This is a genomic window from Streptomyces sp. NPDC048257 (genome assembly GCF_043201855.1).
Lineage (GTDB): Bacteria > Actinomycetota > Actinomycetes > Streptomycetales > Streptomycetaceae > Streptomyces.
Map to the genome: position 1 here is coordinate 1 of NZ_JBICZI010000019.1, position 114,501 is coordinate 114,501.

The window sequence follows — 114,501 nt, forward strand, 5'->3', positions numbered from 1 at the left end:
ACGCCCGGTTACATTCCGAACCCGGAAGCTAAGCCTTTCAGCGCCGATGGTACTGCAGGGGGGACCCTGTGGGAGAGTAGGACGCCGCCGAACAATTATTGCGGAAGCCCCGCACCAGCCCTTTACGGGTTCGGTGCGGGGCTTTTCTGCGTTTACCCCACGGTGATGTTTACGTGGCCGTATACTCGGAGCATGTCTGATGCCATGATCCGTGTGCCGGCCGAGGTGAGAGACCGCCTGGCCGTCATCGCTGAGTCCCGCGGGACGTCCATCCGGTCTCTGGTGCAGGAGTTTGCCGAGACGACGCTGACCGCAGAGGAGCGGCGGGAGCGGGCGGAGCGGGCCCGGGCCTATATGGCCGAGCACTTCGGGGTGGACGTGACCGACGAGGAGAGTGCGGCCATGGGCCGCAAGCTCCGTGAGGCCTTCGCACGGCAGGAGGACGCGGCCGCGTGATCCAGCACCACCTCGTCCTGGACACGCCGTCCTTGCTTGCGCTGTCCGGGAATCGGCAGGTGTCCGCGCTGATTCACCAAGCCCATCTCGATGCGGACACGCGGTTGTGGGTGCCGGTCCTGTCGGCCATCGAGGCCGACGTGGTTCTCGCGGGGATCGCCGAGCACATCGGTCAGCTCGACGTGATCCACATGCTCGACCTCGACTATCCGGCCGTCCTGGCTGTGGCACAGATGTGCCGCGACGGAGTGCCGACCGGTGTCGCAGCCGCCGTCCATGCCGCACGTCACCTTCCCGAGTGGGGTTCACAGGCACTGGTTGCCACGGTCGAGCCGAAGGCCTATGAGGGGCAGGGAGTGGGCGTCTTCGATCTGAACCGCTGAGCCTTCGCTCCTCAGAGGCGGCCGGCCGCCTTCAGGGCGAGGTAGGCGTCCGCAAGGGCCGGGGCCAGGGTGTCCGGGGTGGCGTCGACCACGTGGACGCCGTGGCGGGTCAGCTGGTCGGACGTGCGGCGGCGCTGGGACTGGGTCTGGGTGCCGGCGGCGGCTTCGTAGACCGCGTCCACCGTGCCGCGCGAGCTTGTCATGGCTGCGACATGGGGGTCGGCGACCGAGGCGAGCAGGACCGTGTGGCGCTGCGTGAGGCGGGGAAGCAGCGGGAGCAGGCCCTCTTCGATCGGGGACGCGTCCAGACTCGTCAGAAGGACCACCAGGGACCGGCGCGGGGCACTGCGGAGGATGGTGGAGACCAGGGTCCTGGAGTCCGTCTCGACCAGCTCCGGCTCCAGGGGGGCCATGGCGTTGACGAACGACGGGAGGGTGTCGGCCGCCGAGCGGCCCTGGACCTGGGCGCGGGGGCGGCGGTCGTGGGCCAGCAGGTCCACGCGGTCGCCGGCGCGGGTGGCCAGGGCGGCGAGCAGCAGGGCCGCGTCCATCGCGGAGTCCAGGCGGGGGGCGTCGCCGACGCGGCCCGCCGAGGTGCGGCCGGTGTCCAGGCAGATGAGGATGTGCCGGTCGCGTTCGGGGCGCCAGGTGCGGACGGCCACCTTGTTCTGGCGGGCGGTGGCGCGCCAGTCGATGGAGCGGGTGTCGTCGCCGGGGACGTAGTCGCGCAGGCTGTCGAACTCGGTGCCCTCGCCGCGGGTCAGGACGCTCGTACGGCCGTCCAGTTCGCGCAGGCGGGCCAGCCGCGACGGGAGGTGCTTGCGGCTGGTGAAGGGCGGCAGGACCCGGACCGTCCAGGGGGACACCTGGGAGCCCTGGCGGGCCCACAGGCCCAGGGGGCCGTAGGAGCGGATGGTGACGCGGTCGGCCCGGCGGTCGCCGCGGCGGGTGGGGAGCAGCCGGGTGGTGAGCCGGCGGCGTTCACCCGCGGGGACGACCACCTCGTGGCGGGAGGCCGCGGCCTCGGTGCCCGGGAGCCAGCTGCTCGGCGGCCAGGCGTCGCGGACGCGGGCCCGTAGCTTGCGGTTGCCGGGATTGGTGACGGTGAGGTGGACCTCCGCCGGTTCGCCGAGGCGGACCGAGGTGTCTCCGGAGCGGGCCAGCACGAGGCCCCGTACGGGCGCGGCCAGGGCGTGGTCGAGCGCGCAGGCCAGTGCGATCGGGCCGTTGACCGCGAGCATCCCGGTCCAGCTCGGTTCGAGGATGCCGACCGGGATGCTGCCGAGGGCCGCCAGCAGGGCGGCGCGTCCGGTGAGGGCCATCAGCGCGGGACGGGGACGTGGGAGAGGATCGCCGTGATGACGGCGTCGGCGGTGACCCCCTCCATCTCCGCTTCCGGGCGCAGCTGGACGCGGTGGCGCAGGGTCGGGAGGGAGAGGGCCTTGACGTCGTCGGGGGTGACGTAGTCGCGGCCGGTGAGCCAGGCCCAGGCGCGGGCGGTGGCCAGCAGGGCGGTCGCGCCGCGGGGGGAGACGCCCAGGGTGAGGGACGGCGATTCGCGGGTGGCGCGGCAGATGTCGACGACGTAGCCGGCGATCTCGGGGGATACGGAGACCCGGGCGACGGCCTGGCGGGCGGCTTCGAGCTGGGCCGGGCCGGCGACCGGTCGGATGCCGGCGGCGTGCAGGTCGCGGGGGTTGAAGCCGGCGGCGTGGCGGGTCAGGACCCCGATCTCGTCCTCGCGGGAGGGGAGGGGGACGGTGAGCTTGAGGAGGAAGCGGTCGAGCTGGGCTTCCGGGAGGGGGTACGTGCCCTCGTACTCGACCGGGTTCATGGTGGCGGCGACGAGGAAGGGGTCGGGGAGCGCCCGCGGGGTGCCGTCGACCGTGACCTGACGCTCCTCCATGGCCTCGAGGAGCGAGGACTGGGTCTTGGGCGGGGTCCGGTTGATCTCGTCCGCGAGGAGGAGGTTGGTGAAGACCGGGCCGTCCTGGAAGGAGAACTCGGCGGTGCGGGCGTCGTAGACGAGCGAGCCGGTGACGTCGCTCGGCATCAGGTCGGGGGTGAACTGGACGCGCTTGGTGTCGAGTTCGAGGGAGGCGGCCAGGGCCCGCACGAGGAGGGTCTTGGCGACGCCGGGGACGCCTTCGAGGAGGACGTGGCCGCGGCACAGGAGCGCGACGACGAGGCCGGTGACGGCGGAGTCCTGACCGACCACGGCCTTGCCGATCTCGGTGCGGAGCGCTTCGAGGGAAGCGCGGGCGCTGTCCGCGGTCACAGCCGTGGACTCGGTGGCCGGGTACGTCATGACGTACGGACCTCTCTTTCGAGGGCGTCGAGGTGGTCGGCGAGCGCGACGAGTGCCGCGTCGTCGGAGGGGGTGGTGCCGAAGAGCAGGGCGGTCAGGTCCCGGGGTTCGCCGGTGAGTCGGGCGGAGACGGCCGGGACCAGTGCCACGGGGTCGTGGGCCTGGTTGTGCGGTACGCCGACCAGTGCGGCCAGGCGTTCGCGGGTGGCGGCGCGCAGCACGGTGGCGGCGCGGTCGCGGGCGTCGGCCTTGCGGTAGAGGCGGGCGCGGCCCTCGGTGGCCTCGGAGGCGCGGATGACGACGGGGAGCTTCTCGGTGACGAGGGGGCCCAGGCGCCGGGCGCGCCAGAGGGCGGCGAGGACGGCGGCGACGAGGAGCTGGAGCAGGGCCCAGGACCAGCCGGCCGGGACGAGTTCGAGGAGGGTCTTGTCCTCGCCGGAGTCCACGGGGTCGGAGTCGGCGAGGGACGGCATGTACCAGACGAGGTCCGGGCGGGAGCCGAGGAGTTGGAGGGCGAGGGAGGCGTTGCCTTCGTCGGCGAGGCTCTCGTTGAGGAGGATCGTCTCGGAGCCGAGGAGGACGGTGTCGCCGCCTGTGGGGCCGGTGGGGAGGACGAGGAGGGTGGGGTGGCCGCCGCTGGGGTAGCAGGTGACGGCCCCGGGGAGGGTGGTGGTGTAGCGCAGGCCGCCGCCGGTGTCCGCGCGGCCGGCCGTGGTGGCGGCGGGCAGGGTGCAGCCGGGGTCGGGGTGGTCGGTGTCGGCGTCGCCCTTGGTGTGCACGCCGGGGGACAGCTCGGGAAGGCTGTGGCTGCCGGGGGCCAGCAGGACGGTGCGGCCGCCGGAGAGGTCGATGGCCGAGCGGATGACGTCGCGCTGGGTGGCGCCGAGCCGGTCGGGGTCGGTGACCAGGAGGGTGGTGCGGGGGCCGGCGGCGTCGGCGGCCTCGCGGGCCGTGGTGACGACGCGGGTGGTGACACCGCGTTCGCGCAGGAGCTCGGCGACGGCGTGGCTACCGGCGGGGTCGGCGGAGCGGGGGTCGAGGTGGCCGTGGCGGGTGCCGGAGCTGAGGACGGCCGTGGCGATGGCGCCGGCGGCGAGGACGGCCACGACGGCGAGGGCGAGGCGGATCCGGCGGAGGTGGTGGGTGCGCGAGTCGCCCTCGGCGGGTACGGGGTCGTTGCCGGGGGCGCTGCCCCCGGCAACCTGCGCCTCGGACGCAGGCGGGGCTGACATCGCCGCCGGCGGGGCCGGATCGGTCGGGCCGGTCATGCGGTGGGTCCCGTCAGCAGCGGCTTTGCGCGGTCCAGGGTGAGGTCGAGGGCGCGCAGGCGGGCGTACATGGCGGCGTCGGCAGTGCGGCCGCCGTAGGTGACGTCGTCGAAGGTACGGGCGGCGGCGCGGAGTTCCGTGGCGTGGTCGGGCAGGGAGACGGCGGCTTCGGCGGCGGCCTCGTCGGCGGTGCGGCCGGGGCGCGGGTCGAGCAGGGTGCGCTCCTCCAGGGAGCGGACGACGGCGCGCATGCGTTCCTGGACGGCTTCGGTCCAGCGGTCGGCGGCGGCGTGGGCGTCGGCGGCCGCGCGGTGGTCTGCGGCGCTGCGGATGCCGTCGCCGAAGAGGGTTCCGGCGCCGGTGACGGTCCGGCGGGGGGCGCCGAGCCGCCACCAGAGGGCGCCGACGGCCAGGACGACGAGGACGAGGATCACGAGGAGGCCGAAGCCGCCTCCGGGGGTCGCCCCGGAGGCGGCGCCGAGCATGTCGTCGAGCCAGTCGAAGAACGCGCGCAGGGCGCGGTCGAACAGGCTCGGGTCGTTCTCGTGGTACATCGGCTTGGACAGTTCGCGCTCGGCCGCCTCCCTGGCGGGGTCGCGCGGTGTCGTGACCGGTGGTGTCTCGGCGCTCGGCAGGAGCGCCGTGGCGCGGGTGATGAGGCCCCCCGTACTCATCATCTGTGGGTCAGCCTCCGGTCGTGCCGTAGTTCTCGACGCCGGCGGCCCGGGCGAGCTCGAGGTCGAGTCCCTCGCGGCGGATGCGCTGGTCGACGTACAGGAGGACGGTGACGCCGGACTGGAAGGGCATGACGATGGTCTGCGCGATGATCAGGCCGATCGCCGGCGCGATCAGCGCCCCCCAGCTGTTCATGCCGCTGCCGTCCGCCAGGGAGTCGAGCCCGCCGCCGAAGGTGAGCAGGCCGATGATCTGGAACGGGGCGACGATCATCATCGAGATGAAGAAGGCGATGATGCTGGTGAGGATCGTGATGCCGAAGATGCGCCACCAGCTCCCCTTCACGAGCTTCGAGGAGCGCGCGAAGGCCTTGATGACGGTGCTCTTCTCCAGCATCAGGGCGGGCGAGGCCAGGCTGAACTTGATGCCCAGCCAGACGAGCAGCGGCAGCCAGAGAACGAAGCCGACGATGGCGAGGCCGATGCTGTCGGTGAGGATGCCCGGCAGGACCAGGACGACGCCGAGCAGGATGACGCCGAGTCCCAGTAGCAGGGTGAGCCCTATCAGGCGCAGCAGCTGGGGGCGGGCGTCGCGCCAGGCGTCGGAGACCGAGGACTGCTGGCCGAGTACGGCGCGGCTGAAGACCATCGTGAGCATCGCGGTGACCACGATCGTCCCGAGGATCTGGATGAACTGGACGGCCGCCGACGCCGCGAAGGTGCTGCCGGCCGATTCGAGCAGCTCGTCGGGGCTGACGTCCTCGCTCGGAGAGAGGACGAGGTCGTTCAGCATGAACCTCTGCAGGATCACGCTGATCACCTGGACGATCGTGGCCACGACCACGGTGATCGGCAGGACCGAGCGCCAGTGGGTGCGCATGGTGGCGACGGCGCCGTCCAGGAGCTCGCCGAGGCCCAGGGGGCGCAGGGGGATCACACCGGGCTTGGCGGCAGGGGGCGGGCCCCACTGTCCGGGGCTGCCCGGGTAGCCGTACTGGGGCCCGTACTGGCCCGCGTAGGGGCCACCGGGCTGCTGGCCCCAGCCCGCGGTGGGCTGCGGCTGGGCCGGCGGAGCCTCGGGCGCCTGGCCCGGGCTCGACCACTGGCCGGGGGGCGGCTGCTCGGCGGACCACTTCGGGTCGCCGGCGGGCTGCGCGGGCTCGGCGGGGGGCGTGGGCTGCTGCGCGCCGCCGTCGGTGCCCGGCCGGTCAGCAGGAGTTTGCGACCGCTCGCCGTCGGACGGCTCGGACGGAGAGGATCCGGGCGTAGCCCAGCCCGGAGAGTCGTTCATCGTCACTCCTTCATGTGCGCCTGCTGCGGCGGGCGCTGGTCGCTGCCATCGTGCCATGTGAGGGGCCCGAACGGAGTAGGGGGTGGGCGGCGGATCGGGTGTGGTGGCGGGCGGGTCGGGGTGATCCTGACCGGTCGGTCAGCGTCCGGCGGTGCTGAGGGGCCTCCGTCAGCCCGTACCTTCAATTGTCGACCCGATCAGGGGCAGACTGGTGGAGCGGATCTCCACGCAGGTCCGAGGGTCGATTTCCAGCCCTTTTGGCTGTGGGACAGCTCACCGCCGGGTAACGATTAGCTAATGGGATGATGTCAACCATGAAGGGACGCGTCCTTGTCGTCGACGACGACACCGCGCTGGCCGAGATGCTCGGCATTGTGCTGCGTGGAGAAGGTTTTGAGCCGTCGTTCGTAGCGGACGGTGACAAGGCACTTGCTGCCTTCCGGGAGGCGAAGCCGGACCTGGTGCTGCTCGACCTCATGCTGCCCGGAAGGGACGGCATAGAGGTCTGCCGCCTGATCCGGGCCGAGTCCGGCGTGCCGATCGTCATGCTCACCGCCAAGAGCGACACGGTCGATGTCGTCGTGGGCCTGGAGTCCGGGGCCGACGACTACATCGTGAAGCCGTTCAAGCCGAAGGAGCTGGTGGCCCGTATCCGGGCCCGCCTGCGCCGGTCGGAGGAGCCCGCACCCGAGCAGCTGGCCATCGGTGACCTGGTCATCGACGTGGCCGGGCACTCGGTCAAGCGGGACGGTGCCTCCATCGCCCTGACCCCGCTCGAGTTCGACCTGCTGGTCGCCCTTGCGCGCAAGCCCTGGCAGGTCTTCACCCGTGAGGTGCTGCTGGAGCAGGTCTGGGGCTACCGGCACGCGGCGGACACCCGCCTGGTCAACGTGCATGTGCAGCGACTGCGCTCCAAGGTCGAGAAGGATCCGGAGCGCCCCGAGATCGTCGTGACGGTGCGCGGTGTCGGCTACAAGGCCGGACCCAGCTGACGTGCAGTCCGGCACGACCGGCACGTCGGGTACGACCGGCGCGCCCGGCAGGTCCGGCGCGCCCGGCAGGTCCGGCGCGTCCGGGGGCCGGGGCGGTTCCCGCCGGTGGAACCTGCGCGCCGGCCGGCGGCTCCTGGACGGCGCGTCCACCAGCCCCGTACTGCGGCTCTGCGTGCGCCTCGTGCGCCGGCCGCTGCTTCCGGCCGTCCGCCTATGGCGGCGCAACATCCAGCTCCGGGTGGTCGCCGCCACCCTGCTGATCTCGCTCGCCGTGGTGCTCGCCCTGGGCTTCGTCGTCATCGCCCAGGTCAGCAGGGGTCTCCTGGAGGCCAAGGAGGAGGCCGCGCAGAGCCAGGCCGCGGGCGGGTTCGCGGTGGCGCAGGAGAAGGCCAACGCCCCGGCCACGGTGGACGGGCCCGACGCCACCGACAACAAGGTCGGCCGGGACGCCAGTACCTGGATGAACTCCCTGGTCAAGCAGTTGGCCAGTGGTGGCCAGACGGCCTTCGAGGTCGTCGCGCTCGGCGCGGGTACGGGCGAGCAGGCGCTGCCCGGAGTGCAGGGCGTCAAGGGCGCCCGCGCCTCCGGCAACGTGGACCCGACCGCCAGCGTCCCGCTGCCGCTGCGGCGTGCCGTCAACCACGCCACCGGGGCCTTCAAGACCTTCTCCGAGATCAAGTACACGAGCGGGGACGACAAGAAGGAGCCCGAGCCGGCGCTGGTCATCGGCAAGCGGCTCTCGGACATCAACGGCGACCCGTACGACCTGTACTACCTCTTCCCGCTCACGCAGGAGGAGGAGTCCCTCAACCTGATCAAGGTCACCATCGTGACCGCGGGCCTGTTCGTCGTGGTCCTGCTCTGCGGTATCGCCTGGCTCGTCGTACGCCAGGTGGTCACCCCGGTCCGGATGGCCGCCGGGATCGCCGAGCGGCTCTCGGCCGGGCGGCTCCAGGAGCGGATGAAGGTCACCGGTGAGGATGACATCGCGCGCCTCGGCGAGGCCTTCAACAAGATGGCGCAGAACCTCCAGAACAAGATCCAGCAGCTGGAGGAGCTGTCCCGGATGCAGCGCCGCTTCGTCTCGGACGTCTCGCACGAGCTGCGCACCCCGCTGACGACGGTACGGATGGCCGCCGACGTCATCCACGACGCCCGGGTCGACTTCGACCCGATCACCGCGCGCTCCGCCGAGCTGCTCGCGGGGCAGCTCGACCGGTTCGAGTCGCTCCTCGCCGACCTGCTGGAGATCAGCCGCTTCGACGCCGGGGCCGCAGCCCTGGAGGCCGAGCCCATCGACCTGCGTGACGTCGTGCGCCGGGTCATCGACGGCGCCGAGCCGCTCGCCGAGCACAAGGGCACCCGGATCCGGGTCCTGGGCGACACCCAGCCGGTCATCGCCGAGGCCGACGCCCGCCGGGTGGAGCGGGTGCTGCGCAATCTCGTCGTCAACGCCGTGGAGCACGGCGAGGGCCGCGACGTGGTGGTCCGGCTGGCGTCCGCGGGCGGGGCCGTCGCCGTCGCCGTACGGGACTACGGCGTCGGGCTGAAGCCCGGCGAGGCCACCCGCGTCTTCAACCGCTTCTGGCGGGCCGACCCGGCGCGGGCGCGCACGACCGGCGGTACCGGCCTCGGCCTGTCCATCGCCGTCGAGGACGCCCGGCTGCACGGAGGCTGGCTGCAGGCCTGGGGCGAGCCGGGCGGCGGTTCGCAGTTCCGCCTCACCCTGCCGCGCACGGCCGACGAGCCGCTGCGGGGCTCGCCCATCCCGCTGGAGCCCGAGGACTCCCGGGCCAACCGGGCCAGGGCCGCCGCCGAGGCCGCGGGCAGCGCGGCGGACCGTACGCCCGCCGACCCCGGTGACCGCTCGCCGATACCGCCGCGCTCGCCCGTCGCCGGAGCCATGCCGGTGCCCGCCGACCCGACGGCCCTGCCGGGGAACGGCGCCCGGGTCGTGGCCCGCCCGGCCGATCAGGTGCAACAGGAGGACCGAGCCGATGGACGCTGAGCCCATGGACGCGCGGGCGGGGCGTGCGCGGGTGCGGCGCCGGCGGCTGCGTACCGTACGGGCCCATGCCTTCGGCGCGGCCGGGCTGCTGCTGGCCGGCTGCGCCTCGATGCCCGACCACGGGGAGATCCGCCCGGTGCAGGCCTCGCAGGGCGTGGACTCACAGGTCCGGGTGTTCGGCGTACCGCCCGCCGACAAGGCGAGCGCGGCCGACATCGTCGACGGCTTCCTGGAGGCGATGACCAGCGACGACCCGCAGCTGGAGACCGCCCGCAAGTACCTCACCGAGGCGGCCGCGAAGGAGTGGAAGCCCGGCTCCGCCGTCACCGTGCTCTCGTCCGGCCTCGACCGGGTCTCGGTGCGCGGCGAGAAGGACCCCGACGGGCCCCGCTGGAAGGTGACCGGCCGCAAGCTCGCGACCGTGGACGAGCGCAGCGCGTACCAGCCGGAGACCGGCGGCGGTCAGTACGAGGAGTTCCTCCAGCTCGTCCAGGACGACGAGAAGCAGTGGCGGATCTCGACCCCGCCCAGCGGCCTCGTGCTCAGCGAGTCGGACTTCCAGCGCATCTACATGCCGGTCAACAAGTACTACTTCGCGGGCGGCACGCTCGTCGCCGACCCCGTCTACGTGCGCCAGCGCACCGACCCGGACTCCCGGATGGACCCGACCACGCAGACCGTGCAGTCGCTGCTCGCGGGGCCGTCCAGGTGGCTCGGCCCCGTCGTCGAGTCCAGCTTCCCCACGGGTACGGAACTGCGTCCGGGGACCAAGTCCCTTTCGTACGACGGGCAGAACACGCTGCGCGTGCCGCTCAACGACAAGGCCGACAACGTCGCGCAGCCGCAGTGCAAGAAGATGGCCACTCAACTCCTTTACACCGTCAAGGATCTGACGGGCTCTCGGCTCGACCAGGTCGAACTGCTGCGCGCCGACGGCAAGTCGTCCTCGCTGTGTTCGGTGACCGAGGTGAGCGCGGCCGCGATCGCCGGCCGGCCCAAGATCCCCGAGTTCCAGTACTTCGTCGACAACGAGAAGCGCCTGGTCCGGATGAAGCTGGACACGAACAGCGAGGACCAGCAGGCACGGCCCGAACCGGTGCCGGGGCCGCTGAACACCCTCCCCGCGTTCAAGGTGGGCTCGGCGGCCGTGTCCTACGACGAGCGGCGCGCGGCCGTGGTCTCCGAGGACGGGCACGCGCTGCACGTCGTCCCGCTGGTGGGCGGTGGCCCCATGCCGCAGCCGGTGCTGGTCGGCAAGGGCGGCAAGGCGGACAAGCTGACCGCGCCCAGCTGGGACGCGGCGGGTGACCTGTGGGTCGCGGACCGTGATCCGCAGCACCTGGGGTTGTGGCGGGTGCCGGGCGGGGCCGGGACCCCCGAGAAGGTGCAGGTGGCCGGGCTCGACGGCGGCAAGATCACCTCGCTGAAGGCGTCCCCCGACGGGGTGCGGATCGCGCTGCTCGTGGAGCGGGGCAGCCGCAAGAACCTGTACGTCGGGCGGATCGAACGGCCCGACGGCAAGAACGACGCCTCGGCGGTGTCGGTGCGTGAGCTGCGCCCGGCGGCGCCGCAGATGGCGGACGTGACGGCGATGAGCTGGGCGCCGCGCGGGCGGCTGCTCGTGGTGGGCCGGGAGAGCGGCGGTGTCCAGCAGGCCCGCTACATGCTGGCCGACGGCTCGATGGTCGCGGCGAGCCTGCCCGGGGCCACCGGGCTGTCCGAGGTGGCGGTCGCGGCCACGGAGGACGAGGCGAAGCCGAAGCCGGTGCTCGCGTACTCGGACGACGACGGGATCGTCTGGCTGCCGCCGGGTGCGCAGTGGCGCACGGTGGCGGCGGGCGGCCAGGGGCCGGTGTACCCGGGCTGACCTGTGGCTGCGCGCGTCGGCTTGGTTTTCCACAGGGGTGGCGGGCTGTGGTGCGGCCCGGCACTGTGGAGCGATGCGGGGTTGGTGGCAGGAGCTCGCCGGGCTGGTCCTGCCGGTCGACTGCGCCGGCTGCGGGACGGTCCGGGTGCTGGTGTGCGCCGGGTGCCGCGGCGCGCTGAGCGGGGCCGGGGCGGGGCCGGTGCGCCCGTCTCCGTGGCCCGGAGGGCTGCCTGTGGTGTGGGCGGCCGCCGTCTACGACGGGGCGGTACGGGGCCTCCTGCTGGCGCACAAGGAGCGCGGGGCGCTGCCGCTGGCCGGGGTGCTCGGCGCTGCCCTGGCGGGGGCCGTCCTGGCGGGCGGTACCCGCGGCCGTGCGGGCGGCGCCGGGGGCGTGGGGGACGTGGCGCTGGTGCCGGTCCCCTCGGCGCGGCGGCAGGTCCGGGCGCGCGGGCACGATCCGGCGCGCAGGATCGCCCTGGCGGCCGCGGGGCGGCTGCGGCGGGCCGGTGTTCCCGCGCGCGTGGCGCCCGTACTGCGGCTGCGGCGGGCGGTGGCGGACCAGGCGGGGCTGGGGGCCCGGCAGCGGCGGGAGAACCTCACGGGGGCGCTGGGGGTGCGCCGGGGCGCGCGGAGGCTCCTCGCGGACGGGACGCGGATCGTGCTCGTGGACGACCTGATCACCACCGGGGCGACGCTGGTGGAGGCGGCCCGGGCGGTGCGTGCCGCGGGGCTGGTCACGGGCCCGGGGGCGACGCTGCGGGCGGCGGTGGTGGCCGCGCCGGCGGACTCGTTCACACGGATCGAACGGGCGCCGCACGTTTGAGCAACTCGCACAGAAGAAGAATCTTGTGAATAGATTTGGAACTGGCGGGGAAGGCCCATCGTTGCAGGTAGTAAGAGGGAACAGCCACTTCGCCGGAAGTACATTCCGGTAGCGGGTGCCGACAACCGCCATAGAGGGATATGTTCGGTTGTAAGGAACTCAGGAGGCTGTCTCTCGACTCCGAAGTCGGTGGGGTGTTGATCTTGCCGATGGGGGAGGAGGAGGTGAAAGTCGCCAAGTCCGAGGCTCCGGCCTTCACCGGAGTCTGGTGCGAAAGGGAGACGCTTCGCCCCGTCGGGCGGAGCTATCCGGGAACGGAGTTCTGCGTGGACATCGTCGTCAAGGGCCGCAAGACCGAGGTGCCCGAGCGGTTCCGCAAGCACGTGGCCGAGAAGCTGAATCCGGAGCGGATCCAGAAGCTCGACGCCAAGGTGATCAGCTTGGACGTCGAGGTGTCCAAGGAGCACAACCCGCGTCAGGCCGACCGTTCCGACCGCGTGGAGATCACCCTGCATTCACGGGGCCCGGTGATCCGTGCCGAGGCCGCCGCCGCCGACGCGTACGCGGCGCTCGACCTGGCTCAGGACAAGCTGGAGGCCCGGCTGCGCAAGCAGCACGACAAGCGCTACACCCGCCGCGGCAGCGGCCGGATCCCGGCGGCAGAGGTGGCCGATGTGGTGCCGGGCGTGGCATCGCTGAACGGCAGCGGCCAGGTGGTGTCCGAGGAGAAGACGGACGGCGTGCCGATCACCAGGATCGGATCCATCGAGGTGCAGGGCGAAGGCCCGCTCATCGTCCGCGAGAAGACCCACTCGGCCGCACCCATGTCGCTCGACCAGGCCCTGTACGAGATGGAACTGGTCGGCCACGACTTCTATCTGTTCGTCGACTCCGAGACGAAGTTGCCCAGTGTTGTCTACCGCCGCCATGCCTATGACTACGGCGTCATCCACGTGAACCCCGACGGTGCCTCCAGCTCGGAGGAGCCGCGGGGTGGCGCCGGTGGCGCGCTCGGCGGCTGACGCTGAGCACACCCGTTCGTTGCCCCCGCGCAGGCGCTCCGGCGCCTGCGCGGGGGCACCTGCATGACGGCGATGCGACGGGTATGCGCCAGTTGGCTCACTTGTGGCCCCCGCGCCGTGGTGCGGGCATGGAATCATGGCGTGCAGTCAACCGGCTGCGGTGTGTGTCCGGTTGGCTCGGCAACTGAGCACATGCAGGGGGAGGAACGATGGCGGACAGCTTCGGGCCGGTGCGCGGGGACGGCGGCGTCGCGGGCTTCCGTGGGACGGACCCGTCGGCGGAGCCCGCCGGCGAACCCATCAGGGTGCTCGTGGTCGATGACCACGCACTCTTCCGGCGGGGACTGGAGATCGTCCTCGCGCAGGAGGAGGACATCCAGGTCGTCGGCGAGGCGGGGGACGGGGCGGAGGCCGTGGACAAGGCGGCCGATCTGCTCCCGGACATCGTGCTGATGGACGTACGGATGCCCCGGCGCGGCGGGATCGAGGCGTGCACCTCGATCAAGGAGGTGGCCCCCTCCGCGAAGATCATCATGCTGACGATCAGCGACGAGGAGGCGGACCTCTACGACGCGATCAAGGCGGGCGCGACCGGGTACCTCCTGAAGGAGATCTCCACGGACGAGGTCGCCACGGCGATCCGGGCGGTGGCGGACGGCCAGTCCCAGATCAGCCCGTCGATGGCGTCGAAGCTGCTCACCGAGTTCAAGTCGATGATCCAGCGCACCGACGAGCGGCGGCTGGTGCCCGCGCCGCGGCTGACGGACCGGGAGCTGGAGGTCCTGAAACTGGTGGCCACCGGTATGAACAACCGCGATATCGCGAAGCAGTTGTTCATCTCCGAGAACACCGTGAAGAACCACGTCCGCAACATCCTGGAGAAGCTGCAGCTGCACTCCAGGATGGAGGCCGTGGTCTACGCGATGCGGGAAAAGATCCTCGAAATCCGCTGAACCCGAGGGCCCGGGCGACAAGACACCCTCTAGAGGGCGGCCAGTTCCGCCGTGACGGCCGCCGCCTCCGCGGGTGAGCTCGCGCGCTCGACGCGTACGTCCTCGCAGCCGACCCACTCCGCCGCCTCCCGCAGGGCCTGCGCCATCGCGCCCGCGGCCTTCGGTGAGGTGAGGGAGAGCTGTCGGGCGACCAGCGTGCGGCCCTCGCGGGCCGGGTCGACGCGCCCCTGGAGCCGCCCGCCCGCCAGCAGCGGCATCGCGAAGTACCCGTGTATCCGCTTCGGCTTGGGGACGTACGCCTCCAGGCGGTGCGTGAAACCGAAGATCCGCTCCGTCCGGGGACGGTCCCAGACCAGGGAGTCGAAGGGCGAGAGCAGCGTCGTGCGGTGGCGGCCCCTGGGGGTCTCCACGAGAGCCGCCGGATCCGCCCAGGCCGGCTTGGACCAGCCCTCCACCTCCACCGGGACCAGCCCGGAGTCCGCGATCACCGCGTCGAACTCCTCGCCCTTGAGACGGTGGTAGTCCGCGATGTCGGCGCGGGTGCCCACCCCCAGGGACCGGCCGGCCAGGGCGACCAGGCGCCGTACGCACTCACGGTCGTCCAGGTCGTCGTGGAGCAGCGCGTCGGGGACGGCCCGTTCGGGCAGGTCGTAGACCCGCTTCCACCCCCGGCGTTGGCTGCAGACCACCTCGCCGGTGTCGAGGAGCCACTCCACCGCGATCTTGGTCTCGGACCACTCGAACCACTCGCCGCCGTTCTTGGCGCCGCCCAGTTCGGTGGAGGTCAGCGGGCCGTCGGCCGTCAGCCGGTCCAGCACCGCCCGCGTCGAGCGCTCCTTGTCCCGGAGGACGTGCCAGCGGTGGCCGCGCGCCCGGCGGGCCCGGCGGCGGAAGGCGAAATGCGGCCATTCCTCGATGGGCAGGATGCAGGCCGCGTGCGACCAGTACTCGAAGGCGTGCCGGTCCGACCAGTACGCCTGCTCCACGGTGTCCCGGCCCACCGCGCCCAGGCGCGCGTACGGGATCAGCTCGTGCGAGCGGGCCAGGACCGAGATGGTGTCCAGCTGCACGGCGCCCAGGTGGCGCAGGACCCCGCGGACCCCGCCGCGCCGGTCGGGCGCCCCGAGGAAGCCCTGCGCGCGCAGGGCGATGCGGCGGGCCTCGTCGGCGGACAGCGAGAGCGAAGTGGTGCCCGAAGTCATGACCGAAGACTAGGACGTCGCACTGACAGCGGGCAGGTACGGCAGTCGTGAGGGCAGGCCCAGGTCCGAGGGGAGCAGGGCGCCGACCCAGCAGTCGCGGGCGGTGCCGCGCTGCTGGATGCCGGCCCGCAGGAGTCCCTCGATCCGGAAGCCGGCCTTCTCGGCGACGGCGCGTGAGCCCGTGTTGCCGACCTCGGCGCGCCACTCCAGCCGTGCGACGCCGACCTCGGTGAAGGCCCAGCGGGCGACGGCCAGGACCGCCTCGGTCATGTAGCCCCGGCCGCGGTGCTCCTTGACCGCCCAGTAGCCGACCTCGTAGCTCGCGTAGCTGTCGCGGCCCTGGACGTGCATGCCGACGGCCGCGATCAGGGGGCCTTCGGCCCCGAGGCGTACGGCGAAGGGGAAGGCCGTCTCCTCGCGCCAGCCGTTCGGCACGATCTCGTTCACGAAGGCGTGCGCGTGCTCGTGCTCGTAGGGGGAGGGGACCAACGTCCAGCGCTGGATGTCCGGGTCCTGTGCGGCGGCGTACACCTCGTCCTCGTCGGAGGGGGTGAAAGGCCGCAATACCAACCGGTCCGTGCTGAGTGTGGTGGGCTCCATGAATGAATTCTGCTGCCGCGGCGGCGCCCGGGGCGAACAATTTTCGGTGATCCCCGAGGGCGATGCGGCACCTTCGGTGTCCCCCGTACGTTCTCAATCCGGGCACCCGTGCCCCCACGGGACCGGCGGACCTCCCGACGCGGCCACGTCCTCGCTTACGATGGCCGTTGCGGTGGGGCCCACCTGCCGTGCCCGTGTACGTACAGTGCTCAGGCCCGACCGGCAAGGAGACAAACCTCGGTGTCCGTCTTCAACAAGCTCATGCGTGCAGGCGAAGGCAAGATCCTGCGCAAACTGCACCGCATCGCGGACCAGGTCAACTCCATCGAAGAGGACTTCGTCAACCTCTCCGACGCCGAGTTGCGAGCGCTCACGGACGAGTACAAGCAGCGTTTCCAGGACGGCGAGAGCCTGGACGACCTGCTGCCCGAGGCCTTCGCGACCGTACGCGAGGCGGCCAAGCGCGTCCTCGGCCAGCGGCACTACGACGTCCAGATCATGGGTGGCGCGGCGCTGCACCTCGGCTACGTGGCCGAGATGAAGACCGGTGAGGGCAAGACCCTCGTCGGCACGCTCCCCGCGTACCTGAACGCGCTGTCCGGCGACGGCGTCCACCTGATCACGGTGAACGACTACCTCGCCGAGCGCGACTCCGAGCTGATGGGCCGGGTGCACAAGTTCCTCGGCCTGGAGGTCGGCTGCATCCTGGCGAACATGTCGCCCGCCCAGCGCCGTGAGCAGTACAGCTGCGACATCACCTACGGCACGAACAACGAGTTCGGCTTCGACTACCTGCGCGACAACATGGCGTGGTCCCAGGACGAGCTCGTCCAGCGCGGCCACAACTTCGCCGTGGTCGACGAGGTCGACTCCATCCTGGTCGACGAGGCCCGTACGCCGCTGATCATCTCCGGCCCCGCCGACCAGGCCACGAAGTGGTACGGCGACTTCGCGAAGCTGGTGACCCGCCTGACCAAGGGCGAGGCCGGCCAGCCGCTGAAGGGCATCGAGGAGACCGGCGACTACGAGGTCGACGAGAAGAAGCGCACCGTCGCCATCCACGAGAGCGGTGTCGCGAAGGTCGAGGACTGGCTCGGCATCGAGAACCTCTACGAGTCGGTGAACACCCCGCTCGTCGGTTACCTCAACAACGCGATCAAGGCCAAGGAGCTCTTCAAGGTCGACAAGGACTACGTCGTCATCGACGGCGAAGTCATGATCGTCGACGAGCACACCGGCCGTATCCTCGCCGGCCGCCGCTACAACGAGGGCATGCACCAGGCGATCGAGGCGAAGGAAGGGGTGGACATCAAGGACGAGAACCAGACCCTCGCCACGATCACCCTGCAGAACTTCTTCCGCCTCTACTCGAAGCTGTCGGGCATGACCGGTACGGCCATGACCGAGGCCGCCGAGTTCCACCAGATCTACAAGCTCGGTGTCGTCCCGATCCCGACCAACCGCGACATGGTCCGCAAGGACCAGCCGGACCTGATCTACCGGACCGAGGTCGCGAAGTTCGCCGCCGTCGTCGACGACATCGCGGAGAAGCACGAGAAGGGCCAGCCGATCCTCGTCGGTACGACGTCGGTCGAGAAGTCCGAGTACCTCTCGCAGCAGCTCTCCAAGCGCGGCATCCCGCACGAGGTGCTCAACGCCAAGCAGCACGACCGTGAGGCGACGATCGTCGCCCAGGCCGGCCGCCGCGGCGCGGTCACCGTCGCCACGAACATGGCCGGCCGTGGTACCGACATCAAGCTCGGCGGCAACCCGGACGACTTGGCCGAGGCCGAGCTGCGCCAGCAGGGCCTGGACCCGGAGGAGCACATCGAGGAGTGGGCGCACGCCCTTCCCTCGGCGCTCACCCGGGCCGAGGCCGCGGTGAAGGCGGAGTTCGAGGAGGTCAAGGAGCTCGGCGGGCTGTACGTGCTGGGCACCGAGCGCCACGAGTCGCGCCGTATCGACAACCAGCTGCGCGGCCGCTCCGGCCGACAGGGCGACCCGGGCGAGTCCCGCTTCTACCTGTCGCTGGGCGACGACCTGATGCGCCTGTTCAAGGCGCAGATGGTCGAGCGCGTCATGGCGATGGCGAACGTCCCCGACGACGTGCCGATCGAGAACAAGATGGTGACGCGCGCGATCGCGTCGGCCCAGTCGCAGGTGGAGACCCAGAACTTCGAGACGCGCAAGAACGTCCTGAAGTACGACGAGGTCCTCAACAACCAGCGTGAGGTCATCTACGGCGAGCGCCGCCGCGTGCTGGAGGGCGAGGACCTGCAGGACCAGGTCCGCCACATGATGGACGACACGATCGACGCGTACATCGCGGCCGAGACGGTCGAGGGCTTCGCCGAGGAGTGGGACCTGGAGCGCCTGTGGGGCGCCTTCCGGCAGCTCTACCCGGTGAAGGTCACCATCGAGGAGCTGGAGGAGGCCGCGGGCGACCGTGCGGGCATCACCGCCGAGTTCATCGCGGAGTCCGTCAAGGACGACATCCACGAGCAGTACGAGACGCGCGAGAAGACGCTCGGCTCCGACATCATGCGTGAGCTGGAGCGGCGCGTGGTCCTGTCGGTGCTGGACCGCAAGTGGCGCGAGCACCTGTACGAGATGGACTACCTGCAGGAGGGCATCGGCCTGCGGGCGATGGCCCAGAAGGACCCGCTGGTCGAGTACCAGCGCGAGGGCTTCGACATGTTCAACGCCATGCAGGAAGGCATCAAGGAGGAGTCCGTCGGCTACCTGTTCAACCTGGAGGTCCAGGTCGAGCAGCAGGTCGAGGAGCTTCCGGTGCAGGACGCGGCGCCGTCCCTGACGAAGGAGCCGGCGGGTGCGCGGCCGGAGATCCGGGCGAAGGGGCTGGACGCTCCGCAGCGGCCGGACCGGCTGCACTTCTCGGCGCCGACGGTGGACGGGGAGGGCGGTGTCATCGAGGGCGACTTCGACAGTGACTCCGTCGGTGGTGAGGGTGACGGGATGACGCGGGCGGAGCGGCGCAAGGCGCAGAAGGCTGCCGGTGGGCGTCGCCGTAAGAAGTAACCAGCTGCCGCTGGGTTGAGCTGCCGGGCGGGGGGGGGGGCGCCCCCGGGGGGGGGGCCGGGGGCGGGGGGGCGGGGGGGGCGGGGCGGGGGGGCGCGCCCGGGGGGGGGGGGGGGGTTGGGGGGGGGGGGGGGGCGGGCCCGGGGGGGGCCCCCCCCCCCGGCCGCGTTGTGCCCGTGCCCGTGCCCTTGCCCGTGCCGTGCCGGGTGCGGTGCCGTTGCTGGGGCTCCGCCCCAGACCCCACGCCTCAAGCGCCGGCGGGGCTGGAGGGGGTGCGCCTCAAGCGCCGGCGGGGCTGGAGGGGGTGCGCCTCAAGCGCCGGCGGGGCTGGAGGGGGTGCGCCTCAAGCGCCGGTGGGGCTGGGTGGGCCTCAAGCGCCGGCGGGGCTGGGTGGGCCTCAAGCGGTCGGCGGGGCTGGAGGGGGGCGGCGTTGGGTTCTTCATGGGCGGGGGCCCTGGATTTCCACCGCTGCGCAGCGCCAGCGGAGGTCCGGGCCCTGTTCGAGGCGGAAGGCCATGGCCGTCAGGCGGTCGCCCGTGGCGATGCGGGCGAAGGCCTCGATGACTCCCGGGCCCGGGGTGAAGCGGCCGCACTGGCGGACCACCGGGCTCAGGCGCTCGCGGAGGGGGGTCGTGGGGGCCAGGGTGATCAGCTGCTGGTAGGCGGGGCCCACGGTGTGGCCGAGCAGGGAGTGGACCGGGCGCAGGCCGCTGATCACCGCGAGGAGATGGTCGGCGAACCAGTGGTGCGGGCCGAGCCGCAGGGTGCGCGGGGGGCCGGCGGGGCGGCGCGGGTCCCGGCGCCCGGCGGGCCGGGTCCGGGTCCGGCCCGTGGGCCGTCGGCGGCTGCCGTCGTTGCCGATCGTGCCGCGCATCGTGGTGTCCATCGCGATCTGCCCCCGAACAGGCCGGGCCCGGAGCCATACCGGGCGGTAACTTGATGGGGGTTTTCTACGGCCGCCGAACACGCTCCGCAACCGGCTCCACGGCCCGTCCGGCCACCGGCCCGGTTCACCTATCCGGATGGGTGGCCCCCGCCCCCCGGCCCCGCCCGGGGCCCGCGGCGGGACCCGAGTGGACGGGGGCGGCTCCCGGTCAGGAGCCCCGAAGGGGGACGGAGTCCATCACCCGGCCGGCCCCCTCCGAGTCGTATCCTGGGGGCGTTTCCGACTACCGAAAGCAGCCGGCCATGCGCGTGTACGTCCCCCTGACCCTCCCCGGGCTCGCCGAGGTGCACAAGGCGGGTGAGCTGGGCCCCGCCCCGCTGCGGGCGTACGCCGTCACCCCCGGGCTCCGCGAGTGGTACGTGTCGGACGACATCGAGGAGCTGGAGTACGCGGCCCTGAACCGGGCCGCGCTCGCCTCCCTGCGGCTCGTCGCCGCGGACGCGAGCGCCCCGCGCCGGCGCGTCGTCGTCGCCCTCGACGTCGACGACAAGGCCGCCACCGCCACCCCCGGCGCCGACGAGGCCGCGCTCGGCCAGGTGGCCCTGGCCGCCGCCGTACGGCTCTCCGTGGCCGCCGCCGTGCACGTGGACGCCGATGACGCCGACGAGGACGTGGCCGCCGCCGCAGGGGCCCTGGACGCCGCCGACGGCGGCGACGCGGACGCGCAGGCCACCGTCGACACCGCCGAGGACCACGAGCTCCTGTGGTTCGGCGTGCAGGAGATTCCGGGACTGCTCAAGTGACTCACCACCACATCGTCTGGGACTGGAACGGCACGCTCCTTCACGACATCGACGCCGTCATGATCGCGACCAACGCCTCCTTCGCCGAGCTCGGCTTCGCGCCGATCACCTTGGAGACGTACCGCGACCTGTACGTCGTACCGGTGCCCAAGTTCTACGAGCGCCTCATGGGACGGCTGCCCACCGACGAGGAATGGCTCGTCATGGACGACACGTTCCACCGCCACTACTGGGCCGCCGCCGAGACCGCCGGGCTGGCCGAAGGCGCCCGCGAGCTGCTCCGCGACTGGCAGCAGGACGGGCTGACTCAGTCCCTGCTGTCCCTCGCGCCCCACGACAAGCTCGTGCCCCTGGTCCGGTTCCACGGCATCGACCGGCACTTCCTGCGCGTCGACGGGCGGACCGGCCCCTCCCACACCTCCAAGGCGGGACATCTCGTACGCCACCTGGCCGCCCTGGACGGGACGGGTGTGACGGCCGACCGTACGGTCCTCATCGGAGACGCCGTGGACGACGCGCTCGCCGCCGCCCACGTCGGCGCCCGGGCGGTTCTCTACACGGGCGGTTCGCACAGCCGCAGCAGTCTGGAATCAGCCGGGGTACCGGTCGTTGACACCCTGGCAGAAGCCGTCCGGACAGCTCGTGAGCTGGCCGAATAGCTACTGGACAGGCCGCTGCACGGGCGGCCGGTCATGTCGCTGGCCAGAGTGTCAAAGTTCCACCCCAAGATTTGTACAGATGCAGCGAATGACGACCTGGGGGTAGGTCGGGATAGCCTGGTACCCGTGATCAGCGCGATAGTCCTCGGGGGCACTGGAGCCTCCGGCCTGCGCCCGGCGCACGACCGTGCCCGGGCCTTCGCTGATCCCCGCCACCGGGACCTCCGGCCGATCATGGCTCATTCCCTCCCGGTCGGCTCTCTCGACGGCATAGCGTCGATCCCGGACGGACACCCCGCCTCGCGGCGCTATGTCATTCCTTCCTTCACCTACGTCACGCAATGGCGCGCGACAGGAGCCAGAGGACATGCAGACCAAGCTGGACGAAGCAAAGGCCGAGCTGCTCGCACGGGCGGCCCGGGTAGCTGAGCACAGCCCGGCCGGGGGGCTACTTCCGACTGGGTCCGAGCGGGGAGAGCGTCCAGACCAGGACGCGGTGCTCTCCTACCTCCAGCGCTACTACCTCCACACGGCGCCGGAGGACCTCGCGGACCGGGACCCGGTCGATGTGTTCGGAGGCGCGCTCTCGCACTACCGGCTCGCCGAGAACCGGCCGCAGGGCACCGCGAACGTGCGCGTGCACACCCCCACGGTGGAGGAGAACGGCTGGACCTCCAGCCACTCCGTCGTCGAGGTGGTCACCGACGACATGCCCTTCCTCGTCGACTCCGTGACGAACGAGCTGTCCCGCCAGGGCCGCGGCATCCACCTCGTGATCCACCCGCAGGTCGTCGTCCGCCGTGACGTCACCGGCAAGCTGATCGAGATCCTCGGCCCCGACTGCGACGCGCACGGACCGCGCACCGCGCGCCCCCACGACTCCCTCGTCGAGTCCTGGATCCACGTCGAGATCGACCGGGAGACCGACCGCGCCGACCTCAAGCAGATCAACGCCGACCTGCTGCGCGTCCTGTCCGACGTACGGGAGTCCGTCGAGGACTGGGAGAAGATGCGCGACGCCGCGCTGCGCATCGCCGAAGGCCTGGCCGAGGAGCCCACCGCCCCCGACCTGCGCGAGTACGAGCTCGAAGAGGCCCGTGAGCTGCTGCGCTGGCTCGCCGACGACCACTTCACCTTCCTCGGCTACCGCGAGTACAACCTCGTCGACGGCGACTCCCTGGCCGCCGTGCCCGGCACCGGCCTCGGCATCCTGCGTTCCGACCCGCACCACAGCGGCAAGGACGACGGCCACCCGGTCTCGCCGTCCTTCAACCGGCTGCCGGCCGACGCCCGCGCCAAGGCCCGCGAGCACCGCCTGCTGGTGCTGACGAAGGCCAACAGCCGCTCCACCGTGCACCGCCCCTCGTACCTCGACTACGTGGGCGTGAAGAAGTTCGACGCCGAGGGCAACGTCATCGGCGAGCGCCGCTTCCTCGGCCTCTTCTCCTCCGCCGCGTACACCGAGTCCGTGCGCCGCGTCCCGGTCATCCGCCGCAAGGTCGTCGAGGTCCTCGACGGCGCCGGCTTCGCGCCGAGCAGCCACGACGGCCGCGACCTGCTGCAGATCCTGGAGACCTACCCGCGCGACGAGCTGTTCCAGACCCCGGTCGACCAGCTCCAGGCCATCGTCACCTCCGTCCTGTACCTCCAGGAACGCCGCCGGCTGCGGCTCTACCTGCGCCAGGACGAGTACGGCCGCTACTACTCGGCGCTGGTCTACCTGCCCCGCGACCGGTTCACCACCGGGGTGCGGCTGCGCCTGATGGACATCCTCCGGGAGGAGCTCGGCGGCATCAGCGTCGACTTCACCGCGTGGAACACCGAGTCGATCCTCTCCCGCATCCACTTCGTCGTCCGCGTCCCGCAGGGCACCGAGCTGCCCGCGCTGACCGACTCCGACGTCGAGCGCATCGAGGGCCGTCTCGTCGAGGCCGCCCGTTCCTGGGCCGACGGCTTCCAGGAAGCGCTGATCGCCGAGTGCGGCGAGGAGCGCGCCGCCGAGCTGCTGCGCCGCTACGGCACCTCCTTCACCGAGGGCTACAAGGCCGACCACTCGCCGCGCGCGGCCGTCGCCGACCTGATCCACCTGGAGAGGCTCGCCGCCAGCGACCGCCGGTTCGCGCTCTCGCTGTACGAGCCCGTCGGCGCGGGCCCCGGGGAGCGCCGGTTCAAGATCTTCCGGGCCGGCGAGCAGGTCTCGCTCTCCGCGGTCCTGCCGGTGCTGCAGCGCCTGGGCGTCGAGGTCACCGACGAGCGCCCCTACGAGCTGCGCCGCTCCGACCGGGTCAGCGCGTGGATCTACGACTTCGGCCTGCGGATGCCCCTCTCCGGCAACGGGGACAACTACCTCGGCGACGACGCCCGCGAGCGCTTCCAGGACGCCTTCGCCGCGGTCTGGCAGGGCGACGCGGAGAACGACAACTTCAACGCCCTGGTGCTGAGCGCCGGGCTCACCTGGCGGCAGGCCGTCGTCCTGCGCGCGTACGCCAAGTACCTGCGCCAGGCCGGCTCCACCTTCAGCCAGGACTACATGGAGGACACCCTCCGCAACAACGTCCACACCACCCGGCTGCTGGTCTCGCTCTTCGAGGCCCGGATGGCGCCCGTGCGCCAGACCGCCGGCAGCGAGCTCGTGGACGCCATGCTGGAGGAGCTCGACGGGGCCCTGGACCAGGTCGCCTCGCTCGACGAGGACCGCATCCTGCGCGCCTTCCTCACCCTCATCAAGGCCACGCTGCGCACGAACTTCTTCCAGCTCAACGGCGTGGGCGAGCCGCACTCGTACGTGTCGATGAAGTTCGACCCGCAGGCCATCCCGGACCTGCCGGCGCCGCGTCCGGCCTTCGAGATCTGGGTGTACTCCCCGCGCGTCGAGGGCGTCCACCTGCGCTTCGGCAAGGTCGCCCGAGGCGGCCTGCGCTGGTCCGACCGCCGCGAGGACTTCCGTACGGAGATCCTCGGCCTGGTCAAGGCGCAGATGGTCAAGAACACCGTGATCGTGCCGGTCGGCGCCAAGGGCGGCTTCGTCGCGAAGAACCTCCCCGACCCGTCGGTGGACCGTGACGCCTGGCTCGCCGAGGGCATCGCCTCGTACAAGATCTTCATCTCGGCGCTGCTCGACATCACCGACAACATGGTCGCCGGCGAGGTCCTGCCCCCCAAGGGCGTGGTCCGCCACGACGAGGACGACACCTACCTCGTCGTCGCCGCCGACAAGGGCACCGCGACCTTCTCCGACATCGCCAACGGAGTGGCCGAGTCCTACGGCTTCTGGCTCGGCGACGCCTTCGCGTCGGGCGGCTCGGCCGGCTACGACCACAAGGGCATGGGCATCACCGCCCGCGGCGCGTGGGAGTCCGTCAAGCGGCACTTCCGCGAGCTCGGCCACGACACCCAGACCGAGGACTTCACCGTCGTCGGCGTCGGTGACATGTCCGGCGACGTGTTCGGCAACGGCATGCTGCTCTCGGAGCACATCCGCCTGGTCGCCGCCTTCGACCACCGGCACATCTTCATCGACCCGAACCCGGACGCGGCCACCTCGTACGCCGAGCGCCGCCGCCTGTTCGAGCTGCCGCGCTCCTCGTGGGCCGACTACGACACCTCGCTGATCTCGGCGGGCGGTGGCATCCACCCGCGTTCGGCGAAGGCCGTCCCGATCACCGCGCAGGTCCGTGAGGCCCTCGGCATCGAGGCGGGCGTCACCAAGATGACCCCGGCCGACCTGATGAAGGCGATCCTGCAGTCCCCGGTGGACCTGCTGTGGAACGGCGGCATCGGTACGTACGTCAAGGCCACGGCCGAGACGCACGCGGACGTCGGCGACAAGGCCAACGACGCCATCCGCGTCAACGGCTCCGACGTGCGGGCCAAGGTCATCGGCGAGGGCGGCAACCTGGGTCTGACCCAGCTGGGGCGGATCGAGTTCGCCCGCAGCGGCGCCGGCGGCGAGGGCGGCAAGGTCAACACCGACGCCATCGACAACAGCGCGGGCGTGGACACCTCCGACCACGAGGTGAACATCAAGATCCTGCTCAACGCGGTCGTCACCGACGGCGACATGACCGTCAAGCAGCGCAACAAGCTGCTCGCCCAGATGACCGACGAGGTCGGCCACCTGGTGCTGCGCAACAACTACGCGCAGAACATCGCGCTCGCCAACGGCGCGGCGCAGGCCCCGAGCCTGCTGCACGCCCAGCAGCGCTACATGCGGCGGCTGGAGCGGGACGGGCGGCTGGACCGGGCACTGGAGTTCCTGCCCACCGACCGGCAGATCCGTGAGCTGCTGGGCAGCGGCAAGGGTCTGACCCAGCCGGAGCTGGCCGTGCTGTTCGCCTACACCAAGATCACGGTGGCGGACGAGCTCATCGCCACCGAGCTGCCGGACGACCCGTACCTGCGCCGTCTGCTCTTCGCGTACTTCCCGGCCGCGCTGGCCGAGAGGCTCACCGAGCAGATCGACGCGCACGCGCTGCGCCGGGAGATCATCACCACCATCCTGGTCAACGACACCGTCAACACCGGTGGTTCGACCTTCCTGCACCGTCTGCGCGAGGAGAGCGGGGCCTCCACGGAGGAGATCGTCCGGGCGCAGCTCGCGGCCCGCGAGATCTTCGGCCTGGCCGAGGTGTGGGACGCGGTGGAGGCGCTCGACAACAAGGTCGCCGCCGATGTCCAGACCCGGGTGCGGCTGCACTCGCGGCGCCTGGTCGAGCGCGGTACCCGCTGGCTGCTGAACAACCGGCCGCAGCCGCTCCAGATCAGCGAGACGATCGTCTTCTTCTCGGAGCGGGTGAGCCAGGTCTGGGCCGAGCTGCCGAAGCTGGTGCGTGGCGCGGACCTGGAGTGGTACCAGTCGATCATGGACGAGCTGACGGGTGAGGGCGTTCCGGAGGAACTGGCCGCCAAGGTGGCCGGGTTCTCGTCGGCCTTCCCGGCGCTCGACATCGTGGCGATCGCCGACCGCACGGGTGTCGACCCGCTGGAGGTCGCCGAGGTGTACTACGACCTCGCCGACCGCCTGGACATCACCAAGCTGATGGACCGGATCATCGAACTGCCGCGGTCCGACCGCTGGCAGTCGATGGCCCGCGCGTCCATCCGCGAGGACCTGTTCGCGGCGCACGCGGCCCTGACCGCCGACGTGCTGTCGGTGGGCAACGGCAGTTCGACTCCCGAGGAGCGCTTCAAGGCGTGGGAGGAGAAGAACGCGGCGATCATCGGGCGGGCGCGGACGACTCTGGACGAGATCCAGGGGTCGGACGACTTCGACCTGGCGAACCTGTCGGTGGCGATGCGGACGATGCGGTCGCTGTTGCGCGCGCACAGCTGATCGCGGGTTGCACGTGATGGAACGGGCCGGGCCCGGGACCATGGGGTCCCGGGCCCGGCCCGTTCCCGGTTCGCCGGGTGCGGCGCCGTTGCCGGGGGCGCTGCCCCCGGACCCCCGCGCCTCAAACGCCGGCGGGGCCGGAAGGGTGGGGGAAGGAGAAGGCCACGCCCAGGCGGGCGGCCAGGGTGCGGCCGGCCTGACGGGCGCGGGCGCACTCGTAGGGCAGGCCCGGGCGGTTGTGGACGGTGGCCAGGCGGGCCGTACCCGGGGGTGCGTCCAGGACCGCGCGGAGTTCGACGTGCCAGCCGTGGGTCTCGTGGTCGGCCCACACCGCCTCGACGGCCAGGATCCGGCCCGGCAGGGCCGAGGCGCGGACGGTCAGGGAACGGACGTCGAGCGCGTCGTCGTCGGCGCCGGGCGGGGGGACCAGGGCGGCGCGGCGGGCGTGCAGGAGCTCCTGGGCCTCCGCCAGCCCCACCCCCGGCGGCGGGCCCGCGTCCCGCAGGGCCTTGACCGCCGGCAGGAAGTGCCCGCGCAGAAGGTGGGCGTCAGCCTGCGCGCGGGCCGCAGCGGGCAGGTCGTCCCAGGTCGTCATGCAGATCATGGTCGGCGAGGGCGGGGCGGCGGTCCAGTGGGGGCCGGGCCCCGGCTCCCGGGCCCCGGCCCGCACACCGTGGCCTCAGCGGCGGGTGAAGGACTCGTAGGCGGCGCAGACCTCCGCGGAGGGCCCGTCCATGCGCAGGACGCCCGCCTCCAGCCAGATCGCGCGGTCGCAGGTCTCGCGGACCGTGTTGATGCCGTGGCTGACCAGGAAGACGGTGCCCGCGTGCGCGCGGAGTTCCTCGATGCGGGCCTGGCTGCGGCGCTGGAAGGCGGCGTCGCCGGTGGCCAGGGCCTCGTCGATCATCAGGACGTCGTGGTCCTTGGCGGCGGCGATGGAGAACCGGAGCCGGGCGCCCATGCCGGAGGAGTACGTCCGCATGGGCAGGGAGATGAAGTCGTCCTTCTCGTTGATGCCGGAGAAGTCGACGATGTCCTGGTAGCGCGCGCGGATCTGCTGCCTGGACATGCCCATCGCGAGGCCGCCGAGGACGACGTTGCGCTCGCCGGTCAGGTCGTTCATCAGGGCCGCGTTCACGCCCAGCAGCGACGGCTGGCCGTGCGAGTAGATCCGGCCGCGGGCCACCGGCTGGAGGCCGGCGATGGCGGCCAGCAGGGTGGACTTGCCCGAGCCGTTGGAACCGATGAGGCCGATGGCCTCGCCCTTGTACGCGGTGAAGGTGACGCCCTTGACGGCGTGCACCTCCTTGAGGCCGGGGGAGGGCCTGCGGGAGAAGACCCGGCTGAGCGCCGCCGTGGCCCCGCCCTTGCGGGCGCCGCCGCCGTGGACCTTGTAGATGACGTGGACCCCGTCCGCGATCACGGTGGGTACCCGGGTGTCCGTCTTCGTCGCGGTGTCAGCCACGGCCGTACTCCTCTTCTGCCTTCCAGAACCAGATGAAGCCGCCGACGCCCGCGAGCAGGGCCCAGCCGATGGCCAGGGGCCACACGTGGGGCGGGAGCGAGTGCGCCTCGAAGCTGTCGATCAGCGCGAAGCGCATCAGATCGATGTAGACGGCCGCGGGGTTGAACTTGAGCAGCGTCAGCACCCAGTGCGGCACGTGGTCCGTCTTGAGCATCTGGTCGATGGACCACATGACGCCCGACGAGTACATCCACGTGCGCAGGACGAACGGCATCAGCTGGCTGACGTCCGGGCTCTTGCTGCCGATGCGGGCCATGACCATCGCGCAGCCGGCGGCGAAGACGGCCATCAGCACCAGCGTCGGGACGGCCAGGAACCACGACCAGGCCGGCGTCTGGCCGAAGGCCAGCAGCATGATGACCAGGGCGCCCATGGTCACGAGCAGCTGCTGGAAGAGCTGGACGACGGTGGAGAGGGGCAGGCTCGCGCGCGGGAAGTGCAGGGCGCGGACCAGGCCGCGGTTGCTGTGGACGGCGCGGGTGCCGGCGTTGATGGAGCTGCCGATGAAGTCCCAGACGAAGACGCCGGTGATCAGGAAGGGGACGTAGTCCGGCACGCCGGTGCTGGCCTTCATCACGATGCCGAAGATGAAGTAGTAGACGGCCGCGTTCAGGAGCGGGGTCACCAGGTGCCAGAGCTGGCCGAGCTTGGCCGTGCTGTACGTGGCCTGCATACGGGCGGTCGCGTACGCGGTCACGAAGTGGCGGCGGTCCCAGAGCTCCGCGAGGTAGCGGGGGAGCGTGGGGCGGGCGCCGCTGAGGGTGAGGCCGTGGGCGGCGGCGAGCCGCGCGAGTTCCGCGGAGGGCGGGGGCGCGGTCTTGGAGGGTGCGGTCGCGGTGGTCACAGGGTTCGCTTTCGACGGGGTCGGCACATCGCTGGCCGACGTCGGGACGGGTCCGTATCGTCGCTACGGCGAGGTTAGGGCGCGGCGCATCGGAACGCAACCGTATCGTCGTGACGTGGCACCGCTATGCTCCGTGCATGACCACCGACCCCGCCGCCGCCCCCACCCGCAGAGCCCCCGCCGGCGCCGCCGTCCTGCGCGCCGACGTGACCGAGGCGATCCGCGACGCCGTGGTGGCGGAACTGGCCGCGGTCGGCTTCGCGCGGATGTCCATCGAGGGCATCGCCCGGCGGGCGGGGGTCGGCAAGACCGCGGTCTACCGGCGGTGGAAGTCGAAGCTGCACCTGGTCCTGGACCTGGTGGGTGCCTTCGCGGTGGACGGCCTGCCGGTGCCCGCCACGGGCTCGCTGTACGGGGACGTACGGGCCCTGCTGGAGGTCATGTCACACGTGCTGCGGCACCCAGTGGCCTCCGCGGTGATTCCCGACCTGCTGGTGGAGGCGGCGCGGAACCCGGAGATCGCCGAAGCGGTACGCGGCGCGCTGCTGGACGGGCAGCGCCGCATGGCGGAAGGGATCGTCTCCGGAGCCGTCACCCGGGGCGAGCTGGCGGAGGGGACCGATCCGGGGCGGGCGCTCGACCTCGCGATCGGGCCGCTGTACTGGCGGCAGGTGGTCGTCCGGGACGAGGTCGGCGCCGGCTACCTCGACGAACTGGCCCGCTCGGTGGTGGCGGGGCTGACGGCCGCGCCGCCCGCGTCCTGACGCAGACGGGGGAGAGCCCCAAGGCCCGTCCCGACCCGCATGGCAGACGCCGACGGGCGGACGGGCCGACGGGCCGACGGAACAGCCCTCAGCCGGTGTAGAAGGCCACGCGGAAGCCCAGATCCACGTAGGCGTTCTGGGGCGGGTCGTACGAGCGGAACTGGACCATGCGGGCGCCCTGTTCGCGGGAGAACCAGGACCCCCCGCGGACGATGCGGTCGCCCTGGGTGTCCAGAGCCTCACGGCCGGGCCGGGGGTCGTCATAGGACCATGCCAGTGAGCGCGTCCACTCCCACACGTTGCCGATCATGTCTTGAGCTCCGCCCTCCCCGCCCGCCCAGGGGAACAGCCCCACGGGAACGGAGCGCTGGGTCCAGCCCTCCGCCGTGCGGACATGGGCCATGCCCTCCTGCCACTCGCTTCCCCACGGGTAGGGGTCGGACGTCAGCCGGCCCGGGCAGGAGCACTCCCATTCGGCCTCGGTGGGAATGTCCGCGTAGCTGTTGTCGTCCAGCACGTTCCGCTCGCGCAGCCGTTTCGTCAGCCACCGGCAGTACGCCAGAGCCTCCCACCAGTTGACGCCGACGACCGGCTGGGTGGGCTGGTTGTAGCGGGGATCCCACCAGTACAGCGGCACCCGCCGCAGCAGCAGTTGGTCCACGTACTCCTGGAGGGACTCCTCGTCGACGATGCCCTCGCGCATCTCCTTGCTCAGATGGATCCGCTGGGTGTCCGTCGACCCGGCACGCGGTCCGTCCGGCGCGTCGATGAAGGAAGGGTCGTGCCTGACCCAAAGCCGTGCCGGCCCGTCCGGCCAGCAGTCCAGGTCCTGGTACCCGCCCGAGGCGACGAACTGCGCGTAGTCCCGGTTGGTGACGGGCAGTGTGGAGATCCGGAAGGATCCGATGCTCTCGGTGCGCTGCGGGAACCAGTCGATGTGCCGGTACTTGTCGTCCTGGGAGTTGAGCGGGATCGCGGAGCCGATGGGGTACTCACCCGCCGGTATGACCCAGCTGTCGGCGAGGAACGACCCCGAGCGCTCCTCCCACGTGGACGGATTGAGCTGCGCCTCCACGGTGGCGGCTCGGGCCCGGGTCTCCAGGTCCTGACCGCGGTCCCCGCGGGCGGTGGCAACGGCCTCCGACACCGACCGCCGCAGCCGTCGTACGAGCCCGTACGGCTCGGCGTCCGGCCGGGCCGCCGCGAGGATCACGAGCAGCTCGCCGGCGAGCAGCCACAGCGGCAGCCCCCCGTCGCCCGCCTCCTCCGCGGCGCCCGCCAGCTCGGCCGCCGTGCCGGTGACGAGGCGGTGCCCCTCGGGCGTGGTCTGGGCGCTGGCCCAGTAGCGCAGCGGGGCGTGCCAGATCGGATGACGGCACAGCCCGACGATGGTCTCCGAGTCCCGGCGGGCCAGCGCGCAGCCGGCGAAGTAGTCCCGGAACAGGTTCTCCCGGAAGGAGAGCTGGGTGGCCGTGTCGACGGCGAGTATGCCGTGGCCCTTCCGGATGAACTGCACGTAGTCGACCACGGCCGGATACGTGGTGAGGAACTCGAGATCCTCGCCCAGCGCCCGCAGGATCGGCTCCTGCATGGCTGCCGCGGAGATGGAGTTGGTATCGGCGTGCACGGATCGCAATGAGGTGATGGAGAAGCCGACCTCCTCGATGATCCGCTGGATCTCCGTGTCGTAGCCGGGCCGCAGGAGGCACGGCTCGGCGGCGGCCGCAGCACGTCTGCGGGGTCGCTTGTGCAGGAACTCCTCCGAGGCCAGCCGGCAGAAGTGCCCGACGGACGTAGGGACCTCGTGGTTGCGTTCCGTGGAGACGACCAGGAGGTGCAGCAGGTACGGGACGCGCGCGGCCGAGGCGAGGGCGCTGTCGCCCCGGATCGCGGCGATGAGCCGCTCCGAGAGCTTTCCTTCGTGCGTGGTCATCAGGTGGTGAACCATTCGGTGATGTAGTTCTCGAGGTCGCGCTGTTTGGGCGGCCGGAGGAAGTAGGCGTTGACCTCTCGCGACCTCGCGCATTCGGCGGAGAACCAGCTCGAATCCGAGATGGTCACCAGGATGCGCAGATTCCGGAAGTGCACGTGGAGCTGCGCCAGCGTCTGCAGGACGGTGCGCGGCGACCAGTTGCCGGAACTCGGGTGGCCCCGCGGCGGAACGTCCTCCACGCCGTCCACGAAGAGGAAGGCCCGGTCGAGCGAGCCGCGCAGCAGCGTGCGTGCGTTGCCGCCGTAGACGCCGATGCCCGAACGGGTGACGGCGGCGTTCGTAATGGCCTCGGCGGTCGCCGCGAAGTCTTCCCGGGCAGGCACGTCGAGCGCGTTGACCAGTAGCGGTACGGGCGCCTGCGCGTCGCCGTCCAGGGCCCGCTCCGCGAGCAGCGAGGCGTAGTGCGTACAGATCGAGGTGCGTCCGGAGCACGGCGGGCCGATGAGCACCACAGAGCGGCCCGCCCCGTGCAGGACGATGCCGTCGAGGGGCAGGCCCGGCGTGTCCTCGTCGCCCGGCGGCGCGCTCCGGGCCAGGGCGTCGATCTCCCGAACCTCCCGGGGGATCCAGACCGCATCCAGCGGGCGGTCGGGGAAGGCGGCGTCCGCGCCCTCCTGGCTGGTCGCCGACAGGGCGCGCAGCGCGCCCAGGTAGTGGACGAGCTCCACGGGAAGCTCCCGCGGGTCCGGGGCGGGTTCGGGCGCAGTGCCCGGTGCGGGCGCCGGCCCCGGATCCGCCCGGCCCGGCTGATCCGGGACGCGTTCGCCGGTCCCGCGGCGCGCCTCCGGGTTGATGCGACGCGCCGCACGTGCGCCCTGCGGGCCGGAGCCTTCTCCAGGGGTCGTCATATCACCTCACCCATCACGGGCCGGCCGGATGCCAGGACGCTGGCTCGGGGACGGCGGTGATGCCCCCCAGCTCCGACCGGCTCCAGAACCGTCCATCACTGTCTGTGAAAAGGAACTTCAGCGGGAGCGCCCGGCTCTGGTCCGGCTGCACGGTCAGCGGGACCTCGTAGTCCGTCCGGCCGGGGACGAGCGGCCCGAGCTCCTCGTGGCACAGGTGCACCGATCCGTCCGGGCTGTCCGCCCGCCACCGGAAGACCGGCAACGAGGTGGAGTTCTCCACCTGCACCGCCCAGTACGGCTGGCCGTCGTCCGACAGCACCGTCATCCACGCGGCCGCGGCGCTGCGCTGCCTCCTGCGCTCCCGGTTCTCGGAGCGCAGGACCGTGCCGACCGCGGCCGTGACCGCACCCACCTGGCCCAACCCGCTGACCCAGTCCCCCCATGTCCCGGCCGTGTCGTGGTCGAACTTCTTGCCGTACGGCTGCAGGCCCCACAGCGGAAGGGAGAGGAGCAGGGCCACCGCGGCCAGGAGCCCCCAACGCATCGCCCCGCTACGCCATATCGCCTTCAGATCTGTTGCCGCCACTCGGTACGCACCTCACAGGAATCGCCGTGGGTCCATCACACGCAGGGCATCCGCCTGGCCGTCCGTCGGGACGGCCCCGGACAGGATGGTCCGCACCAGCGCCGCCGTGATCGGTGCGAGGGTGATCCCCACCCCGAAGTGGCCGGTCGCCATCACGACCTTGCCGTCGGCGTCGGCATTCCCCAGCAGGGGGTAGCCGTCGGCCGTCCCCGGCCGGATCCCCGCCCAGGAGCCGATCAGCCGCCAGTCCCGGGAGGCCGGCACCACCATCCGCAACGCGGTCAGGAGCCGTTCGGTCGCATGGTCCTCCGGCTCCTCGTCCCAGCGGCCCTGGTCGTACGTCACACCGACCACCACCCGCCCGTCGTGTCGCGGGACCGCGTACGAGGAGACGGTGGTGTCGTCCACGGCGACCTTGCAGTACACGTGGTGGCGCAGCGGGTACCCCGTGCTGCCGGGCACCACCAGCTCGGCAGCCTGACCCCGTACGGGGAACTGCCCGCCCGGCCGCGTGGGCACGAGCTCGGAACTCCAGGCCCCGGCGGCCACCACACACCGGTCCCCGCGGACGACAGCACCGCTCTCCAGCAGCACCTCGACTCCCTGGGAGACCGGCGTGACCTTCCGCACCCGTGCACTGGCCACGACTTCGATCCGGGGGTCCCGGCGTATCACCTCGCGCAGGGCGGACATCAGCACCCGCGGCTCGAGTGCCCCCTCGCTCGGCAGCCGTACAGCCGACAGCACGGTCGGCGACAGCAGCGGCTCGGCGTCCGCCGTACTGTCCGCGTCGAGCTGCTCGACCCGGAATCCCTGTTCCACCCACTGGGGGACCAGCTGCTCCTGGACGCGCTGCTGTTCCGGGTGGTCCAGCGCCACCTGGAGGAGCCCGGAGTCCAGGAACGGCACCCCGATCCCGGATCCGGCCTCCAGCCCCGCGAGCCATTGCGGATACATCTGGCGGCTCGCTTCGGCGAACTGCCGCAGCGGGCCGCGGCAGAAGTCGTCGCTCTGCGGCGTGATCCCGCCGATGGCAGCCCAACTCGCCGCCAGCCCGGTGTCCGGCCGGGCGTCCAAGAGCACGACTCTGTCGAACAGGTCGCCGACCGCCGCGGCGACCGCGCAGCCTATGACACCCGCTCCGACGACGACGAGTGAGGAACCCATGCTCAGCCGCTCCCGTTGACGATGTAGGAGTCCTGCTCTCCCGTCACCACATTGACGATGGACTGGATGCACTTGACGGCCATGGCGTCACGGGCGTCGTGGGTCAGCGATCCGATATGCCCGGTGATCAGCAGCTTCGAAGCGGGCAGCGCCAGCAGCTCCGGCGTCTCGGGGACGTCCGCGTCGTAGAAGCCGTCGAACGCCGCCGTGTGGATGCGTCCGCTCTGCAGCCCCTGGAGCAGCGCCGCGGGACTGACCACGGAGGGTCGCGCCGTGTTGACGAGGGTGATCCCCCCGGTCGGCAGCAGGGCGACCTCGTCCGGTCCGATCATGCCGCGCGTCTCAGGGGTGTCCGGAACCATGACGACGAGGTTCTCGGCCCAGGACAGCAGGCTCGGCAGGTCCTTGTACGCGATGCCGAGGCGCTCCTCGACCTCGGGCTTGCGGGTCCGGGAGTAGTACGCCGTCTCCGTCGCCAGCCCCAGCGCGCTGATCTCGGCGATGCGGGTGCCGATCGCGCCGAGGCCGATGATGCCGAGCCGGTGCCCGGCGAGGTCGTGCTGCTTCTCCTCGGCACCGGAGCGCCCGGAGCGGTAGTCGTCGGCGTACGAGGGAATCTGCCGGCGCTGGGCGAGGAGCAGGCCGACGGTGAACTCGGCGACGCTGTTGGTCAGCGTCCCGGGGGTGTTGGTCACGGCGATGCCGAGTTCGGCGGCGGCATCGGCGTCGACGAAGGACTGGTATCCCACTCCCAGGAAGCCGACGACCTTCAGCGACTTGGCCCGGGTGAGCGCCGCGCGGGAGGCGAACTCATCCCCGCCCAGCAGGTAGGCGGTGCACGATTCCAGTTCGGTGCCCAGCTCGTCCTCGCTGAGCAGGCCCGGGACGGCGTGCACCCGGAAGCCGGACTCGGACAGGCGGTCGAGGTGCTCCTGCGCCACGCTGCTGCCCGTTACGAGGATCTTTCCCAGATCGGCCACGCGATACCCCAAACGTCGGATTGTGACTGATGGTCATGTGAAGAGATCGGCCAACCTGTCGTAATACCGCATCCGCGCGGTGACAGAGCTGCGGGCGGCCTTCAAGTAGTCCTCGGCCAGTGACGGATCGTGCGCGATCAGCTCGGATGCTATATGCGCGATGAGGGCGGAGTGCTCCGTATCCTCATAGATGTTGGCGTTCAGGAAATCGCCGTGCTCGACTTCCGGCGCAGCGCTTTCGAAAGCGCTTTTGACGGCCCCGTATTCGGGGACCAGCATCTGCTCGTTCCCCACTCCGAGCGCGCCCAGCGCGCCGATCGGGGAGCTCATGGAGGAGGCCAGGTCACGCAGGAAGTCGCAGGTCGGTTCGCTCGGCGTGACGGAGTCGGGTGCTATGCCCATGCTGTCCGCCAGCCTGTGCAGCAGCCACGGGTGCGACGCCCGCGCCACCCCGTCCTTCACCCCTCCGTGCTCCCCCTGCAACACCAGGCTGAAACGGGCCCGTTGGTGAACGTTGACCAGCGCGCTCGACGTCAGGCCGAGAAGCTGCGCGAACACCCCGGTGACGAACAGCTCCTGCGTCACCCAGAACTCCAGGGCGGGCCGCGACCTCCCGGCCAGGGCGAAGAACGGATGCCGCTCGACCCCGCTTTCGGGGACCAGCCGGCTCGCTTCCTCGACCACCGGGTGCAGGGGAACCGCCCCGGTGGGCAGGAAGCGTGCGCCGTACTGCCATTGAACGAAGTTCGATTCCACGAGTTGGCTGGCTAACTCCGCGTTCCACGGTCCGGTCAACGCCATCGTGTTACCTCTTCCGTGTTGGGACGCCCGACGGTCAACACACAAGCAAGGCGCTCTCATAGTGGCCCAGAAGAAGCAGATTTGGGGGCGATTAATCGGAAAAGGAAGGACGGACCGGCTACTGCCAGAGGCTCGGTGGTCTCAGCGGGGCGAGTGCGAGTTCCGGGGTGGAGGTCGGGGACGGAGCCGGCGGGGTGGGGCGGCGGTCCGCCAGGGGGACGATCGCCGGGACCGGAGCCGTCTGACCCAGGAAGACCCGGCGCACCACACGCTCCGCCGCGTGGCCGTCGTCGTACGAGCAGAAGCGCGCGCGGAAGGCCGCCCGCAGCTGCGCCGAGCGCGAACCCTGCCAGTGACCCGTGGTGAAGATGTCCACCAGCTCGTCCTCGGTCCGCGCGATCGCCCCCGGCGGACACGAGCGCAGGTCGAAGTACGTGCCCCGGGCCGCCTCGTACGCCTCCCAGTCGTCCGCGTGGATCACGATCGGCCGGTCCAGCACCGCGTAGTCGAACATCAGGGACGAGTAGTCCGTCACCAGCGCGTCCGAGGCCAGCGCGAGCTCCTCCACCGACGGGTACGAGGAGACGTCGATCAGGCGCGGATGCCTGTCCGGCGACGGCGGGACGTCCGCGTACGTCAGGTGCGTGCGGGCGAGGATCGTGAAGCGCGGGCCCAGGTCCCGCAGCACCCGCTCGAAGTCCAGGTGGTCCGGCCGGCTGCGCCGGTAGTCGCGGTGCGTGGGCGCGTACAGGATGACCGTCGAGCCCGCCGGAACGCCCAGCCGCTCGCGCAGCTCCAGCACCTCGGCCGGGTCCGCCCGGTGGAAGACGTCGTTGCGCGGGTAGCCGTACTCCAGCGTCGTGTAGGAGGACGGGACGGCCTTCTCCCAGACCAGGGTGGAGTGCCGGTTCGAGGAGAGCAGGTAGTCCCACTGGTCGGCGCCGCGCAGCAGGCCCGCGAAGTCCGCCGTCGGGGTGGCCGCCGGGCGGTCCTGGAGGTCGAGGCCGACCCGCTTGAGCGGGGTGCCGTGCTGCGTCTGGACGAGGACCTGGCCCGGGCGCTTGACCAGGGCGCGGTCGAAGTTGACGTTCGTGACCAGGTACCCGGCCCTGGCCAGGGCGGTCCAGTACGCCGCCGAGCCCGGCCGCAGCGCGGTCGTCTCGCGGGGCAGGGTCGAGACGTGCGCCGGGTCGCAGATCCACGCCGTGCGCATCCGCGGCGCCAGCTCCCGCAGCGTGGCCTCGATCGCCGCCGGGTTGCAGGCGTAACCGCCGTGCCAGTACGCGGAGAAGACCGCGAGCTCCGGGCGCAGCGGCAGCAGCCGCTGGATCCGGTAGTGCAGCCGCAGCCAGGACTCCCGCAGGCCGCCCCCCAGGGCCGAGGCCGCGCGGCCCATGGCCAGTCCGGCCGAGCGCAGCGCCGACAGCAGACGGTACGTGCGCCGGGTGCCCAGCCGCATCAGAGTGTGCCGGACCCGGTCGGTCCGCGACAGGGACAGCGGCAGTGCGCTGCTGCCGCCCGGGGCGCGGTAGCGGCGCAGCAGGGCGCAGGCCCGGCCGAAGAACTCGGCCCGGGCGGCCCGCGGGAGCCGGCGCGGGTCGGCGTACAGGGCGCAGAAGTGCTCGGCCATCCGGCGGTGCAGGGCGGGGCGCCAGCGCTCCAGCTCCGGGCGGCCGGCGAGGAAGCCGAAGACCCGGTCGTACTGGTCGAAGATGTCGAGGTGGCGGCGGCTGGTGGTGGTCAGGATCGAGCCGGTGCGCCGCTGCCGGTAGTGGACGCAGACCCGGTCCAGGACGGCGACGGACTCCGCGGCGAGCAGCGCCGGGTAGGTCCAGGGGGTGTCCTCGTAGAAGCCGGGCGGGAAGGCGAGGCCCTCGCGCTCAACGTACTCGCGGCGGTAGGTCTTGTTCCAGACCACCATGAGCATGCCGAGGAGGGCGGGGCGGTCGGCGAGGCGGAAGCTGGCCGGGCCCGCCTCGGACAGCCGGTGCGAGAGGCGGTTGCGCACCGGTTCGCCCGACCAGAAGGTGCGCGCGTAGTCGTAGACCAGGACGTCGGGGGAGCCGGTGTCCTTCAGCCGGTCGGTGATGGCCTGCAGGGCGCCGGGGGCCAGGGTGTCGTCGCCGTCGAGGAAGATCAGGTAGTCGCCGCTCGCCCGGGCCAGGCCCGCGTTGCGGGCCGGCCCCAGGCCCAGGTTGTGCGCCAGGTGTACGGCCGTCACCCGGGGGTCACGGGCCGCGTACTCGTCGATGATCGAACCGCAGGCGTCCGGGGAGGCGTCGTCGACCGCGATCAGCTCCAGATCCGGGTACGACTGCGTCAGGACCGAGTCCAGACTTTCCTGCAGGTAGGCCTGGACCTTGTACGCGGGCACGATGACGCTGAACCGGGGCACGGCACATCCAGGGGTCGGCGCGGGCATATTGCCCAGGAACCCCCGGCCCGGCGATCGGGTTACGCGGTGTGTGGCATTCGGGTTACGCAGCGTCAAGGGAGCACGTCACCGGCCGTGCGCGGCCCGGTTACTTGATGGCTCCGGCCATCACCCCCGAGACGAACTGCCGCTGGAAGGCGAAGAACACGACGAGCGGGATCACCATCGACAGGAACGCACCGGGTGCGAGCACGTCGATGTTGTTCCCGAACTGCCGTACCTGCTGCTGGAGCGCGACCGTGATCGGCGGGCTGGCCGAGTCCGCGAAGACCAGCGCCACCAGCATGTCGTTCCACACCCACAGGAACTGGAAGATGCCGAGCGAGGCGATGGCCGGTCCGCCGAGCGGCAGCACCACCCGGGTGAACAGCCGCAGTTCACCCGCCCCGTCGAGGCGGGCCGCCTCCAGCAGCTCGCGCGGGATCTCCGCGAAGAAGTTGCGCAGCAGGAACACGGCGAAGGGCAGTCCGAAGGCGGTGTGGAAGAGGACCACTCCCACGGTGGTCTCGAACAGCCCGATGGCGCCGAAGAGTTCGGAGACCGGGATCAGCGCCACCTGTACGGGGACGACGAGCAGCCCGACGACGAGGAGGAAGAGCCAGTCCCGGCCGGGGAACTCCAGCCAGGCGAAGGCGTATCCGGCGAACGCGCCCAGGGTCAGGACCAGGAGGGTGGCCGGCACCGCGATCGCGAACGTGTTCAGCAGGGAGCCGGTGATCGTGTCATTGGCCAGCAGCCGCTCGTAGTTGCCGGCCGTCAGCCGCGTGGGCGCGGTCAGGACCTGCCACCAGCCGCCGTCGTTCAGGTCGGTGGGGGCGAGGAAGGAGGACAGCAGCAGCCCGAGCGTGGGCAGCAGCCAGAAGAGCGCCGCCACGACCAGGAAGACGCGCAGCGCCCCGGCCGCCAGGCCGCCCGCGGCGCGCTCGGACCACGGGCGTCGGCGAGCGCCCGCCGCCGGGACCCGCGTCACCTCGGAACGGCTCATCGGGACCTCTCCTTGCGCAGCCGGCGGATGTTCACGAGCATCACCGGGACCACCAGCACCAGCAGGAGTACGGCGATGGCGCTGCCCAGCCCCGGATCGGCGTCCGTGCCGAAGGAGGTCCGGTACAGCTGCAGGGCCAGCACGTTCGCGTCGTCCTGGACCGCGCCCGGTGCGATCACGAAGACCAGGTCGAAGATCTTCATGACGTTGATGACGAGGGTGACGAGCACGACCGCCAGCACGGGTCCCAGCAGCGGGACGGTGATCCGGCGGAACACCTGCCACTCGTTCGCCCCGTCCACGCGCGCCGCCTCCAGCAGCTCCCGCGGTACGGCGGCCAGCCCGGCCCCGATCAGCACCATCGCGAACCCGGCCCACATCCACACGTACGCCCCGATGACCGCCGGGGTGACGAACGACGGGCCGAGCCACTGCACCCCGGAGTACGCCTCCCGGAAGTTGGCCGCGGGCAGCCGCAGCAGTGCCCCGTCGGCCTTCCCGGACAGGGTGAAGGTGCCGTCGGCGCGGGCCGTCGCCGTATCGACCACCCGGCCGTCCTTGACCGCCTCGATCCGCATCCCGGCGAAACCCTGCTCGGTCGGGTCGACCGCGTTCGCCGCACCGCCCCCGCCCCGGGTGAAGTCCTGCCAGACGGTGCCGGTGACCTTGCCCGGTACGGCTTCGGAGGTGCCCGCCGTACGGGTCCCCTCCGGCAGGGCCTCCGGGGCCACTCCGACCAGCGGGAGCAGCACCGGGGTACCCGCGCGGACGGGGTCACGGGTCGTGAAGGCGCCCCCGCCCGCGTCCGCGAGCGGCGAGTCCCGGCCCGGGCGGGCCTTGGGGAAGGCCGAGGACTCCGCGAAGGTGTCGTGGACCCCGACCCAGACCGCGTTGGCGACCCCGCGGTCGGGATCGTGGTCGTAGACGAGCCGGAAGATGATGCCCGCGGCCAGCATCGAGATCGCCATCGGCATGAACACCAGCAGCTTGAACGCCGTTCCCCAGCGCACCCGTTCGGTGAGCACCGCGAAGATCAGGCCGAGGGCGGTGGCGGTGGCCGGGGCGAGCACCACCCACACCGCCGTGTTCTTCAGGGCGGTGCGGATCGTGCCGTCGCTCAGTATCTCCCGGTAGTTGTCGCCGCCGACGAACGTGCCGCCGGAGCGGTCGAAGAAGCTGCGGTAGAGGGAATAGCCGATCGGGTGCACGACGAGCGCGCCGAGCAGCACGAGGGCCGGGAGGAGGAACGCCGCCGCGATCAGACGGCGGCGGCGCACCTCGGCGGAGACGCCCTTTGCGGCGGAGGCCCGCACGGGATCAGTTCCCGTAGGCCTTGGCCGCGTCCGCCTCCAGTTTCGCCTGGGTGCCCGCCACGTCCGACGGGTTCGCCAGGAAGTCCTGGAGCGCCTTCCACTCGCCCGCGCCCGGGGTCCCGCCGAAGGCCGCCGGGGCCTGGTCCGACATGTCGAAGCGGAAGTCGTCACCGGCGGCGATCAGCGCCTTGGCGATGTTCCGCTGGATGTCGTTCGGATAGGCGCCCGGGTCCACCGCCTTGTTCGGGGAGACGAAACCGCCCTCCCGGGCCTGGATCTCCGCCGCGTCCGCCGAGGCCAGGAAGGTCAGCAGCGCCTGTGCCCCCTTCGACGGCTTCAGCGCGACCGCCACGTCACCGCCCGAGACCACCGGCGCCTTCCCGCCGACCGCCGGGAAGGGGAACACGAGGGCGTCCTCGCCCACCTTCGCCTCGGTCTGCGCGATGTTCACCGCCACGAAGTCGCCCTCGAAGACCATCGCGGCCGCCGGCCGGTCGCCGCCGGTGAAGGTCTGCGTCACCGACTTCGGGAACTCCGTGGACAGCGCCCCGGCGGGCCCGCCCGCCAGGAAGTCCTTGCGGCCGAACAGCTCGCCGAGCGTGGTCAGCGCCTGCTTGACGCTGTCGTCCGTCCACTTGATCTGGTGCTTGGCCAGCTGGTCGTACTTCTCCGGGCCCGCCTGCGAGAGGTAGACGTTCTCGAACCAGTCGGTGAGGGTCCAGCCGTCCGCACCCGCCACCGAGACGGCCGGTGTGCCGGAGGCGGACAGCGTGTCGGCCGCGGTGATCAGTTCCTTCCAGGTCTTCGGGGGCTGGACGCCCGCCGCCTCGAAGGCCTTCGCGTTGTACCAGATCAGCGACTTGTTGGCGGCCTTGTAGTAGACGCCGTACTGGGTGCCCTCGACCGCGCCGAGCTTCTTCCAGCCCGCCGAGTAGTTCGCGTCGAGCTGGGCGACGGCCTCCGGGCCCACCGGCTGCGCCCACTTGTTCTGCACCGCCGAGACCAGCGCACCGACCTGCGGGAGCAGCGCCACGTCCGGGGGCGCCCCGCCCGCGATCTTCGAACCGAGGAAGGTGACGATCGGGTCCTGGGCCGGGACGAAGGTGACGGACGCTCCCGTCCGCTTCTCGAACTCCTTCAGGACCTTGGTGAAGTTCTCCTGCTCCGGGCCCGTCCAGACCGCGGCGACCTCCAGCTTCTCGCCGGGCAGTTTCGGTAACTCCACCCGCGGCGCGGCCGTGCTGCCCTCCGGTCCCTGCGGCTCCTTCGTGTCGCCGTCCCCGCACGCGCCGAGCGCGAGGGCGCCCGCCGCGGCGAGCGCCGCCCAGGTGAGTGTCGTACGGCTCGTTCCGTGCCTGCGCATGGCTGTGCCCCCGATGCCCGTGGTGTGTCCCGGACCACAAGGTCTACGCCGAGCCGTCCGACCCCGCAATACCGCGTCGCGGGGCGCGCCCGGGCGTCAGGGCGCGGGCGGGAACAGCACGGGTATCGCCGAGACCAGGTGCGAGGCCCGCTCCAGGGCGCTGGCCAGCAGTGCGAGGTCCGTCGGCCCGTTGCCCAGCTCGCGTACCGGGCGGCGGGCCGGTGGATCACCCATCCGCTCCCACTCCACCGGGACCACAGTGGGCCTCTGGGTCGCCGTCCGGGGGATCCGGCCGGTGACCCGGCCCGCCTGGAAGGGGACCGTCCGGCCGTCGCCGAACCGGAGCAGGCCGCGGCCCGGCCCCGGCTGGTCGGGAGCGTCGAGCTCCACGCGCAGGGTGGTCAGCCGGGCCAGCCCGGTGTCCGCCGTACGGTCCGGGCGGGCGCTGGTGGCCACCAGGTGCACGCCGAGCCGGGCGCCCTCGCGGGCCACCGCCTCCAGCGCCCGGACCACCGAGCCGGCGGCGGGCCGGCCCGTACTGCCCAGGCCCGGCGCGACCAGCGCGTCGAGGTCGTCCACGAGCACCACCAGGCGGGGCAGCGGACTGGGCCCGGCCGGATCCGTCCGGGTCGTCGCGGCGCGCAGCCGGAGCGTGCCGGTGCGCTGGGGGTCGAGGTCGCCGCGCTGCTCGCCCGGGGTGGGGCGGCGGGGCGAGACCATCCGGTCGGAGACCTCGCGCTGCGCGTGCCATTCGGCGAAGGACAGCTCCGCCAGCAGTTCGGAACGGCGCTTGAGCTCCGCACCCAGCGCCTGCGCGAACTCCCGCATGCGCAGCGGATCGGAGGCGACCAGGTGCGCGGCGACGTGCGGGAGTTCGGTGCAGGGCAGCAGCCCGTCGCCGCGCTCGCCGCCGGCTCCGTCGAGGAGGAGCAGGCCGAGCCGGTCGGGCCGGGCGGCCGCGGACAGCGACGCGGCCACCGAGCGCAGCAGCTCGGTCCGCCCGCTCCCGGCGGGCCCCTCGATCAGCAGGTGCGGGCCGTCGTTCACGAGCTCGGTGCCGACGGGCCCGCGCCGCCCGCTGCCCAGCACGATCTCGGCGAGGCCGCCCATGCCCTGCCCCTGGTCGGTGGCCGCGGCCCAACGGGCCATCAGGGAGGCCGGGGTGGCCCGGGCCAGCCCCAGTTCGTCCAGCAGCCGTGCGGTGGCGGGCAGGGTGGCGGCGGCCGGCCGGTAGGGCTCGGCGGAGCCGCCCTCGGCGGTGCGCAGCGGGGCCAGGGCGCGGGCGAACCGCTCGGCCCAGGCGACGGAGACGGCGTCGGCGGTGGCGGTGCCACCGGAGGGGACCGGCCGGCCGCCGCTGATCTCGAAGCTCCGTACGGCCGTGGCCACGTCGCCGCTGAGCAGGGCTACGGCGCTGCAGTCCCGGAAGGCGGGGGAGCTCGCGCACGCGGCGTCGTACGTCTCGGCGACCGGCGAGGCGGGGGTGGCGGCCGGGGCCTCGGCGAGCACGAGCACGTGGATCCCGGCGGCGGTGCCGTGCGAGGCGAGCCGCCCGGTGACGTCGCGCAGCGGGCCGGCCCCGGGATCGCCGTCGACGACCAGGAGCGTGTACGGGCCTTCGTAGACGGCGGCGGCCCGCCGGACCTGCCCGGCATCGGCGGCGGCCCAGTGCACGCCCAGCGGACCCTCGTCGAGGCGCCGGGTCAGCTCACCCGTGCGGGCGACGGCCTGGTCGCGGTCGTAGGCGAGCAGGAGCCGGCAGTCCTGGCCGTGCGCGGGCCGTACGTGGGGCAGCCAGCCGAGCCAGCCCCAGTCGCGGCGCCGGTCGGCGAGGCCGCGCGCCCGGTCGGCGCAGACGAGCACGATCTCCAGCTGCCCGGGTGCGTGCAGTCCCGCCAGCTGTGCGACCACCCAGCGGGCGACCCCGGCCAGCCGGGTCCGCGGGCCGGCGAGCCCGAGGGCGCCGAGGGCGGGCAGGGACACCCGGCTCCCGGCGCCGAGGCCGACGTCGAGCAGAGCGGCCTGCCGGGCCGTACGCCCGGACCGTCCGGGCGTACGGGACCACAGGCGCTCGGTGGGGCCCATCGCGGCCAGCAGCAGGGTGGCGGGGTCGTCGGGATGGGGAGCGGCGGCCACCGGCTCCTGCGGGGCCTCCTCGGCCGGTTCCTCGCCGCGCACCCATTTGCGGGCCCAGGCCCCGATCCCCTTGCGCCGCCCTGGCCCGCCCGTGCCGAGGGCGTCGGGGGTCTCAGGGTCCTCGGAGCGCCCGGGGGCCCCGGTGATCTCGGAGGCGTCCGGCGCCGGGTCGGGGGCGGTGAGGTCCGCCCCGGGGAGCGGGCCGGGAGCGACGGGTGGCGGCGCCGCCACCGAGAGGTGGCCCTGGAGGTCCGGGGTCACGGGCAGGGTGGGCGCGCCCGCGGGGGCCAGCCGCAGGGCGGACTCGCCGACCCGCAGCAGCGCCCCCGGAGGCAGGGCGACGGGCTGCGCGCCCACCGGGGCGCCGTCCAGGGTGGTGCCGTTGGTCGAGTCCAGGTCGGCCACCGCGACCCGGCCGTCGCGGATGACCGTCACCGCGCAGTGCAGCCGGGAGACGTCGGGGTCGTCCAGCGGGACGTCGGCGTCGGAGGAGCGGCCCACCCGGATCTGCCCGCTGTGCAGCAGGTGCACCCCGCCCGCGTCGGGTCCGGCGACGACGTGCAGCTGGGGGGCGCCGAGGCCGTCCTCCGGCAGGACGTCCGGCACCGGGCCGTGCAGCGCCAGCACCGCACCGTCCACGAGCGGCGGCTCGCCGAGCACCCGCCGCTGGAGGTCGAGGCGCTCGGAGCCGGCGTACAGCACGACGGTGCCCCCGGTGTCGGGGCCGCCGACGGTCGCCGTCAGCCCGGAGGCGACCGCGGCCAGCGCGGTACCGAGGGGGGCGGTGACGAGCACGTCACAGCTCGCGGGGGCGGTCGCGGTCTGGTGGCCGCTGCGCGACCCAAGGACGGTCAGCCGGATCTGCATCGCCGTCAGCGGTCCCTTCTGCGCGGTGCGCGGTGTGTGCGCCCGGCAGGGGAACCTCGGGACATGACTGCCCGGTCGCCCCCCACCCGGCACGGACGCGTCGTCCGGTCAGGTCTGCCCGGAAGGCGGGGCTCCCGTCCCGTGCCGTTCCGTACGTGTGCATCCTCGCACCTGTCACGGACAACACGCCCGGCACCCGGCAACAAATGATCTTGATGGATCGCGACCCGTGCCGGACCCCGGCCGGATCCGGTCGGCGGGGCGGGGAAAGACGGGGAAAAACGCCCCCGGCATACCCCGCAAACATCACCCTCCGTACATATGTGCGGCAACCAACCTCCGGCGACCGGCGTCTTCCCGGGGGACACCCCCTAGAGTGGGCCGGAAAACCCATCACCGGATTTGACCGAAGAAGACGACAGCAGGGGAGCGCGAGACGTGCGGCCAGTCGGCAGCAAGTACCTGCTCGAGGAGCCGCTCGGGCGCGGCGCCACGGGCACTGTCTGGCGTGCACGCCAGAGGGAGGCCGCCGGCGCGGAGGCGGCCGTCGCGGGGCAGCCCGGTGAGACCGTGGCCATCAAGGTCCTCAAGGAGGAGCTGGCCCAGGACCCCGACATCGTCATGCGCTTCCTCCGGGAGCGCTCGGTCCTGCTGCGCCTGACGCACCCCAACATCGTCCGCACCCGCGACCTCGTCGTCGAGGGCGATCTGCTGGCCCTGGTCATGGATCTGATCGACGGCCCGGACCTGCACCGCTACCTCCGGGAGAACGGCCCCTTCACGCCGGTCGCCGCGAGCCTGCTGACCGCCCAGATCGCGGACGCCCTCGCCGCCAGCCATGCCGACGGCGTGGTCCACCGCGACCTGAAGCCGGCCAACGTGCTCCTCGACGAGCGCGGCGGGCAGATGAAGCCGATGCTCACCGACTTCGGCATCGCCCGCCTCGCGGACTCCCCGGGCCTGACCCGCACCCACGAGTTCGTCGGCACCCCCGCCTACGTCGCCCCCGAGTCCGCGGAGGGCCGCCCCCAGACCTCCGCCGTCGACATCTACGGCGCCGGCATCCTCCTCTACGAGCTGCTCACCGGGCGCCCGCCCTTCGCCGGCGGCAGCGCGCTCGAGGTGCTCCACCGTCACCTCAGCGAGGACCCGCAGCGGCCCTCCTCCGTGCCCGAGCCGCTGTGGACGGTCATCGAGCGCTGCCTGCGCAAGGAGCCGAACGAGCGCCCCAGCGCCCAGAGCCTGGCCCGCGGGCTGCGCGTGGTGGCCTCCGGCATCGGCGTGCACTCCACGGCCGCCGAGGTGGAGGCCGCGCTCGGCGTCGGCGCGCTGCTCGCGCCCGACCCCTCGCCGGCCCCGGTCCCCGAGACCCCCGGCGCCGCGGACCCCACCCAGATGCTTCCCGGGACGGGCTCGCCGGCCGGCGCGTACGACCCGAACGGCATGACGAGCGTCCTGCCGCCGGTCGGCGCGGCCGACGCCACCTCGGTGCTGCCGAGCACCGGCGGCCCCGGGGCCGACCCGACCTCGGTGATGCCCCCGGTGCAGCGGCCCGACCAGCCGCACCCGTGGCAGTCGCAGATGCAGGCCGCCCGTGACCGCAACGAGCAGACGCAGATCCAGTACCTCGACCCGAACGAGGACCCCCTGCGCCGCCGCCCGCAGCGGCAGGCCCCTCCGCCGCCGCAACAACGGCCCCAGCAGCAGCAGCCGTACCGGCAGGGCCCGCCGCCGCAGCAGTACCAGCAGCCTCAGCAGCCGCAGTACCGCCAGCCGCAGCAGCCGCCCCAGCAGCAGTACGCGCCGCCCCCGCCGCCGCAGCACTACCAGCAGCAGCCGCAGCAGCACCAGCCCCAGCCGTACCAGCAGCAGCCGCAGCAGCCCCAGTACCGCCAGCCCCAGCAGCAGCAGCCCCCGCAGGCCCCGCCGCAGCAGCGGCCGGCCTCCCGGGAGCCGCGCGAGCCGCGCCGCCGCAGCGCCAACCCGGTGCGGATCCCCGGCCTCGGCTGCCTCAAGGGCTGCCTGGTGCTGATCCTGGTGTTCTTCGTGGCCGGCTGGCTGATCTGGGAGCTGACCCCGCTCCAGGAGTGGGTCGGCACCGGCAAGGGCTGGTGGGACCAGGTGTGGACCTGGGGCACGGGCGTCGTCGACTGGGTCAGCACGATCGGGGACTCGGCGGGCTCCTCGGGCTCCGGCAACCCCTGAAACGAGCCCGCGTAGCGCCGACTTCGTGGATTTGTCGACTTCTGGGGCGTGATTTCGCCCGCAGAAGTGAAGGTCGCCGCGAATCCGGCCCCCTGCTGGCCTCCAACGCCCACCCGGCCGCGTAGCTTTGGTGCGTACGCCAGCCGCTGAGGGAGCAGTCGTGGCACGGAAGATCGGCAGCCGGTACACCGCGCACCAGATCCTGGGGCGCGGCAGCGCGGGCACGGTGTGGCTGGGCGAGGGGCCTGACGGCCCCGTCGCCGTCAAACTGCTGCGCGAGGACCTCGCGTCCGACCAGGAACTCGTCGGACGGTTCGTCCAGGAGCGCAGCGCGCTGCTCGGCCTGGACCATCCGCACGTCGTGTCCGTCCGCGACCTCGTCGTGGACGGCAACGACCTCGCCCTCGTCATGGACCTCGTCCGCGGTACGGACCTGCGCACGCGCCTCGACCGCGAGCGGCGGCTCGCCCCCGAGGCGGCCGTCGCGATCGTCGCGGACGTCGCCGACGCGCTGGCCGCGGCGCACGCGGCGGGGGTCGTCCACCGGGACGTCAAGCCGGAGAACGTGCTGCTGGACATGCAGGGCCCGCTCGGCCCCGGCGGCTCGCACCCGGCTCTGCTGACCGACTTCGGCGTGGCCAAGCTGATCGATTCCCCGCGGCGGGCCTCCGCAGGCCGGGCCTCGGCCCCGACGACCCGGATCATCGGCACCCCGGACTACCTGGCCCCGGAGATCGTGGAGGGCCTGCCCCCGCGGGCGGCGGTGGACATATACGCCCTGGCCACCGTCCTGTACGAGCTGCTGGCCGGGTTCACCCCCTTCGGCGGGGGCCACCCGGGCGCGGTGCTGAGGCGGCACGTGACGGAGACGGTGGTCCCGCTGCCGGGGATCCCCGACGAGCTGTGGCAGCTCATCGTGCAGTGCCTGGCCAAGGCCCCGGCCTCACGGCTGAGGGCCTCGGAGCTGTCGGTCCGGCTGCGGGACCTGCTGCCGTTGCTGGCCGGGATGCCGCCGCTGGACGTGGACGAGCCGGACGACGCGGACCCGGACCCCGAGCCGTCGGAGGAACCGGCGGCCGACCCGGTGCGGCGGCGGGGCGTGGTGCCGCTGGTTCCGGGCTCGGCGACGGACTCCAACCGGGACACGCACACCTCGATGCGGGTGCCGGGGCCGGACGAACTGGCGGGCGGGGCCCTGGGCACCGCCCGCGTCCCCCGCCCGGCGGGCGGCCACCGCCCGGGCTCCGCCCGCCACCGCGCGGAGGCCGCCCGCAAACGGCGGCTGGTGCTGTCCGTGTCGGCCGTGGCGCTGGCCGCGGCGGTCGGGCTGGGTAGCTGGCTGGTCTTCTCCGGGGGCGACGAGCCCCCGCCCCAGGACAGCAAGCAGTCGGTGCCGGCCAGGCCCTAGCTGCCTGCTGCGGCGCCGTGGTCGGGGGCTCTGCCCCCGAACCCCCGCGCCTCAAACGCCGGCGAGGCTCCACGACCGGGGCTCCGCACGGAACCCCGCGCCTCACACGCCGGCGAGCTGGATTTCTCAGCCCCTCCGGCGTTTGAGGAGCGGCGGCTCGGGGCGGAGCCCCCGCAACGGCGGGGCAGGTCAGGCCGCGGCCAGTTCCGGGTGCCAGCGCCGCGCCACGGCCGGGTGGGCGCGGACCCAGCCCTTCAGCTCGTTGCGGCCGTACTCGGCGTGCAGCGGGTTCGACTCGTCGTGCGCGACCCCCGGGGCGGACCGCAGGTAGTCCCCCGGCACGGTCTCGATCACCGCGTCCAGCCGCGGGTTGTAGAAGAACGGCACCGAGTACCGCTCCACCGCCCCCGGCGGGCTGATCACCCGGTGGTCCGTCGCCGTCAGGTACCCCTCGGTCGCGATCTCCAGCAGCTCGCCCAGGTTCACCACGAACGCGCCCGGCATCGGCGGTACGTCCAGGTAGCCGCCGTCCCGGACCACCTGGAGGCCGCCCACCGAGTCCTGCAGCAGGAGCGTCAGGAACCCGTAGTCCTTGTGCGCGCCGACCCCCTGGTCGGCTCCGGAGGGGGCCGATCCCGGGTAGCGGATCAGCTTGGTGTGCAGGTGCGGGCGGTCCGCGAAGGCCGCGTCGAAGAAGTCCGCCGGGGCGCCGATCGCGACGAGGAGCTCCTGGAGCAGCCGGTGGGCGACCGCCGCGAGCCGGGACTGCCAGTCCAGGACCACCGTACGGAGCTCCGGGAGCGCGGCGGGCCACTGGTTCGGGCCCTCCAGCCACAGGTACGCCGGGTCGTGCGGCCCCACGGCCGGCGCCGGGCGCTCCGCGCCGACGTCCAGCTGGTCCCGCCAGTCGGAGGACCCGCCGGTCAGCTCGTGGCCGATCCGGGTGTAGCCGCGGAAGTGCGGCGAGTTCAGATTGCTGACGGAGAGCCGGTCGGCCTCCGGGAGTGCGAAGAAGGCCCTGGTCAGTTCGAGGATGCGGGCGCTCTCGGCGGCGGTGACGCCGTGCCCGGTCAGGTGCAGGAAACCGGTGTCCCTGGCGGCTGCGTGCAGCTTCTTCAGGAATTCGGCCCGCTGGGCCGGGTCGTCCGCCTGGGAGAGGTCCAGGACGGGGAGAGTGTGCGCGGACGGCATGACGGCTCCGTTTCGGGATGTCACGGGGTCCTGTTCCCCAGAGGTGGTGGGGGCCGCGGGGCGGGGGAGGGCGCCGGCAGGGGTGGTGCCGGGACCGCGGGAGCCGCGCGTACAGGACCAAGTCGGATCGGGGTGGATCAGGCTTGGGTTCGGTCCGGCGGCAGACAGCTCGTCGTCGTGACACGCATGTGGTCCACATGGCGGCGCTTGACGAGGAGAACGGTCATACCGTGAGCGTACGCCCGTACGACCTCTCATCAGTACGAGGGATCCGGCCTGCCCGGACGGCGTTGTCCGGGGACCGGCTACGCTGGACCCGTGGCAGTCGTCGATGTTTCCGAAGAGCTGAAGTCCCTCTCCTCGACCATGGGGTCGATCGAGGCCGTCCTGGACCTCGACAAGCTGAGGGCAGAAATCGCCGTGCTCGAGGAGCAGGCCGCCGCGCCGTCCCTGTGGGACGACCCGGAGGCCGCCCAGAAGATCACGAGCAAGCTTTCGCACCTCCAGGCGGAGGTCCGCAAGACCGAGACCCTGAGGGGGCGCATCGACGACCTCGCGGTGCTCTTCGACCTCGCCCAGGAGATGGACGACGCGGAAACCCTGGCGGAGGCCGAGACCGAGCTGGTCTCCGTCCGCAAGGCGCTGGACGAGATGGAGGTCCGGACCCTGCTCTCCGGCGAGTACGCCGAGCGCGAGGCCCTGGTCAACATCCGCGCCGAGGCCGGTGGCGTCGACGCCTCCGACTTCGCCGAGCGCCTGCAGCGCATGTACCTGCGCTGGGCGGAGCGGCACGGCTACTCGACCGAGATCTACGAGACCTCGTACGCGGAGGAGGCCGGCATCAAGTCGACCACCTTCGTGGTCAAGGCCCCCTACGCCTACGGCACCCTCTCCGTCGAGCAGGGCACCCACCGCCTCGTGCGGATCTCGCCCTTCGACAACCAGGGCCGCCGCCAGACCTCCTTCGCGGGCGTCGAGGTGCTCCCGGTCGTCGAGACCAGCGACCACGTCGAGATCGACGAGACCGAGCTGCGCGTCGACGTGTACCGCGCCTCCGGCCCCGGCGGCCAGGGCGTCAACACCACCGACTCGGCGGTGCGCATCACGCACCTGCCGACCGGCATCGTGGTCTCCTGCCAGAACGAGCGGTCGCAGATCCAGAACAAGGCCAGCGCCATGAACGTCCTCCAGGCCAAGCTGCTCGAGCGGCGCCGCCAGGAGGAGAAGGACAAGATGGACGCCCTCAAGGACGGCGGCAGCTCCTGGGGCAACCAGATGCGCTCCTACGTCCTGCACCCGTACCAGATGGTCAAGGACCTGCGGACGGAGTTCGAGGTCGGCAACCCGCAGGCGGTGCTCGACGGTGAGATCGACGGCTTCCTGGAGGCCGGAATCCGCTGGCGCAAGCAGCAGGAGCAGACCGCGTAACCCACGGCACGCGCAGAAGGGCCCGGACACCTCGTGTCCGGGCCCTTCCGGCGTGTGCGATCGGTACGCGGCGCGGTGCCCGCAGGTCTGCGCGCCCTCGCGACCGGTCGGTCGCTCCGGGCCGCTCAGACGGTTTGCTGAGCCACCAGTACCAGAGCCGCCACGAGGACCACCATGAGCACGATGAGGGTCACGGGGTTCAGGCCGGAGAAGGGGCCCTCCTGCTGGAGGCGCTCCCGGTTCGCCCGGCACACCGGGCAGCGGCCCTGGCTGACGGGTGCGGCGCAGTTCGCGCACACGAGCCGGTCATATGTCATGCGCTCCTCCTCTCGTCCCCTCGGTCTTCTTGCTGCGTATAACGGCGTGGGGAACCAGACCGTTCCCCCTACCACTGTGCCAGCTTCGACGGCATTCGGCGCGGCCCGTCCGGGCCATCACGATCGGAACCCCCCGGCACCCCGGGATAAATCGGGCAAGTCCGGATGCCGGGTCCACACCCCGCGCCCGTTCGCGTATGGTCACGCACACCTACTCCCGGCGACCGTGGTGCACCCGTGATCCGATTCGACAGCGTCTCCAAGTCCTACCCGAAGCAGAGCCGTCCCGCACTCAGAGAAGTCTCCCTCGACATCGCGAAGGGCGAGTTCGTCTTCCTCGTCGGCTCCTCCGGCTCCGGCAAGTCCACCTTCCTGCGCCTCATCCTGCGCGAGGAGCGGGCGAGCCACGGCCAGGTGCACGTCCTGGGCAAGGACCTCGCCAAGCTCTCCAACTGGAAGGTTCCGCAGATGCGGCGCCAGTTGGGGACCGTGTTCCAGGACTTCCGCCTGCTGCCCAACAAAACGGTGGCCGAGAACGTGGCCTTCGCCCAGGAGGTCATCGGCAAGCCGCGGGGCGAGATCCGCAAGGCCGTCCCGCAGGTCCTCGAACTCGTGGGCCTGGGCGGCAAGGAAGAGCGGATGCCCGGCGAGCTCTCCGGCGGTGAGCAGCAGCGCGTGGCCATCGCCCGCGCCTTCGTCAACCGCCCCGCCCTGCTGATCGCGGACGAGCCCACCGGCAACCTCGACCCGCAGACCTCGGTCGGGATCATGAAGCTGCTGGACCGGATCAACCGGACCGGCACCACAGTGATCATGGCCACACACGACCAGCAGATCGTCGACCAGATGCGCAAGCGCGTCATCGAACTCGAACAGGGCCGACTCGTGCGCGACCAGTCGCGCGGCGTCTACGGCTACCAGCACTGAAAGGTCCCTGAGACGCAATGCGCGCCCAGTTCGTCATGTCGGAGATCGGCGTCGGTCTCCGTCGCAATCTCACCATGACCTTCGCGGTCATCATCTCCGTGGCCCTCTCGCTGGCCCTGTTCGGCGGCTCCATGCTCATGAGCGAGCAGGTGGGCCGGATGAAGGGCTACTGGTACGACAAGGCCAACGTCTCGATCTACCTCTGCAACAAGCAGGACGCCCAGGAGGCCGGCGAGGCCGCCGCCAAGACGGACGGTGCGGCGGGCGGCGCCGGGGGCGTCGCCACCTGCCGCAAGGGCGCCGTCACCGAAGAGCAGAAGAAGCAGATCGAGTCCGAGCTCAAGCAGATGTCCCTGGTGAAGTCCGTCGCCTACGAGTCGGCGGACGAGGCGTACAAGCACTACCAGGAGCAGTACGGCCACACCGCTCTGGCCTCCTCCATCACCCCCGACCAGATGCAGGAGTCCTTCCGGGTCAAGCTCAAGGACCCGGAGAGGTACAAGGTGGTCACCTCCGCCTTCGCCGGCCGTGACGGTGTCCACACCGTCGACGACCAGCGCCAGGCGATCGACGACCTCTTCCGGATCCTCAACTACCTCAACGTCGCGGCCCTCGGCATCATGCTGATCATGCTGATCGTGGCGCTGCTGCTGATCGTCAACACCGTGCGCGTTTCGGCGTTCAGCCGAAGGCGGGAGACGGGGATCATGCGGCTGGTGGGTGCCTCCAGCTTCTACATCCAGGTCCCCTTCATCATGGAGGCCGCCGTCGCCGGCCTCATCGGCGCGCTCTTCGCCTGCGCCATGCTCGTCTCCGGGCAGTACTTCGTGATCGACCACGGCGTCGGCCTGCGGGACAAGATCCAGCTCATCGACTTCATGGGCTGGGGATCGGTGCTGGCCAAGCTGCCGTACGTACTCTTCATCGGCCTCCTGATGCCCTCCGTGGCCGCCTTCATCGCCCTGCGCAAGTACCTGAAGGTGTGACAAGCGCCCCGCGAGCGGTCCGGTCAACCACCCGTACCGGCGCGGGGCTTGTCCTAGACTCGGCGCCATGCCGGGTCTGCCCGCCTTCTGTCTCCGGCCCCGCGACCTGCGTCGCGGGGCCGTTTTGACGTTCGCCTTCCTCACCGCCGTCGGCGCCGGTGCGTACACCGGCTGCTGGGACCGCGAGGAGGGCGCCGCGGCCGCCGCGGCCCTGACGGGCGCCCCCGCGGCCGAGGCCCCGCGCGAGGCGGGCACCGCCGACCGCGACGCGGTGGCCCGCGCCGCCGCCGAGGCCGTCGCCGAGGGGAAGTCCGGGAAGAAGGCGGCCCAGGAGGTCGTCAGCCGCAGCGGCGACCGTTGGGGCACCGTCTACGACCAGGGCGAGTACGCCGCCTTCGCCGAGGGCCTCGACGGCCGCTGGACCGGCGTCGGGGTGTGGGCGGAGCGGGCGGCCGACGGCGCGATCAAGGTCGAGAAGGTCCAGCCCGGCAGCCCCGCGGCCCGGGCCGGGCTGCTGGCCGGGGACCGGCTGCTGAGCGTCGACGGGCACGCCGTGACCGGTCTGGCCGTCGCCGACGTGGTCGCCCTGCTGCGCGGCGAGGCGGGCACCCCCGTCGTGCTGAGCCTGAGCCGGAACGGCGCCGACCTCACCGAGACCGTGCGCCGCGAGCAGCTGCGCACCGAGCCGGTGACCGTGCGCCAGCGCCCGGACGGGGTCACGGTCATCAAGGTGGTCTCCTTCACCCGGGGTTCCGGCGATCGCGTCAGGGCCGCCGTGCGCGCCGCCCCGGCCGGCGCCGGGGTCATGCTCGACCTGCGCGGCAACCCGGGCGGGCTGGTCACCGAGGCGGTCACCGCGGCCTCCGCCTTCCTGGACGGCGGCCTCGTGGCCACGTACGACGTACGCGGCGACCAGCGGGTCCTGTACGCGGCCCCGGGCGGGGACACCACCCGTCCGCTGGTGGCCCTCGTGGACGGCGGCACGATGAGCGCGGCCGAGCTGGTGACGGGCGCCCTTCAGGACCGGGGCCGGGCGGTGGCGGTGGGCAGCCGGACCTTCGGCAAGGGCTCGGTGCAGATGCCGACCGAACTCCCGGACGGTTCGGTGGCCGAGCTGACGGTGGGTACGTACCGCACACCGGCGGGCCGGAGCCTGGACGGCGACGGCATCACCCCGGACGTGCCGGCGGGCGACCGGGTCGAGGAACGGGCCGTCACGGTATTGGGTGGCCTCGGGGTGGGTCCGTAGTGCGAAAATGACCGCACTATGGCTAAGGAAAAAGGGCGCAAGCTGATCGCCCAGAACAAGAAGGCGCGGCACGACTACACGATCATCGACACCTACGAGTGCGGTCTCGTGCTCACGGGTACCGAGGTCAAGTCCATGCGCCAGGGCCGGGCCTCGCTGGTGGACGGCTTCGTGTCGGTGGAGAGCGGGGAGGCCTGGCTCTACAACGTGCACGTGCCGGAGTACAGCCAGGGCACCTGGACCAACCACAGCGCCCGGCGCAAGCGCAAGCTCCTCATGCACCGCGAGGAGATCGACAAGCTGGAGCGCAAGGCGGACGAGTCGGGTCACACGATCGTTCCCCTCGCGCTGTACTTCAAGGACGGCCGCGCGAAGATCGAGATCGCGCTGGCGAAGGGCAAGAAGGAGTACGACAAGCGGCAGACGATGCGGGAGAAGCAGGACACCCGCGAGACGAACCGGACGATCTCGGCGATCCGTCGCAAGCAGCGCGGCACGGTTTAATCACCTGGCACGCGGCGGTCCACTTCGCGTACCATGGCGTCAGCACCGCCCCCCAGGGGTCGGCGCAGCTTGAAAAAACAACATGGGGATGATCGGTTTCGACAGCGGATGTCGATGCAGGGGAAGCGAGCCGAGGAAGCGGCAATGATCTCGCTAACCACATGTCGCAAACAATAATCGCCAACTCCAAGAGCGATAACTCCCGCTTCACCCTCGCTGCCTAATAACAGTGAGCTGAAGCCTCTGTGAGGAGCGTCAGCCCGGAAGTGGTCCCGGTCCGGATCCTGGCGTCAATTAGGGATCTAAACCTCTAGCCCCGGTCACGGGGGTTGGAGGGAAACCAAACAGTGACTGAGCCCGTCGGAGACTTGTCCGTGTGATCTCCGGGGCTGAGAAAAGCGCAGCGGACTGCGCTCGGAGAAGCCCTGCTTCTGCACCGTTGGACGCGGGTTCGATTCCCGCCATCTCCACTCATCCCATGTGGGCAAAGGCCCCGCAGCCTCTCGGCTGCGGGGCCTTCGTCATGCCGGAAGCATCCGCGCGGCGGTTCTGGCGGCGGTCCGGTGAGGAGCACGCTCCGGAGCGGAGTCCCAGCGAGGACACGTGCGTACGCCGATCCCCCACGAGGATGGGCCGCTGATCCCCATGCCCGGATCTCACGCCTGCGGCCCTTCGTGAGGCCGTCGCGAAGATCGCGCCCAGCCGGATTCCCGATCTGACGCAGCACTTCTTCGAGGCCACGACGAGCGCCCAGCAGGCGCAGTCGCTCGCCCCGCTGCGGGCCTTCATCCACTCCTGGGCCGTATTCGTCGAGATCGAACGCCATCCTCGGAGAGCTGCACGCCTCCATGCCCTGGAACGGCTGGTTCAGGAGGGGGCGGCCGATCCCACGCCCGCACTGGCTGAGATCCAGCAGATCCTCGACAAAGCAGAGGCCGAGACCGGCCTGTGAGCGACTGGTCATGGGACTGCAACACTGACGATTCCGCAGCCTCCTGGCCGTCCCCCGGCACGAGTGCGTCTACGTCTGTGGCATCACCTGGTACGAGTGACGGCCTGGACGGTGGCGAGGGCGAGGAGGGCCGCCGCCGCCGGGAGGGCGTAGGCCGGGGTCGGGCCCAGGTGGTCGACCAGGGTGCCGGCCGCCGCCGCGCCCAGGGCGATGCCCGCGAGGATGGCGGTGACGGCCAGGGTCATGCCCTCGTTGAGGCGGCCCTCCGGGGTCAGGGCGTGGACCCGGGACATCGCGGTCACCATCGCCGGAGCCGTGGCCATGCCCGCCAGGAGCAGGGCGCAGGCCAGCGGGAGGAGCGAGCCCGTGCTCGCCGCGAGCCACGGCAGGGTCATCGCGGCGGCCATGGCGACCAGGCAGGTCCGCAGACCCCGCGGGCGCAGGGTCCCGTAGAGGAGGCCCGCCGCGCAGGAGCCCGCCGCCTGGAGGGCCAGGACCGGGCCGGAGGCGGCGCCCAGGCCCAGGGCGCCGAGGTGGGCGATCGAGGCGATCTCCATCGAGCCGAACACCACGCCGGTGGCCAGGAAGAGGGGCAGCAGCGGGCTCAGCGCGCGCAGCGGGGAGCCGCGCCGGGGGCCCGCCGTCGGCGGGTGCTGGGTGGAGCGGCAGGAGGTGAAGACCAGCATGCCGGTCAGCAGCAGGACGGCCGCGGTGAGGGTCCCGGCCTCGGGGAGGACGACCGAGCAGAGGAAGGCCGCCAGGACCGGGCCGAGCATGTAGCAGAGCTCGTCGGCGGCCTGCTCGAAGGACATCGCGGTGTGGTGCGCGCCCGGGGAGTCGCGCAGCAGGTGCGTCCAGCGGGCGCGGGACATGCCGCCGATGTTGGGGGTGGTGGCGGTCGCGGCGTACGAGGCGAAGAGGGTCCAGGCGGGTGCCCCGGTACGGACGCACACGATCAGGGACAGCGAGCCGAGGACCGCGATCAGGGTGGCCGGGACGGCGATCCGGGCCTGCCCGTGACGGTCGATCAGCCGGGCGGTCCACGGGGCGACCAGCGCGGTGGCGGCCATGCCGGTCGCCGTGACCGCGCCGGCCAGGGCGTACGAGCCGCGCTGCCCGGCGATCATCATGACCGCGCTGACCCCGAGCATGCCCATGGGGAGGCGGGCGATGAGGTTCCCGGCGGTGAAGGCGCGGGCGCCGGGCAGGGCGAACAGGCGGCGGTAGGCGGCCAGCGGGCCCCGGGGGGTGCGGGGCTCCCGGCCGGCGGGGGAAGTGCGGGCGGGGGCGGGCGGGGCGGCGAGGACGAGGGTGTTGCCGGTGACGGCCATGAGGGGCATGACCCCCACCCTCGGCCGGGACCGGGCGAGGCGTCCAACACCTGTTCGCAGGCCATTCACGCCGATCCGTTGTTAGTCTCCGGGCATGATGCTCCGTGATGTGGACCCCCGGCTGCTGCGCGGGTTCGTCGCCGTGGCCGAGGAGCTGCACTTCACCCGCGCCGCCGCCCGGCTGTACGTCGCCCAGCAGGCGCTGAGCCGGGACGTACGGCGGCTTGAGGAGACCCTCGGCACCGCGCTGTTCGTCCGTACGACCCGCGCCGTCGAGCCCACCCCCGACGGGGAGCGGCTGCTGCCCCTGGCCCGGCGGGTGCTGGCCGCGCACGAAGCGCTCACCGCCGCCTTCGCCGCGCCCCGGGCGCTGCTCGTCGACCTGAACACCGACGGGCCGAGCACCGCGCGCACCGTGCTGGAGCGCGCCCGCGAACTGGCCCCGGACTGCGAGCTGATGGCCCGCTGGGAGAGCGGGCTGACGTACGCCGCCGCCGAGGTCGCCGCCGGGCGCCTCGACGTGTCCTTCGGGTACGCCGACGGGCTGGACCCGGTGTTGCGGTCCCGGATCGCGCACCGGCCCGTACGGTACGAGCCGCTCGCCGTGCTGCTGCCCGACGGGCACCCGCTGGCCGCGCTGTCGGCCGTACCGCTGGAGGCGCTGGCGGGGGAGACCGTGTACGCGGGCGCCGGGAACCCGCGGACGCCGGAGTGGACGGGCCTGGCGCGCGAGCTGTTCGCCGGACGGGGGATCCTGATGGCGCCGCCCGCCCCGGTGGCCGTGGGCAAGGACGAGTTCCGCCGGGTCATGGCCAAGACCGGCAATCCGGTGCTCGTGACCGTCGACTTCGTCGACATGCCCGGCTCTGTGAAGCGGCCGCTGGTCGACCCGGTCCCGCTGTCCCCGCTGTCGATGGTGTGGCGCAAGGGTTTCGGCCACCCGGGCCTCGAAGCGCTGCAACGGGCCGCGGCCGGGCTCAGCGCCGACCGCGGCTGGCTGGACGTACCCCCGGCGAGCTGGCGTCCGGCCGCGCTCACAGGTGTCCCCGGCGCCGGGTGAGAGCAAGGTTTCCCGGCGGTCATCCGGCGGGGACCGGGGCGGAAACGCGCCGTTCCTACGGTCGTTCCACGGACGCGACAGCTGTGGAGGCGTGTGATGACCGGTACGACCGCACCGCGCAAGGGGGGCCGCTGGATCGAGCAGTGGGATCCCGAGGACGAGACCTTCTGGAAGGAGACGGGGGAGCGGACCGCCCGCCGCAACCTCGTCTACTCCGTGTTCTCCGAGCACATCGGGTTCTCCATCTGGTCGCTCTGGTCCGTGATGGTCCTCTTCATGGGACCGGCGTACGGGATCGACCCGGCCGGGAAGTTCTTCCTCATCGCGACCGCGACCCTGGTCGGCGCGATCGTCCGGGTGCCGTACACCTTCGCCGTGGCCCGCTTCGGCGGCCGGAACTGGACCGTCTTCAGCGCGCTGCTGCTGCTCGCGCCGACGGTCGCCGCGGTCGTGGTGATGGAGCCCGGGACCTCGTACGGGACCTTCCTGCTCGTCGCCGCCCTCACCGGCGTGGGCGGCGGCAACTTCGCCTCCTCGATGACCAACATCAACGCCTTCTTCCCGCTGCGCAAGAAGGGCTGGGCGCTCGGCCTGAACGCCGGCGGCGGCAACATCGGCGTACCCGTGGTGCAGCTGGCCGGGCTGCTGGTCATCGCGACCGCCGGCGCCTCCCATCCGCGGTACCTGATGGGCGCCTACATCCCGCTGATCGTGATCGCGGCCGTCCTGGCGGCCGTACGCATGGACAACCTGGCCCCCGTGCGCAACGACACCGGCGCGGTCCGCGAGGCGGTCAAGGACGCGCACACCTGGATCATGGCGTTCCTGTACATCGGGACGTTCGGGTCCTTCATCGGGTACAGCTTCGCCTTCGGGCTGGTGCTGCAGACCCAGTTCGGCCGCACCCCGCTCCAGGCCGCCTCGCTGACCTTCATGGGACCGCTGCTCGGGTCGCTGATCAGGCCGGTGGGCGGGGCGCTGGCGGACCGGTTCGGCGGGGCGCGGATCACCCTGGGGACCTTCGTGGCGATGGCGGCGGCGACCGGAGTGGTCGTGTTCGCCTCGCAGCGGTCCTCACTGCCCGTCTTCCTCGTGGGGTTCGTGGCCCTCTTCGTCCTCAGCGGCCTCGGCAACGGATCGACGTACAAGATGATCCCGGGCATCTTCCAGGCGAAGGCGCTCGCCCGCGGCATGAGCGGCGAGGGCGCGGCCGCGTACGGGCGACGGCTCTCCGGCGCCTCGATGGGACTCATCGGAGCGGTCGGCGCGCTCGGCGGCCTGGGCATCAACCTGGTCTTCCGGGAGGCGTTCCGCACCTCCGGCTCCGGAACCGCGGCCTTCGTCACCTTCCTCGGCTTCTACGCCCTGTGCTGCGCGGTGACCTGGGCGGTATACCTTCGCCGCCCGGCCACCCCGGTGATCCACACGGTCGGGGTCGAGACGAAACCCCAGCTCACGTCGGTGTAACCGGCGCGAAATACGGGTGAACCGAGTCCGACACGACGGGTTGGCAGGCTCGGTGCACCCGTACCGCCCCCGCATGCGTCACTAGGCAGGTCACGATGGACGACACGAACACAGGCCCGCTCGCGGGCTTCACCGTCGGGGTCACGGCCGCCCGGCGGGCGGACGAGCTCATCGCGCTGCTGCGGCGGCGCGGAGCCGCGGTGCTGCACGCGCCGGCGCTGCGGATCGTGCCGCTCGCCGACGACAGCGAGCTGCTGGCCGCGACGAAGGAACTGATCGGCTGCGCTCCGGACGTGGTGGTGGCCACCACCGCCATCGGCTTCCGCGGGTGGATCGAGGCGGCCGACGGGTGGGGCGTCGGCGAGGACCTGCTGGAACGGCTGCGGGCCGCCGAACTGCTGGCGCGCGGACCGAAGGTGAAGGGCGCGATCCGGGCCGCCGGGCTCAAGGAGACCTGGTCCCCGGACTCGGAATCGCTCGCCGAGGTACTGGAACGGCTGCTGACGGCCGGCGTGGCCGGGCGGCGGATCGCACTCCAGCTGCACGGCGAGCCGCTGCCGGGCTTCGTCGAGGCGCTGCGGGAGGGCGGGGCCGAGGTGGTGGTGGTCCCCGTCTACCGGTGGATGGCGCCGGAGGACCTCGGGCCGCTGGACCGGCTGCTGGACGCGATGATCGGCGGATCGGTCGACGCCGTCAGCTTCACCTCGGCGCCGGCGGCGGCCTCGCTGCTGTCCCGGGCCGAGGAGCGGGGGCTGCGGGACGCCGTGCTGGACGCGCTGCGCGGCAGGCTGCTGTCCGCGTGCGTCGGGCCGGTGACCGCGCTGCCGCTGCAGGCGCACGGCGTGGACACGGTGCAGCCGGAGCGCTTCCGGCTGGGCCCGCTGGTGCAGTTGCTCTGCCGGGAGCTGCCCGGCCGGGCCCGGGTGCTGCCGGTGGCCGGGCACCGGGTGGAGATCCGGGGACACGCGGTCCTGGTGGACGCGCAGCTGAGGCCCGTACCGCCGGCCGGAATGGCCCTGCTGCGGGCGCTGGCGCGGCGGCCGGGATGGGTGGTGTCCCGCGCGGACCTGCTGCGGGCGCTGCCGGGCGCGGGGCGCGACGAGCACGCGGTGGAGACGGCGATGGCCCGCCTCCGGGTGGCGCTCGGAGCCCCGAACCTGATCCAGACGGTGGTCAAGCGCGGGTACCGGCTCTCGCTGGACGCGGGCGGGGAGGCCAAGTACGGGGAGCTTCCCGCCGACGCGGTGACGGCCAGGGGGGTCCTCGGCTAGCGTGCCGGGATGATCATTGACGGGGTTGAGATGAGGGGCGTCGCGCTCGGCGACGCCGCCGGGCTGGCCGAGGCGTTCACCCGGAACCGGGCGTTCATGGCGCACGTCGAGCCGGTCCGCCAGGACGCCTACTACACGGAGGCCGGCCAGCGGGAGCGGCTCGAGGGCGTGCTCGCGGAACGGGACGCGGGGCGGATCGTCCCGTACGTGTTCGTCGAGACGGCCACCGGTGCGCCCGTCGGCGCGATCAACCTCGGCTCGATCACGTACGGGCCGCTGTGCAGCGGCGGCGTCGGCTACTGGGTCGACCCCGCCTGGCACGGCAGGGGGCTGGCCACCGCGGGCGTGGCGGAGGTCTGCCGGGTCGCCCGCGAGGAGCTGGGCCTGCACCGCGTGACGGCGGGCACCCTGGTCGACAACCTGGCCTCGCAGCGGGTGCTGGCGAAGGCGGGCTTCGAGCAGTTCGGACTCGCGCCGCGCTACCTTCACATCAACGGCGCCTGGCGCGACCACCGCCTCTTCCAGCGCCTCCTCCACGACGACCCTCCGGGATCCGGCCCCGCAGGCGTTTGAGGAGCGGGGTCTGGGGCCCGCGCCTCGAACGCCGGCGGGGCCGAACGTGCCGGCGGGGCCGGATTCGGCCGGCGTCAGCCCGAAGGTGCGCGCAGCGCGGGCAGAGGTCCGTGCAACGCAAGCACGGGCCCACCGGTTCGGGGGCTTCCCCAGCAGGCGGCGGACGGGCAGTCTGGTACGGCACCCCACGACGGGAGGCTGACGGCATGCGGTTCGATTCCGGGCGGATCTGCCTGGACCTGGTGGCCACCTTCACCCCCCACGAGGGGATCCCGGACGGTGACGAGCTGCGGCTGTGGCTCGCCGGGGCCGGGCTGGTACCCGACCGGACGCCGCTCGCCCGGGTGGGACCCGACTGGGCCGCGGCCTTCCGGTCCCTGCGCGCCGACGTGGAAACCCTCGTACGGGCGGAGCTGCTCGGCACCGATCCCGACGAGAACGCCCTCGCCCGGGTCAACGCCCTGGCCGCCGGACCACCCCCGGGCCTGTGTGCCGTACGGGACCAGGAAGGCCACCTCGTACGGGAGTTGTGCGGTGGCGTGGAGTGCGGCGCGCTGCTCGCGGCCGTCGCCCGGGACGCCGTCGAGCTGCTGACCGACCCCGGCGACCGGGCCCTGCTGCGGGCCTGCGAGGGCGACGGCTGCACCCGGGTCTACCTGGACAACTCCCGCGGCCACCGGCGCCGCTGGTGCTCCAGCGAGCGCTGCGGCAACCGCGAGCGCGTCGCCCGGCACCGCCGCCGGGCCCTGGCGGCCGGGGCCGGGTAGGAAGGCGTACCACTCCGCGTACCCCCGCGTACCAACCCGCGAGACCGGTTCCGGAACGGGCGTGCGGACAGGGGGCCGATTCGCGTACCTTTGACGGTCGCCCATGCACGTCAGAAGGGGGCCTTGGTGGCCGCGCAGAATGCCGCTGTCGACAGCACGGCGGATTCCGTCCGCGATCGGGAGATCGCGGTCGAGCAGACGCATCTCGACCAGGTGTACCGACGCCTTGAGGAGAAGATCCACGAGGCCGAGTTCCTCATGAACGACGCCGCCCAGCGCGGCCAGGTGGGTACGCCCGGCGCACTCGCCGAGCGCGACGCGCAGGTCTTCCGGGCGGGCATCCACCTGAACCGGCTGAACAGCGAGTTCGAGGACTTCCTCTTCGGCCGCATCGACCTGGTGCTCGGCAAGGACGGGGAGCGCGGCGCGGACGGCGCGTACTCCTCCGTCGAGCCCGCCGACGACGCGATTCGCGAGGACCTCACCGCCGACATCGCCGAGACGCTGCACATCGGCCGCATCGGAGTCCTGGACTCCGACTACGCGCCGCTGGTCATCGACTGGCGCGCCCCGGCCGCGGCGCCGTTCTACCGCTCCACGCCCAAGGAGCCCGGCCGCGTCGTGCGCCGCCGCGTCATCCGGTCCAAGGGCCGCAAGGTGCTCGGCGTCGAGGACGACCTGATGCGTCCGGAGGTCACCGCCTTCCTGGACGGCCGGGAGCTCCCCGCCATCGGCGACGGCGCCCTCATGGCCGCTCTCGGGCGGGCCCGTACGCACTCCATGCGCGACATCGTCTCCTCGATCCAGGCCGAGCAGGACCTGGTCATCCGGGCGCCCGCCGCCTCCGTCGCCGAGGTCGCGGGCGGCCCCGGCACCGGCAAGACCGCCGTCGCCCTGCACCGCGCCGCCTACCTGCTGTACCAGGACCGGCGCCGCTACTCCGGCGGCATCCTGATCGTCTCGCCGACCCCGCTGCTCGTCGCGTACACCGAGGGCGTGCTGCCCTCGCTCGGTGAGGAGGGCCAGGTGGCCATCCGGGCCCTCGGCTCGCTCGTCGACGGCGCGGAGGCCACCACCTACGACACCCCTGCCGTGGCCCGGATCAAGGGCTCCTCCCGGATGCTCAAGGTGCTCCGCAAGGCCGTACGCGGCGCACTGGAGCTCGGCGGCGCCCCCGACCGGCTGCGCGTGGTGGCCTTCGGCCGCCGCCAGGAGCTGGAGGCCGACGAGCTGAACCGGATCCGGCAGAACGTGCTCAGCGGCACCGCCCCCGTCAACCTGCTGCGCCCGCGCGCCCGCAAGCTGCTGCTCGACGCCCTGTACGCGAAGTCCGGCGGCGCCGGCCGGCACAGCGACCCGGAGCTGGCCGCCGAGCTGCGCTCCGCCTTCGACGAGGACATCTCCACCGAGGACGCCTTCATCGGCTTCCTCAACGCCTGGTGGCCCGAGCTGACCCCGCGCACGGTGCTCGCCGCGCTCGCCGACGAGCGCCACCTCGGCCGCTGGTCGCGCCGGGACCTCAACCCGCGCGAGAGCCGCCAGCTGGCCCGCTCGCTGCGCCGGGTGGGCCCGGACGGCAAGGGCCCCCTGTCGGTGCACGACGTGGCGCTGCTGGACGAGCTCCAGCAGCTGCTCGGCGCGCCCGCGCGGCCCAAGCGCCGGCGGGAGATGGACCCCCTCGACCAGCTCAGCGGGCTGGAGGAGCTGATGCCGACCCGCGAGGAGACCCAGTGGGAGCGGGCCGAGCGGCTCGCGGCGGAGCGCACCGAGTACGCGCACGTCATCGTGGACGAGGCCCAGGACCTGACGCCGATGCAGTGGCGGATGGTGGGCCGCCGGGGCCGGCACGGCACCTGGACGGTGGTCGGCGACCCGGCGCAGTCCTCCTGGACGGACCCGCAGGAGGCGGCCGCGGCCCGCGACGAGGCCCTGGGCAGCCGCCCGCGCCGGCGGTTCACCCTGACCGTCAACTACCGCAACCCGGCGGAGGTCGCCGAGGTCGCGTCCCGGGTGCTGCGCCTGGCGATGCCCGGCATGGAGCCGCCGACCGCGGTGCGTTCCACGGGCCTGGAGCCCCGTTTCACGGCCGCCGCGGGCGATCTGGGCACCGCGGTCCGGGAGGAGACCCGGCGGCTGCTGGAGCAGGTGGACGGCACGGTCGGCGTGGTCGTGGCGATGGACCGGCGCGCGGAGGCCGCGGGCTGGCTGGCCGACCTCGGCGAGCGGGCGGTGGCGCTGGGCAGTCTGGAGGCCAAGGGCCTGGAGTACGACGCCACGGTGGTCGTCTCCCCGGCGGAGATCGCGGACGAGTCCCCGGCGGGCCTGCGGGTGCTGTACGTGGCGCTGACGCGCGCGACGCAGCAGCTGACGGTGGTCTCCGCAGACCGGGACAAGCCGGACGCCGACGGGGTGCCGGAGCTGCTGCTGCCGTAGCCGCGGCGGGGCGGGGACGGCCCGGCGGTGGCGGTTCATCGCCGGGGTCCCGGCCCGCTCAGGGCCTCGTACGGCCGGATGGTCCGCGGCCATGAGCGTGGTGCTCGGAACCGAGTGCGAGCAGGGGGATCACATTCGGCGATCCTTTGTTAGCCTGGGTACGGCACCGACTCGATCCAAGCCCCCGGGCCCAACCTTCGTCGCTTAGAGCGACCACTTGCCGCGAGGCGAGCATGGCGGGTCGGTGTCATAGACGTACGAATCACCAGGTCCGCGCCCTCCACTCAGTGGGGGGCGCGGACCTGTTTTGTATGACCCCACCATTCCGAACGCCCCTGATATCTCGTATGGTGGAAGAGTCTTTCCGAAATTTGTAGCTGGTTACCTTGTACTGGCTGGTAGGTGGGACGATCGGACAACAGGTCCTGCCGCACCTGCTGTGCAGCAGGGCTCTGTGTGTGACAGCGAACCAGGGACAGAAGAGGAACACGGCCATGGCAACGGCGCCCAGCGTCTCGTATTCGATGACGGTCCGTCTGGAAGTGCCCGCGAGCGGAACCGCGGTCTCCCAGCTCACCACCGCCGTGGAGTCCTCCGGCGGATCGGTCACCGGCCTCGACGTGACCGCATCCGGCCACGAGAAGCTCCGGATCGACGTCACGATCGCCGCGACCTCCACCGCGCACGCGGACGAGATCGTCGAGAAGCTGCGCGGCATCGAGGGCGTCAGCCTCGGCAAGGTCTCCGACCGCACCTTCCTGATGCACCTCGGCGGCAAGATCGAGATGGCGTCCAAGCACCCCATCCGCAACCGTGACGACCTCTCGATGATCTACACCCCGGGCGTGGCCCGCGTGTGCATGGCGATCGCCGAGAACCCCGAGGACGCGCGCCGCCTCACCATCAAGCGCAACTCCGTCGCAGTCGTGACGGACGGCTCCGCCGTGCTGGGCCTCGGCAACATCGGCCCGATGGCCGCGCTGCCCGTCATGGAGGGCAAGGCGGCCCTCTTCAAGCGCTTCGCCGGCATCGACGCATGGCCGATCTGCCTCGACACCCAGGACACCGACGAGATCGTCGCGATCGTCAAGGCCATCGCCCCCGGCTTCGCCGGCATCAACCTGGAGGACATCTCCGCGCCGCGCTGCTTCGAGATCGAGGCCCGGCTGCGCGAGGCCCTCGACATCCCCGTCTTCCACGACGACCAGCACGGCACCGCGATCGTCGTGCTCGCGGCCCTCACCAACGCACTGCGCGTGGTGGGCAAGGCAGTTGGCGACGTCAAGGTCGTCATGTCGGGCGCCGGCGCGGCCGGTACCGCCATCCTCAAGCTGCTCCTCGCGGCGGGCGTCAAGAACGCGGTCAGTGCCGACATCCACGGCGTCGTGCACGCGGGCCGCCCCGACCTCGTCGACGCGGCCGCCGACTCCCCGCTGCGCTGGATCGCCGACAACACCAACCCCGAGGGCTACACGGGCACCCTGAAGGAAGCCGTGGTCGGCGCCGACGTGTTCATCGGCGTCTCGGCCCCGAACGTACTGTCCGGCGAGGACGTCGCCGCCATGGCGGAAGGCGCGATCGTGTTCGCGCTCGCGAACCCGGACCCCGAGGTGGACCCGGCCGTCGCCCGCCAGACCGCCGCCGTGGTCGCCACCGGCCGCTCCGACTTCCCCAACCAGATCAACAACGTGCTGGTCTTCCCGGGTGTCTTCCGCGGTCTGCTGGACGCTCAGTCCCGCACCGTGAACACGGACATGATGCTGGCCGCCGCGAGCGCCCTGGCGGACGTCGTGGGCGAGGACGAGCTGAACGCCAACTACATCATCCCGTCGGTGTTCAACGACAAGGTGGCGGGTGCGGTCGCGGGCGCCGTCCGCAAGGCCGCCTCGGGGTCCTGAACCCTGCTGTGACGGCCCTCACGGCACTCCGCTCCCGGCGCGTCGCGAGATGCGGGCCCGACGGGCCGCCTCTAGTGTTGCGGGGATGCCCGCGAGGTCCGCGGTCCGCAGCGGCGTGTGAGCGAGGGCGTGGACGGAGCGTCACCGCGGCGTGACTGTGGCGCTTTTCGTGTGACCCCGACGGGTGCCGGATTGGCTTTCCCGCCGCTGGTGGGGGCAGGATGCGTAACCGGGCGAGAGGGTCTGACGTTCAGACCCGGGTCCGGGGACTGTCCTAGGGCCCTGGCAGCATCGGCTTCGATCTCACGCCTCTAAGGCAAGTTGAACACGGGAGTACAACATGAACCGCAGTGAGCTGGTGGCCGCTCTGTCCGAGCGCGCCGAGGTGACCCGCAAGGACGCCGACGCCGTTCTGGCCGCGCTCGCCGAGACCGTTGGCGAGATTGTCGCCAAGGGCGACGAGAAGGTCACCATCCCCGGCTTCCTGACCTTCGAGCGCACCCACCGTGCCGCTCGCACCGCGCGCAACCCGCAGACCGGCGACCCCATCCAGATCCCGGCCGGCTACAGCGTGAAGGTCTCCGCGGGCTCCAAGCTCAAGGAAGCCGCCAAGGGCAAGTAGTCCGCCCCGGCGCCGAAGGCCGCACCGGCCTTTGGAACGGCAGCAGTACGCAGAACGACGATGGGCGGTCACCCCCGGGCGGGGTGGCCGCCCTTCGGCTTGTCCGGAGCCCGGGCCGGAGCCGGAGCCGGATACGGAGCCGGATACGGGCCGGAGCCGGATACGGGCCGGACGCGGGCGGGCGGTACGCGGGCGCGGCGCGCACCGGTGGCCCCGGCGGGCCCCGGCGGCCCTGGCAGGCCCTGTGAGGGGCCGTCAGGGCCCTGTGAGGGGCCCCGGTATGCCCCTGGCATGCCCCACCGGGCCGCGGGCGGCCACGGGAAAGCCCCCCGGGCCCTGTGCGGGGCCCGGGGGGCTTCTTGCCTACGCGAGGCGCGGTACGGCGCGTACGGCTCAGACGAGCTCGCCGCCCGGCAGCTCGACCTTCGCGCCGAGTTCCACGAGCTTCTCCATGAAGTTCTCGTAGCCGCGGTTGATCAGGTCGATGCCGTGGACCCGCGAGGTGCCCTCGGCGGCCAGCGCCGCGATCAGGTACGAGAACCCGCCGCGCAGGTCCGGGATGACCAGGTCGGCGCCCTGCAGCTTGGTGGGGCCGGAGACGACCGCCGAGTGCAGGAAGTTGCGCTGGCCGAAGCGGCAGGCCGAGCCGCCCAGGCACTCGCGGTACAGCTGGATGTGAGCACCCATCTGGTTGAGCGCCGAGGTGAAGCCGAGCCGGGACTCGTAGACCGTCTCGTGGACGATCGAGAGGCCGGAGGCCTGCGTCAGCGCCACGACGAGCGGCTGCTGCCAGTCGGTCTGGAAGCCGGGGTGTACGTCGGTCTCCAGCGCGATGGCGTTGAGCGGGCCGCCCGGGTGCCAGAAGCGGATGCCGTCGTCGTCGATCTCGAACGCCCCGCCGACGCGGCGGAAGGTGTTCAGGAACGTCATCATCGAGCGCTGCTGGGCGCCGCGCACGTAGATGTTGCCGCCGGTGGCGAGGGCCGCGGAAGCCCAGGAGGCGGCTTCCAGGCGGTCCGAAAGCGCCTTGTGGTTGTAGCCGCCGAGGCGGTCGACGCCCGTGATCCGGATGGTCCGGTCGGTGTCGACGGAGATGATCGCGCCCATCTTCTGCAGTACGCAGATGAGGTCCTCGATCTCCGGCTCCACCGCGGCGTTGCTGAGCTCCGTGACGCCCTCGGCCAGGACGGCCGTCAGCAGCACCTGCTCGGTCGAGCCGACCGACGGGTAGGGGAGGCGGATCTTGCAGCCGCGCAGGCGCTGCGGGGCTTCCAGGTACTGGCCGCCCTCGCGCTTCTCGATGGTCGCGCCGAACTGGCGGAGCACGTCGAAGTGGAAGTCGATCGGCCGGCCGCCGATGTCGCAGCCGCCCAGGCCCGGGATGAAGGCGTGGCCGAGGCGGTGCAGCAGGGGGCCGCAGAACAGGATCGGGATGCGGGAGGAGCCCGCGTGGGCGTCGATGTCGGCGACGTTGGCGCTCTCGACGTGAGTGGGGTCGAGCACGAGCTCGCCCGGCTCCTCGCCGGGACGGACCGTCACCCCGTGCAGCTGGAGCAGCCCGCGGACGACGCGCACGTCACGGATGTCGGGAACGTTGCGCAGCCGGCTGGGTTCGCTGCCGAGCAGAGCGGCGACCATGGCCTTGGGCACGAGGTTCTTCGCACCGCGGACACGGATCTCGCCCTCGAGCGGGGTACCGCCGTGGACAAGCAGTACATCGTCACTGATGCCGGTCATGAATCTCGCGTTCCGGAGAGGGGTGGGCAGGGGGCCAGGGAAAAGGGTAAGGGCCACCACCCCCTTGTTCGTAAGGGTGACGTGGCCGTAGGACTGTCATGAATTCGGTACAACACCCTCCGTATCCACCGCATGGCGGAGCGTCGCGTTCCGGCTACGCCGTCCGTGCGCGCTCCTCGCTGCTGCCGTGCGCCCTGAGCTGCGGGCGATCCGATCTCCGCGCCCGCTCCCCGGAAACGGCCGATGTGCGGGATCATGGCGGCATGACCGAGGTGTCCTCCCTCACAGGGCGGCTGCTCGTGGCCACCCCCGCCCTCGCGGACCCGAATTTCGACCGCGCGGTGGTGCTCCTGCTCGACCACGACGAGCAGGGCTCCCTCGGCGTGGTCCTGAACCGGCCGACGCCCGTGGGCGTCGGCGACGTCCTGCTGCCCTGGGCGCCCCTGGCCGGCTCGCCCGGTGTGGTCTTCCAGGGCGGACCCGTGGCGCTGGACTCGGCCCTGGGGCTCGCGGTGATCCCGGGTGAGGAGGGTCCGCTCGGCTGGCGCCGGGTGTACGGGGCGATCGGACTGGTCGACCTGGAGGCGCCGCCGGAGCTGCTGGCCGCGGCCCTGGGCGGCCTGCGGATCTTCGCCGGTTACTCCGGCTGGGGTCCGGGGCAGCTGGAGACGGAGCTCGGCGAGGGCGCCTGGTACGTGGTGGAGTCGGAGCCCGGAGACGTGTCGTTCCCGGATCCGGAGCGGCTCTGGCGGGCGGTGCTGCGCCGCCAGCGGAGCGACCTGGCGATGGTCGCCACCTATCCGGACGACCCGTCGCTCAACTGACGGGCGCGGGGTTAAGTACCCTGGGATCCATGAGCACTCTTGAGCCCGAGCGCGGGACTGGCACGGGGACCCTCGTAGAGCCGACGCCGCAGGTGTCGCACGGTGACGGCGACCACGAGCGCTTCGCCCACTACGTCCAGAAGGACAAGATCATGGCGAGCGCGCTCGACGGGACCCCCGTCGTCGCGCTCTGCGGCAAGGTCTGGGTGCCGGGCCGGGACCCGAAGAAGTACCCGGTCTGCCCCATGTGCAAGGAGATCTACGAGTCCATGGGCCCCGGTGGGGACAAGGACAAGGGCGGCAAGGACAAGTAGTCCGCCCCGGCCTCCTCTCATCTTTCGCGGGACCGAGACCCCCGGCGCGCCACAGCGCGTCCGGGGGTCTTTGCCGTGCCCGCGGCGCGCGTTAGGGTCGGCGCGACGAGCGCCCTGCGGAACGAGCGTTGCGCAGGGCGCAACACGCAGTCGTGAAGGGCTGACGCATGGACTTGATCCCGGTACCCCAGGTCGCACTTCTCGACGAGGACGGGCGCCGCTACGCGTTCGGGCCCGAGCCGGTCCTCGACGCCGGGCCGGGGGCCGGTCCGGTCGCCCGCTGGCTGCGGCGGGAACTGGGAGCGGCCACCGGCTGGGAGCTGCCCGCCGCCGGGGCCGGTGTGACCGCGGAGCTGCGGCTGCGCATCGACCCGGCCGTCGGGGCGGACCGGGGGCCGGAGTCGTACCGCATCGAGATCGGCCCGGAGGGGGCGGAGCTGACGGGCGCGACCGCGGCCGGTCTGTTCTGGTCCGCCCAGACCCTGCGTCAGCTGCTGGGCCCCGACGCGTACCGCAGGGCGCCGCTGCCCGGCCGCACGTGGAGCCTGCCGTACGCCAGTGTCGCGGACGGCCCGCGGTTCGGCTGGCGCGGGATGATGCTGGACGTGGCCCGGCACTTCATGCCCAAGGACGGGGTGCTGCGCTACATCGACCTGCTCGCCGCGCACAAGCTCAACGTCCTGCACCTGCACCTGACCGACGACCAGGGCTGGCGGATCGAGATCAAGCGCTACCCGCGGCTCACCGAGGTCGGCGGGTGGCGGGCGCGCAGCCGGTGGGGCCACCGGGCCTCGCCCCTGTGGAACGAGACCCCGCACGGCGGGTACTACACCCAGGACGACATTCGCGAGATCGTCGCGTACGCGGCCGAGCGGCACGTCAGGGTGGTCCCGGAGATCGACGTACCGGGGCATTCGCAGGCCGCGATCGCCGCGTACCCGGAACTGGGCAACACCGACGTGGTCGACACCGCCGCGCTGGGCGTGTGGGACGACTGGGGCATCACCGAGAACGTGCTCGCGCCGACCGAGGCCGTGCTGCGGTTCTACGAAGGGGTCTTCGAGGAGCTGCTGGAGCTGTTCCCGGCGGAGGTCTCACCTTTCGTGCACGTGGGCGGGGACGAGTGCCCCAAGGCGCAGTGGAAGGCCTCCGCGGTCGCCCAGGAGCGGATCCGCGAGCTGGGCGTGGACGGGGAGGACGGGCTGCAGTCCTGGTTCATCGGGCACTTCGACGGCTGGCTCGCCGAGCGCGGGCGGCGGCTGATCGGCTGGGACGAGATCCTGGAGGGCGGCCTCGCGGACGGCGCCGCCGTGTCCTCGTGGCGCGGCTACGCGGGCGGGATCGCCGCCGCCGAGGCCGGGCACGACGTGGTCATGTGCCCCGAGCAGCAGGTGTACCTGGACCACCGGCAGGCGGACGGCGCGGACGAGCCGATGCCCATCGGGTACGTGCGCTCGCTGGAGGACGTGTACCGCTTTGAACCGGTGCCGCCGAAGCTGTCGGCGCAGGCCGCCTCCCGCGTGCTGGGCGCGCAGGCCAACGTCTGGACCGAGGTGATGGAGAACCAGGACCGGGTGGACTACCAGGTGTTCCCGCGGCTGGCGGCCTTCGCCGAGGTGGTGTGGTCGTGGCAGCCCGCGCCGGAGGAACGCGACTTCGCGTGGTTCGAGGGGCGGATGGCCGCGCACTACGCGCGGTTGGACGCGCAGGGGGTCGATTACCGGCCGCCCGGCGGCCCGTTGCCGCGGCAGCGGCGGCCGGGGGTGGCGGGACGTCCGATCGAGGGCGCGCCCCCGAACGTGTGACACGGGGGTGAGGCACGCAGCGGAACCGAAAGGGAACGGGAGTGGAACTCTGCCTCGATTTCCCTCTATACGGGCAAAAACGGGCAATCGGGGAGGAGGGCTGTCGAAGGCGGTGCGACGGGGCCGTACGGCCCGTACGGGGCACCACGCGCGGCAACCCGGCAGCGGGCGGACCCTCGCGCCGGGCGGCCCGGAACATGTGCCAGAGTTGCCACGTCCCGGCGGTGAGCACGTACCGTACGGCGGACAGGCGTGAGCGCCGGGACCGGGACATCGGGAAGGGGCAGCTGGGTTGACCACGCACGCACCGCACGCACTGGATTCACCTCAGGGGCCGCAGGGCCCGCAGGCGGCGCAGTCCGTGACGCTGCCGGCCTCGCTCGACGAGGCCGTGGCGGCGCTCACCGCCATGCCCGCCGCCGTGCCGGTCGCGGGCGGCACCGACCTGATGGCCGCCGTCAACGCCGGGCTGCTGCGGCCCGCCGCACTGGTGGGCCTGGGCCGGATCAACGAGATCCGCGGCTGGCAGTACCAGGACGGCCACGCGCTGCTCGGCGCGGGCCTCACGCACGCACGGATGGGGCGGCCGGATTTCGCCGCTCTGATCCCCGCGCTGGCAGCCGCGGCCCGCGCCGCCGGCCCCCCGCAGATCCGCAACGCGGGCACCCTCGGCGGGAACATCGCCACCGCCGCGCCCACGGGTGACGCACTGCCCGTGCTGGCCGCGCTGGAGGCCGTACTCGTCATCGTCGGTCCGGGCGGGCAGCGGGAGATCCCGGTGTCCTACCTGCTGGCCGGGCGGGAGATGCTGCGGCCCGGTGAGCTGATCGGATTCGTGCGGGTGCCGCTGCTGCACGCGCCTCAGGTGTTCCTGAAGGCCACGGGCCGTACCGGGCCGGGGCGTGCCGTGGCATCCGTCGGGCTCGTCCTGGATCCCGCGCGCCGGGGCGTGCGCTGTGCCATCGGTGCGGTCGCCCCGATGCCGCTGCGGCCGCTGGAGGCCGAGCAGTGGGTGGCCTCGCTGATCGACTGGGACGGCGAGCGGAGCCTGGCCCCCGAGGCGCTGGAGGCCTTCGGCGAGTACGTCGCGGCCGCCTGCGTGCCCGACCAGGGCGAACCGGTGGCTCCGGGAGTACTGCATCTGCGGCGGACGGTGGCCGTGCTGGCGCGCAGGGCCCTCGGGAGGGCGCTGACCTCATGAGCGAGAACGAGAACGAGAACGTGACCCAGGGGAACGGCACGGCGGGCTGGGGCTGGGAACCGGTCCCGCAGGGCGGCGAGTACGACTCGGACGCCACGGCCTTCGTGAAACTGCCGCAGGACATGCTGGACGCGCTCGGCACCGGGGAGCCGCTCGCGGCGCCCGGGCACGGCTACGTGCCGCCGCCGATGATCGTGCCGCTCGGGTCGGCCAGTACGGATCCGGCGGCCACGGGCACGTGGACGCTCCCGGTGCAGTGGCCGGAGGCGGGCGGCTCGGGCCAGGCCGATCCGGGGTCCGCGACGGGTGCGGGCCAGGGAGCGGGGCACGGCCACGGGGCCGGGTCCGGTTCGGTGGGCGGGCCGATTCCCGCGTCGATCCCGATCCCGGCGTCGGTCGCGGCGGCGTTCGCCGAGGCGGAGCCGGAGCAGTCCGACTCGGGCGCGACGGCCGAGTGGCGGTTCCCGGAGGCGGCGCACGAGCCCGAGGCGGCGGCCACGTCGACCGGGCAGTGGGCCGTGTCCGATTTCGCCGAATCCCCCGAACAGCAGGGTGACTTCCGGCCGGGGGCCTCGCTGGACGCCGACTGGAGCCAGGCCCCGGCGACGCTGCCGGGCGGCGCCCCGGCGCCGTGGGCGTACCTGACACAGCAGCCGGCCGGGGACCCCGGAGCGGATGCCGGTGCCGGCACGGGCGTGCTGCCCGGAACGGACGAGGCAGCGGCGGCTTCGGCCGCCGCCGCGGCGACCGCGCATGCCGCCGGGCGGCTGCTCGGCGGGCCCGGAGTGGGCGCCGCGGGGCGCGGGCCGCGGGTGCTGGGCGGACCCGGTGTGGGCACGCCGCTGCCCGAGGGCGAGCCGGTGCACCAGGCCCCGCACGACATCGAGGCCGCGCACGGCCCGGCGGGGGAGCAGGCCGAGGGCGCCAGGGCCGCCGAGCACGCGGAGCACACGGGGTACGCGGGGTACGCGGAGCAGGGCGGGTACGCGGAGCAGGGCGGGTACGCGGAGCAGGCCGGGTACGCGGAGCAGGCCGGGTACACCGAGCCGGCCGCCGTTGCCGTCACCGCTGCCGCCGAGCAGCAGCCCGTGGCCCCCGGTGACCTGGACCTCTTCGGCGGAGTGCGCGCGCAGCCGCCGGCCGCCGAGTCCGCGCAGCCCGCCGGCACCGACGGGCACGGCTTCACGGCATTCGGCCACGCGCCGGAGCCCGGCCCGGCTGCGGTGCACGAGACCGCGCACGAGGCCGCGCACGAGGGGGCGGCGGAGACGGAGCCGGTCGCTCCGGAGCCCGCCCCGGCGAGCGGCGAGCACGGCCCGGCGGTGTCCGGCCCCGGGGCCGGGGACGAGCCGGCCGCGCAGGAAACCCCGGTCGACCCCACGCCGATCGCGGACACCGCCGACAGCGAGGGTGCACTCCCGGACGAGGGATCCGGCGAAGGTTTCCCGCCCGAGGTGGCGACGTACGAAGAAGAAGCGGACGCCGGGGCCGTCGCCCATCACGAGCACCCGTCGGCTTCCTACGTCCTGCGCGTCAACGGCGCCGACCGGCCCGTCACCGGCGCCTGGATCGGCGAATCCCTCCTCTACGTGCTGCGCGAGCGCCTCGGTCTCGCGGGCGCCAAGGACGGCTGCTCGCAGGGGGAATGCGGCGCCTGCGCCGTGCAGGTCGACGGCCGCCTCGTCGCCTCCTGCCTGGTACCGGCGGCGACGGCCGCCGGCAGCGAGGTCCGTACCGTCGAGGGTCTCGCGACCGGCGGGGAACTCTCCGACGTCCAGCAGGCGTTGTGCAGGTCGGGCGCGGTGCAGTGCGGGTTCTGTGTGCCCGGCATGGCCATGACCATCCACGATCTGCTGGAAGGCAATCACGCCCCCAGCGAGCTGGAGACCCGGCAGGCCCTGTGCGGCAACCTCTGCCGCTGCTCCGGCTACGCGGGGGTCGTCGACGCCGTGCGCGAGGTCGTGGCCGGGCGCGAGGCGGCGGCAGCGGAGCCTGCGGCCCCGGGCGCGGGCTCCGGCTCGGGCGCGGGTGCGGGTGCACCGGAGCCGCGCATCCCGCATCAGGCAGCGCCCGGCGAGGGCGGCATCCACCACGGAGGCACGGCGTGAGCGGGCAGGACGCGGCGACCGCGACGACAACGGTGAACACCACGGTGACGGCCCTGGCCGCCGCCGGCTCCGAGGCCTCCGAACAGCAGGTGCCGCACGGCATCGGAGCCTCCGTCCCGGCCGCGGACGCCCGCGCCAAGACCGAGGGCACCTTCCCCTACGCCGCCGACCTGTGGGCCGAGGGCCTCCTGTGGGCCGCCGTGCTGCGCTCCCCGCACGCCCACGCCCGGATCCTGTCCATCGACACCACGGCCGCCGCCGAAATGCCCGGCGTGCGCGCCGTCGTCACCCACGCCGACGTGCCCGGCGCCACCACGCACGGCCGCCGCATCGCCGACCGGCCGGTGTTCGCGCACGACGTCGTACGCCACCACGGCGAGCCCATCGCCGCCGTCGCCGCCGACCACCCGGACACGGCGCGGCTGGCCGCGGCCGCCATCGCCGTCGAGTACGAACTCCTCGACCCGGTCACCGACCCCGAGCAGTCCTTCGGCGCCCCCGCCCTGCACCCCGACGGCAACCTGATCCGGCACATCCCGCTCCGCTACGGCGACCCGGAGATCACCGGCGAGGTCGTCGTCGAGGGCCTGTACCGGATCGGCCGCCAGGACCCCGCCCCCATCGGCGCCGAGGCCGGGCTGGCCGTGCCGCGCCCCGACGGCGGCGTGGAGCTGTACACCGCGTCCACCGACCCGCACACCGACCGCGACCTGGCCGCCGCCTGCTTCGGGCTGGATCCGGACCGCGTGCGCGTGGTCGTCACCGGCGTGCCGGGCGCCACCGCCGACCGCGAGGACGCCGCCTTCCAGCTCCCCCTCGGCCTGCTCGCCCTCCGCACGGGCTGCCCGGTGAAGCTGGTCGCCACCCGCGAGGAGTCCTTCCTCGGCCACACCCACCGCCACCCGACGCTGCTGCGCTACCGCCACCACGCGGACGCGGAGGGCCGGCTGGTCAAGGTCGAGGCGCAGATCCTGATGGACGCGGGCGCGTACGCCGACGCCTCCGCGGAATCCCTGGCGGCGGCCGTCGCCTTCGCCTGCGGCCCGTACGTCGTCCCGCACGCCTTCGTCGAAGGCTGGGCGGTACGCACCAACAACCCGCCTTCGGGCCACGTCCGCGGCGAGGGCGCCATGCAGGTGTGCGCCGCGTACGAGGGCCAGATGGACAAGCTCGCGGCCGCCCTGGGCATCGACGGGGCCGAGCTGCGCATGCGCAACGTCCTGGCTACGGGAGACCTCCTGCCCACCGGCCAGACGGTGACCTGCCCGGCCCCGGTGGCCGAACTGCTGCGTGCGGTACGCGACTTCGAACTGCCGGCGCTGCCGAAGGACGCCCCGGAGGACGAGTGGCTGCTGCCGGGCGGCCCCGAGGGCGCGGGCGAGCCGGGCGCGGTACGGCGCGGGGTCGGCTACGGCGTCGGCATGGTGCACATGCTCGGAGCCGAGGGGACCGACGAGGTCTCCACCGCCACGGTGAAGGTGGTGAACGGCGCGGCCACGGTCATCTGCGCGGCGGTCGACACCGGCCAGGGCTTCGCCACGCTGGCCCGCCAGATCGTCCAGGAGGTCCTGGGCGTCGACGAGGTCGCCATGGCTCCGGTGGACACCGACCAGCCGCCGGCCGGCCCGTCGGCGCACGGCCGCCACACGTGGGTGTCCGGGGGCGCGGTGGAGCGGGCGGCCAAGATGGTCCGCACCCAGCTGCTGCAGCCGATGGCCCACAAGCTGGGCATGTCGACGGAGCTCCTGCAGATCCAGGACGGCCGCATCACGTCGTACGACGGCGCGTTCTCGATGTCGGTCGCGGAGGCGATGGCCGGCAAGGAACTGTGGGCGACGGCCCAGTGCCGCCCCCACCCGACGGAACCCCTGGACGGGGACGGCCAGGGCGACGCCTTCGTGGGCCTCGCCTTCTGCGCGATCCGCGCGGTGGTGGACGTGGACATCGAACTGGGCTCGGTACGGGTCGTGGAACTCGCGGTCGCCCAGGACGTGGGCCGGATCCTGAACCCCCGCCAGCTGGAGGCCCGTATCGAGGCGGGCGTCACACAGGGGGTGGGCGCGGCCCTGACGGAGAACCTCCGCACGGTCTCCGGCCTGATCCGCCACCCGGACCTGACGGGCTACGCCCTGCCGACGGCGCTGGACGCCCCGGCGGTCCGCATCGTCAAACTGGTCGAAGAGCGCGACGTGGTGGCCCCGTTCGGCGCGAAGGCGGCGAGCGCGGTCCCGGTGGTGACCACCCCGGCGGCGGTGGCCTCGGCGGTACGCGCGGCCACGGGTCGGCCGGTCAACCGCCTGCCGATCAGGCCTTCCGCGGCGGTGGGTGTGCCCAACTCGTGACCGTGTGACCCACATTGCACGTGCAACCCTGGACTTGGGCCTGTCGGTACCGGTCGCTAGAGTGATCGGTACGGGTGCGCGCGTACGTGTGCACGCGGGTGCGAACGGGGATGGGGAGCGGCGCTTGCGCTGCGACCACGGGGATGACGGGGAGCCGGGGAGGCCAACGTGGCAGAGGACAACGGGTCGGTTCTGGCCGGATTGGGCGCCACCATGGGCGCCACGAGCGCGGCGGTCGCCGCCCAGGCAGCGGCACTGCGGATCCAGTACGACGACCTGAAGGACTACAAGAACCTGGTGGACGGTCTCCTGACGGAACTTCAGGAATCCCCGGCGCACCACGGGAAGCTGGCGGACGGCACGATGCCGGCGGGAGCCCTCGGCAAGGACTTCCCTGCGGCCGAAAAGCTCTACAAGTCGTACAACACCGTCCATTCGGAGCTGCAGAAGCTGTCGAAGGCGCTCGGGGTGCAGATCGAGGCCCTGGGCATCGCCGTCCAGTCCGCGGGCAAGGGCTACAGCGGGGTCGACGAAGAGACGAAGCGCCGCATGGCCCTCCTGGCCAAACAGGCCCACGACCAGTACGAACGGAAGCGTGACCCGAACGCGGACAAGAAGGCCGACGGCGGACAGCCGGCCAAGCCGAACGGGAAGGGTGGTGTCTTCGGATGAGCGAGTTTGAGGTCTACACACACGCACAGCTCTACGCGATGATCCAGGGGCTCAGCCCGGAGGTGGCCACCGAGCGGGCGAAGCAGCTCAGCGATGCCGCCAAGACGATCGAGAAGATCGGCAACAAGCTCAAGGACCACAAGGTCAAGGGCTGGGAGGGCGAAGCGGCCGAGGCCTTCCAGACCTGGGTGAACCAGGCGGGTAACGCCACGCTGGTGCTGGCCGAGTACAGCTCCACGGGCGGCGCGTCCCTGGCGCGTTCCGCCCAGGTCATGCGCGAGGTCCAGCGCAACATGCCCAAGTACGACGCATCGGCGGAGGCGACCCTCAAGGAGAACCTCGCCACCTCTCGGGAGTACCACAACGACCCGGATGCGGTGAAGCTCGGCCAGGAGGCCTGGTCGAAGCTGAGCGGAGACCACGGGCGGGCGGTGGACGGGCTGACCAAGCTGTCCGGGTCGTATGACCAGTCGGCGGGCGAGATGGACAAGGCGACAATCCCGACGTTCCCGCCGCCGCCGGATGTACTTGTGCCGCCTGGTTACTACGGCGGTTCAGAAGAATTTGCGAGGTCTAGCGGAGGGGGCGGCGGAGGCGTCGGCTCGACTGGCACCTCGTACACCGCGCCGGGGTCGTCGCACAGTACGTCCTCGGAGGATCCTGGATCGGTCACCAGCCGTTCGCAGCAGCCGGACAGCACGGTTCCGTCGGTGCCCGTGTCGTCGATTCCGGACCGCGAGGTGGGCGTGGACCTCGACAGCGTCACGACGCTTCCGGACCGGACTGTGCCTCCGGTGACGACCACGCCCGGCCCGCTGCCCACAGGTCCCGTCAGCCCCACCCCCGGACCAGCCCTCCCGCCCATGGGCTTCCCGCCGGTCGGCGGTATGAAGCTGCCCAGCACCACGGGTCCGGGTATCGGCCCGTACCCGGGACTAGGCGGCCCCGGCACTCTTCCTCCCGGCGGCAAGGCCCTCGGCACGCCGGGAATGCCCGCGCGTGACAGCGGTATCACGGGCGGTCGGCCTGTGACGTCCACTGGCCCCAGCTCGGGCATCCCGCGTGGCACCGTCATCGGCGAGGGCACTCAGGCCGGCCGTGGCATGGGCGGCGGCATGGGTCCCGGCGGCGGCCACGGAGGCGGCCAGAGCGGCTTCGCGGCAGGTCGTCGACTCGCCTCGGAGCCGGGAGGCATCGTCGGAGGGAAGCCCGGTACGGGCGCTCGCCCGATCGCGGGCGGCCAGCCGTTCACCCAGGGCGGCTCGGGCCTCGTGCGCAACGGCGCGGGTGGTGCGGGCACAGGTGCCATGGGGCACGCGGGTGCACGTGCGCAGACTCCGGGTAAGCGGCCGGACGACCAGCGGGGCGAACGTCCTGACTATCTGGCTGAGGACGAAGAGACCTGGCAGGCCAACCGTCGTGTTGTCCCGCCTGTGGTCGACTGAGTAGAACGGACGTTGCACGGGATGCGCATGCGTAAGGTGACCTCGGCCCTGGTGGGTTTCCTGCTGGCCGGGGTCGCCGCGACCCCGGCTCACGCGGCCACGATTCGATCGCAGCAATGGCATCTCGACGCCATGAAGGCGGACGAGATCTGGAAGACCAGTACAGGGAAAGGCATCACCGTCGCGGTAATCGACGATGGGGTCAGGGAAATTCCCGAACTGGAAGGCCAGCTCATCCCCGGCAAGCGGTTCACACCGCAAGGTGGCGACGGACCTACTGATCAGGGCAGTCACGGCACAGGCATGGCTGCCTTGATTGCCGGAACGGGAAAGCACCCGAGTGGCGACGGTGGCTACGGCCTTGCCCCCGGCGTCAAGATTCTCCCAATCCTCGTTTCGAATACCGAACAGGCAACGCCGACATGGGTTGCGGCAATTCGGTACGCGGCAGAGTCGGACGCCAAGATCATCAATATGTCCCTCGGGATCAACGGCACGCCGGAGAGCGACCGGGCGAGGGCTGAAGCGGTCAAGTACGCCTTGTCCAAGGGCAAACTGATTTTTGCCGCCGTCGGCAACTACGGGGATTCGACCAACGAGCTCGCGTACCCAGCCGCGACTCCGGGAGTGGTGGGCGTCGGAGCAGTGGACGCCAGCGGTGAGCCGACGAAGGAGTCGCAGCACGGTCCCCAGGTGGACTTGGCTGCACCCGGCATGGACATCATCATGGCCTGCACTGCCAAGTCGGGGCTCTGCAAGACCCACGGGACCAGTGATGCCTCCGCCCTCGCCTCCGCCTCCGCCGCCCTCCTCTGGTCCGCTCACCCCGACTGGACCAACAACCAGGTCCTGCGGGTCCTGTTGAACACCGCCGGCAAGCCCGTCGACGGGTCTGCGCGCAACGACTTCGTGGGCTACGGCATCACGCGGCCTAACGTCGCGCTGCAGACGCCGGGCGACCCCGGTCCGGCGGACGTGTACCCGCTGCCCGACCTGGCTGCGGCGGACGCGGCCAAGTCCCCCTCGGCCTCCGCGGACGGCAAGGCCCCCGACTCGGCGGCATCCAAGTCCGCTGCCAAGGCCGAGGAGAAGAAGAGCGGCAGTTCGCTGCCCTGGATCGCGCTCGGGCTCGGTGCGTGTGTGCTGATCGGCGGAGCCGTGACCGTGGTCGTCGTACGCCGTAACCGCTGACCACCAAAACCACTCGGGAGTTCACGCGATGTCGTTCGACGAAGAATGGTCGGCGGCTCGCGCCACCGCCTCCGCCAGTGTCGGCATGCGCCTCAACCAGGCACCCGCCGATCCAGGGGGCGGCAGTGGCAGTGATCTTGACCTGAATCAGGACCACATCGGGGCCGTAGGTTCCGACGCGTACAAGCTGCACACGCGCTTGCAGACCGACGGGAAGCACGCCGCCACCGCGACCGCCGAGGCGGCCGGGGCCCTCACGAAGGAGGGCTTCGCGAGTGGGGCGGCGCTGCTCGAGGTCAACAGCCTCTGGGAGAGCCAGGTGAAGACCCTGGTGGCCGCCTGCGCCAACATCTCCAACGGCTTGAACTACTCGCTCTCCTCCCACGCGAAGGACGAAGAACAGCTCCACGCGGACTTCACCGCGTCCGCGATCGACAAATACCTCAAGTAGGCGCCCGCATGCTGACGTACGAGAACGTGGTGAACGCTCCTCTGGGCAAGCTCCAGACGGCCATCACCGACTGGGCGGCGATGGCCGGCAAGCTGGACGAGCTGGCCGAGGCGGCGTGCACCGGCATGAAGGCGAAGTCCGACAAGGCCGAGTGGAGCGGCGTCACCGCAGGGGTGGCACGGCCGTTCGTCGACAAGACGGCCAAGGAGTTCGACGACGCGGCCAAGGCGGCCAAGAGCATGCAACTGGTCCTCACGGACGCGCACGCGACGTTCAAGGCCGCCCAGGACGAGCTGAAGAAGCTCGTCGCGGAGGCACCTGCGGCCGGCTTCCGGATCGATGCAGCCGGACGGGTCTCCGCGATACCCCTCGCCACGGAGGGCGAGCGCAACGCGGCCCGGCACGACCCCGACTACCAGCAGGCCGTGACCACGAACCGCAACGCCTGGCAGGCCCGGGTCAACCGGGCGGTCGAGGACGCGCAGGACGCCGACGACTCCCTGGTCCGGGTCCTGCAGGCGAACGTGACCGACGAACACGACTTCGGCGGAGCGAAGTTCGGCACCCTGGACGCCGAGCAGGCGGCCCGCGCCGCCGACCTGATGAAGAAGGTCACCGGCAAGGGCGGCACGGCGCGCAACGTCGAGGCGCTGCGCGAGCTGGAGGAACTGCTCGACGACAACCGCGAGGACCCCGAGTTCTCGACCGGCTTCTACCGGACGATCGGCGCCGAGGGCGCGCTGGAGATGTACTCGACCATGTCCCTGGACGCGACGGGCCTCGGCCCGGCGGGCAAGGACCGTGCGCTGATGGTCGCGAACATCCAGAGCGACATGGGCGCGATGCTCGGGCTCGCGACGCACAAGGACGTGCCCCATCACCTCGACGCGGCCTGGACGACCCAGCTGATGAAGGCGGGCCGCAAGGAGATGGCCGTCTACGGCGGCGTGCAGCAGATCTACGGCTACCAGGCCCTGGGCGCGCTGCTGCGCGAGGGGAAGTACGACACGGAGTTCCTCACCTCGGTCGGCCGCGACATGGTCGCCATGGACCGCAAGGACCCGAGGGCCTGGGAGTTCCACACCCCGTACGGGCTGGAGTCGGTCCTCAGCCAGGGCCAGGACGGCCGCGGTTTCTACCCGCTGACCGGGTTCATGGAGGCGCTGGGCAACAACCCGGACGCGGCGACGGCCTTCTTCAACGAGCCGGTCCGCGAGGACAGCAACAAGGACGGCATCGTCACCAAGGACGACAAGCCGGTCGGCGGCCAGCACGGCAAGGACCAGGGCATGGTCGACTACATGCTCGACAAGAAGCCGTACATGGACAGCTTCGACATCACGAGGACCGGCGAACTGCACCCGGCGCAGCAGGCGGTCGGTGACGCGTTGATGGCGGCGGTCTCCCACCGGAGCCCGGGTGACGAGGACTCCCCGCCGGTCCCGCACACGAAGGAGATGGCGGCCGTCATGGAACGGGTCGTCGAGAAGATCGGCGACAAGCCGGAGCTGGTCGACGCGGAGCCGGGCGAGCCGGAGGGGCCGCTGAACGGCCTGTCCGGGCACTTCGGTCAGATGGCGGCGGAGTACATGCCGGACATCCAGGCGTCGGCGGAGAACGGCGGCCGGATGATCAAGGCCAACGGCGAGATGGCCGAGTTCAGCAAGGCCGACATGTCGGCGTTCATCGGAGCGGTGGGCCAGGACCCGGACGCGTACGGCGCCATCACCAACGCCCAGCGGGCGTTCACGACGACCCTCATCAACGATGTGATCGCGCACCGGAGCGAGTACGAGGAGATCGACGCGGCGATCACGGTCGCCGTGCACCCCGGCGGCCAGATCGCGGGCATCCTTTCCGAGGCAAGGGCCGAGGGGGCTTTCGCGGAGAACGGCCACAAGGCGGAGGAGTACGTCAAGGGCGTCGAGGACAACGCCAAATGGGTCAACCGTGTCATCGGTGCGGCAGGCGGCAAGTACCTGGAGATGCTGCCGCTCGCCGGAGACGTCGTGGAATGGCTCCAGGAGGACATCACGGAGGGCGTCGTCGAGCGGGCGAAGAAGGACCAGGCGGACAAGGCCGGCGAGGCCGACGGCAAGGCTGTGATCGACTACACGGAAGCACAGATGGAGGCCGGCCGGTCCGCAGAGCAATCCGTGCGCAAGGCCGCGGAGGGTACGGGCATGAACCAGAGGAGCATCGATGCCCTCGCCGGCGTGGCTTCTGCTCAGACGGCGAACGCGCACGCGGTCGGCCGTGGCCAGGTCGCCACGTCGAACGGCGGCTCCTGATGCGCAGCGCCCGTATCCCTCTCGTGCTCGCCACCGCGCTGGTCGTGGCGGTGACGCTGACCGGGTGCGCCGAGGAGAAGAAGGCGGCGGCCCCGCAGTTGCCGGAGCGCACCTGCTTCGGCGTCTTCACCCGGGCCGACCTGGAGCCTCTGATGGGCTACGGCGATTCGGTGGAGGTGTCCGGACCGGTCGATGCCCGACTGACCGCGGAGCGCCGCTCGGCCACGTGCAGCGTGTACGTCGACGGCAGGGGCCGGGCCCTCGTCACCGCCACGCGCCAGCCGCTGGGGCAGAGCTTCGTCTGGCCGCCCACCGACCCCGCGCCGGATCCGCTTCCCCTCGGGGACAAGGGGATCGTGTGGCAGACGGGTGCCCGCGTCGCCCTCACCTGCAATGGGCCCAAGGACTCCTTCGAGCTCGAACTGGGGCTCAGCGGTTCCGTGGAACACATGAAGCCCGGCACCTCGCAGGCCTTGTTCACGGCGCTCATGACGAAGTTCCTGGCGTCTGCCAGGCAGCAGACCCAGTGCGGCGTCTGAGGCGGCCGGACAAGGCGAAGGCCGCTCAGGGGTGCGCCTGCCCCTGAGCGGCCCGCCGCGAAGCCGTGACCGGAATCGAACCGGCGTAACTCGCTTTGCAGGCGAGTCCCTCAACCACTCGGGCACACGGCTGTGGGGTGGTGATGTGCACGACCGTACGGGGGTCCGCGGGGCCCCGGAAGGGTTTGCGCGGCCGTGCAATGCGACTGCCATGCCGCGTTCACAGTCGGGCAGACCTAGGTCCCCGGGCCGAGGGCGGGATCCGTCGAATTGACAGGGTCGATCGCGGGCTACGCACCTTACTCTGGGGCGATGAGTGTCCTCGAACCCCGCGTGCCCCAGAGAACCGCACCCCTCCCGCCCCCGCCCGCGGGCGGGATTCTCGGGCCCGCGTACCGGACGCTCAGCGTCGGCATCATCTCCGTCGTCTTCCTCATCGCCTTCGAGGCCACCGCCGTCGGCACCGCCATGCCCGTCGCCGCCCGTGAGCTGGAGGGCATCGGGCTCTACGCCTTCGCCTTCTCCGCCTACTTCACGACCAGCCTCTTCGGCATGGTCCTGGCCGGCCAGTGGGCCGACCGGCAGGGGCCGCTGCGGCCGCTGACCGTCGGGATCGCCGCCTTCGCCGCCGGGCTCGTCGTCTCCGGGACCGCAGGCGTCATGTGGGTGTTCGTGCTCGGCCGGGCCGTGCAGGGCTTCGGCGGCGGGCTGGTCATCGTCGCCCTCTACGTCGTCGTCAGCCGGGCCTACGAGGAGCGGCTGCGGCCCGCGATCATGGCGGCCTTCGCCGCGAGCTGGGTGGTCCCCTCGATCGTCGGGCCGCTGGCCTCCGGGACGGTCACCGAGCACCTCGGATGGCGGTGGGTGTTCCTCGGGATCCCGGCGCTGGTGGTGGTTCCGCTCGTGGTGGCGCTGCCCGCGATACGGCGGACCGCGTCCGGGCCCGTCGACGCCGACGCCCCGCCCGTGGCCTTCGACCGGCGGCGGATCCGGCTGGCCTTCGGGATTTCGGTGGGGGCGGGGCTGCTCCAGTACGCCGCCCAGGACCTGCGGTGGCTGTCGCTCGCGCCGGGCATCGCCGGCGCCGCCCTGCTGGTGCCCGCCGTGCTGGGGCTGCTGCCGCGCGGGACCTACCGGGCGCGGCGCGGGCTGCCGTCCGTGGTGCTGCTGCGCGGGGTGGCCGCCGGGTCGTTCATCGCGGCGGAGACCTTCGTACCGCTGATGCTGGTCACCCAGCGGGGGCTGAGCCCGACGCTCGCCGGATTCTCGCTCGCGCTGGGCGGGGTGACCTGGGCGGGCGGTTCGTGGGTGCAGTCCAAGGGACGGATGGCGCCGTACCGGGAACGGCTGATGGTGACCGGGATGGTGCTGGTGGCGCTGGCCATCGCCGCGGCGCCCGCCGTACTGATCGAGTCGGTGCCCGTGTGGACGCTGGCACTGGCCTGGGCGGTCGGCTGCCTCGGCATGGGCCTGGTGATCGGCTCCACGAGCGTGCTGCTGCTCAAGCTGTCCGCGCCGGAGGAGGCGGGGTCCAATTCGGCCGCGCTGCAGATCTCGGACGCGCTGGCGAACGTGGTCCTGCTGGCTGCCGGCGGCGCCGCGTTCGCCGCGCTGGGCGGTGGCGCGGTGGGGGCCGCGCACGCCGCGACCGCCGACGCCTCGGCCTCGCACCCGGCCGCGTTCGCGGTGGTGTTCTTGCCGATGGCCTGCGTGGCCCTGGTGGGGGCGTGGGTGGCGACCCGGCTGGATCCCGCCGAGACGTGAGCGGCGAGACGTGAGCGCCGAGACGTGAGCGCCGGGCGCCGGGGAATTGCGCTGCGTCACGCCCGGCCGCCGCACTACCGTTGCGGCCATGAACGAGCTGATCATCCGGCTGTCCGATGCCGAGCGCGCGGAATGCGCCGACCTTGCCGACGCCACCGGCCAGTCGCCCGAGGAGCTCGCGCTGGACGCCGTACGGGCGCGGCTGCGGGCCGAGCGGAACCGGGTCGGGGCCGAGGCGCTGCGCCTCGCGCAGCGGCACGCGCCCCTGCTGAAGCGGCTCGGCGAATGAGCGCCGCCGCCGTCCCGGTGCGCCACCTCACGCTCGCCGAGGTCCTCGACCTGGCCCGGCACGCCTGCCTGGCCCAGGGCCAGCCCGTCGAACTGCGCGCCGCCGGGCTGCTGGAGTCGGCCGTGCACCGGCCGAGGGCCCGGATGCTGGGGACCTCGGCGTACGCGGACCCGTACGAGCAGGCCGCCGCGCTGCTCCACGGCATTGCGGCGAACCACCCCCTGGTCGACGGGAACAAGCGCACCGCCTGGCTCGCCGCGACGACCTTCCTGGCGGTGAACGGGACCGACCCGGGCGACGCCGACCAGGAGGCCGCGTACGCGCTGGTCATCGATGTGGCCGCCGGGCACGAGACGGATGTCGCGCGGATCGCGGCCCGGCTGCGGGCACTGATCCTCCCGCCGGTGTGACGCTCGCCGCACCCGCCGAGGTCACGGCCCTGTCCCTCCGCGCGGTGCGGGCCCGGGCCGGTAGGGTGGCCCGGTTGTCCTACGTACGACTGCCTGCCACCCGTACCAGATACGCCGAGAGCACGAACCGGAGACCGTGACTACTACCGCCTCCCACCACCTCTCACCCGCCTTCCCCGGCCGTGCCCCCTGGGGTACCGCCAACAAGCTGCGCGCCTGGCAGCAGGGGGCGCTCGACCGCTACATCCAGAACCAGCCGCGGGACTTCCTCGCGGTCGCCACGCCCGGCGCCGGCAAGACCACCTTCGCGCTCACCCTCGCCTCCTGGCTGCTGCACCACCACATCGTCCAGCAGGTGACGGTCGTCGCGCCGACCGAGCACCTGAAGAAGCAGTGGGCGGAGGCGGCGGCGCGGATAGGCATCCGGCTCGATCCCGAGTACTCCGCCGGACCGCTCAGCAAGGACTACCACGGGGTCGCCGTCACCTACGCCGGTGTCGGCGTACGGCCGATGCTGCACCGCAACCGCTGCGAGCAGCGCAAGACCCTCGTCATCCTCGACGAGATCCACCACGCCGGTGACTCGAAGTCCTGGGGAGAGGCCTGCCTGGAGGCCTTCGACCCGGCGACCCGGCGCCTGGCCCTGACCGGTACGCCCTTCCGGTCCGACACCAATCCCATTCCCTTCGTCACCTACGAGGAGGGGAACGACGGGATCCGGCGCTCCTCCGCCGACTACACCTACGGCTACGGGAACGCGCTCGGCGACGGCGTCGTCCGGCCGGTCATCTTCCTCTCCTACAGCGGCAACATGCGCTGGCGGACCAAGGCCGGCGACGAGATCGCCGCCCGGCTCGGCGAGCCGATGACCAAGGACGCCATCTCCCAGGCCTGGCGCACGGCGCTGGACCCGCGCGGCGACTGGATGCCGAACGTGCTGCGCGCCGCCGACCAGCGGCTGACCGAGGTCCGCAAGGGCATCCCGGACGCCGGCGGCCTCGTCATCGCCTCCGACCAGGAGTCGGCGCGCGCCTACGCCAAGCTGCTGAGGGAGATCACCGGCAGCAAGGCGACCGTGGTGCTCTCCGACGACACCGGCGCATCGAAGCGGATCGACGAGTTCAGCGAGGACGGCAGCCGCTGGATGGTCGCGGTCCGGATGGTGTCCGAGGGCGTCGACGTACCGCGCCTCGCGGTCGGGGTGTACGCCACCACCATTTCGACGCCGCTGTTCTTCGCGCAGGCCGTCGGTCGTTTCGTGCGTTCGCGCAGGCGCGGCGAGACCGCGTCCGTGTTCCTTCCGACCATTCCCTATCTCCTCGGCTTCGCCAACGAGATGGAGGTCGAGCGCGACCACGTCCTCGACAAGCCCAAGAAGCAGGGCGAGGAGGATCCGTACGCCGAGTCCGAGAAGGAGATGGACGAGGCGAACAAGCAGGAGGACGAGGACACCGGCGAGGACGAGCAGATGTCCTTCGAGGCGCTGGAGTCCGACGCGGTCTTCGACCGGGTGCTCTACGACGGCGCCGAGTTCGGCATGCAGGCGCACCCGGGCAGCGAGGAGGAGCAGGACTACCTCGGCATCCCCGGGCTGCTGGAGCCGGACCAGGTACAGATGCTGCTGCAGAAGCGGCAGTCGCGGCAGATCGCGCACAGCCGGCGCAAGCCCGACGCGGAGGCGGACCTGCTGGAACTGCCGGCGGACCGGCGGCCCGTGGTCTCGCACAAGGAGCTGCTGGAGCTGAGGAAGTCGCTGAACACGATGGTGGGCGCGTACGTCCACCAGAGCGGGAAGCCCCACGGGGTGATCCACACGGAGCTGCGCCGGGTGTGCGGCGGCCCGCCGAGCGCGGAGGCGACCGCGGGGCAGCTGCGCGAGCGGATCAAGAAGGTGCAGGAGTGGGCCACCCGGATGCGGTGAGTCCTACAGAGAAGGGGACGGGGTCCGTGCGGAGGTTCGCACGGACCCCGTCCCCTTCTTTTCTTTGTCCTTACGCGGTGGGGCGGCGTCGGCGGCCGGTGCCGGCGACCAGGGCCGCGCCCATGGCGAGGGCCACGCCGGCGCCGCCGAGGGCCCAGGTGGTGGCCGGGTCGGCGCCGGTGGCGGCGAGGTGGCCACCGCCGCCCGTGGTGCGGTCGACGACCGGGGTCGTGGTGCCGCCGTCGGGCTTGGGCTGGTTGCCGGTGCTGCCACCGTTGCCGTTGCCGTTGCCGTTCCCGTCACCGTCACCGTCACCGTCGCCCGCGTCACCGCTGTCGGCGGCGAGGATGGTGGTCCGGTGGGCGCCGGTCGAGGACCAGATGAACGGGCCCGACTCCTCGGCCTTGTAGCCCGAGGCGCCCATGGTGAAGCCGCCGGCCGGGGTGTCCTTCTCGAAGCGCAGGCGGAGCTTGACGACGGCCTTGTCGCCGACGGCGATGGACTGGAGGCCGATGTCGCCGCCCATGGTGTCCTCGCTGCCGCCGATCTCGATGTCGTACCAGCCCTCCTTGCCGTGCTCGTCCTCGCCGAAGGCCTGGAGCCGGATCTGGGACGGGTCCACCCACGGGCCCTCGTTGAAGCCGCGGCCCATGTGGAACGACACGAGGTAGTCCTCGATGTCGGGGAGCCCGGCGTTGTCGAGGGTCAGCTGGAGCTCACGCCAGTCCGCGCCCGCCTTGAAGCCCTCGGCCGGGATGCCGTCGAGGGTCATCTTCGGACCGTCGATCTCCACGGGGGCGCTCGCGGCCTCGACGGAGGAGCCGTAGCTCACCGTCTTCGAGACCAGGCCCCCGTGCTGCGGGTTGCCCTTGCCGGAGACGTTCAGCTTCAGGCCGCCCGCGGGGACGTCCGCCGCGAACTTGACCCGGAAGACCAGGTCCCGCTTCTCGCCGGCGGCGTACTCGCCACCGAAGCCGAAGATCCGCAGCTTGCCGTTCTCGCCGGTGACCTCGAGCGGCTCCCAGTAGGACTCGCCGTTCACGGTCGTGGCGTAGTACTCGACGCCGACCTGGTTCGCCCGCAGGGCGGTGTTCTCGGAGACGAGGTCGACGCCCAGGTAGAACTCGCCCGTGCCGGGGCGCGCCGAGTTGTCCACCTTCAGCGTGAGCTCGGTGCCGACGTCGTCCCCGGCCTTGAAGCCTTCGCGGGGCAGACCGTCCAGGCTGAGCACCGGCGCCTGGGACGTGGTCTGCTCACCGGCCCGGGTGATCTTCGACTGGTGGGAAACGGCCTTGGAGTCGACCGAGGTGTGGTTGGTCCCGGTGGCCGTGATGGTGACGGCCGTGGCGGGGGCGTCCGCCGCGACGCGTGCGCGCAGCCGGATGGTCTGGTGCTTGTCCTTGCCGACGGTCGTGCCGGGCATCAGGTCGAAGACCGGAGCGTCCAGGTTCGGCATCTGCCCGACGGTGTTCCAGCTCGACGTGGAGCGGTACTCGAGCTCGATGTGCTTGCCGGACAGCTTGACGTCGGTGCCGGCGAAGGAGAGTCCGAGGTCGAAGCCGTCCACGGCCTCGTTGCCGCGGTTGTCGACGGACAGGTTGAACTCGGTCCAGTCGCCGCCTGCGGCGAACCCGGCCGCCGGCATGCTGAAGAGCGACAGCTGCGGGCCGGCCTGCGCCTGGGCCTGGGGCCGGTCACCGGTCGAGTCGCCCTTGGGCTCCGCGTCCGGGGTGGTCACCGCAGGGCTGCGGACCTCGTCGGCCATGGCCGGCGTGGTCATCAGGACGGTCGGGCCGACGACCGCGGCGGCGGCGACGACGGCGATGCGCTTGAGCTTCACGTGTGTTGCTTTCCCCTCGGCACGGCTCCAGGTGCGCGCGTGCGCATCCCCCCGGGAGCCGGCATCAAATATCGTTTTGAACATGATCAGAGTAATGGCCTGGTAAAGATCCACTTGTGGATCGAGGTCACGAATTGACACCGAGACCGATCAGGAATCGGCACAAAGAGGTAGCAGGCGCCCGGATTCTGGACGAGCCCTTCCGCTGAGCGGACCCGCTCGCTACTGTCCCCGCATCAAACGCACCGTGGCAGCGCCGCCGCGGGAGCGCAGCCGGTGCAATGGCCGCTACCGGCGGCCTCTCCGTGCGTCGCCGCGGGACCGGCGACGTGCCGCCACGAGAGTCAACCGCCGCTCACCGAAAGAGGGAGAGGCGTCGTGACCGCGGAAACCTCCCAGACTCTCGACAGAGGGCTCAGAGTCCTCAAACTGCTCGCCGACACCGACCACGGTCTGACCGTCACCGAGCTCTCCAACCGCCTCGGTGTGAACCGCACCGTGGTCTACCGGCTCCTCGCGACCCTCGAACAGCACGCCCTGGTCCGCCGCGACCTCGGCGGCCGGGCCCGGGTCGGCCTCGGAGTGCTGCGGCTGGGCCGACAGGTCCACCCGCTCGTACGCGAGGCCGCCCTGCCCGCACTGCGCTCCCTCGCCGAGGACATAGGCGCCACCGCGCACCTGACCCTCGTCGACGGCACCGAGGCGCTCGCCGTCGCCGTCGTGGAGCCGACCTGGACGGACTACCACGTGGCCTACCGGGCCGGCTTCCGCCACCCGCTGGACCGCGGGGCCGCCGGGCGGGCCATCCTGGCCGCCCGTCAGGGCTCGCTCATCGAACCGGGGTACACGCTGACCCACGGGGAGCTGGAAGCGGGCGCCAGTGGCGCTGCGGCGCCGCTGGTGGGCATCACCGGGCTGGAGGGAAGCGTCGGCGTCGTCATGCTGGCGGATGCGGTGCCGGAGCGGGTGGGGCCGCGGGTGGTCGACGCGGCGCGCGAGGTGGCTGACGCCCTTCGCTGAGCCGCGGGCCCGGTGGGTCCTCCCGCTGCCGCCGGTCCGGGGCCGGGTGCGGCGCCGGTGCCGGGGCTCCGCCCCGGACCCCGCGCCTCACACGCCGGCGGGGCTGAAAGAGCGCCTCAAGCGAGCGCCTCAAGCGCCCGCGGGGCTGGGTTCGTGCCGTGGGGCCGGGATGGCGGTGTGACCGGTGGGGCTGGGTGGGCGGATAGATTGGGCCGGTGCTCTCACGCCTCACACGTCTGCCGCGTCCCGCCGCCCTGGCCGTCTGCGCCGTGCCCGTACTCGGGCTCTTCGTCGCCGCGGCCTTCGCGCCACTGCCCTTCGTGGTCGCCATTCCCGGGCTCACGGCCGACGTTCTGGGGTCCGACCAGGGCAAGCCGGTCATCACCGTCTCCGGTGCCCCGGTCCGGGAGACCAAGGGCGAGCTGCGGATGACCACCATCCGGGCCACCGGTCCGTCCTCGTCCATGAGGCTGCACGAGCTCGTCGGCCACTGGTTCAAGACCGATCAGGCGGTCATGCCCAGGGAGGCCGTCTACTCCACGGGCGGAAGCGACGAGGAGATCGAGAAGCACAACCTGGCGGAAATGACCAAGTCGCAGTCGGCGGCCACCGATGCCGCCCTCGGCTTTCTCCACAAGGACCCCAAGGACGTCAAGGTCGAGCTCAACCTCGCCGACGTCGGCGGCCCGAGCGCAGGGCTCCTCTTCTCCCTCGGCATCGTCGACAAGCTCGACGGTGACGGCAGCGGCGGCGACCTCACCGGCGGTCGCAGCATCGCCGGTACGGGCACCATCACCGCCGACGGTGCGGTCGGCGCGGTCGGCGGGGTGGCCCTGAAGACCCAGGCCGCGCGGCGCGACGGGGCGAGCGTGTTCCTCGTACCGAAGGCCGAGTGCGCGGACGCGCAGGCGGAGCTTCCCGAGGGGCTGCGGCTCGTCCCCGTCACTTCGCTGACGGATGCAGTGGGCTCTCTTCGCGCGCTGAACCGGGGAGAGGCCGTTCCGTCCTGCTGACGGCAGGTTCGGGGTCGAGTCCGCGCCAGGCCGGGAAGACCATCGGGGCGAGCGTCGTCAGCAGGTACGTGCCGCCGAACAGCAGCAGCGCCGTGGCGGCCCCGAACCCGTCGACCAGCAGGCCCGCCGCGAGTCCGCCCATCGGCATGGTCAGCTCGCAGCCCGCCGTGGCCACGCCCGAGACGCGGCTGCGCAGCGCCTCCGGCACCTGCTCGTACATGACCGTGGTCAGGATCGGGTTGAGCATGCCCGCGCCCAGGCCGGCCAGGGCCATCGTGACGGCGAGCGGCAGGGTGGTGTCGGTGAGAGCGGCCACCACGTACCGGGTCGCCCCGGAGAGCAGGAAGGCCGCCGTGAAGACCACGCGGCGCGGGAAGCGCTCGCCCCACATCCCGTAGAGCAGGGCGCCGAGCAGCGCGAAGCCGCCGAAGAGGGAGATCATCAGGCCGATCGCGGTGGCGCCGCCGAGGGCCTCCCGGCCGTGCACCGGCAGCAGGACCGAGGACCAGCCCTGGTCCAGCCCGTTGGTCATCATGACCATCACCGTGACGCCCAGCAGCAGCCGGGTGCGGACCATGAAGGCCCAGCCCTCGGCGAGTTCGGCGCGGTACGCCTTGACGGACACCTTCCCGGCGGTGCGCTGCGGTTCGGCGGCCGGCACCCCGCGCAGGAACGCGGTGACCAGCAGCGCCGACGCCCCGAACGTCGCCGCGTCCAGCAGTAGTACGGTCTCGGCGCCGAACGCGACGATGAGCAGACCGGCCGCCGCGGCCCCGATCATCCGGGCGCCGCGCGAGACCGCGTCGTAGAGTCCGGCGGCCCGGGTGATGGTGGTGCCGGCGTGCTCGGCGAGGTTCGGCAGGAGCACGGCGCGGGCGGTCAGGCCAGGGGTGTGCACGAGGCCGCCGACGGCCATCAGTGCGCACAGCATCCAGAATTCCAGCAGGCCGGCGTGGTGCAGCAGGGGGATCGCGACCACCGACAGCCCGCTGATGAGGTCGGAGGCGACGGAGACCCGGCGCCGTCCGATCCGGTCGATGACCGGTCCGCCGATCACGGCGGCGACGATGACGGGCAGAGTGGCGCAGAAGGCGACGAAACCGGCCCGGCCGGCGCTGCCCGTGGTCTGGAGCACGAACCACGGGACGCCGATGAGGGTGAGCGAACTCCCGGCTATGGAAATGGTGTTGGCGGCCAGTACGCCGACCAGGGGGCGCCGGCTCATACGGCGCTCCGCGCGTGGTTCCGGGCGGGCTCGCGGGTGTGGGGTAAGGCGTGCACGACGACGGGACTCCTTGGGTGCGGGGGAGGGAGGGGGCTACTCGGACGCGCCGCGCGGGAAGACGTGCGTGTGGAGACGGACGGTCTCCGTGTCGTCCGCCTCGGGCAGGCCGCGGTAGCTGTTGATCAAGTCGTGGATCCTGTGGAGCAGTTCCTCGCTCTGCGTCGCGGTCAGCCGCAGGGTGAAGTTGCTGAGGTCGGAGCCGCTGCGCCACTGCGTGGACCAGTTGTGCGCGTCGTTGAGCCAGGCGCCGAGCTCCTGCGCGTGGGTGGTGGCGATCTCCCGCAGGAAGACCTCCGCCGCGCTGCGGGTGGCCGGGTCGGCGTCCTGGATCAGCGAGTCGTCGAGGCTGGTGCCCTCGTGGGCGGCCTTCCACCAGCGCTCGCGGCCCTTGCCGTGCCCGACCGCGTCCTCGACGAAGCCGTGGGCGGCGAGCCGGCGCAGGTGGTAGCTGGTGGAGCCGCTGGACTCGCCGAAGCGTTCGGCGAGTTGGGACGCGGTCGCCGGACCGTCGTGCCGCAGGGCGGTCAGCATCCGCATCCGCAGGGGGTGGGCGAGGCCGCGCAGGGCGTGTGCGTCGAGCGCGCGGACCTTGGGTTCCGGTGCCGGTTGCGGCTGGGGCTTCTCGGGCATGACTCGACGATAGGGTTGCAAAGGAATCTATGCAAGGGTTTCTTTGCAACGCCTTCTTTGGAAGTGCTTCCGCGACCTCAGGACCGGGTGTCGTCCTCCGCCGCCTGCTCCACCAGCGGGATGATCCGCAGCGGTACGGGGTTCTCCATCACGATCGCCGTCGAAGCCCGCACGATCCCCTCGAACCCGACGACGCGGTCGATCACCCGCTGGAGGTCGGCGTTGGACCGGGCCACGAGCCGGCACAGCATGTCCCCGTGTCCGGTGGTGGTGTGCAGCTCCAGCACCTCCGGCACCCCGTTCAGGTGCGCGCGCACGTCGGCCCCCTGCCCCTGCTTGATCTCCAGCGTCGCGAACGCGGTCACCGGATACCCGAGGGCCGTCGGGTCCACCTGCGGGCCGAACCCGCGGATGACCCCGTTCGACTGGAGCCGGTCCAGGCGGGCCTGCACGGTCCCGCGGGCCACGCCGAGCCGGCGCGAGGCCTCCAGGACCCCGATCCGCGGCTCGCGGGCGAGCAGGACGATGAGCCGGCCGTCGAGTTCGTCGATGCCCATGGATGCCTCCGGTGCCCACGCGTGCTCGCGGGTGGTCATAGTGCACAGATGTTTCAGCCAGCCTGCGGCTATCCTGGGCAGTTTGTACAGCCAAAGAGGAAACTATTGCGCAGCTTGTGGATCGGCGGGACTCTGCGCTCATGACTGAGTCTCTGGCGAACCTCGAAACCACCCCGCACACCGCGCGTGAGGCAGACCCCTTCCCGGTGAAGGGCATGGACGCGGTCGTCTTCGCCGTCGGCAACGCCAAGCAGGCCGCGCACTACTACTCGACCGCCTTCGGCATGAAGCTCGTGGCCTACTCCGGACCGGAGACCGGCAGCCGCGAGACGGCCAGCTACGTCCTGACCAACGGCTCCGCGCGCTTCGTGCTGACCTCGGTCATCAAGCCGACCACCGACCACGGCCGCTTCCTCGCCGAGCACGTCGCCGAGCACGGCGACGGCGTGATCGACCTCGCCATCGAGGTCCCGGACGCCCGCGCGGCGTACGCGTACGCCGTCGAGCAGGGCGCTCGCGGTCTGGACGAGCCGTACGAGGTCAAGGACGAGAACGGCACGGTCGTGCTGGCCGCCATCGCGACCTACGGCCAGACCCGCCACACGCTGGTCGAGCGCCGCGACTACACCGGCCCGTACCTGCCCGGCTACGCGGCCGCCGACCCGGTCGTCGCGCCCCCGGCCAAGCGCACCTTCCAGGCGATCGACCACTGCGTCGGCAACGTCGAGCTCGGCCGGATGAACGAGTGGGTCGCGTTCTACAACAAGGTCATGGGCTTCACGAACATGAAGGAGTTCGTGGGCGACGACATCGCGACCGAGTACTCGGCGCTGATGTCCAAGGTGGTCGCGGACGGCACCAAGAAGGTGAAGTTCCCGATCAACGAGCCGGCGATCGCGAAGAAGAAGTCGCAGATCGACGAGTACCTGGAGTTCTACAACGGCCCCGGCGTCCAGCACATCGCGCTGGCCTCGAACGACATCGTCTCGACGGTGCGGACGATGCGCGCGGCGGGCGTGCAGTTCCTGTCCGTCCCGGACTCGTACTACGACACGCTCGGCGAGTGGGTCGGCGACACCCGGGTGCCGATCGACGAACTGCGCGAGCTGAAGATCCTGGCCGACCGTGACGAGGACGGCTACCTGCTGCAGATCTTCACCAAGCCGGTGCAGGACCGCCCGACGGTCTTCTTCGAGATCATCGAGCGGCACGGCTCGATGGGCTTCGGCAAGGGCAACTTCAAGGCGCTGTTCGAGGCGATCGAGCGCGAGCAGGACAAGCGCGGCAACCTCTAGCCTCCGGCTCGGTCCGCAGTTTCACCGGCCCGGCCCGAGGGGGGCCCTGGCGCCGCACCCGCGTACGGGTGCGGCGCCGCCGTCTTTCCGGGGGTTCCGCCCCGGACCCCCGCGCAGCGGATGTCGGCGCCGCCGCCCGACCGCCGGTCAGCGGCCCGACGGGGAGGGTTTCGGACCGGCCGCCTTCGGGAGTTCCGGTTCGACCCACGGGGCCGTCGGCTGGAGGTTCTCCGGGCCGCCCGGCGGGGGTGTGGCGATCGCCGCCAGGATCTCCTTCGCCAGCGGTCCCCGCACCGGCGAGAAGTGCGGGTTCGTCCGCACGGCCTCCTGGAGGTGGCGGCGAGCCGCCGCCACGTCGCCGAGGCCGCGCTCGATCATCGCCCGGTGGAAGGCGAAGTCGGCGCTGCGCAGCCCCGGTTCCGTGGCCTTCTTCGCGTACTCCAGCGCCGCCGCGTCCTCGCCGGCCTGGTGCAGCGCCCAGCCCAGCGCGTCCGCGACCTGCATGCTCTTGTGCCGCGACCACTCCTCCGACAGGCGCCGCACCGCCGCCGCCGGATCGCCGTGGTCCGCCTCGTACAGGCCCGTCACCACGTCGTCGTCGACCCCGTTCCGGCTGTCCCGGGCCGCCATCGTGGCCACCGCCTCGTACTGGGCGCGCGCCTCCTGCCCCCGCCCCAGCGAGTCCAGCAGCTCGCCCAGCTCCCGCGCCAGCCGGGGCACCGGGGTCCGCCCCAGCGCCATCCGGTAGTCCCGTACCGCTTCCCCGCCGCGCCCCAGCGCGGCCAGCGCGCGGGCCCGGCCGCCCAGGGCCTCCGACTGCGCCGGATCCGTCCGCAGCGCGCCCTCGTACTGCCGCAGCGCCTCCGCCGCGTCGCCCCGCTCCCAGGACAGCTCCCCGAGCCGGAACAGCGCGTACGCCTTCTCCGCCGGGGTCTTCGCCGCGCCCGCCGCGTGCTCCATCGCCACCACCGCGTCCTCGCGCCAGCCGCGGTCCCGGTAGACCTGCGAGGCCCTGACGTACGCGGCCAGGCCCGGCCGCATCTCCTGCAGCTGCTCCATCGCGTTCTGTGCGGCCTTGTAGTCGCCGAGCCCGGCGTACGCGTCCACCAGCACCGGGTACGCCGTCCACCGCTTGGGCGCCTGTGCCCGTACGAGCTCGCCCCACTTACGGCCGGTCCCGAAGTCCCGCCGGGCATTGGCAAGCGCGCCCATGCCCGTCATCGCGTCGAAGTTGCCCTTCTCGGCCGGGCGGACCTCCAGCGACCGTTTCAGGGCCCTCTCCGCCTTCGGGTACCAGCCCGAATCGGCCGTGCGCCGCGCCTGCTCGAGGTAGGCGGAGCCGAGGACGGCCCACGACGCGTCGTCGTCCGGGTGCGCCGCGAGCCACTTCTCCCGGTCGGCCACCAGCGCCGTCAGGTCCACGGCCGCCGCGGGCGCCCCCATCCCCACCGCGGAGGCGGCCCGCTCGCTCGGCTCGGGCGGACGGGCGTCGTCGTCGGTCCTGGCAGGCCGGATCAGCAGGGCCCCGGCGATCAGGACCACGGCGACCGCGGCCGCCACGAGCGTCTTGCGGCCGGTGAAGGTCACGGGCGGCGCCGGCGTCTGCGATTCCTCGTCGATACGGTCCATGGGGTCACTGTGCGTCAATATGAAGAGTTCGCCGAGGTGTCCGAAGACGGGCGCGGGCGTGTTCACACCGATGGCCCCGGCTGCCACGCTGGTCCCATGGATGACGATCTCTTCGCACGTCTGCGGGCAAGCCTGCTCGAAGGGCTCCCCGCCGAGGCCCTGCTCACCGATCCCCAGGTGACCACCTCCTACGCCACCGACATGGCCAGCTTCTGCGCCGCCGGCACCCCGGCCGCCGTCGTCCTGCCACGGACCGTGGAACAGGTCCAGCACGTCCTGCGCACCGCCACCGCCCTACGGGTCCCCGTGGTCCCGCAGGGCGCCCGGACGGGCCTGTCGGGCGCCGCCAACGCCTCCGACGGCTGCATCGTGCTCTCGCTCGTCAAGATGGACCGGATCCTGGAGATCAGCGCCGTCGACCGGATCGCCGTGGTCGAGCCGGGCGTGGTGAACGCCGTGCTCTCGCGGGCCGTCGCCCAACAGGGCCTCTACTACCCGCCCGACCCCTCCAGCTGGGAGCAGTGCACCATCGGCGGCAACATCGGCACCGCCTCGGGCGGCCTGTGCTGCGTCAAGTACGGGGTCACCGCCGAGTATGTGCTCGGCCTCGACGTCGTCCTGGCCGACGGGCGGCTGCTGCGCACGGGCCGGCGTACCGCCAAGGGCGTCGCCGGCTACGACCTCACCCGGCTCTTCGTGGGCTCCGAGGGCAGCCTCGGCGTCATCGTCCAGGCCGTCCTCGCCCTGCGGCCGGCGCCGCCCCGGCAGCTGGCGCTGGCCGCGGAGTTCCCCTCCGTCGCCGCCGCCTGCGAGGCCGTCTGCGCCGTCATGGAGGCGGGCCTGACCCCCTCCCTGCTGGAGCTGATGGACCGGACGACCGTCCGGGCCGTCAACGCGCTCGGGAAGATGGGACTGCCGGAGGCCACGGAGGCCCTGCTGCTGGCCGCCTTCGACACCCCGCACGCCCCCGAGGACCTCGCGGCCGTGGGGGAGCTGTGCACGGCTGCCGGGGCCACCGCCGTCGTGCCCGCCGAGGACGAGGCGGAGTCCGAACTGCTGCTCCAGGCCCGCCGGATGTCCTTCCCCGCGCTGGAGGCGCTGCGGCCCGCGACGATGATCGACGACGTGTGCGTACCGCGCTCGCGGCTCGGTGAGATGCTGGACGGGACGGCCGCCATCGCCCGCGCCCAGGACCTGCTCATCGGGGTCTGCGCCCACGCCGGGGACGGCAACACCCACCCGATCGTCTGCTTCGACCCCGCGGACGAGGACGAGACGCGGCGGGCCCGCGAGTCCTTCGGCGAGATCATGGCCCTCGGCCTCTCGCTGGGCGGGACCATCACCGGCGAACACGGGGTCGGCGTGCTGAAGAAGGAGTGGCTGGCCCGCGAACTCGGCCCGGTGGGGCTGGAGATGCAGCGGGCCGTCAAGCATGCCTTCGACCCCCTGGGCCTGCTCAACCCGGGCAAGCTCTTCTGACGTCCGCCGCCGAGGGCCGCCGGGCGTACGGCCGCCCGGCATCACAGGTCCCCGTCCGCCGACTCGTCCGACGGCCATGGGTCGCGCAGCCACAGATCGTCGGCCGGGGTCGGGGTGAGCAGCTCGGCCAGCGCGGCGTCCAGGCCGAGCCGGTCGGCCTCGGTGCCGGGCGGGACGACGCGCAGGGTGCGCTCCAGCCAGGCCGACACGGAGGTCGCGGGGGCTTCCAGGAGGGCGTCGCCGTCGGGGGAGGTGAGGGCCATGCAGAGCACGGCCTTGTTGTCGACCTTCGTGGGCCAGATCCGGACGTCGCCGTGGCCGCTGGGGCGGAACACGCCCTCGACGAGCAGCTCGCGGGCGAAGGTCCAGTTGACGGGGGTGTTCGAGCCGGTGTGGAAGGTGATGTGAACGGCGTACGGGTCGTCCGTGAGGTAGAGGAGCCGCGCGGGGACGGGGATGCTGCGCTCGGGGGACAGGACCAGCTTCAGTTCCAGCTCGCGCTCGATGACGGGGTGGTGCATGACGGCCTCACTTCGGTTCGGTGTGCGGGGCCGGACGGGGCCCCACACCCGGAGAGAGCGCCGGTGTGCCCGGGTATGACGCGACTTCCGGCGGCGAAGCGGAGATTGGCCGATTTCTTTCGGCTGACCGAAAACCATCGTGCAGGGTGACGTTCGCTCATTTGCTTGGATTCTCCCGTTACCGGACCTGCCGGGGGGCGGTTCTTGGCTATGGTCCTCCCTTGCACAAGCCTCAAGCCACGATCGGAGTTGGGGACATGACGGCCTCCCCTGGTGACGGCGAGCACGCGGCCCGCGAGGGCTACTACCCGGATCCGTCCATCCCGGGGTACATCCGCTACTGGAACGGCGCGGCCTGGGTTCCGGGTACGAGCCGCCCTGCCCCGGAGCCGGCACCTGCCCCGCCCGTCGCCGTCTTTGCCGCCCGCGGGGACGAGACGGGGCCCATGTTCCTGGACGAGACCTCGATGACCGAGGCGCTGCCGGAGCCCGCCGCTGCCCCCGCGCCCGTCCCCGTCCCCGCGCCCGTCCCCGTCCCTGTCGCCGCCCCTGTCGCCGAGCCCGTGATGTGGCAGGCCGACCCCGTGCACCAGGCCGGCTTCGGCGGGCCCCGCGACCACCGGGTGTCGTGGGGCAGCGCGCCCGATCCGGAACCCGAAGCGGAACCGAATCCGGAACCCGAAGCGGAAGCCGTTCCGGAACCCGCGGCCGGTCAGGCCGTCCCACGGTCGGCGGGCATCTCCCTGGCCCGTACGGCGGCTGCCGCGGCGGCCCCCGCGAGAGGGCCCGAGCAGGCCTCCGCGGGGATCCTGTCGGTACGGTCCCCGGCCGCCCAGAACCCGGCCCCGGCCCCCGCGTGGCCCGACGCCCCCGGAGCCGGCGGGTCCGGCGGGTCCGGACTGACCTCCTCCTGGCCCGAAGCGGTCACCGCCACGCCCTCGCCCTCGTCCACGCCCTCGCCCACGCCCTCGTCCACCCCCTCACCCGCTCCCGCCCGTGTCCCCGCCCCCGCGCCGACACCCGCCCCCGCGCCCGGAGCCCCGGCCGCCGACCGGCCCGAGCTGTGGGCGCCGCGCCCCGCCGGAGCCCGCCCGCGGATCGCGGCGCGGCCCGAGCCGGCCGCCCCGGCGGAGCCCCGGCCGCAGCCGCAGCCCCGGGAGCCGGGCGGCTCCGGCTCCCGCCCCGCGGGGGCCCGTACGCCCCGGGAGGTGTTCGAGCGGATGGCGGAGCGGGCCGTGCGCCCCGCGGGACCGGCGCGCCGCGCCGTGGCCCGCACCCTGGACTCCCTCGTGTACGGGGCCGTCGCGGTCGCCGCCGCCCTGCCCCTCCTCCCCGAGGCCACCGCCCACGTCGAGGCCAAGGTGGACGCCGCCCGGGCGAGCGGGCGCAGCACCACCGTCTGGCTCCTCGACGCGACCATCGCCGGCCGCCTCGGCCTGGTCCTCGGCGCGGTCCTCGTCTTCGGGATCCTCTACGAGGTGCTGCCCACGGCCCGTTGGGGCCGCACCCCGGGCAAGAAGCTGCTGGGCGTCCGGGTCCTGGCCACCGCGACCCTGCGCCCGCCCACCTTCGGCGCGGCCCTGCGCCGCTGGCTGGTGTACGCCTTCCTCGGGCTCCCGGGGAGCCTCTGGTGCCTCGTGGACCGCCCGCGCCACCAGGCCTGGCACGACAAGGCGGCCAGGACGTACGTGGCCCGCTGAGCGCGTCCGGCTGACCCGGACCCGTCCGTCCCTCCCGCCTCCCCCCGAATGGACGCGGTCCCGTTGCGGAGGTGCCGGAGCCGGGTTCGACTCGGGCCATGAGTACCGACCAGCCGCCGCCGGGCCAGCCGCCCGAGGACGACCCGTTCCTCAAGAAGCCCCAGCAGCCGACGCCCCCGTCGGGCGGTTCGCCGTACGACCCGCCGCCCCCCGGGAGCGGCGGGCCGCAGCCGCCCCCCGCAGGCCCGGGCGGCGGCGGGGGATACCCGCCCCCGCCGCCCCCGTACGGCGGCGGGGGAGACCCGTACGGCGGGAGCGGCGGCTACGGCATGCCCGATCCGCTCGCCGGAATGCCCCCGCTCGCGGACTTCGGCAAGCGGCTCCTCGCGCGCATCATCGACGTCCTGATCATCGCCATCCCGCTGGCCCTCATCCAGCTGGCATTCGGCACCAACCGCTACCGCTTCGACACGGACCAGGGCGAGGACATCAGCGAGGTCGTCACCAGGTCCTACAGCGGCAGCGGCCTGGTGATGACCCTGATCTCGATCCTCGCCTACGTCGGCTACGACTGGTGGTTCACCAAGAAGAACGGCCAGACGGTCGGCAAGAAGGCGATGGGCCTGCGCGTCGCGATGCTCAACGACGGCAGCGTGCCGAACTCCAGCGCCTCCCTGACCCGCGCCGCCGTGCTCTGGCTGCCGACGCTGATCTGCTGCGCCTGCCTGTGGCCGATCGCGCTGGTCGTCTCGATCCTGGTCGACAAGCCGTACAAGCAGGGCCTGCACGACAAGGTCGCCAAGACGGTCGTGGTCCAGGCCACCACCTAGGCGTCACGCACCGCACCGCGGGCGGCCGTCCCTCCGGGGAGGCCGCCCGCGCCGCGTTGTGCGCCGACGGCCAGCGACCAGAGGCCGGCGACGAAAGGCCAACGGCCACCGGCCAGCGCCCAACGGTCAGTGGTGTACGGGGTGTTCGGCCGAGGCGGACCGGGGGTCCGGCACCCGGGCGGCCTGTGCGGCACCCTCCCGGGCCGCGGGGGTCCCGGCGGCCGCGGAGGACCCCGTACGCGCCGCGTGGCGGCCACGGCGCCGCGGGTGGGGCACGGTGAGGGCGACGAGCAGACCCAGCGCGAGCGCGGCGGCGGCGATGACCGCGACGCCGATCCCGGTGCTCGTCTGCGAGAGCAGCAGCATGGCGATCGTCGACACGACGACCGTGGCGGACCCGTACGCGAGCTGTGCGGCAGTCGGACGCGGCATGGCGATATCCGTCCTCGGGAGGGGAGGGGGAGTCGGCTCGACCGGCTTCGCGCGTCAAGCGACTCTAGGACGGGAGATGCCCGAGCCGGACCGCCGGTAAGCGTGACCTAACACACGGTGCCGGAGCACAGGGGGCGCACGGGTTCATTTTCCGGGCGACGGCAGGGGGGAGAAAGGGGGACGGGACGGACCCTGGAGGGGGTCGGGAAGCGCCCTTCGCCCCGTATGGAAGGGGAACGTCCGCATAGCGGAACTCCCAGACCGCATAGTGCAGTTGTAAGGGTCAAGTCAAGGTCTGTCTTTTCTCGCGTCTCTCCGGTCAAATGTCGTCACTTGAGACGCGCGCCGCGCGGAACCCCCCACTCCTATGGAGAAGTTCCGACCAACGTCGCGGCCGCGGGAGGGGAACGACATCAAGTGACCAGCAACTCCGCCAGACGGCGTGCGATACGCGCTGCCGCCGTCACCGTGACCATGGCTGCTTGTGCGACAAGCGCCACCTTCTTCACCGTCACCGCGGCCCAGGCCGAGGGCAAGATCCAGGCCGCGCCCGTGTCTGACGGGCAGGACCCGACCGCGCCCGCCAAGGTCGTCGAGCACGACCTCAAGGGCCCGTTCAGCGAGCAGCAGGCCCAGCAGCGCAAGGCCGCTCTGGACCAGGTGCTCCAGGGCAAGAAGGGCGTCGAGCAGCGAGGCGCCTCCAAGGTCGTCAAGCTGGACGACAAGAAGTACGTCGAGCTCGGCCGCGAGAAGACCGACAAGATCTTCACGATCCTCGTCGAGTTCGGCGACCAGGTCGACGGCACGACCATGCACGACCCGGACGGCCCCGGCCCCAAGCCGGCCGTCCCGAAGTACGGCGGTACCCCGGGTCCGATGCACAACACGATCGCCCAGCCGGACCGCGCCAAGGACAACAGCACGGCCTGGCGCAAGGACTTCAGCCGCGAGTACTTCCAGGACCTGTACTTCGCCACGGGTCAGGGCAAGGACTCGCTGAAGACCTACTACGAGAAGACCTCCTCGGGTCGCTACTCGGTCGAGGGCGAGGTCGCCGACTGGGTCAAGGTCCCGTACAACGAGGCCCGTTACGGCTCCAACTTCTGCGGTCAGAGCAACTGCTCCAACGTGTGGGACACCGTCAAGGACGGCGTCACCGCTTGGTCCGAGGCCCAGAAGAAGGCCGGCAAGACCGACGCGCAGATCAAGGCGCAGCTGTCCCAGTACGACCAGTGGGACCGCTACGACTTCGACGCCGACGGCAACTTCAACGAGCCCGACGGCTACATCGACCACTTCCAGATCGTCCACGCGGGCGAGGACGAGTCGGCCGGTGGCGGCGTGCAGGGCCCCGACGCCCTGTGGGCGCACCGCTGGTACGCCTACGGCACCGCGGCGGGCAAGACCGGCCCGGACAACAACAAGGCCGGCGGCACCCAGATCGGCAGCACCGGCATCTGGGTCGGCGACTACACGATGCAGCCCGAGAACGGCGGTCTCGGCGTCTTCGCGCACGAGTACGGCCACGACCTGGGCCTGCCCGACCTGTACGACACCTCCGGTGGCGGCGACAACAGCGTCGGCTTCTGGTCCCTGATGTCGGCCGGTTCCTGGCTCGGCAAGGGCAAGGACTCCATCGGCGACCTCCCGGGCGACATGACCGCCTGGGACAAGCTCCAGCTGGGCTGGCTGAACTACGACACGGCCAAGGCCGCGACGAAGTCCACCCACAAGCTGGGTGTGTCGGCGTTCAACACCAAGGACAAGCAGGCGCTGGTCGTCGAGCTGCCCAAGAAGAAGGTCCAGACGGACATCGTCGCTCCCGCCGAGGGCTCCGCCCAGTGGTGGAGCAACATGGGTGACGACCTCAAGAACACCCTCACCCGCTCCGTCGACCTGACGGGCAAGAAGTCCGCCGCCCTGTCCCTCAAGGGCTGGTGGGACATCGAGGCCGACTACGACTACCTCTACACCGAGGTGTCCACGGACGGCGGCGCCACCTGGACCGCCCTCGCCGGCACCGCCGACGGCACGGCCATCCCGGCCGACGCCTCCGGCAGCCCGTCGCTCACCGGTGTCTCGGGTGCCTGGAAGAACCTGAACTTCCCGCTCGACGCCTACGCGGGCAAGAAGGTCGACCTCCGCTTCCGCTACCAGACGGACGGCGGCGCGGGCGGCAAGGGCTTCGCGGCCGACGCCGTCACCCTGACCGCGGACGGCTCCGCGCTGTTCACCGACGGCGCCGAGAACGGCGACAACGGCTGGACCGGCAAGGGCTTCTCGCGCATCGGCAGCGGCTTCACCAAGGAGTACGCGCAGTACTACCTGGCCGAGAACCGCCGTTACGTGTCGTACGACTCCACCCTCAAGGTGGGCCCGTACAACTTCGGCTTCGGCAACACCAAGCCGGACTGGGTCGAGCACTACCCGTACCAGGACGGTCTGCTCATCTGGCAGTGGGACACCAGCCAGAAGGACAACAACACCAGCGTCCACCCGGGCCAGGGTCTGATCCTCCCGATCGACGCCAACGCCAAGCCCATGAAGTGGGCGGACGGCACCCTGCTGCGGAACAAGATCCAGCCGTACGACGCCACCTTCAGCGCGTACTCCACGGATGCGTTCACGCTGCACAAGAACGGCGAGTCGCTGTTCCTGAAGCCGAAGCCCGCGAACCTCGTCTTCGACGACCACAAGGGCGAGTACTACTACGACGAGAACCCGACCGGATCGGTGAAGGTCACTGACACCAACACCAAGATCAAGATCCTGAAGGAGACCTACGACGGTGAAGTCATGACCGTCGAGGTCGGCCCCTCCTCGAAGTAATTCGGTAAAACCGCAGGTCAAAGCATGATCGGCCGTCGCCCTCTAGCGGGCGGCGGCCGTTCGCGTTTAGATGCCCGGTACGAGTTTCTTATTGACGGGGGAGATGACATCCATGCCAGGTGGAGGTTTCGTGAGATTGCCGGGCGGCAGCGTGGTGGTTGCGCTCACGCTGCCGAGGCCGTCCGGTGAGGGCGGAAATGTCCGCGTGCTGGTGCACGCCGCGAACCGGGCCCGCGCCCTGACCAGGCTGCGGAACCTCGGGATGCGGGCGGTGTACCTGCGGGGCAACGCGCACCCGCCGACGCCGGACGAGGTCACGGCCGTCCTGCACCACCCGGACGGGCTGCTGTGGCGCGGCGCACCGGACCGCGCGCAGGAGCTCTGGCACCCGATCCGGGCCCTGCTGGGCGCCTGACCGGGCCCGGGCCCTCTCTTTCGGTTCCTGTCGGACCACACGGGCCCGCCCCGATCCGGAAGAGGGACGGCTAGGGCCCGTCCTGATCGGCAGGACGGGCCCTAGCCGCCGACGAGGGTCACCCCGGCCGCACGGAGCTCTTCCAGGGCCCGTGCGGCCGTGTGCGGGGCCACGGAGGCCGTCAGGTCCAGCAGGACGCGGGTGCCGAAGCCGGCGCGGGCGGCGTCGAGGGCGGTGGCCTTCACGCAGTGGTCGGTGGCGATCCCGACCACGTCCACCTCGGTGACGTGCCGGTCCCGCAGCCACTGGCCGAGCGTCGCCCCGTTCTCGTCGGCGCCCTCGAAACCGCTGTACGCGGCCTCGTACGCGCCCTTGTCGAAGACGGCGGCAACGGCTCCCGAGGCCACGGCGGGGGCGAAGTTCGGGTGGAAGCCCACGCCCTCGGTCCCGGCGACGCAGTGGACCGGCCAGGACGTCTCGTAGTCCGGCTCGGCCGGCGGGTGCGCGAAGTGCGACCCGGGGTCGACGTGGTGGTCGCGGGTGGCGACGACGTGCCGGTACGCGGGCGTGGCCTGGCCGATGTACTCGGTGACGGCGGCGGCGACGTCGGCTCCGCCGGTGACCGCGAGGCTGCCGCCCTCGCAGAAGTCGTTCTGTACGTCGACGACGATCAGTGCGCGGTGCATGACGTTGTCCTTCGGCTCGATGTCTGTGTGCGGCGGCGGGGCCCTGCGGTGGCTCTTCCCCCGCCCCGCCCCTACCCGAAACGGGGGCGGGGCCCCGGCAGCCGGCCCATGGGGTTACACGTACTCCGTGGGGAGCACCGCCTCGCCGCGGGAGAGCTGCGTCGCCGACAGGGGCAGCGCGGCGCGCACCGCGCGGTGGCGGTCCCGGACGGCCTCCAGCGGCTCGCGGGCGATCACCTCGCCGCCCTTGACCAGCTGGGTCAGGAGCTGGTGGTCGGCCAGGGCCGCCGGAACGGGCCCCACGCCGATCACCTCCGCCTCCGCGACCCCGTCCGCGTCCGGGCGCCGGGCCGCCCACTTGCGGCCGCCGATCGAGGTCTTGCCGCCCGAGGACTTCTTCGCCACCGGTGCCAGCGGCGCCTTGGGGTCCGCCGAGACGGCCCGCGCCACCAGCTTGTAGACCATCGAGCACGTCGGGTGCCCGCTGCCCGTCACCAGCTGGGTGCCCACGCCGTACGCGTCCACCGGGGCGGCCGCCAGCGAGGCGATGGCGTACTCGTCGAGGTCCGAGGTGACCACGATCTTCGTCGAGGTCGCGCCCAGCTCGTCCAGCTGCTGCCGTACCCGGTGGGCCACCAGCAGCAGGTCGCCGGAGTCGATCCGGACCGCGCCCAGGTCGGTGCCGGCCACCTCGACGGCCGTGCGGACCGCCTCGGCCACGTCGTACGTGTCCACCAGCAGGGTGGTGCCGCGGCCCAGCGAGGCCACCTGCGCGGTGAAGGCGTCCCGCTCGCTGTCGTGGACGAGGGTGAAGGCGTGGGCGCTCGTGCCGACCGTCGGGATCCCGTACCGGAATCCGGCCGCCAGGTCCGAGGTCGAGGTGAAGCCGCCCACGTACGCGGCCCGCGAGGCGGCGACGGCCGCCAGCTCGTGCGTGCGCCGCGCGCCCATCTCGATCAGCGGGCGTTCGCCGGCCGCCGAGGACATCCGGGAGGCGGCCGCGGCGATCGCCGAGTCGTGGTTCAGGATGGACAGGATCACGGTCTCCAGCAGCACGCACTCGGCGAAGCTGCCCTCCACCCGCAGGACGGGGGAGCCGGGGAAGTAGACCTCCCCCTCCGGGTAGCCCCAGATGTCGCCGGAGAAGCGGTACGAGGCCAGCCAGTCCAGGGTCCGCATGTCGACGACGGCCCGCTCGCGCAGGAACTCCAGCACGGCGCCGTCGAAGCGGAAGTTCTCCACCGCGTCCAGCACGCGCCCGGTTCCGGCGACCACCCCGTAGCGGCGCCCCTCGGGCAGCCGCCGGGTGAACACCTCGAAGACCGAGCGCCGGTCGGCGGTGCCGTTGGCCAGTGCGGCCTGCAACATCGTGAGCTCGTAATGGTCCGTGAAGAGCGCTGTCGACGGCACGTCCACCGGCAGGCCCAGGTCCGCAGGGTTCATGGCTGGGATGCTAGCGCACATTTCGTCAAAGTGACGAGATGTGGGTGCGGATGGTGAGACGGAGCGGTCACGGGGCGCAAGAGCCCTCGGCGGAGGGGCTCGTGCGGCCCCTGTTTGGGCGGCGGCGCAGTCGAGGTGGCAGCATGGGACGAGTGAGTGTTGCTCCTGTTGAGATCGAACGCACCGAATCCGCCGAAGAGACCTTCGCGGTCCCCGAACCCGACGTCCCCTGGGTGACCCTGGTGCACAACGACCCGGTCAACCTCATGAGCTACGTGGCGTACGTGTTCCAGGCGTACTTCGGCTATTCCAAGGACGTGGCACACAAGTTGATGATGGACGTCCATCACAAGGGGCGGGCGGTCGTGTCCAGCGGCACCCGCGAGGAAATGGAGCGCGACGTGCAGGCCATGCACGGCTACGGCCTGTGGGCGACCCTCACCCAGGACCGCAACTGATGGGCGGCACCTTCGAGTCCCTGGGGGGCGGCGGCGCCGCCATCGCGCTCGACGAGATCGAGATCTCGATCCTTCGCTCCCTGGCCGTCCAGCTGCTGGAGCTGATCGGCCCCGGCGAGCCGGAGCCCGCCGAGGACGCCGACCCGCTCGCCGCGCTGTTCGCCGAGGGCCCCTCCGAGCCCCCGTCCGACCCGGCACTGGCCCGGCTCTTCCCCGACGCGTACGGGGCTCCCGACGGGACCGGCGACCAGGGCGTGGACCCGGTCGAGCTCGAGGCCCGCTCGGCGGAGTTCCGCCGCTTCACCGAGAACGACCTGCGCGCCCGCAAGCGCGAGGACGCGCTGGCGGTCGTACGCAGCCTGGACGGGCTCACCCCGGCCGGCGACGGGGCGGCGGTGCTGGAGCTGTCCGGCGAGCTGCCGCTGCGCTGGCTTGGCGCGCTCAACGACCTGCGGCTGACCATCGCGGCGCGCCTGGACATCACCGAGGACGACGAGAGCGCGGTGCTGTTCCGGCTGCCGGACGAGGACCCGCGCAAGCCGATGGTGATGGCGTACCTCTGGCTCGGCGGTCTCCAGGAAACCTTGATCGAAACCCTCTGAGGATCCTCAAGAGGGAACACTGTTCGCTCAGCGGACGCTCAAATCCGGATAACGATCAGATCACCGCCCCGCGGTGATCTGATCCATTTCGGTGTCTTTGGCCTGAATTTTTGATGCCCTGCGCCACATTTCTCCCCCTCGGGCAGTCGTAAGCACGTGATAAATCTTCACGACTGCCGAAGGGACGCCACCCATGTCCCCCGGCTGGCTTGGACCGGCTGATCGCCGGCGTGCAACTCCATCCGTATCCGGGGGGATCGAGGACCCGATCCGCAGCCAACGAAGGCGCGGGTCGGCGTGGAGAAAGGCGCACCAGACATGACCTCTGTGCAGGTCGAGCAGCACGACAAGACGCCCGGCGAGGGCGGCCCGGGCGAGGGCGGCGAGGGTTACCACCGCACGCTCGGCGCCCGCCAGATCCAGATGATCGCCATCGGCGGGGCCATCGGCACCGGCCTGTTCCTGGGAGCGGGCAAGGCCATCTCCAAGGCCGGACCCAGCCTGATCCTGGCGTACGCCATCGCGGGCCTGGTCATCTTCTTCATCATGCGGGCCCTGGGCGAGCTGCTCATGTACCGCCCCGTCTCCGGTTCCTTCTCGGACTACGCCCGCGAGTTCCTGGGCCCGTTCTGGGGATACGTCACCGGTTGGACGTACTGGCTGTTCTGGGTGGTCACCGGCATCACCGAGGTCACCGCGGCCGCGCAGTACATGTCGTACTGGACCCATGACAGCTTCCCGCAATGGGCCTACGCGCTGATCTTCACGGTCATCCTCTACGCCGCCAACCTGATCTCCGTGAAGCTCTTCGGTGAGCTGGAGTTCTGGTTCTCCATGGTCAAGGTCACCGCCATCGTCGGCATGATCCTGATCTGCGCCGGCATCCTCACCATCGGCTTCTCCGACGCCGCCGACACCGCCACCGTCTCCAACCTGTGGAACGACGGCGGCTTCTTCCCCAAGGGCATCGGCGGCACGCTGATGACCCTGCAGATCGTGATGTTCGCCTTCCTCGCGGTCGAGCTGGTCGGCGTCACCGCCGGCGAGTCCAAGGACCCCGAGAAGACCCTGCCCAAGGCCATCAACACCGTGCCGTGGCGCATCGCCGTCTTCTACGTCGGCGCGCTGATCATGATCCTGTCGGTCGTCCCGTGGACGCACTTCCAGCCCGGCGTCTCGCCCTTCGTCGCCGCCTTCGAGCGCATGGGCCTCGGCATCGGCGCCGCGATCGTCAACTTCGTGGTGCTGACCGCCGCCCTGTCCTCCTGCAACTCGGGCATGTACTCCACCGGCCGCATGCTGCGCGACCTCGCCCTCAACGGCCAGGGCCCGCAGTTCTTCGCCAGGCTCACCAAGAGCGGCACCCCGCTGGTGGGCACCACCTTCTCCGCCGCACTGATGCTGGTGGGCGTCTGGATCAACTACGTCGCCCCGGGCAAGGCCTTCGACTACGTCGTCTCCTTCGCCACCATCTCCGGCATGTGGGCCTGGATCATGATCCTGGTCTGCCAGATCCGCTACCGGGCCAGGGCCGACCGCGGTGAGCTGCCGCAGTCCACGTTCCGCGCCCCCGGCGCCCCGTACACGAGCTGGTTCGCACTGCTCTTCATCGGCATGGTCATCGTGATGATGGGCGCCGACAAGGACTCGCGCGTCTCGCTGTACTGCGCGCCGCTCTGGGGCCTGATCCTGGGCGTCTCGTACCTGGTCATGAAGTCCCGCGACCCGCGCGGCGCGGCCTTCAGCAAGGCCTCGTAGACCGGCCGGGAGGCACCCTCCCACGGACCTCGTGTCCATCATGCGGGCCCTTCCGTACCACTCCTCGGTACGGAAGGGCCCGTCTGCTTATCCTGTCGCTCATGCTGACCCTCACCCAGGCCCTGTACGACCAGATCGTCGAGCACGCCCGCCAGGACCACCCCGACGAGGCGTGCGGTGTCGTGGCCGGCCCGGCGGGCACCGGCCGGCCCGAGCGGTTCGTCCCGATGCTGAACGCGGCCCGCTCGCCCACGTTCTACGAGTTCGACTCGAAGGATCTGCTGAAGCTCTACCGCGATCTGGACGACCGCGACGAGGAGCCGGTGATCGTCTACCACTCGCACACCGCGACCGAGGCCTACCCCTCACGCACGGACGTCACGTACGCGAACGAGCCCGGCGCGCACTACGTGCTCGTCTCGACGGCGGACAAGGACGGCCTCGGGGAGTTCCAGTTCCGCTCGTACCGGATCGTCGACGGAGCGATCACCGAGGAAGAAGTGCAGGTCGTCGACGCCTACTGACCATCATGTGAGCGGTGGGCGTCCACGATGCGGGATCACACTCCAAACCGGTGACCGGGAATCGTTAACATGACCGCATGGTTTCCCACGACGTGAGCATCGAGACGCCCGGCAGGCTGCTGCTGGTGGCGCGGCTGCACGTCGACCTGTGCCGCCTCGCCAGCGCCATCTGTCCTGCGCTCTGAGCACGAGAGCCCTTCCGCGCGGGGGGCCGAACCGCGCGCCGCACCTTCTCTCACGCACTTCCCGACGACTGGAGACAGCCATGGCCATCGAGGTCCGCATCCCCACCATCCTCCGCACCTACACCGAAGGCGAGAAGGCCGTCTCCGGTGAGGGCGCGACCCTCGCCGACCTCCTGGCCGACCTGGAGACCCGCCACAAGGGCATCGAGGAGCGCATCGTCGACGGCGGCCAGCTGCGCCGCTTCGTCAACGTCTACCTCAACGACGAGGACGTCCGCTTCCTCGACGGCATCTCCACCGCGCTCAAGGACGGCGACAGCGTCACCATCCTCCCGGCCGTGGCCGGCGGATCGAAGTAATGCGCTACGACTCCCCACTGGCCGCGGTCGGCAATACGCCGCTGGTCCGCCTCCCCCGGCTGTCGCCCTCCGAAGACGTCCGCATCTGGGCGAAGCTGGAGGACCGCAACCCGACCGGCTCGATCAAGGACCGCCCCGCGCTCCACATGGTCGAGCAGGCCGAGAAGGCCGGCCGGCTGTACCCCGGCTGCACCATCCTGGAGCCCACCTCGGGCAACACCGGCATCTCGCTGGCGATGGCGGCCAAGCTCAAGGGCTACCGCATCGTGTGCGTCATGCCGGAGAACACCAGCCAGGAGCGGCGCGACCTGCTGGCCATGTGGGGAGCCGAGATCATCTCGTCGCCGGCCGCCGGCGGCTCGAACACCGCGGTCCGGGTGGCCAAGGAACTGGCCGTGGAGCACCCCGACTGGGTGATGCTCTACCAGTACGGCAACCCGGACAACGCGGGCGCGCACTACGCCACCACGGGCCCGGAGATCCTCGCGGACCTGCCCTCCATCACGCACTTCGTGGCGGGCCTGGGCACGACCGGCACCCTCATGGGCGTCGGCCGCTACCTGCGCGAGCACGTGGAAGGCATCAAGATCGTCGCGGCCGAGCCGCGCTACGACGATCTGGTCTACGGGCTGCGCAACCTGGACGAGGGTTTCGTCCCGGAGCTGTACGACGCCTCCGTGCTCACCACCCGCTTCTCGGTGGGCTCGGCGGACGCGGTGACCCGCACGCGGGAGCTCCTCCAGCAGGAGGGGATCTTCGCGGGCGTCTCCACGGGAGCCGCCCTGCACGCGGCGATCGGCGTCGGCCGCAAGGCGGTGGCCGCGGGCGAGCCGGCGGACATCGTCTTCGTCGTGGCCGACGGCGGCTGGAAGTACCTGTCGACGGGCGTCTACACGGCCGCCACCACGGAGGAAGCCATCGAGGTCCTCCAGGGCCAGCTCTGGGCGTGACCCCGCGCCCCAAACGCCGGCGGGGCTGTATTTCAGCCCGTCCGGCGTTTGAGGACCGGGTCCGGGCAGAGCCCGGGAAACGGAGAGAAAGGGCGGGGCGGGGACCAGCTCCGCGCAGCGGCACCGCACCGCTAGCCGGAGAGCCACTCCGCCAGGATCGCCGCGTGGCTGGAGGCCGGGTCCTTGACCGCGGTCAGCAACGTGATCGGACCCGCCGCCGCCAGGCCCCGCAGGCGGGCCAGTTCCGCCACCGCCACCGGCTCCGCCAGCTCGGCCTCGTACCGCCGCCGGAACTCCTCCGCCGAGCCCCCGTCGTGGAACCACTTCCGCAACTCCGACGACGGCGTCACCGCCTTCGGCCACTCGTCCACCCCGGCCACCGCCTTCGCCAGGCCCCGCGGCCAGAGCCGGTCCACCAGGACCCGTACCCCGTCCGCCGCCGGCTCCGGCGGGTCGTACACCCGCCGCAGGCGGACCACCGGCTCCCGCGTCACCGTGCGCCCCCCAGCCCCTTGATCTCGTCCCACACCGCAGGGTCCAGCATCCCCATCCGGGTCCGGAACTCCCACAGCGACACCTCCGCCGGCCGGTCCGCCTCCAGGAAGCTCACCCGGCCCTGGGTCCCCACCGTCCCCGGGGGCAGCGGGATCACCCCGGCCCGCCGGTCGTCGTACTTCCCGGTGATCCACGCGACCCGCGCCCGGTGGCCCCGTACCGACCCCACCGCGAGGACCAGGCACGACCGGCCGTCAGCCAGGCTCCACAGCTCGCCCGCCCGCGGCTGCGCCGGCGGACCGGCCCCGTGCGCCGGCGGGGCCCGGCGGGGGAGCCCCGACCGGCCCCCGGCGACCAGCACCAGCAGCGCCACGGCCACCACCGCGGCCACCGCGGGCCACCAGGACGTGTCCATGCTTCGACCGTAGCCGCGCGGGAACGCCCCGGCACGGCAACGCCCGTACCCATCGTCGCTCCCCCGGGTGACAGCGCAGGTGATTC

General features: G+C 72.0%; 96 protein-coding genes, 1 tRNA gene, 1 rRNA gene and 1 other RNA gene. 61 read left to right on the plus strand and 38 right to left on the minus strand.

Annotated features, from left to right (window positions below; all coding sequences use genetic code 11):
* From rrf to ACGFZK_RS27890, 3 genes are all read left to right on the plus strand, one after another.
* Window positions 1-93 (plus strand): 5S ribosomal RNA (gene rrf / locus ACGFZK_RS27880); the annotation flags it as partial.
* Between the two features lie 99 nt (window positions 94-192).
* Window positions 193-456 carry a hypothetical protein gene (locus ACGFZK_RS27885; protein ID WP_327385145.1) on the plus strand — a complete coding sequence of 88 codons (264 nt, stop codon included), beginning with the start codon at window positions 193-195 and terminating at the stop codon, window positions 454-456.
* Window positions 453-839 (plus strand): hypothetical protein, encoded by a 387-nt coding sequence (locus ACGFZK_RS27890; protein WP_393851607.1) that lies wholly within the window; start codon window positions 453-455, stop codon window positions 837-839. Before ACGFZK_RS27885 ends, ACGFZK_RS27890 begins: the two co-directional genes overlap by 4 nt.
* An 11-nt stretch (window positions 840-850) precedes the next feature.
* Here ACGFZK_RS27890 and ACGFZK_RS27895 read toward each other — a convergent pair whose 3' ends face one another.
* The 5 genes from ACGFZK_RS27895 to ACGFZK_RS27915 are packed head-to-tail and all read right to left on the minus strand — an operon-like array spanning window position 851 to window position 6,380.
* Window positions 851-2,161 (minus strand): DUF58 domain-containing protein, encoded by a 1,311-nt coding sequence (locus tag ACGFZK_RS27895; protein ID WP_393851608.1) that lies wholly within the window; start codon window positions 2,159-2,161, stop codon window positions 851-853.
* A complete protein-coding gene (locus ACGFZK_RS27900; RefSeq protein ID WP_393851609.1) occupies window positions 2,161-3,147 on the minus strand; it encodes an AAA family ATPase in 987 nt (328 codons plus the stop codon). The genes ACGFZK_RS27895 and ACGFZK_RS27900 overlap by 1 nt, the downstream gene beginning before the upstream one ends.
* Complete coding sequence (locus ACGFZK_RS27905; protein WP_393851610.1) at window positions 3,144-4,415, minus strand: DUF4350 domain-containing protein; 1,272 nt, start codon at window positions 4,413-4,415, stop codon at window positions 3,144-3,146. The genes ACGFZK_RS27900 and ACGFZK_RS27905 overlap by 4 nt, the downstream gene beginning before the upstream one ends.
* Window positions 4,412-5,092: a DUF4129 domain-containing protein gene (locus ACGFZK_RS27910; RefSeq protein WP_393851611.1), complete on the minus strand. Its 681-nt coding sequence runs from the start codon at window positions 5,090-5,092 to the stop codon at window positions 4,412-4,414. The genes ACGFZK_RS27905 and ACGFZK_RS27910 overlap by 4 nt, the downstream gene beginning before the upstream one ends.
* A 7-nt stretch (window positions 5,093-5,099) precedes the next feature.
* Entirely contained in the window at window positions 5,100-6,380 is a 1,281-nt protein-coding gene (locus tag ACGFZK_RS27915; protein WP_393851612.1) for a glycerophosphoryl diester phosphodiesterase membrane domain-containing protein, read from the minus strand.
* A gap of 302 nt (window positions 6,381-6,682) precedes the next feature.
* Between ACGFZK_RS27915 and mtrA the strand changes: the two genes are divergently transcribed.
* The 6 genes from mtrA (at window position 6,683) to ACGFZK_RS27945 (ending at window position 14,045) form a co-directional block, all read left to right on the plus strand.
* A complete protein-coding gene (mtrA, locus tag ACGFZK_RS27920) occupies window positions 6,683-7,372 on the plus strand; it encodes a two-component system response regulator MtrA (protein WP_189747360.1) in 690 nt (229 codons plus the stop codon).
* Between the two features lies 1 nt (window position 7,373).
* Window positions 7,374-9,380 carry an MtrAB system histidine kinase MtrB gene (gene mtrB / locus ACGFZK_RS27925; RefSeq protein ID WP_393851613.1) on the plus strand — a complete coding sequence of 669 codons (2,007 nt, stop codon included), beginning with the start codon at window positions 7,374-7,376 and terminating at the stop codon, window positions 9,378-9,380.
* Window positions 9,370-11,247 carry an LpqB family beta-propeller domain-containing protein gene (locus ACGFZK_RS27930; RefSeq protein ID WP_393851614.1) on the plus strand — a complete coding sequence of 626 codons (1,878 nt, stop codon included), beginning with the start codon at window positions 9,370-9,372 and terminating at the stop codon, window positions 11,245-11,247. Before mtrB ends, ACGFZK_RS27930 begins: the two co-directional genes overlap by 11 nt.
* 73 nt (window positions 11,248-11,320) lie before the next feature.
* Window positions 11,321-12,070, plus strand: a complete 750-nt coding sequence (locus tag ACGFZK_RS27935) for a ComF family protein (protein ID WP_393851615.1) — start codon at window positions 11,321-11,323, stop codon at window positions 12,068-12,070.
* A 326-nt stretch (window positions 12,071-12,396) separates the two neighbouring features.
* Window positions 12,397-13,092, plus strand: a complete 696-nt coding sequence (gene hpf / locus ACGFZK_RS27940) for a ribosome hibernation-promoting factor, HPF/YfiA family (protein ID WP_393851715.1) — start codon at window positions 12,397-12,399, stop codon at window positions 13,090-13,092.
* Window positions 13,093-13,301: 209 nt separating this feature from the next.
* Entirely contained in the window at window positions 13,302-14,045 is a 744-nt protein-coding gene (locus ACGFZK_RS27945; RefSeq protein WP_393851616.1) for a response regulator, read from the plus strand.
* A gap of 29 nt (window positions 14,046-14,074) precedes the next feature.
* Here ACGFZK_RS27945 and ACGFZK_RS27950 read toward each other — a convergent pair whose 3' ends face one another.
* Window positions 14,075-15,247, minus strand: coding sequence for a winged helix-turn-helix domain-containing protein (locus tag ACGFZK_RS27950; protein WP_393851617.1), 1,173 nt, complete (start codon window positions 15,245-15,247; stop codon window positions 14,075-14,077).
* Window positions 15,248-15,256: 9 nt separating this feature from the next.
* The gene (locus tag ACGFZK_RS27955; RefSeq protein ID WP_393851618.1) at window positions 15,257-15,847 is read right to left on the minus strand and encodes a GNAT family N-acetyltransferase; all 591 of its coding nucleotides are present in this window, start codon (window positions 15,845-15,847) and stop codon (window positions 15,257-15,259) included.
* A 240-nt stretch (window positions 15,848-16,087) separates the two neighbouring features.
* On the opposite strand from ACGFZK_RS27955, the gene secA reads away from it, so the two are divergent.
* Window positions 16,088-18,886, plus strand: a complete 2,799-nt coding sequence (gene secA / locus ACGFZK_RS27960; protein ID WP_393851619.1) for a preprotein translocase subunit SecA — start codon at window positions 16,088-16,090, stop codon at window positions 18,884-18,886.
* Window positions 18,887-19,325: 439 nt separating this feature from the next.
* On the opposite strand, the gene ACGFZK_RS27965 is transcribed toward secA, so the two are convergent.
* Window positions 19,326-19,772 carry an Rv3235 family protein gene (locus ACGFZK_RS27965; protein WP_393851620.1) on the minus strand — a complete coding sequence of 149 codons (447 nt, stop codon included), beginning with the start codon at window positions 19,770-19,772 and terminating at the stop codon, window positions 19,326-19,328.
* Window positions 19,773-20,074: 302 nt separating this feature from the next.
* Between ACGFZK_RS27965 and ACGFZK_RS27970 the strand changes: the two genes are divergently transcribed.
* From ACGFZK_RS27970 to ACGFZK_RS27980, 3 genes are all read left to right on the plus strand, one after another.
* Window positions 20,075-20,575, plus strand: a complete 501-nt coding sequence (locus ACGFZK_RS27970) for a DUF6912 family protein (protein ID WP_393851621.1) — start codon at window positions 20,075-20,077, stop codon at window positions 20,573-20,575.
* On the plus strand, window positions 20,572-21,234 hold the full coding sequence (locus ACGFZK_RS27975; RefSeq protein ID WP_393851622.1) for an HAD family hydrolase: 663 nt from the start codon (window positions 20,572-20,574) through the stop codon (window positions 21,232-21,234). Before ACGFZK_RS27970 ends, ACGFZK_RS27975 begins: the two co-directional genes overlap by 4 nt.
* Before the next feature lie 367 nt (window positions 21,235-21,601).
* Complete coding sequence (locus ACGFZK_RS27980) at window positions 21,602-26,566, plus strand: NAD-glutamate dehydrogenase (RefSeq protein ID WP_393851623.1); 4,965 nt, start codon at window positions 21,602-21,604, stop codon at window positions 26,564-26,566.
* Window positions 26,567-26,687: 121 nt separating this feature from the next.
* Here ACGFZK_RS27980 and ACGFZK_RS27985 read toward each other — a convergent pair whose 3' ends face one another.
* From ACGFZK_RS27985 to ACGFZK_RS27995, 3 genes are all read right to left on the minus strand, one after another.
* Window positions 26,688-27,161 (minus strand): hypothetical protein, encoded by a 474-nt coding sequence (locus tag ACGFZK_RS27985; RefSeq protein WP_393851624.1) that lies wholly within the window; start codon window positions 27,159-27,161, stop codon window positions 26,688-26,690.
* Window positions 27,162-27,245: 84 nt separating this feature from the next.
* Window positions 27,246-28,031, minus strand: coding sequence for an ABC transporter ATP-binding protein (locus ACGFZK_RS27990; protein WP_393851625.1), 786 nt, complete (start codon window positions 28,029-28,031; stop codon window positions 27,246-27,248).
* Window positions 28,024-28,935 carry an ABC transporter permease gene (locus tag ACGFZK_RS27995; RefSeq protein ID WP_393851626.1) on the minus strand — a complete coding sequence of 304 codons (912 nt, stop codon included), beginning with the start codon at window positions 28,933-28,935 and terminating at the stop codon, window positions 28,024-28,026. Before ACGFZK_RS27995 ends, ACGFZK_RS27990 begins: the two co-directional genes overlap by 8 nt.
* A 137-nt stretch (window positions 28,936-29,072) precedes the next feature.
* Between ACGFZK_RS27995 and ACGFZK_RS28000 the strand changes: the two genes are divergently transcribed.
* The gene (locus tag ACGFZK_RS28000) at window positions 29,073-29,699 is read left to right on the plus strand and encodes a TetR/AcrR family transcriptional regulator (protein WP_393851627.1); all 627 of its coding nucleotides are present in this window, start codon (window positions 29,073-29,075) and stop codon (window positions 29,697-29,699) included.
* A gap of 88 nt (window positions 29,700-29,787) precedes the next feature.
* Here ACGFZK_RS28000 and ACGFZK_RS28005 read toward each other — a convergent pair whose 3' ends face one another.
* From ACGFZK_RS28005 to ACGFZK_RS28055, 11 genes are all read right to left on the minus strand, one after another.
* Window positions 29,788-31,632, minus strand: a complete 1,845-nt coding sequence (locus ACGFZK_RS28005; RefSeq protein WP_393851628.1) for a formylglycine-generating enzyme family protein — start codon at window positions 31,630-31,632, stop codon at window positions 29,788-29,790.
* Window positions 31,632-32,360, minus strand: coding sequence for a hypothetical protein (locus tag ACGFZK_RS28010; RefSeq protein WP_393851629.1), 729 nt, complete (start codon window positions 32,358-32,360; stop codon window positions 31,632-31,634). The genes ACGFZK_RS28005 and ACGFZK_RS28010 overlap by 1 nt, the downstream gene beginning before the upstream one ends.
* Before the next feature lie 193 nt (window positions 32,361-32,553).
* Complete coding sequence (locus ACGFZK_RS28015) at window positions 32,554-33,126, minus strand: hypothetical protein (protein WP_393851630.1); 573 nt, start codon at window positions 33,124-33,126, stop codon at window positions 32,554-32,556.
* Between the two features lie 12 nt (window positions 33,127-33,138).
* Window positions 33,139-34,293 carry an NAD(P)/FAD-dependent oxidoreductase gene (locus tag ACGFZK_RS28020; protein WP_393851631.1) on the minus strand — a complete coding sequence of 385 codons (1,155 nt, stop codon included), beginning with the start codon at window positions 34,291-34,293 and terminating at the stop codon, window positions 33,139-33,141.
* Window positions 34,294-34,295: 2 nt separating this feature from the next.
* Window positions 34,296-35,273 (minus strand): 2-hydroxyacid dehydrogenase, encoded by a 978-nt coding sequence (locus ACGFZK_RS28025; RefSeq protein ID WP_393851632.1) that lies wholly within the window; start codon window positions 35,271-35,273, stop codon window positions 34,296-34,298.
* Window positions 35,274-35,306: 33 nt separating this feature from the next.
* Entirely contained in the window at window positions 35,307-36,074 is a 768-nt protein-coding gene (locus tag ACGFZK_RS28030; RefSeq protein ID WP_393851633.1) for an iron-containing redox enzyme family protein, read from the minus strand.
* Window positions 36,075-36,192: 118 nt separating this feature from the next.
* Window positions 36,193-38,469, minus strand: coding sequence for a CDP-glycerol glycerophosphotransferase family protein (locus tag ACGFZK_RS28035; protein ID WP_393851634.1), 2,277 nt, complete (start codon window positions 38,467-38,469; stop codon window positions 36,193-36,195).
* A 127-nt stretch (window positions 38,470-38,596) separates the two neighbouring features.
* Window positions 38,597-39,493: a carbohydrate ABC transporter permease gene (locus ACGFZK_RS28040; protein WP_393851635.1), complete on the minus strand. Its 897-nt coding sequence runs from the start codon at window positions 39,491-39,493 to the stop codon at window positions 38,597-38,599.
* Window positions 39,490-40,806 carry a carbohydrate ABC transporter permease gene (locus tag ACGFZK_RS28045; protein WP_393851636.1) on the minus strand — a complete coding sequence of 439 codons (1,317 nt, stop codon included), beginning with the start codon at window positions 40,804-40,806 and terminating at the stop codon, window positions 39,490-39,492. Before ACGFZK_RS28045 ends, ACGFZK_RS28040 begins: the two co-directional genes overlap by 4 nt.
* Window positions 40,807-40,810: 4 nt before the next feature.
* Entirely contained in the window at window positions 40,811-42,169 is a 1,359-nt protein-coding gene (locus tag ACGFZK_RS28050; protein ID WP_393851637.1) for an ABC transporter substrate-binding protein, read from the minus strand.
* Between the two features lie 96 nt (window positions 42,170-42,265).
* Window positions 42,266-45,172 carry an FHA domain-containing protein gene (locus ACGFZK_RS28055; RefSeq protein ID WP_393851638.1) on the minus strand — a complete coding sequence of 969 codons (2,907 nt, stop codon included), beginning with the start codon at window positions 45,170-45,172 and terminating at the stop codon, window positions 42,266-42,268.
* A 438-nt stretch (window positions 45,173-45,610) separates the two neighbouring features.
* Between ACGFZK_RS28055 and ACGFZK_RS28060 the strand changes: the two genes are divergently transcribed.
* Window positions 45,611-47,377 (plus strand): protein kinase, encoded by a 1,767-nt coding sequence (locus tag ACGFZK_RS28060; protein WP_393851639.1) that lies wholly within the window; start codon window positions 45,611-45,613, stop codon window positions 47,375-47,377.
* Window positions 47,378-47,537: 160 nt separating this feature from the next.
* The gene (locus ACGFZK_RS28065) at window positions 47,538-48,785 is read left to right on the plus strand and encodes a serine/threonine-protein kinase (RefSeq protein ID WP_393851640.1); all 1,248 of its coding nucleotides are present in this window, start codon (window positions 47,538-47,540) and stop codon (window positions 48,783-48,785) included.
* A 189-nt stretch (window positions 48,786-48,974) separates the two neighbouring features.
* Here the strand turns inward: ACGFZK_RS28065 and ACGFZK_RS28070 are convergent, their stop codons facing one another.
* Window positions 48,975-49,976 (minus strand): isopenicillin N synthase family dioxygenase, encoded by a 1,002-nt coding sequence (locus ACGFZK_RS28070; protein WP_393851641.1) that lies wholly within the window; start codon window positions 49,974-49,976, stop codon window positions 48,975-48,977.
* 318 nt (window positions 49,977-50,294) lie between these two features.
* Between ACGFZK_RS28070 and prfB the strand changes: the two genes are divergently transcribed.
* A complete protein-coding gene (prfB, locus tag ACGFZK_RS28075) occupies window positions 50,295-51,404 on the plus strand; it encodes a peptide chain release factor 2 (RefSeq protein ID WP_393851642.1) in 1,110 nt (369 codons plus the stop codon).
* A 125-nt stretch (window positions 51,405-51,529) separates the two neighbouring features.
* On the opposite strand, the gene ACGFZK_RS28080 is transcribed toward prfB, so the two are convergent.
* The gene (locus ACGFZK_RS28080) at window positions 51,530-51,721 is read right to left on the minus strand and encodes a hypothetical protein (protein WP_393851643.1); all 192 of its coding nucleotides are present in this window, start codon (window positions 51,719-51,721) and stop codon (window positions 51,530-51,532) included.
* Between the two features lie 237 nt (window positions 51,722-51,958).
* Between ACGFZK_RS28080 and ftsE the strand changes: the two genes are divergently transcribed.
* From ftsE to ssrA, 5 genes are all read left to right on the plus strand, one after another.
* Entirely contained in the window at window positions 51,959-52,648 is a 690-nt protein-coding gene (gene ftsE, locus ACGFZK_RS28085) for a cell division ATP-binding protein FtsE (RefSeq protein ID WP_030011324.1), read from the plus strand.
* A 17-nt stretch (window positions 52,649-52,665) separates the two neighbouring features.
* On the plus strand, window positions 52,666-53,634 hold the full coding sequence (gene ftsX, locus ACGFZK_RS28090; RefSeq protein WP_393851644.1) for a permease-like cell division protein FtsX: 969 nt from the start codon (window positions 52,666-52,668) through the stop codon (window positions 53,632-53,634).
* A 67-nt stretch (window positions 53,635-53,701) separates the two neighbouring features.
* Window positions 53,702-54,883 (plus strand): S41 family peptidase, encoded by a 1,182-nt coding sequence (locus ACGFZK_RS28095; protein ID WP_393851645.1) that lies wholly within the window; start codon window positions 53,702-53,704, stop codon window positions 54,881-54,883.
* A gap of 18 nt (window positions 54,884-54,901) precedes the next feature.
* Window positions 54,902-55,387 (plus strand): SsrA-binding protein SmpB, encoded by a 486-nt coding sequence (gene smpB, locus ACGFZK_RS28100; RefSeq protein WP_393851646.1) that lies wholly within the window; start codon window positions 54,902-54,904, stop codon window positions 55,385-55,387.
* Between the two features lie 84 nt (window positions 55,388-55,471).
* Window positions 55,472-55,860: a transfer-messenger RNA gene (gene ssrA, locus ACGFZK_RS28105) on the plus strand.
* A gap of 562 nt (window positions 55,861-56,422) precedes the next feature.
* Here the strand turns inward: ssrA and ACGFZK_RS28110 are convergent.
* Window positions 56,423-57,670, minus strand: coding sequence for an MFS transporter (locus tag ACGFZK_RS28110; protein ID WP_393851716.1), 1,248 nt, complete (start codon window positions 57,668-57,670; stop codon window positions 56,423-56,425).
* A gap of 94 nt (window positions 57,671-57,764) precedes the next feature.
* Between ACGFZK_RS28110 and ACGFZK_RS28115 the strand changes: the two genes are divergently transcribed.
* The 8 genes from ACGFZK_RS28115 to ACGFZK_RS28150 all read left to right on the plus strand — a co-directional run bounded on the left by ACGFZK_RS28115 (window position 57,765) and on the right by ACGFZK_RS28150 (window position 67,761).
* Window positions 57,765-58,730 carry a LysR family transcriptional regulator gene (locus ACGFZK_RS28115; RefSeq protein WP_393851647.1) on the plus strand — a complete coding sequence of 322 codons (966 nt, stop codon included), beginning with the start codon at window positions 57,765-57,767 and terminating at the stop codon, window positions 58,728-58,730.
* Window positions 58,731-58,826: 96 nt separating this feature from the next.
* A complete protein-coding gene (locus ACGFZK_RS28120; RefSeq protein WP_393851648.1) occupies window positions 58,827-60,197 on the plus strand; it encodes a nitrate/nitrite transporter in 1,371 nt (456 codons plus the stop codon).
* A 95-nt stretch (window positions 60,198-60,292) separates the two neighbouring features.
* The gene (locus ACGFZK_RS28125; RefSeq protein WP_393851649.1) at window positions 60,293-61,468 is read left to right on the plus strand and encodes a uroporphyrinogen-III synthase; all 1,176 of its coding nucleotides are present in this window, start codon (window positions 60,293-60,295) and stop codon (window positions 61,466-61,468) included.
* Window positions 61,469-61,477: 9 nt separating this feature from the next.
* Window positions 61,478-62,041: a GNAT family N-acetyltransferase gene (locus ACGFZK_RS28130; RefSeq protein ID WP_393851650.1), complete on the plus strand. Its 564-nt coding sequence runs from the start codon at window positions 61,478-61,480 to the stop codon at window positions 62,039-62,041.
* A 206-nt stretch (window positions 62,042-62,247) separates the two neighbouring features.
* Window positions 62,248-62,808: a CGNR zinc finger domain-containing protein gene (locus tag ACGFZK_RS28135; RefSeq protein ID WP_393851651.1), complete on the plus strand. Its 561-nt coding sequence runs from the start codon at window positions 62,248-62,250 to the stop codon at window positions 62,806-62,808.
* A 126-nt stretch (window positions 62,809-62,934) separates the two neighbouring features.
* Entirely contained in the window at window positions 62,935-65,241 is a 2,307-nt protein-coding gene (locus tag ACGFZK_RS28140; protein ID WP_393851652.1) for a HelD family protein, read from the plus strand.
* A 494-nt stretch (window positions 65,242-65,735) separates the two neighbouring features.
* Window positions 65,736-67,139, plus strand: coding sequence for an NAD-dependent malic enzyme (locus tag ACGFZK_RS28145; RefSeq protein WP_393851653.1), 1,404 nt, complete (start codon window positions 65,736-65,738; stop codon window positions 67,137-67,139).
* Between the two features lie 340 nt (window positions 67,140-67,479).
* Window positions 67,480-67,761: an HU family DNA-binding protein gene (locus tag ACGFZK_RS28150; protein ID WP_007264399.1), complete on the plus strand. Its 282-nt coding sequence runs from the start codon at window positions 67,480-67,482 to the stop codon at window positions 67,759-67,761.
* A 393-nt stretch (window positions 67,762-68,154) separates the two neighbouring features.
* On the opposite strand, the gene murA is transcribed toward ACGFZK_RS28150, so the two are convergent.
* Window positions 68,155-69,498 carry a UDP-N-acetylglucosamine 1-carboxyvinyltransferase gene (murA, locus tag ACGFZK_RS28155; protein WP_393851654.1) on the minus strand — a complete coding sequence of 448 codons (1,344 nt, stop codon included), beginning with the start codon at window positions 69,496-69,498 and terminating at the stop codon, window positions 68,155-68,157.
* 263 nt (window positions 69,499-69,761) lie between these two features.
* On the opposite strand from murA, the gene ACGFZK_RS28160 reads away from it, so the two are divergent.
* From ACGFZK_RS28160 to ACGFZK_RS28215, 12 genes are all read left to right on the plus strand, one after another.
* Window positions 69,762-70,322, plus strand: coding sequence for a YqgE/AlgH family protein (locus ACGFZK_RS28160; protein ID WP_393851655.1), 561 nt, complete (start codon window positions 69,762-69,764; stop codon window positions 70,320-70,322).
* A gap of 29 nt (window positions 70,323-70,351) precedes the next feature.
* Window positions 70,352-70,636, plus strand: a complete 285-nt coding sequence (locus ACGFZK_RS28165; protein WP_030010729.1) for a DUF3039 domain-containing protein — start codon at window positions 70,352-70,354, stop codon at window positions 70,634-70,636.
* Between the two features lie 167 nt (window positions 70,637-70,803).
* Window positions 70,804-72,441 carry a beta-N-acetylhexosaminidase gene (locus ACGFZK_RS28170; RefSeq protein ID WP_393851656.1) on the plus strand — a complete coding sequence of 546 codons (1,638 nt, stop codon included), beginning with the start codon at window positions 70,804-70,806 and terminating at the stop codon, window positions 72,439-72,441.
* Window positions 72,442-72,733: 292 nt separating this feature from the next.
* Entirely contained in the window at window positions 72,734-73,642 is a 909-nt protein-coding gene (locus tag ACGFZK_RS28175; protein WP_393851657.1) for an FAD binding domain-containing protein, read from the plus strand.
* Window positions 73,639-75,750 (plus strand): 2Fe-2S iron-sulfur cluster-binding protein, encoded by a 2,112-nt coding sequence (locus tag ACGFZK_RS28180; RefSeq protein WP_393851658.1) that lies wholly within the window; start codon window positions 73,639-73,641, stop codon window positions 75,748-75,750. The genes ACGFZK_RS28175 and ACGFZK_RS28180 overlap by 4 nt, the downstream gene beginning before the upstream one ends.
* A gap of 44 nt (window positions 75,751-75,794) precedes the next feature.
* Window positions 75,795-78,092, plus strand: coding sequence for a xanthine dehydrogenase family protein molybdopterin-binding subunit (locus ACGFZK_RS28185; RefSeq protein ID WP_393851717.1), 2,298 nt, complete (start codon window positions 75,795-75,797; stop codon window positions 78,090-78,092).
* A 168-nt stretch (window positions 78,093-78,260) separates the two neighbouring features.
* Complete coding sequence (locus tag ACGFZK_RS28190; RefSeq protein WP_393851659.1) at window positions 78,261-78,764, plus strand: hypothetical protein; 504 nt, start codon at window positions 78,261-78,263, stop codon at window positions 78,762-78,764.
* Window positions 78,761-80,209 (plus strand): WXG100 family type VII secretion target, encoded by a 1,449-nt coding sequence (locus ACGFZK_RS28195; RefSeq protein WP_393851660.1) that lies wholly within the window; start codon window positions 78,761-78,763, stop codon window positions 80,207-80,209. Before ACGFZK_RS28190 ends, ACGFZK_RS28195 begins: the two co-directional genes overlap by 4 nt.
* A gap of 21 nt (window positions 80,210-80,230) precedes the next feature.
* On the plus strand, window positions 80,231-81,400 hold the full coding sequence (gene mycP / locus ACGFZK_RS28200) for a type VII secretion-associated serine protease mycosin (RefSeq protein ID WP_393851661.1): 1,170 nt from the start codon (window positions 80,231-80,233) through the stop codon (window positions 81,398-81,400).
* A gap of 28 nt (window positions 81,401-81,428) precedes the next feature.
* Window positions 81,429-81,851 carry a hypothetical protein gene (locus ACGFZK_RS28205; RefSeq protein ID WP_393851662.1) on the plus strand — a complete coding sequence of 141 codons (423 nt, stop codon included), beginning with the start codon at window positions 81,429-81,431 and terminating at the stop codon, window positions 81,849-81,851.
* 8 nt (window positions 81,852-81,859) lie between these two features.
* The gene (locus tag ACGFZK_RS28210; RefSeq protein ID WP_393851663.1) at window positions 81,860-84,142 is read left to right on the plus strand and encodes a hypothetical protein; all 2,283 of its coding nucleotides are present in this window, start codon (window positions 81,860-81,862) and stop codon (window positions 84,140-84,142) included.
* Window positions 84,142-84,681 carry a hypothetical protein gene (locus ACGFZK_RS28215; RefSeq protein WP_393851664.1) on the plus strand — a complete coding sequence of 180 codons (540 nt, stop codon included), beginning with the start codon at window positions 84,142-84,144 and terminating at the stop codon, window positions 84,679-84,681. Before ACGFZK_RS28210 ends, ACGFZK_RS28215 begins: the two co-directional genes overlap by 1 nt.
* A gap of 60 nt (window positions 84,682-84,741) precedes the next feature.
* Here the strand turns inward: ACGFZK_RS28215 and ACGFZK_RS28220 are convergent.
* Window positions 84,742-84,813, minus strand: a tRNA-Cys gene (locus ACGFZK_RS28220).
* A gap of 180 nt (window positions 84,814-84,993) precedes the next feature.
* Between ACGFZK_RS28220 and ACGFZK_RS28225 the strand changes: the two genes are divergently transcribed.
* The 4 genes from ACGFZK_RS28225 to ACGFZK_RS28240 all read left to right on the plus strand — a co-directional run bounded on the left by ACGFZK_RS28225 (window position 84,994) and on the right by ACGFZK_RS28240 (window position 89,065).
* A complete protein-coding gene (locus tag ACGFZK_RS28225; protein ID WP_393851665.1) occupies window positions 84,994-86,445 on the plus strand; it encodes an MFS transporter in 1,452 nt (483 codons plus the stop codon).
* 88 nt (window positions 86,446-86,533) lie between these two features.
* Window positions 86,534-86,734 carry a hypothetical protein gene (locus ACGFZK_RS28230; protein ID WP_393851666.1) on the plus strand — a complete coding sequence of 67 codons (201 nt, stop codon included), beginning with the start codon at window positions 86,534-86,536 and terminating at the stop codon, window positions 86,732-86,734.
* Window positions 86,731-87,144 carry a type II toxin-antitoxin system death-on-curing family toxin gene (locus ACGFZK_RS28235; protein ID WP_393851667.1) on the plus strand — a complete coding sequence of 138 codons (414 nt, stop codon included), beginning with the start codon at window positions 86,731-86,733 and terminating at the stop codon, window positions 87,142-87,144. The genes ACGFZK_RS28230 and ACGFZK_RS28235 overlap by 4 nt, the downstream gene beginning before the upstream one ends.
* A 136-nt stretch (window positions 87,145-87,280) precedes the next feature.
* On the plus strand, window positions 87,281-89,065 hold the full coding sequence (locus ACGFZK_RS28240) for a DEAD/DEAH box helicase (RefSeq protein WP_393851668.1): 1,785 nt from the start codon (window positions 87,281-87,283) through the stop codon (window positions 89,063-89,065).
* 70 nt (window positions 89,066-89,135) lie between these two features.
* On the opposite strand, the gene ACGFZK_RS28245 is transcribed toward ACGFZK_RS28240, so the two are convergent.
* Window positions 89,136-90,905, minus strand: a complete 1,770-nt coding sequence (locus ACGFZK_RS28245; protein WP_393851669.1) for a hypothetical protein — start codon at window positions 90,903-90,905, stop codon at window positions 89,136-89,138.
* 378 nt (window positions 90,906-91,283) lie between these two features.
* On the opposite strand from ACGFZK_RS28245, the gene ACGFZK_RS28250 reads away from it, so the two are divergent.
* Both ACGFZK_RS28250 and ACGFZK_RS28255 read left to right on the plus strand, forming a co-directional pair.
* Window positions 91,284-91,925 carry an IclR family transcriptional regulator gene (locus tag ACGFZK_RS28250; RefSeq protein ID WP_007264382.1) on the plus strand — a complete coding sequence of 214 codons (642 nt, stop codon included), beginning with the start codon at window positions 91,284-91,286 and terminating at the stop codon, window positions 91,923-91,925.
* 215 nt (window positions 91,926-92,140) lie between these two features.
* On the plus strand, window positions 92,141-92,938 hold the full coding sequence (locus ACGFZK_RS28255) for a S16 family serine protease (RefSeq protein WP_393851670.1): 798 nt from the start codon (window positions 92,141-92,143) through the stop codon (window positions 92,936-92,938).
* Here ACGFZK_RS28255 and ACGFZK_RS28260 read toward each other — a convergent pair.
* From ACGFZK_RS28260 to ACGFZK_RS28270, 3 genes are all read right to left on the minus strand, one after another.
* Window positions 92,868-94,163 (minus strand): MFS transporter, encoded by a 1,296-nt coding sequence (locus ACGFZK_RS28260; protein WP_393851671.1) that lies wholly within the window; start codon window positions 94,161-94,163, stop codon window positions 92,868-92,870. The genes ACGFZK_RS28255 and ACGFZK_RS28260 overlap by 71 nt on opposite strands.
* A gap of 93 nt (window positions 94,164-94,256) precedes the next feature.
* Window positions 94,257-94,853 carry an ArsR/SmtB family transcription factor gene (locus tag ACGFZK_RS28265; protein WP_393851672.1) on the minus strand — a complete coding sequence of 199 codons (597 nt, stop codon included), beginning with the start codon at window positions 94,851-94,853 and terminating at the stop codon, window positions 94,257-94,259.
* Between the two features lie 77 nt (window positions 94,854-94,930).
* Window positions 94,931-95,410, minus strand: coding sequence for an Lrp/AsnC family transcriptional regulator (locus tag ACGFZK_RS28270; RefSeq protein ID WP_393851673.1), 480 nt, complete (start codon window positions 95,408-95,410; stop codon window positions 94,931-94,933).
* A 140-nt stretch (window positions 95,411-95,550) separates the two neighbouring features.
* Here ACGFZK_RS28270 and hppD point away from each other — a divergent pair, with 140 nt between their 5' ends.
* Window positions 95,551-96,705 carry a 4-hydroxyphenylpyruvate dioxygenase gene (hppD, locus tag ACGFZK_RS28275; protein WP_393851674.1) on the plus strand — a complete coding sequence of 385 codons (1,155 nt, stop codon included), beginning with the start codon at window positions 95,551-95,553 and terminating at the stop codon, window positions 96,703-96,705.
* Between the two features lie 147 nt (window positions 96,706-96,852).
* Here the strand turns inward: hppD and ACGFZK_RS28280 are convergent, their stop codons facing one another.
* Window positions 96,853-98,334: a tetratricopeptide repeat protein gene (locus ACGFZK_RS28280; protein ID WP_393851675.1), complete on the minus strand. Its 1,482-nt coding sequence runs from the start codon at window positions 98,332-98,334 to the stop codon at window positions 96,853-96,855.
* Between the two features lie 96 nt (window positions 98,335-98,430).
* On the opposite strand from ACGFZK_RS28280, the gene ACGFZK_RS28285 reads away from it, so the two are divergent.
* On the plus strand, window positions 98,431-99,813 hold the full coding sequence (locus tag ACGFZK_RS28285; protein ID WP_393851676.1) for an FAD-binding oxidoreductase: 1,383 nt from the start codon (window positions 98,431-98,433) through the stop codon (window positions 99,811-99,813).
* Between the two features lie 41 nt (window positions 99,814-99,854).
* Here ACGFZK_RS28285 and ACGFZK_RS28290 read toward each other — a convergent pair whose 3' ends face one another.
* Window positions 99,855-100,334 carry an SsgA family sporulation/cell division regulator gene (locus ACGFZK_RS28290; protein ID WP_393851677.1) on the minus strand — a complete coding sequence of 160 codons (480 nt, stop codon included), beginning with the start codon at window positions 100,332-100,334 and terminating at the stop codon, window positions 99,855-99,857.
* A gap of 257 nt (window positions 100,335-100,591) precedes the next feature.
* On the opposite strand from ACGFZK_RS28290, the gene ACGFZK_RS28295 reads away from it, so the two are divergent.
* The gene (locus ACGFZK_RS28295; RefSeq protein WP_393851678.1) at window positions 100,592-102,034 is read left to right on the plus strand and encodes an RDD family protein; all 1,443 of its coding nucleotides are present in this window, start codon (window positions 100,592-100,594) and stop codon (window positions 102,032-102,034) included.
* 98 nt (window positions 102,035-102,132) lie between these two features.
* Window positions 102,133-102,864 carry an RDD family protein gene (locus tag ACGFZK_RS28300; protein WP_393851679.1) on the plus strand — a complete coding sequence of 244 codons (732 nt, stop codon included), beginning with the start codon at window positions 102,133-102,135 and terminating at the stop codon, window positions 102,862-102,864.
* 126 nt (window positions 102,865-102,990) lie between these two features.
* Here ACGFZK_RS28300 and ACGFZK_RS28305 read toward each other — a convergent pair whose 3' ends face one another.
* Window positions 102,991-103,296 carry a hypothetical protein gene (locus ACGFZK_RS28305; RefSeq protein WP_393851680.1) on the minus strand — a complete coding sequence of 102 codons (306 nt, stop codon included), beginning with the start codon at window positions 103,294-103,296 and terminating at the stop codon, window positions 102,991-102,993.
* A 474-nt stretch (window positions 103,297-103,770) separates the two neighbouring features.
* Between ACGFZK_RS28305 and ACGFZK_RS28310 the strand changes: the two genes are divergently transcribed.
* Both ACGFZK_RS28310 and ACGFZK_RS28315 read left to right on the plus strand, forming a co-directional pair.
* Window positions 103,771-106,125 carry an immune inhibitor A domain-containing protein gene (locus ACGFZK_RS28310; protein WP_393851681.1) on the plus strand — a complete coding sequence of 785 codons (2,355 nt, stop codon included), beginning with the start codon at window positions 103,771-103,773 and terminating at the stop codon, window positions 106,123-106,125.
* A 112-nt stretch (window positions 106,126-106,237) separates the two neighbouring features.
* Window positions 106,238-106,540 carry a hypothetical protein gene (locus tag ACGFZK_RS28315; protein ID WP_393851682.1) on the plus strand — a complete coding sequence of 101 codons (303 nt, stop codon included), beginning with the start codon at window positions 106,238-106,240 and terminating at the stop codon, window positions 106,538-106,540.
* A gap of 101 nt (window positions 106,541-106,641) precedes the next feature.
* On the opposite strand, the gene ACGFZK_RS28320 is transcribed toward ACGFZK_RS28315, so the two are convergent.
* Window positions 106,642-107,226 carry an isochorismatase family protein gene (locus ACGFZK_RS28320; protein WP_393851683.1) on the minus strand — a complete coding sequence of 195 codons (585 nt, stop codon included), beginning with the start codon at window positions 107,224-107,226 and terminating at the stop codon, window positions 106,642-106,644.
* 114 nt (window positions 107,227-107,340) lie between these two features.
* Window positions 107,341-108,669 carry a nicotinate phosphoribosyltransferase gene (locus tag ACGFZK_RS28325; protein WP_393851684.1) on the minus strand — a complete coding sequence of 443 codons (1,329 nt, stop codon included), beginning with the start codon at window positions 108,667-108,669 and terminating at the stop codon, window positions 107,341-107,343.
* 143 nt (window positions 108,670-108,812) lie between these two features.
* Between ACGFZK_RS28325 and clpS the strand changes: the two genes are divergently transcribed.
* The 7 genes from clpS (at window position 108,813) to ACGFZK_RS28360 (ending at window position 113,505) form a co-directional block, all read left to right on the plus strand.
* A complete protein-coding gene (gene clpS, locus ACGFZK_RS28330; protein WP_393851685.1) occupies window positions 108,813-109,127 on the plus strand; it encodes an ATP-dependent Clp protease adapter ClpS in 315 nt (104 codons plus the stop codon).
* Window positions 109,127-109,729, plus strand: coding sequence for a DUF2017 domain-containing protein (locus tag ACGFZK_RS28335; protein ID WP_393851686.1), 603 nt, complete (start codon window positions 109,127-109,129; stop codon window positions 109,727-109,729). Before clpS ends, ACGFZK_RS28335 begins: the two co-directional genes overlap by 1 nt.
* A 318-nt stretch (window positions 109,730-110,047) precedes the next feature.
* Window positions 110,048-111,487: an amino acid permease gene (locus ACGFZK_RS28340; protein WP_393851687.1), complete on the plus strand. Its 1,440-nt coding sequence runs from the start codon at window positions 110,048-110,050 to the stop codon at window positions 111,485-111,487.
* Window positions 111,488-111,588: 101 nt separating this feature from the next.
* On the plus strand, window positions 111,589-112,011 hold the full coding sequence (locus ACGFZK_RS28345; RefSeq protein ID WP_393851688.1) for a Mov34/MPN/PAD-1 family protein: 423 nt from the start codon (window positions 111,589-111,591) through the stop codon (window positions 112,009-112,011).
* 77 nt (window positions 112,012-112,088) lie between these two features.
* On the plus strand, window positions 112,089-112,196 hold the full coding sequence (locus tag ACGFZK_RS28350) for a putative leader peptide (RefSeq protein WP_314252769.1): 108 nt from the start codon (window positions 112,089-112,091) through the stop codon (window positions 112,194-112,196).
* 80 nt (window positions 112,197-112,276) lie between these two features.
* A complete protein-coding gene (locus tag ACGFZK_RS28355; protein ID WP_393851689.1) occupies window positions 112,277-112,555 on the plus strand; it encodes a MoaD/ThiS family protein in 279 nt (92 codons plus the stop codon).
* Entirely contained in the window at window positions 112,555-113,505 is a 951-nt protein-coding gene (locus ACGFZK_RS28360; RefSeq protein ID WP_393851690.1) for a PLP-dependent cysteine synthase family protein, read from the plus strand. Before ACGFZK_RS28355 ends, ACGFZK_RS28360 begins: the two co-directional genes overlap by 1 nt.
* A 131-nt stretch (window positions 113,506-113,636) precedes the next feature.
* Here ACGFZK_RS28360 and ACGFZK_RS28365 read toward each other — a convergent pair whose 3' ends face one another.
* Together ACGFZK_RS28365 and ACGFZK_RS28370 are read right to left on the minus strand one after the other, a co-directional pair.
* Complete coding sequence (locus ACGFZK_RS28365; RefSeq protein WP_393851691.1) at window positions 113,637-113,999, minus strand: DUF488 domain-containing protein; 363 nt, start codon at window positions 113,997-113,999, stop codon at window positions 113,637-113,639.
* A complete protein-coding gene (locus tag ACGFZK_RS28370) occupies window positions 113,996-114,415 on the minus strand; it encodes a hypothetical protein (RefSeq protein WP_393851692.1) in 420 nt (139 codons plus the stop codon). Before ACGFZK_RS28370 ends, ACGFZK_RS28365 begins: the two co-directional genes overlap by 4 nt.
* Between the last annotated feature and the right edge of the window lie 86 nt (window positions 114,416-114,501).

Coding starts and splice junctions, on each gene's coding strand:
- ACGFZK_RS27885 (WP_327385145.1), top strand. CDS start 193: ATGTCTGATGCCATGATCCGTGTGCCGGCCGAGGTGAGAGACCGCCTG.
- ACGFZK_RS27895 (WP_393851608.1), bottom strand. CDS start 2,161: ATGGCCCTCACCGGACGCGCCGCCCTGCTGGCGGCCCTCGGCAGCATC.
- ACGFZK_RS27900 (WP_393851609.1), bottom strand. CDS start 3,147: ATGACGTACCCGGCCACCGAGTCCACGGCTGTGACCGCGGACAGCGCC.
- ACGFZK_RS27905 (WP_393851610.1), bottom strand. CDS start 4,415: ATGACCGGCCCGACCGATCCGGCCCCGCCGGCGGCGATGTCAGCCCCG.
- ACGFZK_RS27910 (WP_393851611.1), bottom strand. CDS start 5,092: ATGATGAGTACGGGGGGCCTCATCACCCGCGCCACGGCGCTCCTGCCG.
- ACGFZK_RS27915 (WP_393851612.1), bottom strand. CDS start 6,380: ATGAACGACTCTCCGGGCTGGGCTACGCCCGGATCCTCTCCGTCCGAG.
- mtrA (WP_189747360.1), top strand. CDS start 6,683: ATGATGTCAACCATGAAGGGACGCGTCCTTGTCGTCGACGACGACACC.
- ACGFZK_RS27930 (WP_393851614.1), top strand. CDS start 9,370: ATGGACGCTGAGCCCATGGACGCGCGGGCGGGGCGTGCGCGGGTGCGG.
- ACGFZK_RS27935 (WP_393851615.1), top strand. CDS start 11,321: ATGCGGGGTTGGTGGCAGGAGCTCGCCGGGCTGGTCCTGCCGGTCGAC.
- ACGFZK_RS27945 (WP_393851616.1), top strand. CDS start 13,302: ATGGCGGACAGCTTCGGGCCGGTGCGCGGGGACGGCGGCGTCGCGGGC.
- ACGFZK_RS27950 (WP_393851617.1), bottom strand. CDS start 15,247: ATGACTTCGGGCACCACTTCGCTCTCGCTGTCCGCCGACGAGGCCCGC.
- ACGFZK_RS27955 (WP_393851618.1), bottom strand. CDS start 15,847: ATGGAGCCCACCACACTCAGCACGGACCGGTTGGTATTGCGGCCTTTC.
- ACGFZK_RS27965 (WP_393851620.1), bottom strand. CDS start 19,772: ATGGACACCACGATGCGCGGCACGATCGGCAACGACGGCAGCCGCCGA.
- ACGFZK_RS27970 (WP_393851621.1), top strand. CDS start 20,075: ATGCGCGTGTACGTCCCCCTGACCCTCCCCGGGCTCGCCGAGGTGCAC.
- ACGFZK_RS27980 (WP_393851623.1), top strand. CDS start 21,602: ATGCAGACCAAGCTGGACGAAGCAAAGGCCGAGCTGCTCGCACGGGCG.
- ACGFZK_RS27985 (WP_393851624.1), bottom strand. CDS start 27,161: ATGACGACCTGGGACGACCTGCCCGCTGCGGCCCGCGCGCAGGCTGAC.
- ACGFZK_RS28000 (WP_393851627.1), top strand. CDS start 29,073: ATGACCACCGACCCCGCCGCCGCCCCCACCCGCAGAGCCCCCGCCGGC.
- ACGFZK_RS28005 (WP_393851628.1), bottom strand. CDS start 31,632: ATGACCACGCACGAAGGAAAGCTCTCGGAGCGGCTCATCGCCGCGATC.
- ACGFZK_RS28020 (WP_393851631.1), bottom strand. CDS start 34,293: ATGGGTTCCTCACTCGTCGTCGTCGGAGCGGGTGTCATAGGCTGCGCG.
- ACGFZK_RS28030 (WP_393851633.1), bottom strand. CDS start 36,074: ATGGCGTTGACCGGACCGTGGAACGCGGAGTTAGCCAGCCAACTCGTG.
- ACGFZK_RS28040 (WP_393851635.1), bottom strand. CDS start 39,493: ATGAGCCGTTCCGAGGTGACGCGGGTCCCGGCGGCGGGCGCTCGCCGA.
- ACGFZK_RS28050 (WP_393851637.1), bottom strand. CDS start 42,169: ATGCGCAGGCACGGAACGAGCCGTACGACACTCACCTGGGCGGCGCTC.
- ACGFZK_RS28055 (WP_393851638.1), bottom strand. CDS start 45,172: ATGCAGATCCGGCTGACCGTCCTTGGGTCGCGCAGCGGCCACCAGACC.
- ACGFZK_RS28070 (WP_393851641.1), bottom strand. CDS start 49,976: ATGCCGTCCGCGCACACTCTCCCCGTCCTGGACCTCTCCCAGGCGGAC.
- ACGFZK_RS28080 (WP_393851643.1), bottom strand. CDS start 51,721: ATGACATATGACCGGCTCGTGTGCGCGAACTGCGCCGCACCCGTCAGC.
- ftsX (WP_393851644.1), top strand. CDS start 52,666: ATGCGCGCCCAGTTCGTCATGTCGGAGATCGGCGTCGGTCTCCGTCGC.
- ACGFZK_RS28095 (WP_393851645.1), top strand. CDS start 53,702: ATGCCGGGTCTGCCCGCCTTCTGTCTCCGGCCCCGCGACCTGCGTCGC.
- smpB (WP_393851646.1), top strand. CDS start 54,902: ATGGCTAAGGAAAAAGGGCGCAAGCTGATCGCCCAGAACAAGAAGGCG.
- ACGFZK_RS28110 (WP_393851716.1), bottom strand. CDS start 57,670: ATGGCCGTCACCGGCAACACCCTCGTCCTCGCCGCCCCGCCCGCCCCC.
- ACGFZK_RS28115 (WP_393851647.1), top strand. CDS start 57,765: ATGATGCTCCGTGATGTGGACCCCCGGCTGCTGCGCGGGTTCGTCGCC.
- ACGFZK_RS28120 (WP_393851648.1), top strand. CDS start 58,827: ATGACCGGTACGACCGCACCGCGCAAGGGGGGCCGCTGGATCGAGCAG.
- ACGFZK_RS28125 (WP_393851649.1), top strand. CDS start 60,293: ATGGACGACACGAACACAGGCCCGCTCGCGGGCTTCACCGTCGGGGTC.
- ACGFZK_RS28130 (WP_393851650.1), top strand. CDS start 61,478: ATGATCATTGACGGGGTTGAGATGAGGGGCGTCGCGCTCGGCGACGCC.
- ACGFZK_RS28135 (WP_393851651.1), top strand. CDS start 62,248: ATGCGGTTCGATTCCGGGCGGATCTGCCTGGACCTGGTGGCCACCTTC.
- ACGFZK_RS28145 (WP_393851653.1), top strand. CDS start 65,736: ATGGCAACGGCGCCCAGCGTCTCGTATTCGATGACGGTCCGTCTGGAA.
- ACGFZK_RS28150 (WP_007264399.1), top strand. CDS start 67,480: ATGAACCGCAGTGAGCTGGTGGCCGCTCTGTCCGAGCGCGCCGAGGTG.
- murA (WP_393851654.1), bottom strand. CDS start 69,498: ATGACCGGCATCAGTGACGATGTACTGCTTGTCCACGGCGGTACCCCG.
- ACGFZK_RS28160 (WP_393851655.1), top strand. CDS start 69,762: ATGACCGAGGTGTCCTCCCTCACAGGGCGGCTGCTCGTGGCCACCCCC.
- ACGFZK_RS28165 (WP_030010729.1), top strand. CDS start 70,352: ATGAGCACTCTTGAGCCCGAGCGCGGGACTGGCACGGGGACCCTCGTA.
- ACGFZK_RS28170 (WP_393851656.1), top strand. CDS start 70,804: ATGGACTTGATCCCGGTACCCCAGGTCGCACTTCTCGACGAGGACGGG.
- ACGFZK_RS28180 (WP_393851658.1), top strand. CDS start 73,639: ATGAGCGAGAACGAGAACGAGAACGTGACCCAGGGGAACGGCACGGCG.
- ACGFZK_RS28195 (WP_393851660.1), top strand. CDS start 78,761: ATGAGCGAGTTTGAGGTCTACACACACGCACAGCTCTACGCGATGATC.
- mycP (WP_393851661.1), top strand. CDS start 80,231: ATGCGCATGCGTAAGGTGACCTCGGCCCTGGTGGGTTTCCTGCTGGCC.
- ACGFZK_RS28205 (WP_393851662.1), top strand. CDS start 81,429: ATGTCGTTCGACGAAGAATGGTCGGCGGCTCGCGCCACCGCCTCCGCC.
- ACGFZK_RS28210 (WP_393851663.1), top strand. CDS start 81,860: ATGCTGACGTACGAGAACGTGGTGAACGCTCCTCTGGGCAAGCTCCAG.
- ACGFZK_RS28215 (WP_393851664.1), top strand. CDS start 84,142: ATGCGCAGCGCCCGTATCCCTCTCGTGCTCGCCACCGCGCTGGTCGTG.
- ACGFZK_RS28225 (WP_393851665.1), top strand. CDS start 84,994: ATGAGTGTCCTCGAACCCCGCGTGCCCCAGAGAACCGCACCCCTCCCG.
- ACGFZK_RS28230 (WP_393851666.1), top strand. CDS start 86,534: ATGAACGAGCTGATCATCCGGCTGTCCGATGCCGAGCGCGCGGAATGC.
- ACGFZK_RS28235 (WP_393851667.1), top strand. CDS start 86,731: ATGAGCGCCGCCGCCGTCCCGGTGCGCCACCTCACGCTCGCCGAGGTC.
- ACGFZK_RS28260 (WP_393851671.1), bottom strand. CDS start 94,163: ATGAGCCGGCGCCCCCTGGTCGGCGTACTGGCCGCCAACACCATTTCC.
- ACGFZK_RS28265 (WP_393851672.1), bottom strand. CDS start 94,853: ATGCCCGAGAAGCCCCAGCCGCAACCGGCACCGGAACCCAAGGTCCGC.
- ACGFZK_RS28270 (WP_393851673.1), bottom strand. CDS start 95,410: ATGGGCATCGACGAACTCGACGGCCGGCTCATCGTCCTGCTCGCCCGC.
- hppD (WP_393851674.1), top strand. CDS start 95,551: ATGACTGAGTCTCTGGCGAACCTCGAAACCACCCCGCACACCGCGCGT.
- ACGFZK_RS28280 (WP_393851675.1), bottom strand. CDS start 98,334: ATGGACCGTATCGACGAGGAATCGCAGACGCCGGCGCCGCCCGTGACC.
- ACGFZK_RS28285 (WP_393851676.1), top strand. CDS start 98,431: ATGGATGACGATCTCTTCGCACGTCTGCGGGCAAGCCTGCTCGAAGGG.
- ACGFZK_RS28290 (WP_393851677.1), bottom strand. CDS start 100,334: ATGCACCACCCCGTCATCGAGCGCGAGCTGGAACTGAAGCTGGTCCTG.
- ACGFZK_RS28295 (WP_393851678.1), top strand. CDS start 100,592: ATGACGGCCTCCCCTGGTGACGGCGAGCACGCGGCCCGCGAGGGCTAC.
- ACGFZK_RS28300 (WP_393851679.1), top strand. CDS start 102,133: ATGAGTACCGACCAGCCGCCGCCGGGCCAGCCGCCCGAGGACGACCCG.
- ACGFZK_RS28305 (WP_393851680.1), bottom strand. CDS start 103,296: ATGCCGCGTCCGACTGCCGCACAGCTCGCGTACGGGTCCGCCACGGTC.
- ACGFZK_RS28310 (WP_393851681.1), top strand. CDS start 103,771: ATGGCTGCTTGTGCGACAAGCGCCACCTTCTTCACCGTCACCGCGGCC.
- ACGFZK_RS28315 (WP_393851682.1), top strand. CDS start 106,238: ATGCCAGGTGGAGGTTTCGTGAGATTGCCGGGCGGCAGCGTGGTGGTT.
- ACGFZK_RS28320 (WP_393851683.1), bottom strand. CDS start 107,226: ATGCACCGCGCACTGATCGTCGTCGACGTACAGAACGACTTCTGCGAG.
- ACGFZK_RS28325 (WP_393851684.1), bottom strand. CDS start 108,669: ATGAACCCTGCGGACCTGGGCCTGCCGGTGGACGTGCCGTCGACAGCG.
- clpS (WP_393851685.1), top strand. CDS start 108,813: ATGGGACGAGTGAGTGTTGCTCCTGTTGAGATCGAACGCACCGAATCC.
- ACGFZK_RS28335 (WP_393851686.1), top strand. CDS start 109,127: ATGGGCGGCACCTTCGAGTCCCTGGGGGGCGGCGGCGCCGCCATCGCG.
- ACGFZK_RS28340 (WP_393851687.1), top strand. CDS start 110,048: ATGACCTCTGTGCAGGTCGAGCAGCACGACAAGACGCCCGGCGAGGGC.
- ACGFZK_RS28345 (WP_393851688.1), top strand. CDS start 111,589: ATGCTGACCCTCACCCAGGCCCTGTACGACCAGATCGTCGAGCACGCC.
- ACGFZK_RS28350 (WP_314252769.1), top strand. CDS start 112,089: ATGGTTTCCCACGACGTGAGCATCGAGACGCCCGGCAGGCTGCTGCTG.
- ACGFZK_RS28355 (WP_393851689.1), top strand. CDS start 112,277: ATGGCCATCGAGGTCCGCATCCCCACCATCCTCCGCACCTACACCGAA.
- ACGFZK_RS28360 (WP_393851690.1), top strand. CDS start 112,555: ATGCGCTACGACTCCCCACTGGCCGCGGTCGGCAATACGCCGCTGGTC.
- ACGFZK_RS28370 (WP_393851692.1), bottom strand. CDS start 114,415: ATGGACACGTCCTGGTGGCCCGCGGTGGCCGCGGTGGTGGCCGTGGCG.